The organism is Stieleria varia (assembly GCF_038443385.1).
Classification (GTDB): domain Bacteria; phylum Planctomycetota; class Planctomycetia; order Pirellulales; family Pirellulaceae; genus Stieleria; species Stieleria varia.
The window spans coordinates 6,516,569-6,631,911 of sequence record NZ_CP151726.1; the positions used below are offsets into that span (position 1 = coordinate 6,516,569).

The following is a 115,343-nucleotide window of genomic DNA, read 5'->3' on the forward strand; positions in this document are numbered from 1 at the left end:
ATGGCGAGAGTACCCAAGGCGATTGCCACCCTTGTCGAACCGGTTGCGATCAGAACGGGCAACGAACAAGTCGTCCCGGTGATAACACAGGTTCCAAAGAACCGAGGGAAGGTGCGCTCCATCCTCCAAAGCTGTCGCTTGGTCGCGATGTAAATCATTGCGCTGCAATACAGGCCTGCAAGGCCTGCGAGAAACGCACCCACGATGGCAACTCGCGGCGTCCAAGCGGGAATCCATTGAATAATGGATACAACGCTTTGCGGCAGGTAACCTTCGATCTTCGGCAGCCAAAGGAGGGCAACAGAAAGAGCCAATAGGCCGGTAAATTTGCCGAGCACGACTCCCTCGCGACTGAGCCAACTGGTTCTCAAACCGAGGAAGATTCGCCATGCTCGGAAAGGTTGCCCCAAGTGCAAGGGAGCGATCCCCATTCCCAGCCCTGCTGTCGCCAATGCCGTTGTTGCCAATACGGGTGTCAGCCAATCCGAACCCGCATTGCCAGAGATTCGCTGGATGGCAAATACAATGAGCTCGACCGCCAACAGCCCCACAGCGGCTTGTGTCGTCGTCAGCATGACCGCCAATGGCCAATGACTTTCCGCAACATGATCCACCAAATGATCCTGAGGCACCGCGCAGTCGATGGCGTTGGATCGAGTTGAAACGAATCTCGTCGTCGGTTTGGTAATTCGTGATTCTGGTGCGCCGGGCACCAAACGCTGGGATGTTTCCTCACCTATGTCGACGATCCGAATCTTGATCGCTTCATTGGGGCAGGACTGCACACAGGCGGGTGCTTCGCCGACGCTCAGTCGCTGATGGCACATATCGCATTTGCGAACGATGCCAAGACGATCACTGTACTGAGGGACCTCGTAGGGACACATCATCGTGCAGTACTTGCACCCGATGCACTGGTCATCCAAATGCCGGACGATACCGGTCACGGGATCTTTATCGTAGGCCTTGACCGGACAACCATTGAGACATCCGGGGTCTTCGCAATGATGACATGCTGTGGTCACGTGTTGGATGCCAGGCAAGCTGCCATCGCCCGCAACGCTGACACCGAGAGATAACGTTCCGACCTTTCTCCAACTCTCCTCGTCCTCCAGACCATTGAGAGTGTGGCAAGCGACGACACAGGCTTTACAACCGCTGCATGAATCCAAATCGACTTCGAACGCAAACTGCTGACCAGGCCCTGGAGCGGAGGCGGGCAAGAGGCTGCGGTAATACTTTTCCTGAACAGGGCCACTGGGTACTTCGCAGTGCAATTCTGTATGCCACTGGCTGAATTCTTCCACCGCAGTCAGGTCGCTCTGTTGTCTCAGCAGCAACGTGATCAAGTCGGTTTCTTGATCGACGACGGGCAACGGGACTGGTGAAAGGGTAGCACTCATGATCGGTACAGTTTCAAGCATTGAGAAATACGAGCCTCGTGCATCGTCCAGTCTTGTTTTTGGTTAGCCGTTTTGGCGTTAGCCACGGTTGTGTCGCGAGAACCGTGGCTAACGCCAAAACGGCTCATTCATCGAACCCACGTTCTAAGACTGGACGATGCACTTGTCAGCTCAAATTGCCAAAACGCCTTCTGCCTCCTCCTTTTTCTTCTGATCCAGTTTCTCCGCGTCTTGCTTCCGTTTCTTGTGATCTTGATCTTCCAAGAAAGTGATCATGTCACCACGCAGGTCGTAGTAGTCGGGATGCTCCAGGACTTCCGATCGAACACGGGGGCGGTCGAACGGCATCTCAAAGACCTTACCGACTCGCGCCCTTGGGCCGTTGGTCATCATCACCACTTTGTCGCTCATAAAGAGAGCTTCATCGACGTCGTGAGTGATCATCAGCGTGGTGACTTTGTCCCGAATCAGGATCTCCAACAGGATCTCTTGCAACTCCATGCGAGTGAGCGAATCGAGCATCCCGAAGGGTTCATCGAGGAGCAACATCTTTGGCTTCAGGGCGAATGCCCGAGCGATGCCGACTCTTTGTTGCATGCCCTGACTGAGTTCAGACGCCCTCGTGTTGAGACTGCTGCCGAGGCCGACCAGCGTCAGATAGTATCCCGCGATGTCCCGTCTTTGCTTTTTGGTTCCGTGTGGATAGACCTGATTGACACCCAGCAGGACGTTTTCCAGTGCAGTCATCCAAGGCATCAAGCATGGTGACTGAAAAACGACCCCACGGTCGGGTCCGGGACCGGTGATCTCGTGGTTTGCCACGACGATACCGCCGGTTGTGATCGAGTTGAGTCCCGCCGTCATCGTCAGAACGGTGCTTTTCCCGCAACCTGAGTGGCCGAGCAAGCAAACGTACTCGCCCATTTCCATGTTCAGGTTGAAATCTTCCACGATGACCGCTGGCCCATTGGGCGTGTCATAGGTTTTACCGAGACGAAAAAACTCAACGTAGCCGGCCAATGGAGTCACCTCATTTCATGATGTAGGGAGTCTGTACGCGCAAGCGTCAGAGCGTGAATCAAACCGGTGAATTCAGGATTGCCTTGGAGGGCAGAGATAAACTTCGAGGTTGCAAATCGGGCAACTCGATGACCTCCGCCGTTGACGCCTCGGCTTCCTTTGCCCGTGCTTCGCGGCGTACATCCACCAGGTACTTGGTAACCGTGTTTCGGAGTTTCTTGAAGGATTCGTTGTGGTTCAGCTCCGACTTGATCCGTGGACGATCCAATCCAACGACAAAGGACGGACCAAGCGTCGCATTGGGGCCAGGATTCAGTGGGACGATCCGATCGGCCAACAGGATCGCTTCATCCACATCGTTCGTGATCAGCAAACACGTTTGCCGCTCTTCTTCCCAGATCTTTAGGATCTCTTCCTGCAGAACGCTACGGGTCAAAGCGTCCAGTGCGGACAGCGGCTCATCGAGCAACAAGACTTGAGGCTTCAGAGCAAGTGTTCTGGCGAGAGACGTTCGTTGACGCATTCCGCCTGAAAGCTCGTGTGGTCGCCGGTGCGCCGCGTGAGAAAGCCCGACCATCTCAATGAACTTTTCGACATGGTCCTTTCGCTCCGCTTTTGTCCACGATCGAAAAACGGCATCGACCGACAACGCTACGTTTCCTCGAACGGTCAGCCACGGCAAGAGAGAGTAGTTCTGGAAAACAATTCCCCGCTCGGGTCCGGGGCCTGAGATCGCCATACCATCCATCAAGACGGTGCCCGTGTCGGGCGTTTCAAGTCCGGCGAGCAGTTTGGTCAGTGTTGATTTTCCGCTGCCAGAGAATCCGACGATGGCGACGAACTCGCCGTCAGCGATCTCAAGATCGATATCGTGCAGAATCTCTTTTCGAGAGACCCCCGATCCAAAGCCTTTTCCGACTCCCCGCATCGAAAGCTTAGATGCCGGTGGCGTCTCGGTTCTGATCGACGGTTTCACCCGATGCGTCATCAAGGCGGTACTCATGTCAGACTTTCTTTGCTGGAAAAAATGAATCGTCGTTCTGTAACTTGTCGTTTGCAGCATTCATCATGCCGTTGCGGGGTTCCCGAAACTGACGAGGTTGCGAAAGAAGATCATGATGCGATCGAGCAGCAGCCCGATCAGACCGATGATCACGACGCTGAATGCAATCCGCGCAAAGGAGATTTGGTTGTTATTTTGGTATTCGTCCCAAACGAATTTTCCAAGTCCCGGATTCTGGGCCAACATGTCGGCTGCGATCAGCACCATCCATCCCACGCCGAGGCTGATACGCATCCCGGCGAACATCAGCGGCAGACTGGCTGGCAAGATGATTTTGAAGAGTTGTTGGGACCAGGAAAGCTTCAACACTTTGGCCACATTGATGTAGTCTTGATCGACACTGGAAACGCCCAACGTGGTGTTCACCAAAGTGGGCCATAGCGAACAAAGACATACGGTGATTCCTGATGTCAAGAAGGCGATCGGCAACCACGGCTCATCCGTTCCGCTGAACATCGAGAGGATCACCAGCATCGCCAACGGCAGCCACGCCAACGGACTCACAGGCTTGAAGACCTGGATCAACGGTGTAATCGCGGCATTGAACCAAGGGCTCATGCCACACAACACGCCGACCGGAACCGCAATCAGCGTCGCGATGATAAAACCAAACATCACGGTCTGTAGGCTATTGAAGATTTGGTCGACGAAGGTCGGGGCGCTGGAGGCTTTGTAGTTCGCGGCGGCCAAGGCGCGTTTTTCCAGAGTGCTGGCATTAGCCAGCAGTGTTTCTTTTTGTTTGCCAGTTGCCTGCTCGGCCTGCTGCTGAGCACGTGCCGCATCGGCCATCAGTTGGATGGCCTCTTGTTTCTTCTCACGTTTTCTCTCCCCATCGATTCGCTTTTGTTCAAAGTGTTCCGAGAAAAGTCTCTTGCCCTCGGAGAATGTTTTCATCGGTCCGGGCAACTGAACGCTATTGGCACTCACATGTCGCGATGCGAACGACCAAAACGCCAGAAACAGCCCGATCGCGACGGCTGGCACCAGGACGTACTTCGCGATGCCCTTGAATTGCTCTTTCGGATCTTCGCCGGCAATGAGGCGAACGAATGGCTCCAAGATGGGAAGCCCCGTTACCTTGCAAAACCGTAATGCTGTTCCTCGCCAATTCATCGAAAACCTCAGGGGGGAAATAGGTCGGTCTCTTGCTTGCCAATCGCTTGCTTGCCAATCGCTTGCTTGCCAATCGCTTGCTTGCCAAAGGAAACGTGGCGTTGTGAACGTCTGCCTCTTCGTCACTTCTTCGAGCTGTGTGATCCACGGCCAGGGTCCGGGGGCAGGTACCGGACCGTCCGCCGGACCCTTTGGTGGCCGCTTCACAACTCGAGCAACTGAGGCGGTCAGTTGTCCGAGCCGATTTGGATCTACAGCCGCTATTGTTTGGCCAGTTCAGTCGGTTCTTTATTGCCGATCTCAAAACTGTTGATGTAACCGATCGGGTCCGCAGCGTCGTACTGGTTGCCGTCGATGAAGGCCGTCGTCGGCTCTCGATAACCGTCGTAGTCTGGTGCAGGAAAGTCGGTCGCGGCCACTTTGCCCTCAGAGATCAGCAACTCAGCCGCCTTGCGATAGATCTCAGGCCGATAAATCTCTTTGGCCTTTGCCGCATACCAGCTCGCTGGTTTGCTCTCACTGATTTGCCCCCACCGACGCATTTGAGTCAGGAACCAAATGCAGTCGCTGTAGTGCGGGTAGCTGGCGTAGCCGTCGAAGAAAACATTGAACTCCGGCATGCTGCGGACATCGGTTTCTTGAAAGACGAACGTACCGGTCATGCTGTTGGCGATCACGGCTTCGTCGGCACCGACGTAGCGGGAATCACTCAGGATTTTGGCGGCTTCGATCCGGTTGAGGAATTTCCCGTCGGCGTCTTTGGCGTCCAACCATTTACCCGCGCGAATCAGCGCTTTCACCACGGCCAAATGAGTATTGGGATTCTTTTCAGCCCAGTCCTTTGAGACGCCGAACACCTTTTCAGGATTGTTGTTCCAGATGTCATAGTTTGTGGTGACCGGGACACCGATCTTGGTCGCCACTGCAACTTGATTCCAAGGCTCCCCGACGCAGTAACCAAAAATCGTCCCGCCCTCCAAAGTCTTGGGCATCTGAGGAGGCGGAGTAACGCTCAGCTCGACTTCGGCATCATTCACTCCCTTTGCATCGTCCTCGCCGGAATACATCCCTGGGTGGATTCCAGAGGACGCCAACCAGTAACGAATCTCGTAGTTGTGCGTGCTGACGGGAAAGACCATGCCCATGGGGAACGGCTTCCCTTCCTTGTTCTTGTAGGCCTTAACGATCGGCTTCAAACTCGTTGCAGGGATGGGATGCTCTGGAGTTGGCGACTGCAACTTCACATCATTTTTTTGCATCTCCACCCAAATCTCGTTGCTGACCGTGATTCCATTTCCGTTGTAATCCAAGCTGTAAGCGGTAATGATCGGTGCGTCAGCTCCCACGCCCACCGAGGCGCCAATGGGTTGACCGGCCAACATGTGTGCGCCGTCCAATTCACCGGTGATGACTCGATTGAGCAAGTCACGCCAGTTGGACTGCGCCTCCACCTGAACGTTGAGTCCCTCGTCGTCGAAGTAGCCCTTTTCCTTCGCGATCACGATCGGGGCGCAGTCCGTCAGCTTGATGAATCCAAAGACCAGATCGGTTTTCTCAAGATCCAAGATCTCCGCCACAGCGCCGGGCTCATTACCGGGCTCATTACCGGGCTCGGTCGAATCGATTGCGTCCCCGGAGCCGGCCTCCAATGCAGCAGACCGCAGATCGTCTATCGAGACATCGGACTCTGAGCAACCAGACAATGGCAACAACATGACAACCGCGAGCGGAGTCGCTATGGCCCATTGAATGAAGCTCGAACGCGAGACCAAGGATTTCACTGAGTGCTCCGGATGGAAAAGAATGAAAAATTATCTGAGGAGTGATGCTGCTGGATTGAGACAGCTGTCTCAACAGGAACCAAGTCCTACCGGTAGCTCGTGGTTAGCATGCATCGTTCCAAAGCGCGACGTTTCGGCACGCTTGCGGAGCAACGTTGACGACACCCACATAAGCAGGCTGCAATGACCGTCCTCCGTCCCGTTAGCAAGATGGAAACGGAGTAATGGTTGGTTACAGCACCCGGATATCAAACCCCAAAAGGTGCACATTTTGCGCGCACTTGCCTGCGAACCGAGCACGTGGCGGGCATTGCCCCCCGTTGGCATTAACGATTCTTTCGCTTTTCAGGTCGCGAAACTTTTGCTGTTCAAACCGTGTCAGAGCGCGCCGATACGACCCACGTAGATCGGGTTCTGCCGGGAGCCTGGTTTTCATTTTGATTCTGCTGACGCGGGGACCTGATTCAGTTAGGCGGTAACGACCGGTTCAGTCACGGATTGACGACCATTTAAATAGATGCGTTGCGCATCTCCCTGATCGATAGGAAGGACCCTAACTGTGAAGTCTCGATTTACACGCATTCGCCGTCGCGCGTTTGCATTGGCAGTCTTTGCCACCCTGGGCAGTGTCCCAGCTCTGAGTAGCATTCCGGCGTTTGCGGAAGCTCCCGCCGAAAACATGGCGTGGGGCGAGCTCGAAACCACTGCCGTGATCGATCTGAATGCTTCAGAAGCGATTGACGGTCCGATTCAACAAGTCAGTGCGGACGATCCGGTTGCCCCGTTGGTGGATGCGCCAGCGGACACGTCGGAAACTACGGAGCCGATTCCCGCGCCGGTGATCGAGTATGCAGACATGGCGCCGACTGCGGCGCCGTGTGCATGCTGCAATAGCACTTGCTGCACCAAGAAGAAGAAAGATGCGGCAACGGACAAAATGAAAGGCGCCATCAAAGGCGTCTTTTACCTCAACGACTACAGCTACCTGAATGACAAGTGCTACGACGGGCCTTCGTTCTGTGGCGATTCCCTGAAAGGCATGCTGAACGGACACTTGGACGTCGGTGGTGAAGCCCGCGTGCGTTACCACCATGAGAACAACATGCGTGGTCTGGGATTGACGGGTCGCGACGACGAGTTCTTTTTGACCCGATATCGAATGTTCGCAAATTTGCGTTTGAGTGAAAACCTGAGAGTCTACGGTGAATACCTCTACGCCGATTCCGCAGGTGAAGTTTTCAACAATCGACCGATTGAAGAAAACCGTGGCGAGTTGCAAAACATGTTCGTGGATGTCAACTTGACCGATTCGGTCAGTGTTCGTGGTGGTCGTCAAGAGTTGCTCTTTGGTGCCCAACGCTTGATCTCGCCATTGGATTGGGCCAACACGCGTCGCACCTTTGACGGTGGTCGCGTGACTTACAAGGGCGACGATTGGAATCTGGACGGATTCTTTGTCCATCCCGTCAATCGCGACGCGGCTCACGAGGACAAACTCGATACGACGAACAACGATGTCGATTTCTATGGCGTCTATGGATCACGCAAAGGAACTGCATTGGGAGATCTGGATGTCTATTACCTCGCGTTAGACGATAGCGTCCTGGATTTTGACTATCACACGCTGGGGTCTCGCGTGTCAGGCGAAACCGATGGCAAGACCATGTACGACTTCGAAGGCGGTGTGCAATTCGGCTCCAACAGTCCAGGTTTTGGGGATCACAGCGCCGGATTCATGACAGGCGGACTGGGACGAAAGCTGAACCTCAGCTTGGGTGGAAACGATTGGAATCCGGTGGTCTGGGCTTGGTATGATTGGGCATCCGGTGGAGACGATGTGCCGGCCGCGCGTGGCGACGCCAGTTTTGACCACTTGTTCCCGCTGGCGCACAAGTACAACGGCTTCATGGACTTGTTCGGTCGTCGAAATCTTCACGACGTGAACTTTCAGTTCATCACGCCGCTCATGACTCCCAAAGTGAATCTGCTGTTGTGGTATCACCACTTCTTCTTGGATCAAGCCACCACGCCATACGGTGTGACCATGGCTCCGTTCAATGCTGCAAACGCGGCCGGCGATCGAGAGCTGGGGCAAGAGATCGATGTGCTGTTCAACGTCAACATCAATCCTCGCAACAATGTCTTGGTCGGCTACTCTCACTTTAACGCAGGAGCCTACTACGACACGACGGTCGGCGTTCCGACCAACGCGGACGCTGATTTCTTCTACTTTCAGTACCAAACACAGTTCTGATCGAGTGTAAAACGTCTCTCGATTGGCAGAGCTCTTGGCCGCCCATGGGTTCCCGGTTCCCCGGTTGACCTTGGGCGGTCTTTTTCGTGATTCACCAGGGCATCTTGGCAGCAAAGAGTGGGGACAGCAATTATCCTGGCGGGCTGGTGCCTGAAACTGCGGTTTCCGGTACCCCTCGGTCCACCCTTCACGTCTTTCGGATCCGTTTCGATGCTCGGTTTTCGCTACCTCAAAGCCACACCCACGACGTACTTGATGCGGTTCCGAAATGGGACCGCGGTTGCTCAGGGCGTCGGCATCTCGATGTGGTACTTCCAGCCCGGCAGTGTGATCGTGCAGGTCAATGTCGCCAGTCAAGACTTGCCATTCGTGTTCGAGCAGCAAACATCTGACTTTCAAGACGTGACCATCCAAGGCAACATGTCGTTCCGAATCGCCCACCCGGATGCCCTCATCAAGCAACTGGATTTTTCGGTGGACAGCCGCGGACGCTATCAGTCCGAAGACCCCGACACACTACGCGATCGGCTTGTCCGATTGACCCAAGTGGAGGCCGCAGAGTACGTCCGCAGTCATAGCCTGGAGCAAATGTTGGTCGCCGGGGCTGACTTGGGCGGTCGCTTGAAGGCTTTCCTGCAATCCGCCCCGGAACCGAGCTTGCTCGGAATCGAGATCGATTCCCTGCAAATCTTGACCATCAAAGCGTCACCCGAAATGCAAGCGGCACTGCAAGCAGAAACGCGAGAAGCCACGCTGCAGAAAGCCGATCAAGCGGTGCATCAGAGACGCAAATTGGCGATCGAAAGTGAACAAGAGATTCGCGAGCGTGAATTGCACAACGAACGTGTGATCCAAGAGAAACAACGCGAGGTTCGCGAAGCCGAGTTGGCCGCTGATGTCGCGATCGAGCAAGGACGAGCGGAACTCGTCTCCCGCCAAGCCGAAAACGAAAAGACCCTCGCCGCCGCGCGCGTCGAGACGTTGCAAAAAACATTGACCGCGATGAAGGGAGTCGACTGGAAAACCATCGCCGCATCGTCAGAATCCACCGACGCCAAGCAGATGATCGCGTTGGCCTTTGGTCAGTTGGCCGAAAATGCCAGAAAGATCGGACGCTTGGATATCTCGCCCGATTTGCTGAAACAGTTGACCGAGAACTCGGACTGAGATGGGGCCGGGAATTCTGGCGAATCCCACTACGGAAATGTTTGATTCTGTTTTGCCGTTCCATCAGCAGAGATATTGGACATGGGAATGAAAGTCTCTCCGTCGATCGCGTTGGTGACGTCCGAAACGCGGCTGAAGGGTTTGTTGGCGAAATGGGGGACGAAGGGCGCGGCAAAGTTTCGGTTGAAATCCGCCCGTGTGAACTACCAAAATTCCGCGGGCGCGATCGCACTGGATGCCGAAGCCGACTTTGATCGCTATGTCGAAGAAGACGATCGATTCCAAACCGCGATCGGAAACGTCCGCCGCGAACTGGAAGGCCTCGGTTATCCTGTGATCAACGTCACCAAGAACTACTTGCCTACTTATTACTTTGGCATGACGGAAGCCGTCGTTGTGGTCGGACCGGATGGGCTGGTCGCCAATACGGCCAAGTATGCAGGCGACTTGCCGATCATTGGCATCAATCCCGATCCCTCAAACATCGACGGCGTCCTGCTGCCCTTTCAGATTCGCGATACCCGATCGATCGTCCGACAAACGCTCAGTGCGATCGAGCGAGGGCAAGCCGTGTCGCACAAGTCGATCACGATGGCGAAAGCAACGATGGTCGATGGACGAACCATGTTGGCCTTCAACGATTTCTTCATCGGACGTCAAAGTCACGTATCGGCTCGCTACGTCCTGTACGCCGACGGCAAGAACGAGTCGCAATCCTCCAGCGGTATCCTTGTCGCGACCGGAGCCGGTTCGACCGGTTGGCTCAGTAGCGTTTACAACATGACGCGAGGGATCGTCGGTGGTGCGGCGCTGGGTCCATCCTCCGTCACCATGCCGTGGGACACCCACGAGTTGCGTTGGGTGGTCCGCGAACCGTTTCTTAGCCGAACGTCGGCGGTCGGGTTGGTGACGGGCACGATCGGTCAAGGCAGTCCGTTGCGTCTGGAAAGCTTGATGCCCGAAGGCGGCGTGGTTTTCTCGGACGGAATCGAAGCCGATTACCTGGAGTTCAACACGGGCGCGATCGCTGAGTTTGGAATCGCCCCGAATGCTTGCCGGCTGGTGGTTTGAGCCGCGACGCGTGAGCCGGCGTCCCGCTTATTATGGTTGTGTTATCCAGCGCAGGTTGGCGTCATACGCCTGAGCCGCTGGCCGTCAGGCCACGGGCTTTACGCGCTGAGCACGGGTTTTACGCGCTGAGATGGATGCTTGATACGCGCAAGCCCCGGCTTCGATTCGCCGGCTTTGTGCCTCCATTTGGAAGATACGCCGAAGGCGTTAGACAACATAGCCCAGGGTAAGGTCCCCGCGAGTGCAACGAGTGGGACCGCCACCCTGGGTTAAAAACGCAATCGACTCTCATCTCTCTCCCGCTCCGATTTTGGCGGCGAAGCCGCCAAAATCGGAGCGGGAAGGAGGCACTGATGGGGAGGTAACAGTTGCGAAGCACGGCACAAGGCGTATGGCTTGTGTTTAGGCGGATGATGGTGTTCGTTTTCGACTTGGAAAGTCGAACGACAATCGCCGCTCGACTTTCCAAGTCGATAGCGTGCAGGTTCCAAGAGTGAATCCGTCAGGTCTCAGACAGGGTCGGCAGGACTGCGGCAAGGCGATCGAGGGTTTCGCTGCTGACGTGGTGCTCGATGCCTTCAGCGTCCACGGCTGCGGTGGCCGGAGCGACGCCGATGGCGAGCAAGAATTCGTAGACCAGCTCGTGTCGCTCACGTGCTTTCTTTGCCAACCGCTTGCCTTTGGCCGTCAACGTGATCGGTCGGTACGGCTCCGTCTCCAATAGACCTTCGTCTTTCAATCTGGCAACAATCCGGTGGACCGTCACATGACTGACGGCAAAACACTTCGCCAAATCGCTGGCCCTGCAAACCTCCCGTTCTCGCAACACGTCGTCGATCGCTTCGACGTAGTCTTCCGCGGTCTCACTGGCATGGTCACGACGGGTCCGCAAATAGGGGTTGTTTCCGCCGGAATTTCTCGCCGGGTTCTTCGCTGGCGAACCTGCCTGAGTCGGAGACGCACCCGAGCGGGACTTTTCTGCGGCCAATGATTCGCTCCAGTGTTCTTGGGGAAATCGCTCTCGGGGAAATGATGACGGACCGAAACAGCCCACTTGCCTAAAGTTTAGCATCTGCTAAACTTTGGGCAAGTGTAGCATCGGCTAAAAAACTCCGGGCGAGCTGATGCGACAAATCGGCACTTTGTTTTCGAGCCGTACTGCGATTGATTCACACCTGTTCCCTGTCGAGTGAATGCCCCATGTTCTCTTCGCGTCGTCTGCATCGCCCCTTGCTGCGAAATCCACACGTTACCGTTGTGGGCATCGCTGTTCTGGTTTCATCAATCGTACTACTGGGCTGTCAACCGTCGGCCACTCCGTCTGGATCAGAGGCAACGCAGACGTACTCGGGGACTTATCCGATTCAGGCGGTTGCCACGGTCGGCATGGTCGCGGACTTGGTTCGTACGATCGGTGGCCCCCAAGTCAATGTGCAGCAGATCTGCGGCTCCGGCGTGGATCCCCACTTGTACAAACCCACGCGTGACGATGTTCAACTGATTCTGTCTGCCGATGTGGTGTTCTATTGCGGATTATTGTTGGAAGGCAAAATGGGGGACACGCTGCAAAAGGTTTCTAAGATGAAGCCGTGCATCGCCGTGGCCGAGCAAATCGACGACGAACTGCTGCTCAAACCCACTGAGTTCGAAGGTCACTACGACCCGCACGTTTGGAACGATGTCTCCGCTTGGTCGAAGTGCGTCGATGCGGTCGCTCAGTCGCTCTCAAAGTTCGATCCGGGCAACAAGAACCTGTACGAAGAACGCGCCAAAGCGTATGAGAAGACGCTGACGGAGCTTCATGCGTACGGCAAACGTGTGATCGCCACGGTCCCGGAAAAAAATCGTGTGCTGATCACGTCGCACGATGCGTTCAACTATTTCGGACGCGCATATGAGCTGGATGTGATGGGCATTCAAGGATTGTCGACGGAGTCCGAAGCCGGCTTGCAGCGAATCAACGAACTGGTCGACTTGCTGGTCGACCGCGACGTCAAAGCCGTTTTCATCGAGAGCAGTGTGTCACGCAAGAACATTGACGCATTGATCGAAGGCTCGCTCTCACGCGGTCACGCGGTCAAGATCGGTGGCGAGTTGTTCAGCGATGCGATGGGGCAAGCGGGTACCTACGAAGGAACCTATGTGGGGATGCTGGACCACAACATCACATTGGTCGCCGGTGCGTTGGGTGGTGACGTTGACCCGAAAGGATTCTCAGGCAAGCTCGCTGGCACTGCGGAGACAGAGCAACCATGATTTCAACGGACCCAAACTCGGCGCGTGGCCCTTCTGAAGGTGATGAGTCGCCCGATTACTCTCAGATTCCGCTGTCGATCGACGACCTGACGGTTGCCTATCATCGCAAACCGGTGATCTGGGACGTGGGTTTTGATCTGCCACGAGGCAAGCTGATCGGCGTGGTCGGCCCCAACGGTGCCGGCAAGAGCACGCTGCTCAAAGCGGTCCTGGATTTGATCCCACGTGCCTCGGGACGGATCGAAGTCTTCGGGGAACCTTACAAAAAGAATCGCCACCGCGTCGGCTATGTTCCTCAGCGCGAGAGCGTGGATTGGCAGTTCCCGGTCAGCGCGTTGGATGTTGTCACGATGGGTTTGTACGACAAGATCGGTTGGTGCATGCCGGTTCGACAGCGGCATCGAGACCAGGCGATGTCGGCGCTTGAGAAAGTCGGAATAGCGGAGCTTGCCAAACGACAGATCAGTCAACTTTCCGGCGGGCAACAACAGCGGACGTTTCTGGCGCGAGCCTTGGTCCAAGACGCTGAACTTTATTTGATGGATGAGCCGTTTGCGGCCGTCGATGCGGCGACGGAAAGCGCGATCGTGGACATCCTGCGGCTTCTGAGAAACGATGGCAAGACGGCGGTCGTGATTCACCACGACCTGCAAAGCGTCCCGGAGTACTTTGACTACGTCGTGTTGCTCAACATGCGAGTCGTTGCTCACGGCCCCGTCAATGAAACGTTTACGCCTGAGAATCTGCAGAAAACGTATGGCGGGCGATTGACCTTGTTGGACGAAGTCACCGAGGCGATGCGTCGCAAGGAGCAGTCGCTGTGATAGGACGGTTGGTCGCGTTGACGATTCTGACGTTGATCGTGCTGACTCAATCGCTGTCAGCCGCCGAGCCGGTTTCTGGTTCGTTGGCGGAGTCAGCGATCCAATGGCCGACCTGGAGCCAGTGGCGTCGTGTCTTGACCTTCCAGGATTACAACACGCGAATCGTTGTGTTCGGAGTCGCGACCTTGGGCGCCGCCGCCGGCTTGGTGGGCAATTTCACCCTGCTGCGCAAACGTGCATTGATGGGAGATGCCCTCAGCCACGCCACGTTGCCGGGAATCGCATTGGCGTTTGTAATGGCAACGGCCATGGGAATGGACGGCAAGTCACTGGTTGTGCTGCTGCTTGGAGCAACCGTCAGCGGCTTGCTGGGCATGGCAGCCATCCTGTGGATTCGCAGCCAAACGCGTTTGCACGAGGACGCCGCGCTGGGGATCGTCCTGAGCGTTTTCTTCGGTGCCGGCGTCGCGCTGCTGGGCGTGAGCCAACAGATGTCGACCGGAAACGCAGCGGGTTTGGAGAGTTATATCTACGGCAAGACGGCATCGATGGGTGCGGTTGATGCGAAGTTGATCTTTGCAGCGGCGACGATCGTGATTGTGTTGGGTTGTTTGATGTTCAAAGAATTCAAGCTGCTGTGTTTCGACGACGGCTTTGCCGGATCACGCGGCTTTCCCGTCATGCTGTTGGATATCTTGCTGATGTCCATGGTGGTGTTGATCACCATCGTGGGTCTGCAAGCAGTCGGTTTGGTGCTGATGATTGCGTTATTGGTCATCCCGGCGGCAGCGGCCAGGTTTTGGACGGAGGAAATGTCGTGGATGTCGGTTTACGCGACGGTGATCGGATTGATCGGCAGCGTTTGTGGCGCCACGCTCAGTGCTGTCTTTCCACGCTTGCCGTCGGGAGCCATGATCGTCCTGGTGTGCAGCTTCTTCTTTTTCCTCAGCATGCTGTTCGGGCGTTCGCGAGGAGTCGTCTTCCGCTGGCTGCGTCGGCGACGACTGAATCGGCGTATTGATCGCCAACACCTGATGCGAGCCATGTTTGAGCTGGGAGAGTCGCGACAGTCGCGTGCCAAGAACGTCAGCGGGCGCAAGCATCCGTCGGTCTCGATCGGGCAATTGCTGAAACGCCGCAGCTGGTCCAAACGTCGATTGGCTACAGCGATTGAGGCCGCCGCAGAAGAAAAACTGTTGCGTCAACACGGCGACAGTATTCGCTTGACCAGCGCGGGGATGACCGAAGCAGCGCGATTGACGCGACAGCACCGCATGTGGGAAATGTACTTGATCGCATACGCTGAAATCGCGCCGGCTCAAGTCGACCGCGATGCGGATGACATCGAACATGTGCTGGAACCGGAGATCATTGACCAGCTCGAAGTGCTGCTGGAGCAAGAGCGACTGCGGATTCCGGTTCCCGAGGATCCGCATGCCGGAGAGCACAACGAATCCCAGACCGGCGCAACATCAAATGTGTCAACAGATACGGAGATGTCGCGATGAGTCCAATTTCCACCGATGCGATTTTTGCCAATCTCGTTTTTGCCTGGGGATGGCTCGACAACTGGATCGTCGTGGTGGGATGCCTGTCGGCGCTTGCCGCTGCGTTGCTCGGGAACTTTCTCGTGCTCAGGCGAATGAGCATGTTGGGCGATGCGGTCACGCATGCGGTATTGCCGGGGATCGCCATTGCGTTCTTGATCACGCAGAGTCGTAGCAGCTTGCCGATGTTCATCGGGGCAGTGATTGTCGGCGTGTTGACAGCCGTGTTCACGGAATGGATCCGAGGGATCGGAAAGGTGGACGAAGGAGCGTCGATGGGGGTCGTCTTCACGTCCCTTTTTGCTTTCGGGCTCGTGCTGCTCGTGCAAACCGCTGACAAAGTCGACTTGGACCCGAATTGTGTGCTGTACGGTGCGATCGAGCTGACACCGCTGGACTATTTCGTCATCGGCGACAAGCAGATCCCGAGGGCTGCCTTGGTCTTGGGAATCGTCACGGTCATCAACGCCTTGTTCGTCACCGTCTTTTTCAAGGAACTCAAGATCAGCTCGTTCGATCCCGCGCTTGCCACCACGATGGGGATCTCTGCCAAAGGGATGCACTACGCCTTGATGGTGCTGGTCAGCGTGACGGCGGTCGCAAGCTTTGAAAGCGTCGGCAGCATTCTGGTCGTAGCGATGTTTATTGTGCCGCCCGCAGCGGCATACATGTTGACCGATCGACTGGGCTGGATGATCTGCCTGAGCGGGTTGATCGCGATCGCGTCGGCATCGTTGGGACATGTCGCGGCGATCGTTGTTCCCACTTGGTTCGGATACGGCAGCACCACGACGTCGGGAATGATGGCGGTTGTGGCGGGACTGCTGTTCGTTGTTGCCGCCTGCCTTGGGCCGCGACATGGCGTGATCATCAAAGCCATTCGACGTCAGCAACTCGCATGGACCATCTTGTGCGACGACGTCGTCGGATTCTTATATCGCTGTGAAGAACGCGCCAACGGATGCGCACACATGAGCACTTTGTCGTCCGAACTGTTCGCCTCACGATTTTCACTCGGCTTTGCACTACGCGGCTTGCTCAGACAGGGGCAGATCCGGCTGCTGACCGATGGCTACGCGTTGACGGAAGCCGGGCGAGATCGAGCGAGACAGCTCGTGCGTTCGCACCGCTTGTGGGAACAGTACTTGGTCACGGAGACAACCGCGCAGACGGACAAGATTCACGCCCGGGCACACCAGTTCGAACACTTTACTGAACGCCCGATGCGGGACGAATTGGATCGCGTGACGGAAGCGCCGGAGCTGGATCCACACGGCACACCGATCCCGAGAGAAGAAACCTAGTGCATCGTCCGGTCTTGATTTTGGGGTTAGCCGTTTTGGCGTTAGCCACGGTTGTGTCACGAAAACCGTGGCTAACGCCAAAACGGCTCATCTACCGAACCCACGTTCTAAGACTGGACGATGCACTAGCGACAATCGCTGCAGTGCCCGCGCAGCAGAATCTCCGTGATATCGCCCACGCTTTCACTGGCACGGCGACTGCCGGCGGTCAATTGGACGTTGTCTAAACAAGTGACACCGCCACAGTCCACGCAAACAAAATGCGGATGGCTGATGGAATGCTCATCGCCAGCGGCCACGGCTTCGAACCGATACAGGTGATCGCCCAACTCGGTCCGCCGAAGCAAACCGGCATCGACCAGATCATTCAGATTCCGAAACGCGGTGGCTTTATCCACCCCGGTCGGCTGCAACGCATCGGCGACTTCGTTGTGCGTCATGGGGGCGTGAGAGTCACGCAGAATCGACAATGTCGCCACTCGCCCCGGCGTGGCCCGCAATCCCGCACCGCGAATTTCGTCCCGCATGGCGTCCATCAGCGACTCGGGATCTTGGGAAGAATCCTTGGGACGCTTGGCTGGACTTGGATCGGCGGGACTCATGAATGGGGTCTCATGGACGGATGGTTCCGTGAATTAGCGTGATCTGGTGGCGTCACCCATTTGCAATTGAATTGCAATAGCGTAGCTTACGCCCTGTTTCGCTTCCCGACAACAGGTTGAGCATGCCGATCGAAGTCCTTTTGTGTTTGTACTGTGTTTTTGTGATCACCGCGTCGGTCGCCGGTGGGCGATTGCCGACGTTGATCCGCATGACGCACTTGCGAACGCAGATCATGATGAGCTTTGTCGGCGGGCTGATGCTTGGCATTGCACTGCTGCACCTGCTGCCGCATGCGGCACACTGGCTGCCATCACCGCACAAAATCGGCATCGGCACTTTGACCGGCGTGTTGGTCATGTTCTTGCTGCAGAGAGCGTTTCATCACCACCACCACGACATCCCTCATGAAGACGTTGCAGTAGGCGAGGGGAACGATCCGCATGACCATGCAGATGCTCATTCAGGTCATCATGATCATGTGGGGCACGAGCATGCAGATCACGAACATGTGGGGCACGAACATGCGGATCACGAACATGTGGGGCACGAACATGCTGCGCACGGGATCGCGTGTGAGCATGAGCATCATCAGCAACGGACGTTTGGTTGGGTCGGCATGGTCTTTGGGCTTGGATTGCACACCATGATCGACGGCGTTGCGATGGCAGCCAGTGCGATGGCCGAATACGGACACGGCGCGTGGATGGGGCTGGCTGGTCTGGGAACGTTCCTTGCCGTAGCGTTGCACAAGCCATTGGATGCATTTGCCATCACGACGATGATGCGTGCTGAAGGCTGGCCAGAGGGCCGCCGCAGCGCTATCAACGTTGCCTTTTCATTGGCTGCACCCACCGGTGCGATCCTGTTTTATTTTTTCGCCTCTGCGATGCCCAGGGAGTTCGCACTGATCGGCTGGGGACTTGCGATCTCGGCTGGATTTTTTCTGTGCATCGCGTTGGCGGACTTGCTGCCCGAGCTTTCCTTTCACGATCACGATCGAGGAAAGCTGACCCTCGCCTTGCTGGTGGGAATCGCCCTGGCCATCGCGGTGGAGAATCTGCCGGGGCACACCCACGCGGCGCACACACAGATTCCTGCAGGCGGGGAAGTTCAAGAACTGCCAATGGAATCCAACACGGCGAAAGAATCCATCGAGTCAAAGCAATGAGACTGAGTTCTTGACGGAGCTGAACTGGGCTAAACTTCTCCGTCAAACTTCTCCGTCAAACTTCTACATCCATTTCAATGCCGCCCACTAGGCTACTTGCCAAGTTAAAGATCAGCGCACCGATCAAACCCCCGACGAACCCTGCCACACCTGCGACGACCGGCAGGATCACGAGCGCAAACAAAGCGCCAACGATCCCCGGAATTGCGCCCTGTGCTCCAGCGGCGTTTCCTCCAATTCCCGCACCCAGCAGGGACACAAAGAACATGATGACCACTGTTGGCAGAGTGAAGATTGCGTAGAGAATCCCCGAGATCTTTGCCGCCGACACTGGTTCGATCCGTTTGACACACAAGCGGCGGGTGCGATTGCCAGGTGCAGATGCGGTGACATTGACCGATGCGACGTAGGGATTGCTCGCCGGGCTGGCTGGATTCGGGCTGGCTGGATTCGGGCTGGCTGGATTCGGGCTATTGGATGGTTGCACGATGGATCCTCGATCGTGATGGGAGTGAGCCTGATACTTACTGGCAGGCGACAAGTTTAAGCCATCGCGGTGATCCTGTGGGGGGCACGGGCTCTGCTTTGCCACATTTTATCATGTACAATAATCATCTAGCTTCGTTCAAACGGTAGCGGCTTTTCCTCTCCTCCTCGATCCAAACGGTTCGCATCGGCGATCCATCATCACTTATGCCCGAGAACAATCGCTCCGACTCTCATCCCGCCGTAGGCATCGATCTCGGCACCACCTTCTCCGCCGTTGCGTACTTGGACGCGTCTGGACGACCGGAGACCATTCGCAATGCGGAAGGTGATTTGACGACTCCCAGCGCCGTGTTCTTTGATCGAACGCACCCGATCGTGGGCGTGGAAGCGGTGGAGGCTGGATTGATGGAACCGGAGCGTTTGGCGTTGTACGCGAAGCGTGACGTGGGCGAGGTTCGCTATGAAAAGCAGATTCGTGGGGAACACTTGCCGCCAGAAGTGTTACAGGCGTTGGTGTTGCGAAAACTGAAAGAAGACGCTGAGTTGAAACTCGGTGAAATCCAGAAAGCGGTCGTCACCGTGCCCGCTTTCTTTAATGAGCCGTGTCGTAAAGCCACGCAAGACGCGGGGCGACTGGCGGGGTTGGAGGTGTTGGACATCATCAATGAGCCGACCGCCGCCGCAATCACTTACGGCGTCGAGCAAGGCTTTCTCTCCGAAGATGGCGTGAGCAAACAACGCGAGCGGATCTTGGTCTATGACTTGGGCGGTGGCACCTTTGACGTCACCGTCATGGACATCGATGCAGCCGAGTACAACACCGTCGCGACCGCGGGCGACGTGTACTTGGGCGGCATCGACTGGGACCGACGCATCGTCGATTTTATCTCCGAGGAATTCCTCAAGGAGCACGGAGTCGATCCACGGTTGGATCCTCAAGCCGAGCAGGAACTGCTCAGGAAGGCCAACCAAACGAAGCACGCGTTGACGCAACGCGAAAGCGTTTCGATTGCATTTGCTCACGACGGCATGCGATTGCGCACTCAGTTGGATCAAACCCAATTCGCGAAGCTCTGTGACGACTTGGTCGAACGCACGCTGCTGACGGTGCAGCTGGTCCTGGACGACGCCAAGATCACTTGGTCGGATTTAACACGTTTGATTCTGGTGGGTGGTTCAACTCGCATGCCGATGGTGCGCAGCGAGTTGGAGAAACGATCCGGGATGACGCTGGATCGATCGCTTTCGCCCGATGAAGCGGTCAGCCATGGTGCGGCGCTCTACGCAGGCATGCTGCTGGGACACAAAGGAGAATCGTGTCGCGGCATCCGCGTCTCGAACGTCAATTCACACGACTTGGGAGTGCTGGCGATTGATCCCAAGACGGGCCAGCCGCGCCGACAAGTCATGATCCCTCGCAACTCGCCCCTGCCGGCGCGCAAGCGAGTTCGTTTTCGCACTCACAAGGACAACCAGCCAAACGTCAAGATCGATGTCGTGGAAGGTGGCGATGACCGCGGGACCAACGCCACGTCGATCGGTAAATGTCTGGTCGACGATTTGCCGGCCAAGACCCCCAAAGGCACCAACGTCGATGTGCAATTCGACTACACGCAAGACGGCCGGCTGACCGTCCGCGCTTCGCTGCCCGAAATGGATCGCAAGATCAAATTGACGCTCAACCGAGCGGCCGGATTGAGCGACGAACAGATCGAAGCCTGGCGTGAACGTATGGAAAAGGGCTTGGGCGATCCTGATCCCAATGACATTGCCGTGGAAACATCGGCCGGCACGACGGATGCTCCCGCTGAGACAGCTGCTGCAGAAGCAACCACTGTGAACACTCCGGTCATTCAGAACACTGAAAAACCGATCGTGATCGCGACCGCATCGCCAACGACAAATCCTCCCACCGGGCCGGTCAAAATCGCGGTCGCGGGCGGCAAGAGCGAACCCAAGCCTACTGCCGTGATCCCCGCCATCTCGACCGGCGCGAAACCCGTTCCGGTCGTCGATGACATTCCAGATTTCTCGGAGATCGCTGGGGAATCGATCAAAGTGGGTCCCGTGAAAATTGAACCCGTGCAGCCCACATCGGTACCCAAGCCGGCGGCCGTTTCATCAATGATATCTCCGGCACCCGCGTCTCCGGCACCCGCGTCCGCCACGCCTCCCTCCAATGCAACGACGGCAGCCGCTCCTGTGATCAACATTCCCGGCGTCAGCGATGCCCCCAAGCCGAAGGTCGATGTCACGAAGCTTTTTGGCAATTTGCCCGACAACCCCAAACCGCCTGCCGCGACGCCCCGACCGATGATCAAACTGGGCGACGACCCCAACATGCCGCCGCCGAAAGTCAACCCCAGCGATTTGAACTTTGAGCAACTGGCCGGCTTATCCGGCGGAGCGGCAAAGAAGCCCGCTCCCTCCGCTGTGCCGATCATTCAAACGGACGCCGCCCCGTCGGCCGCCAAGTCCAAGAAACCGGCTGAGAAAAAGTCCGGCGGTCTGTTTGGCCGCAAGAAGAAAAAGGTTGACGAGGAGTGATCGACCCACACAGGTCGCATGGACGGAAAAATCGCTCCTCCCAGCGGTATCAAAAACCGCGAAACGGCCTCGCTGAGTGACGCGACCGTGGTTACTATCTGGCGATGGAAAAGACAAATGTAGCCATCGTTGGCTTAGGAACTGTAGGCACCGGGGTCGCACGTTTACTGTTGGACCACGGAGATCGAACCGCGCGACACGCCGGGCGCACAATGTGGCTCAAGCGAGCCGTGGTCCGTGATTTGGCCAAACCACGAGATGTCGACTTGCCAGCCGGTGTCGTCACCGAAAGTCTCGACGACGTCATCAACGATCCCGAAATCACGGTCGTGGCGCAATTGATCGGCGGCTTGGAGCCCGCCCGCACGATCATGCTGCAACTGATGGCAGCAGGCAAAGACATCGTGACGGCGAACAAGGCGTTGTTGGCCGAACACGGGCCGGAGCTTTTCACCAAAGCCAGGGAGTTGGGACGCAGCATCGCCTTCGAAGCCAGCGTGGCTGGCGGCATCCCAATCATCGCCAACATCAGCCAATGCCTCTCGGCCAACCAGATCCTGTCGATGGAAGGCATCCTCAATGGCACCAGCAACTTCATCGTCACACAGATGGATGAAAAGGGCGCCTCGTATGACGACGTGGTTCGAAAAGCACAAGAACTCGGCTACGCGGAAGCCGATCCGACGATGGACGTCGACGGGACCGACGCAGCGCAAAAACTGGCGATCCTCGCCCACCTTGCGTTCGGTGCAACGGTCGATTGGTCTCAAATCCCACGAACCGGAATCGATCGACTCGATCCGACCGACCTGCAATACGCCCGCGAGCTCGGCTATCGGATCAAGCTGTTGGCCGTTGCCCACTTAGCGGATGACGGTCTGGAGCTGTCTGTCGCACCGACATTGGTTCGCATCGGCACGCCGATCGCCGAAGTCCGAGATGCGTTCAACGCGATACGTGTGATCGGCGATGCAGTCGGCCCGGTCTTTTATCACGGATTGGGTGCAGGACAGATGCCCACCGCGTCGGCCGTCGTCGCGGATTTGATCGACACGGCTGTTGGGCGTACCAAGCTGACGTTCCAAACCCTGGAGTATTTTTCGATCGACCAGCCTCCACGTGTATTGTTGCGCGACGCCAACACGTTAATGGCACGGTACTATTTCCGCCTGCACGTCGCCAACCATCCCGGCACGCTCGCCGCGATTGCCGCCGTGTTGGAACGCCACAACATCTCGATCGCGTCGGTCATCCAGCACGAAAACGGTGGCGGCTCTCCGCACTTGGACCCCGTCCCACTGGTCATCATGACCCACTCGACGACCGAGGGTGCCAGCCGCGCCGCGACCGAAGAAATCGCTTCGTTACCGTCGGTCACCGGCGGCGTGGTCGCGCTACGCGTAAAGGACTAGGCGCCGTCCAGTCTTGATTTTGGAGTTAGCCTGGGGTGCTCAAAGATTGGGGTTGTCGCATTTTGGGTTTGGGCAAGTTTATGTCCCTACTGCCGGCGAAGCTGGTGGACTCCAGTGAGCCTCAGACACTAGCCGTGGGCCTGAGGCGGATTGTGGTGCCGGCCCACGGCTAGCGCCCGAGGCTCACTTTGATTGCGACAGCCGTTTTGTCGTTTCGTTAGCCACGGTTGTGTCGCGAGAACCGTGGCTAACGCCAAAACGGCTCATTCATCGAACCCCTCCAGTGAGCCTCAGGCGCTAGCCGTGGGCATGAGGCGGATTGTGGTGCCGGCCCACTGATAGCGCCCGAGGCTCACTTTGATTGCGACAGTGGTTTTGTCGTTTCGTTAGCCACGGTTGTGTCGCGAGAACCGTGGCTAACGCCAAAACGGCTCATTCATCGAACCCCTCCAGTGAGCCTCAGGCGCTAGCCGTGGGCATGAGGCGGATTGTGGTGCCGGCCCACTGATAGCGCCCGAGGCTCACTTTGATTGCGACAGCCGTTTTGTCGTTTCGTTAGCCACGGTTGTGTCGCGAGAACCGTGGCTAACGCCAAAACGGCTCATTCATCGAACCCCTCCAGTGAGCCTCAGGCGCTAGCCGTGGGCATGAGGCGGATTGTGGTGCCGGCCCACTGATAGCGCCCGAGGCTCACTTTGATTGCGACAGTGGTTTTGTCGTTTCGTTAGCCACGGTTGTGTCGCGAGAACCGTGGCTAACGCCAAAACGGCTCATTCATCGAACCCCTCCAGTGAGCCTCAGGCGCTAGCCGTGGGCCTGAGGCGGATTGTGGTGCCGGCCCACTGATAGCGCCCGAGGCTCACTTTGATTGCGACAGTGGTTTTGTCGTTTCGTTAGCCACGGTTGTGTCGCGAGAACCGTGGCTAACGCCAAAACGGCTCATTCATCGAACTCACGTGCTAAGACTGAACGATGCACTAGGCGTCTCAGTTTGCGTTCACCATTGCGGCGTTCTCCACGAATCTTGGCCGGACAATTTGTCATCTCATTGAATGCGCAACGTCGACGCTTCGGCCGTTTCTAACACAATCTTCATTGTGGAACGGATGGCGTCTTTAACGGACGTTTTAAGGCATCCTGTCGCCTGTCGATGCAAAAAAAGACATCGCACGAAACTGGACAATTGTTGACCGCCCAGGTTTTCGGATACGTTGACGCGGAACGAGCCTGGATGATTCATCAGCCGCACACTGTTTTCGCTCCAAATATTATGTTCCATCAAACCTTCTTTCTTTCGCCTTACTCGAATTTGAGTCGAGATTGGATCAACGATGAAACCAGTCAATTGTCTTTACAGCGTGATTCTGATTTCACTTGTCATCATTTCGGGATGCTCCAAGAGCGATGAGCCGACGGTGATCCAGCCGACCGAGAACTACCAGCCAACTGCCGAGGAGCAGCAAGCGCAGGAGGCCATGCAAAACGAACGTGAGTGACTGAGATGGACGAGGCGGCCAGAGTCTTCGGACGGCATCGTTGCAAGGGAATGCGAAATCCTTCGTGTGAATTATTTCCTTTTATCTATCCACAGGTGATTCATGAATCGCATGCACGCTCGGAAACGAAACGGCTTTACCTTGGTCGAGTTGCTCGTTGTCATCGCCATCATTGGCATTTTGGTTGGACTGCTGCTGCCCGCCGTACAAGCGGCACGAGAAGCTGCCCGTAGAATGAGCTGCAGCAACAATTTCAAACAAATCGGCTTGGGCTTTCAAAACTATCATTCCACCTACAAGCGGTTGCCGATGCACATGGGCGGCACCAACCGTGTTCAACCGGGTGTCTCCAGTTGGTTCATCGTCCCTGGAGGTTCAGACCGCGGTTCCAATCGATTGACACTCAGCGTGTTCGTTGGATTGACACCGTTCATCGAGCAGCAATCCATCTGGGAACAAATCAGCAACCCCAACTCAACCGATTTGAGTAACCCAGGGACACCACGTGTTCCCCCATTCCCGCCGATGGGGCCGATGCCCAACGATGAGGACTGTGGTTTGGGGCCAGGTTCGAACACACGCAATACGGCTTATGCTCCTTGGATGACAGAGATCCCGACGCTACGCTGCCCCAGCGACCCAGGGACCGGTTTGCCCGCGATGGGGCGAACGAATTATGCCGCCTGCTTGGGTGACGCCTGCCAATATCATGACCAAGGTCCCTACAGCAGCGGCACGCTTCAGAGCATCAGCAACAGTGTCACGGTCGCATTGAACGCGTCGGGGCGTGGTGTTTTCGTCAGTCGAACCAAGACGGCTTTCCGTGACATTCTGGATGGACTCTCCAACACAATCATGGCGGGCGAGATCGCGACAGACCTTGGCGATCGAAACGTTTCCACGACGCACAAGCAGATCAATAGCTTCCCAACGGTGGCGAACAATCCGCTGGTTTGCCGCAGCGACATCGACCCGCTGAGGCCGAATCATTGGGCCCCTGGCACAACCCTGCTGGCGGCTGGCAATCAAGGTCGTGGATTCCGCTGGGCCAGTGGCTGCGCCCCGTACTCCGTGATGAATACGATTTTGCCACCCAACTCCGAAGTCTGTTTGTCGTACGGACACACAGGGAACGGCATTTGTCCTCCCAGCAGTCGACATCAGGGCGGGGTCCACGTGCTGATGACCGACGGAGCCGTCGTGTTCATTTCGGACTCGGTCGAGGCGGGAGACTCGAGTTCACCGACGGTCAACAATTCGTCGACCGGTCTGCCTCCCGGCTCAAAAAGCCCGTATGGACTGTGGGGCAGCCTGGGGACGAAAGCCAGCAGCGAAGTGATCAGCAGCGAGCTGTGATTGAGCGGATGGTCGTGTTCATTCTCGACTCGGAGAGTCGAACGACTGTCGCTCGACTTTCCAAGTCGATAGCGTGCCCTGTCAAGCGTATTCCCAATTTCAAACGCTTGCTTGCGATGACAAGCCCTCGGCCTCGCTTTCCCCTGAACGGCTCTGGTCGACCTCGCCTGGGTTGCTTCGGGGAGGGGTTGCTTCGGGGACGTGACGCATTCCTTCGTTTCCACGCCCCAACGCCAAGACCGCGTTGAATATCGACACTTCTCGCTGATCGCCACCACTGGTTCCCAGGCTCCTGCCTGGGAACCCAATGAATATCAGCTTTTTTTATTTCTTCACTTCTTTCTGTAACACCTCCGACCCTCGCCCGCTTGGTTGTTCAGTCAAGAACAACTCAAAGCAACGAGACGCGGCAGACTCACGCTTTGGGAAATCCAAAACTCTGCCAAACCCTGGAGTACAGAACAATGTTGAAGAAAATCCTGTTTGCTGTGGTTCCCATGTTGATGATCGCCGGCACCGTTTCGGCTGACAACGACTTGCTCAACCAACTCGCGTCCATGAATGACAACGGCATCACCGCATCGGCACCTGCGGATGTCGACACCGATGACAAACTTGGTCAAGCCGATGTGGACGCCCTGCTGGGCGATGAAGACAACGGCGAAGACGCCGTGGCGGCCTGCTTCCGCCGAGTCGGCTACGGCTACGGACGCAGCTACGGCCACAGCTATGGCTACCGCAGCTACGGCTACAGCTCTTGCTACAGCCCCTGCTACAGCTACTACACCCCCTCGTACTACTCGTACAGCTACTGCCGACCGACCTACTACTACACTCCCGTCGTGACGCACTACACCCCCGTCTACACCAGCTACTGGGGATGCTACTGAGCACTGCGGCGGTCGACTCTTTCGTCCGCGATTGCCCTGACGCAAACATGATTTCTATCGCCCGCCGACACGAGCACGTCGGCGGGCGAATTCCTCCAGGCCCGGTGAACTGCAACCTGCAGTCGCTGGGCTTTTTTTTGCAAACCAGACTGAAACCATCTCACTCAATTCAATGACCATTCGGAGACGAAACAATGAACAAACGACATATCCTGATCGCCAGCGCAACAACGCTGGCCATCACCCTGACCAGCTTGGTCGGCAACCTCTGTACCACCGCGCGTGCTGACCAAGTGGACTTGCATCGCATTCTCGACGGCGGGCAGCGTTGCGATCATGTAATGGGATTGCTGCTGAAACATGGCGTCAACAATTCCAACGACATGAGTAATACGCCGGACATGATTCATGCACTTGGCGCGTTTGCCATCCCATCAACAGAACTCGGCGACCTGCAGTTGATGCAAATCACCCAAGACGCCGAGGTGGCCCCTGGTTGCGGTCCAAAGTTTCAAGTGATGATTCAAAACACCAGCACACGTGACGTCTGTGGATTTCGCGTGACCATCGTGGGGTTGTTCGGACGGATCATGCCTCACTCGCCAAGTTGTACGGTGACGATCGACAAGATCTGCGCAGGAGCGGCCGTCGAAGTCCCCATGGAGCTGCCGATTGAGTCGTTGGCGATGGGCAATCACAACGGTCAAATCCTCGGTTTTCAGCGGGTGCTGGTCGTCGTCGATAGCTACGACCAGTTCATGGAGTGTGACGAAGCCAACAATTTGAGGGTCTTTGATCGCAACACCATCCCTGTCGCGACGATCGCTGTGCAAGAGTCGGCGACAACTGCTGCAATCCAGAGTGAAACGCAAATGGTCTCGCAGGCCGCCCCGTCGACAGACATCCAGAGTGTTGAGGCGGCACCCCAAAACGCGGCACCCCAAAACGTAGGCGTCGACGTGGGCAACGCGGGAGTCTCCGCGCCGGCAGCAGCGACTCCACAGCCCGTGTCGGACGACCTGAAATCTGCTCTGGAACAGTTTTCGCAGCAAAGTGGACAACAGGTTGAGGAACAATCTGCGGCGACAACGAACTGACGATTGACCGGGCAGAACGCAAATGCAGTCGACTTTCGGTCCGATTTGGGCGATTCAGTCCCCTTTTCGGACCAAGTCCTGCGTCCGACAATGAGGCCGAAGACTCGTCGCCCGTTCCTCTCAGTCCTCACGGATCGAAAGCCAATTGTCATGAAATACGTCATCATCATCCCGGACGGATGTGCGGACGAACCCATCGAAGCACTCGGAGGCAAGACTCCGCTGCAGGCGGCCAAACTGCCCACGATGGATGCTTTGGCGGCAAAGGGCTGTATGGCTTTGGCGAACAATACTCCCAGCCACTTTCCCGCCGGCAGCGAGGTCGCGAATCTGTGCCTGTTGGGATACGACCCCAACGAGTATTTCACCGGACGCGCGCCGTTGGAAGCCGCGGCACAGGGCATCCAGCTCGGCAAGCATGATTTTGCCATCCGCTGCAATCTCGTCACGATCGATGATCAAATCATGACGGATTTCACGGCCGACCACGTCTCGACCGAGGAAGCCACCGAGTTGTTGGCTTCTTGTCAGAAAGAATTACTCGGCGACACCGCATGTGATGCCCGTTTGGAATTCGTGCCCGGCGTCAGCTACCGAAACCTGCTGATCTATCGCGGCGATGCCGACACGCCCGCCCCGTTTTCGAGCGAAACTCGCACGAGCGCTCCGCACGACCTGACGGACTTGTCGGTCGTCGATGATTTTCCTCGTGGCCCCGGCAGCGACATCCTGGTTCGGTTGATGAGCGATTCGGCTGCCCTGTTGGCCGATCATCCGGTCAACAAAAAACGCATCGCCGACGGCAAGCGACCTGCGACGAACCTCTGGCTGTGGGGACTCGGGGGCGCGCCGGCCATGCCGACATTCGAGCAACGCTTCGGTGTTCGTGGAGTCATGATCACCGCCGTCGACTTGCTGCGGGGCATCGCCGCGTTGGTCGGATGGCCGCGGATCGACGTCGTCGGGGCGACCGGGTACTTGGACACCGACTACGCGGCCAAAGGACGCGCCGCAGTCAATGCGTTGGCCGACTATGACCTCGTTTGCGTTCACATCGAAGCCCCCGATGAAGCGTCACACGAAGGTCGCCACGACGAAAAAATCAAAGCCCTGGAACAAATCGACCAACACATCGTCGCCCCCCTGGTCGCTGCTCTTACCGACAGCGGCCCCCATCGGATCTTGATCACCCCCGATCACCCGACGTTTTGCAGCACCAAGAAACACACTCACGGGATGGTTCCCCTGCTGATGGCCGGCGACGCAATCGAGGCCGACACGCAAACGACATACGACGAACTGGCAGCGGAGGCCGCAGGCCGTCGATTTGATCACGGCTGGGACCTGATGGACGCGTTCGTCCAACCAAAGTAGCTGATTCTCTTAGGCGAGCAGCAGATGTATCTGTATCCGCCGTAGTGGACGAGGTCACGAGTCCCCGTCGTAAAAAACCGTGTCGAGGACTCGTGACCTGGTCCACTACGTATAAATTTTCATCTACCTTTCGACTTACTTCCTTTCCCCCATTCCATTTTCCCGAGTGACATGTCACTGATCGTCCAAAAATTCGGCGGCACCAGCGTTGCCGATGTCGAAAAAATTCGTGCCGCAGCCCGCAAAGCCATTCGCGCCCAACGCCAAGGCCACCGTGTCGTGATGGTCGTCAGCGCGATGGGCAAGAACACCGATCGCCTGCTGGAACTCGCTGCGGAAATCGGCCCCAATCCGCCCGCTCGCGAGATGGACATGTTGCTGTCGACGGGCGAACAAGTCAGCGTCGCCCTCGTCGCGATGGCGATCCATGAACTGGGTGCCGAAGCAGTCAGTTTGACCGGCGGTCAAATCGGGATGAAGACCGATAGTAGTTTCAGCAAGGCACGTATTCAGGCGATCTCGACGGAGCGTATCGAGAGTCTGCTCGACGCGGGCAAGATCGTCGTCGCAGCCGGTTTCCAAGGCATCGACGACGAGTTGAATATCACGACACTGGGGCGTGGCGGCAGCGACACCACCGCGGTCGCTTTGGCTGCGGTGCTGAAAGCCGACGCATGCGAGATTTACACCGATGTGGACGGCGTCTACACGACCGACCCACGGTTGCTGCCCGAAGCCCGGCGGGTCGAAGTCATCAGTTATGACGAAATGCTGGAACTGGCCAGTTTGGGTGCCAGTGTGATGCACAATCGCAGTATCGAATTCGCCAAGAAATTCGGCGTTCCCATCCACGTCCGCAGCAGTTTCTCGGACACGGAGGGGACGATGATCGTCACCGAAACCGAGTCCGCACAGGCACCCGTCAGCGGCGCGGCGATGACACCCAACGAAGCACGTGTGACGGTGCTGGGTGTGCCCGACGTGCCCGGCAAGAGCCTGCAGATCTTTTCCGCGATCGCCGCGAAAAAGATCGCCGTCGATATGGTCGTCCAAAACGTCGGCAGCAACGGTCGCGCCGACGTGTCCTTTACCGTCCAACGCTCCGAACTGGCCCCGACGCTGACTGCGATTGTGAGCATCATCGATTTGATCGGAGCGTCTGGGGTTACGCACGATGAAAATGTTTCCAAGGTGTCTGTGGTCGGTGCCAACATGGCGAACCAAACCGGCGTCGCCTCCAGAATGTTTCGCGCACTGGCCGATGCCGACGTCAACATTCACATGATCACCACCAGCGAAATCAAAATCTCCGCATTGGTCCCACGAGAACAAGCCGCGACGGCGCTGCGTGCGGTCCACCAAGCGTTCGAGTTGCACCAAAAACCAGATGATGCCAAGTCGTGGTCGGAGATCAAAGCCGATCGTGGCGACACGAGCGACGTCAAAACGATCGTCAGTCGACTACGCGACGATGCGTTAGAAGCACTGACGTTGACCGGAATCTCCCTGACGGAAAACCAAGCACGTGTGACGTTGTTCGGCGTGCCCGATCGACCAGGAATCGCAGCCGACATGTTCGAAACGATCGGCAACGCCGGCATCTTGGTCGACATGATCGTCCAAGGATATGACGGCGAAGACGGTTCAACGAGCGTCAGCTTCACCGTCAACGAAAGCGAGCTGGCGCAGAGCGTAGACGTCGCCAAGCAGGTGGCAAAGAAACACGGGATGCGAGACGTTCAAGGTGACGGCGGGATCGTCAAAGTAACTGTCAGCGGAATCGGCCTGCGAAGTCACACGCACGTGGCGACGCTGTTGTTCCAAAACTTGGCGGCCAACGATATCAATGTCGAAATGATCGGGACCAGCGAATTGCAAGTCAACGCGGTGATCGATGCCAAACACGCACAGACCGCCAAAGAAGGTCTGACGAAGGCCTTTGCGGATTCACTCTGCTAGGCGGGATATTCTTTGAGCCGTTTCTTGTCCACAGTCACCTCTCCCGGCGCAGCTGGTGGCCCCCAGTGAGCCTCAGACGCTAGCCGTGGGCCTGAGGTGGATTGTGGTGCCGGCCCACGGCTAGCGTCTGAGGCTCACTCTGATTGCGATGCATGGGGACAAAAACATGGACTGAAAAAACAATGTCAACACCATATTTTGAACAGTCCAGCCTACGCCCCCAAGGGACAACAACAAATCCACGTTCCCTTACTTTGCCGTCCGCTTCAGTTTCTCGATGTCGCCTTCGACGGACTCGCGTTGACGTACCAAATCGCTCAGTGACTCGCGTTCTTTTTCGACCACATCTTGCGGTGCACGAGCGACGAAGTTCTCGTTGGACAACTTGCCTTCTTTGCCCGTGATCTGTTTGATCAACTGGGCATGTAGTTTCTCCAGTCGCCCGAGCTCTGCTTCCACATCAATGAACTTTTCCAAGTCCACGTGGACATCGACATCGATCGACGGCAATGACAACGGAGCGTCGGTCGGGAACGGCTTGGCATCCGGCCCCAACGCAACCACATCTGCTCCGGTGAGCGAACCGAAATACGACTGCATCGGCTGCAGCAACGCTTGTGATGACTCGCTGCAGCGGATCGCTACGGGCACTTGCTCACGTGGCGGAATGTTTTGGCTGGCGCGAATGCCTCGAATCGCTGACACGATTTCCTGAAACTCCGCGAACTGTCGTTCGATCGTCTCGTCATGATGCTCGGCAATCGACTCGGGCCACTCGCCTTTCATCAGAAACTCGCTCGGCTTGCTCGGATCTAGCCCACGCTCGGGAGCGGCTTCGTTGAGGAATCCCCAAATCGACTCGGTCACAAATGGCATGATCGGGTGCAACAGTTTCAGCAACATGTCCAAACCATGTGCCAACATCACTTGGGTTGGTCCACGCAGTGTTTCATCCGCCAAACGTGGCTTGGCGATCTCGACATAGAAACTGCAGAATTCGTCCCAGGCAAAGTCGTACAGAATTCGGCTGACCTCGGCAAACTTGTACTGCTCGATGCCCTCGGTCACTTGACGGGTCACCGTCGACAATCGACTGAGCAACCAACGGTCCTCCAAGGGCAATTCACCAGCGATCAATTTCTGCGGCGTGTAGCCTTCCAGATTCATCAGCGAGAATCGGGCGGCGTTCCAAAGTTTGTTGACGAAGTTGCGCGAGGTCTCGAATCGTTCGCTCACCACCGGAGCCTTCGGATGCGCAAGCTCGGCTTCCGATTCGGCCCACTGCGTGGAGAAGGTTTTCTTGCAATAGGGACAGTCCACCGTCTTTGCCGTACGGTTGGCTTTCGTTTGATCGATCAGTTTTTCGCAATGCGGGCATTCGTATTGAACGGGCATTCGAACGTCCTGCGTTTCCGTCGCCAGACGTGCCAAGCCGAATCGCATCGCGTCGGGACCAAACTTGTCGATCACGTCGATCGGATCCACACCGTTGCCCTTGCTCTTGCTCATCCGTTCTCCGTTGCCATCCAAGATGGTCGGGTGGATGAACACTTCGTCGAACGGAATTTCACCGACGTTGTTCAATCCCATCAAAACCATTCGAGCCACCCACAACGTGATGATGTCACGCGAAGTGATCAGAGTGTTGGTCGGATAAAAGTATTCCAGTTCGGCGGTTTTCTCGGGCCAGCCCAACGTGCTGTGCGGCCACAAGGCGGACGAGAACCACGTGTCCAAGACATCATCGTCGCGGACCAATCCCAACGCCTCGACCGCAGATTCCAGTGATTCGTTTTCGTCTCGCAGGCAAGCGAAAACGGCAAACGATCCGTCGTCATTCGGCTGGCTGGCACAGGAAAGCTGCTTGGTGTCCGCGATCTCCGAGACTTTGGCGATCAACGCGTCGGCGTCATCACTCGTGCCACAGTTGGTCGACCAAATCGGAATCCGGTGTCCCCACCACAACTGACGACTGACAGGCCAATCTCGCTTTTCACCCAACCAATCCAGGTACCCTTTGCGATACCGTGTCGGGAAGATACGAACGCGGTCATCCGACACCGCATCCATCGCTGACTGCGCCAGTTCGTCCATTGCGACGAACCATTGGTCCGCCAAATACGGTTCGATCGGAGTCTTGCTGCGATCGGAGAGCGGCAATTCGATGTCGCGATCTTCCACGTCACCCAGCAGCCCCAGTTCATCCAAATCCGCCACAACCTGCTTTCGCGCCTCGCGGATCGACAACCCCTCGTACTTGCCACCCTCGGCGTTGATCGTTCCGTCGGGGTTCAAGATATTCAGCATCGGCAACTCCTGACGCAATCCGACTTCGTAGTCATTCGGATCGTGTGCCGGTGTGATCTTCACGCAACCGCTGCCCAGCTCGGGCTTGGCCCATTCGTCGGCAACCAGGGGAATGGGGCGATCGCGTAGGGGCAACATCAGCATGCGACCATCGGCGGCCATGTCACGTAGTTGGATCAGCGCATCGAGCATTTCGGTGCGACGTTGATCCAACGCTTTGATTTGCGCGTCGATCTCGGCGCGTCCCTTTTCGCCCGCGGCGTCTCGTTTGGCGATCAACTCCGCGCGGACACGATCCAGCGCGGCGGCGGGATCTGGATGCACGGCGACGGCGGTGTCACCGAGCATCGTTTCGGGTCGCGTGGTCGCGATCTCGACGTGCTTGGGCTCACCCGGCTTGGGATCGATCACCGGGTAGAGGAAATGATAGAAGTGTCCTTTTTGGGTCACGTTCTCCACTTCGTCATTGCTGACGGCGGTTTGCAGGAAGGTGTCCCAGTTGACCAAGCGTTTGCCGCGATAGATCAATTGCTTTTGGAACAAGTCAAAGAAGGTCGCACGAACCGCAGCGGTACAACGATCATCGAGCGTGAATCTCGTGCGTCGCCAATCGCAACTGCACCCCATTCGTTTGAGCTGCCCCAAGATGCGTGCTTCGTACTGATCCTTCCAAGCCCAAATGCGTTGGATCAATGCTTCGCGTCCCAGATCATGACGCGTCTTTTTCTGGTCTTCAAAAAGTCGCCGTTCCACCACGGCTTGCGTCGCGATCCCCGCGTGGTCCGTCCCCGGCATCCACAAGGCTTCGTAGCCCTGCATGCGTTTGGTGCGGATCACGATGTCTTGCAGCGTGTTGTTCAAGCCATGTCCCAGGTGCAATGCACCGGTAACATTGGGCGGCGGGATCACGATCGTGAACGGTTTGCGTTCCGGGTTGACTTCGGCGTTTGCGCAACCGGCCTTTTCCCAGGCCTCAGTGATGCTGGGAGCCGCGGTGGCGTGATCGAATCGATTGGGAATGGTCATACGTTTTGGAATTCAGTTCGATTTGTGCAACTTGTACTCAATGGCATCGATCAAGGCGTGCCAACTGGCTTCGATGATGTTGTCGCTGACGCCGATCGTGCCCCACGTTTCGTCGCCGTCTCGGCTTTCGATGTTGACGCGGGTTCCGGAGGCGGTGCCAGCACCGGTATCGACCACACGGACTTTGTAGTCGACCAATTTCATTTCTTTCAAGCAAGGAAACATTGGATCGAGCGTTTTACGCAGGGCCGAGTCCAACGCGTTGACGGGGCCGTGTCCTTCCGCAGCGTCGAAGTAAAAATCGTCGCCGACGCGGATCTTGATGATCGCTTCGGCAAACGCGGCTTCGGAATCCGACGTCACATTCCCCGCTTCGATGCGGTATTTGATCGGATGAAAGTGTTCGACGAAGGTGCCCGCGATCCGTTTGATCAGCAGATTGAAGGACGCACCGGCATTCTCGAACTGGTAACCGCGATTCTCCAAGCGAACGACTTCGGCCAAGATCTTTTTCTGCAGTTCCGGATCGTCATCGATACCGTGCTTGTTCGCAACGGCGACGATGTTGGCTCGACCGGATAGCTCACTGACCAGGATACGTCGTTCGTTACCGACCAACGCGGGATCGATGTGTTCGTAGGTCTGTGAGGCTTTGTTGATCGCGTGGACGTGCATGCCGCCTTTGTGCGCAAACGCACTTTGGCCGACGAAAGGTTGACCGCCACGCCACTGCAAGTTCGCCGTCTCGTAGACAAACCGGCTCAGCTCCGTCAGCGGTTGCAGCGATCGTCCACCCAAGACCGAGTAGCCGGTTTTCTTGAGCGCCAAGTTCGCGATCACGGCGATCAAGTCCACGTTGCCGCAACGCTCACCGATGCCGTTGATTGTTCCTTGGACTTGGGTCGCACCGGCGTCCACACTGGCCAGCGAGTTGGCGACCGCCAGTTCACTGTCGTTGTGGCAATGGATGCCAAAGGTCACTTGGGGGTATTCTTGTAAACCATCGATCGCCGCCCGGGTGACTTCCGCGATCCGCTCCGGCAACGTGCCACCGTTGGTGTCACACAATGCCATGCATTGTGCTCCGGCAGCGGCTGCGGCACGCAAGGTTTGGATGGCGTACTCGGGGTTGGCCGTGTAGCCGTCAAAGAAATGTTCCGCGTCGTAAATCACGTTCGCGTTTTGGGCGAGGAACTCGGCGCTTTCACCGATCATCGCCAGATTCTCATCGAGCGAAACCCGCAGGACTTCGGTGACGTGATAATCCCAAGTCTTGCCGACCAGGGTCACAAACGGCGTCTTGGCATTGACCAGAGAAAGCATCCCAGGGTCATCGGCCGCCTTGAAGTCACGCCTTCGCGTCATCCCGAATGCGGAAACCTGTGTTCCGCCGAGGTCACGTTGCCGGATTTCTCGAAAGAACGCGACATCCTTTTCGTTGGACAACGGGTAACCGCCTTCGATAAAATCCACACCGATTTCGGCGAGCCGCTCGGCGATATTGAGCTTGTCCGCCAACGAAAAGCTGACGCCTTCGCCCTGCGAACCGTCTCGCAAGGTCGTGTCGTAGATTTGGATATGCTGAGCGTTCATGTGGTGTTCAATTACGAAAAAACCCCCGCCGGCTGTTGAAAAGCCACGGGGGTTGTGAGTGGTTTGTCATGCCCACACCTGGGCGACCGCAGATTGCGGACGCTGGCTGGGATTCCCCCGCGTCATCGTCGGCTAACAATGCCGGTGACGCGGCCAATAATGAGAACGGAAACGGGCACGAAAACGTCTTGTTCGGAGGTGGGGTCGTTTGAAGCGGATAAGGATAAGCAATGCGGTGGGGCTGTCAATCGCGGTTTCCCCCCGCTCGCTCGTAGCCGCCCCCAATGGACTCAAGCGGCGTCGCCGGGGTTCGCTCTCCGGGGCTCTTCCGTCGGCAGCGGCAGCGTTTTTTCGCTCAGTCGGCTCGGCAAACGGGAAATCCAGCGGGCCGAAAACACAGCAAAAACCAAGCACATCAGCAACATGACCGACGTGACCAGCAGTTGCTGTTCGTCGCTCTGATGGTCTCGGATCTCGGGAATCCATTGCATGATCGTGCCCGCCCCGAGCAAGACGCCCAGAACCGCGATCCCTGCGGCAACCGAAACGGCAGATCGCCGTCGGTGCGGATTCAATCCGACGACTCCGCAGAATTGGATGGGAATGCCCAGCATCATCGGAACGAATTGAGCAGGCGACTTGGCCATCGACGTCATCAACGCCACGGCGGTCAACGCACACAGCAGCACACCAAAAAGAATTCCGACTCGTGCCATCCGCCTGAATGCCTTGCAGTCGACTGCAGAGAGGTGGCTGACCCTCGACAATCGTTCAATCTGTGTTGTTTCGTTGTGGTTCACAAAAGGTCAGCCCCCTTTTGCATGGTCGGCTGCGCCGCATCAGCCCGATGACATGCTGATGACATGCTGTTCAGACCGATGACAAGCTGATTCGACAACCGATCTCGGAGTATAGTGAGCCAATTGAGGTTGCGATACCGACACCTGTTTTCCTCGTTTTCCGCTCCCCCCCTACCATATGGCCCCGCCCGTCATGGCCCGAACACTGCTCACATCCGCCGTCGTTGCTTGCATCTCCCTGTGCTTTGCTCCACTGGCGGATGCACACGCCGATTCGCCGACGAAAAAGCCTGCCGTCGGCTCCGGCGACTGGACCTCCTGGCGAGGCGGCCATCACGACGGAATCGCCGCCTCCGAACAGTCTCCGCCGACGACGTGGTCGAAAACCCAAAACGTTGCCTGGAAAGCCAAGGTGCCGGGGAGAGGTCACGGATCGCCCGCCGTGTTGGGCGATCAAGTGTTCCTGCAGACCGCCGATTCGGACCGTGACACTCAAACCGTCATCAGTTTTGACCGGCAAACAGGCCAACAGAATTGGGAGACCGTCTGTCACACTGGAGGGCAAAGCTCAGGGAATCGAAAACCGAACGAGAAAGCAACGTACGCTTCGTCGACCATCGCCACCGACGGGGAACGTCTGTTCGCAAATTTCTACAATGCGGGCAAAGTACACACGACGGCGTTGTCGCTCACCGGCGAAATCCTTTGGCAACGTGAAATCACGGATTACGAGATTCACCAAGGTTTCGGAACGTCGCCCGCCGTCTATCAAGACCTCGTGATCGTTTCGGCCGACAACAAATCCGGAGGAGCAATCGTTGGCCTGGAACGTGCAACAGGTAAAGTCCGCTGGCGTCGTGACCGCCCCGCCAAGCCGAACTATGCGTCGCCCATCATTTTGACCGCCAGTGGACGTGAGCAACTGGTTTTTCTCGGCTGTGACTTGGTCACCAGTCTCAACCCTGCGACCGGGGAATTGCTTTGGGAGCACGAGGGGTCAACGACCGAGTGCGTCGCCTCCACCGTGACCGACGGCACACACGTTTTTACAAGCGGCGGTTATCCTAAGAATCACATCGCCGCGATGGTTGCCGACGGCAGCGGCAATATCACCTGGGAAACAAACACGCGCGTCTACGTTCCATCCATGGTTTGCAAAGACGGCTACTTGTTCGCAGTCCTGGACGCAGGAATCGCGGCTTGCATCGACTGCAAAACGGGTGACGAAGTATGGAAACAACGCCTCGGCGGCACCTTCACCAGCTCTCTGGTTCTGGTCGGCGATCAGATTTTTGCGACCAATGAAGAGGGCACCACGTTCATTTTCAAAGCGAACCCAGAGCGATTCGAGCAAGTCGGTGAAAACAAGCTGGGGGAAAGCGTTTTTGCAACGCCGGCGATCTGTGGCGGCCAGATTTTTGCACGAGTCGCCCACGCCGAAGACGGTCGACGGCAAGAATACCTTTACCGCCTCGGTCAATAGACCTGGACGCCCTACCTCATCGCCGCCTACTGCAAACGTTCTCAGGACGTTATGCTGTATGCTGGAATAACCGGTCGCGACTCAAGCCCCCAGTCGTCGCTTCCTTTCCCGACTCATCCAATCCTGCCGGACCAACATGGCTATCGATCACAGAATTCCTGTCAGCCTGGAACTCCTGCGACAACTGCACCACGTGCATAAACAGCAAGCGGAATTGCAGGGACAACTGGACCGCGGGCCGCGGCAGATCAAAGCCGGTGAAGCGTTGGTGGCAAAAGCATCGCAAGAGCTTGAATCGGCAAAGCAAAAGCTGAAGCAAGCGAAGATGAGCTGCGACGAAAAAACACTGCAACTCAAATCTCGCGAGGATGGAATCAAGTCGCTGCAAGTCAAACTGAACGCGGCAAAGAGCAATCGCGAGTTCGATACCTTCAAGGAGCAGATCGCTGCAGACGAACAAGCCAACCTGGTGCTCAGCGACGAGATCCTCGAAGCGCTCGAAAAGATCGACGAATTGACAGCCGCAGTGACCGCTGCCGAACAAGAACTCAAGCAGCAGATCGCGGCACAAGAAAAACGTGTTGTTGAAGTCAGTCAGCGGATGCTCGTCAAAGAAGAAGAACTGGTCCTGGTCCGCGAGCGGCTCGCCAAAGCCGAGAAAGAAATTCCCGCCTCGGCACGCCCAGACTACGATCGCTTGGTCGACCAACGTGGCGAAGAAGCTCTCGCGCCGATCGACCTGGAAGACGAATCGTGTGGTGGGTGCTACCAAACACTGACCACTCAGTTGATCGAATCGGTACGACTGCAGTTCCTCATTCGCTGCCCCAACTGCAACGCCATGCTCTATTTGGCCAAGTAAACATCGGCCATCCATTGCTGGCATACGGAAAAGCAAATTTGCCAGGGCGGCTCGTATTCCCGCTTGGTTCACCGTGCGGAACTGCCCGCCGGTGGCTCACAGTGCGCTTCACCGCACAGCTCTTGTGTTCAGGTTTGACGGTTGCGTTGACTCCAATGAAACATTTCATTGCATCAATCTTGATGCGTGTTTCTCGTCGATTGCAATCCTGTATCTGAAGGTATCGTTTTGCCAGGGAAGGCTTTGATGAACGGACGCATGGTGTTTCGATGGGCGGTGATTGCTTGTTGTTTTCTGGCTCAGCGGTCGGCAATGGTAACGGCAACGGCTGACGAGGCGTACTGCTCGCAGTGCTCATCCTACGGAGACGTTGTCTGTGGCCATTCACCGGGCTGGAATCTGTTCATGCAAAATTTGCAGACGGGACCTGCTGTGATTTCGCAGAGCGCGGGCAACTGTGCCCAGCCCACATCGACCTACTCGCCTGCCCACGCACCGATCTACTCACCTGCCGGCTGTCCCGACTCCGCGCCGGTCGTCGCCCCCGCGTATCGGCCGTTCGCGGCGGACCTGGGTGGGCTCTACGGCGGGTTCGAGTTTCTCTGGATGCGCGCCAGTTTTGACCAGAACGTTGCGTTGATCATTGATCCGCCGGTCGGCAATACGTTGGTCCCGTTTGACTACGGCTACCGTTTGTCTCCGCGAACTTGGCTGGGCTGGGAATCCTGTCAGGGCGGCGGATTCCGCGCGACGTACTTCGGCTTTGATCACCAACCCGCTGCGGAATCGGTGACAGCCGTTGCGGGGGCGACACCTGTTTATGTCTTTGTCTACGGTGCAGGCGGCAACCTGTCACGCAACGCGCAAGCCGTCGTGGGGCAAACACTCACGTCACAGCATGAACTGACCTTGCACGCCCTGGATTTAGAAGCCACCCAGCGGTTCCGTTGGCACACGCTACGTGGTGTCGTGGGCGGCGGGGTGCGACTGGCGAGCATTGACCAGCGATTGAGCGGCCAAGTACGTGATGGCGCGGGTGCACTGCAAGAAGCCGTTTCCAACAGCCTGGAACTCAGCGGCGCCGGCCCGACACTTTCATTGCAACTGACGCGTCGTGTAGCGTCATCGAGACTGGAGATCTATGGAGGGCTTCGTGGTTCGCTGCTGATGAGTGAAACCAGTCAACGGATCTATGAAATGAAGGGAGCGTTCACAACGGAGCTGGAGGACCGGGCAACGCAACGCGAAGTCCTGACATCGCTGGACATGGCGATCGGACTGCAATGGACCCAACCCTTTGTCAATCACTCGCAGTGGTTTGTCCGCAGCGGCTACGAGGTGCAAGCCTGGTTCGACGCCGGCGGCCCCGTCGATTCACACAGCACCATCGGCCTAGACGCCATCTCACTCGCCCTGGGATTGCAATTTTAGACGCTAAACCGATGACTAAAACTCTACAGCCTTCTGTACCATGACGAAGTGCAACGTACCAACCCCTCCTAGCGTTTGGATAAGTCATTGCACTTCTTGCGTTACAACCGGGCGACAGCGAGTTTACAACTTGGCAACTCGATCTCTCCACACCGCAAATCCTTTATTGCAGCGGCGGGCCACCATGTCTAAGTCAATGATTTCAGAGAGTCGGGCGTAGGCATCCGCTAGGCCAATATCCACGCCGCTTGCATCTCGAATGGCTGCCATTGACGCTTTCGCGTCGCGATTAGACTCTGGTGCTGGCTGAGTTTCAATCGCTAAACTAAAAACTCGCGATAGCGCCTTTTCATCCGCCAGAAACCAAGCATCGAACGTTTCGATGGCGATGCCAAACGCTCGGGGGATCAAAAACTCATCATTTCTTTGCGCCTGATCAATCGACCTAATTCGCCCATGGGCGCGGTCGCAATCAACACCTGCGATGACACGGTCAAACCCAAGGCTCTGTGCATCGTACAAAATAGACACGAACTTCTTGAGCACGCCGTCGCCTCGACTCGTCGAGCGAAACTTCCGAGACTTCCCGCGCGGACTTTTCCAGGACTCAAATTCAAACTCGCAATCATCGGGATTTGTCATGATCCGTCTAATCAGGCTCTCCAGCGCGCCGCCATGTTCATGTTTGCCCTCGCAGATCACCCAAACGCGACGACGGGTGGATGCACTGTCTCCGCTGCCTGTCATGGAATCGTAAGCTCAGACGACGGATCCAGATAGTTCGACCAAATTTCCCCTAATTCAAAAAGATCCTGTTGCTGGCGAACGGTTTCATTTGTATCCAACCGCTGAGTCGTGATCGAACCATTGACACGACGGCACCATGTCACCTCGTTGGGCTTCATTTCATCAACGAGATACGGCGAATGACTGGTCATGATGATTTGAATTGCAGGAGATTGTTCCGTCATCTTTCGGAGCAACCGAACGATCTCGCGTACGCGGCCAGGATGGATTCCATTCTCTGGCTCTTCGACGAGCAAAATCTTTGGAGGGTCGGGCAGATAGGAGATTGCCAAGTATGCGAGCGTATACAGCATGCCCTCAGCGGCTTGCGGCGCGGGGATGGAAGCTCCGTTCTCGAGTCGAAAATAGAGCTGTTTGCCATTGCCAGGCTTCAGTGACAGCGTTTGTTCAGGATCGTCGACTGGACTATCAAACGCCTTTTCTTGCTTCAACTCAATACCAACAACACCAGGGAACTGAGAACAAAAGGTCTTTTCAAGTCGCCCGAAATTCTCTCGGCTTTCACCGAGCAAATCATCCAGCATCGTAGGGAGACCAAACCCGTTTCCTGCAATGCGAAGATGCCGTTCGGGGGATAGCGTCGCGGGTAAGGAAAGATTCCTCGCTGACCACCGAAGATACCAACAGGGACAGAGGTTCTGTTTAAGGGAGTCCGCGATCGCAAAGTGCTGCTGATCTAACATGGCAGGTCGGCTCGGGTGACCTGTCAACGTTGAAACATTGCCATAAGCAATTGACTTCCCGTCAAAGTCGGCCGACTTGAGTGTGACCGTTCGGTCGGCAGTCGGGAATTCCGCCTCAAGTCGATAAGTTCCAGCAATGGAACCGTCGATGTCCGCCTCAATGCTAACCTTGCTGCCACCACTGCCTGAATGCACCAACTGCTGGCCATTCCAGCGGCCAAGAAATGTCATACCGAGAGCATGATCTAGGCTTCGTGAAATCGCCGCAATTGCTTCTAGAAAACTTGTCTTGCCAGAATCGTTCGGACCTATCAACAGATGCAACGGGCTCAACTCGAGTTCAGCACTCGCGATCGCTTTGAAATTGGTCACCCGGATTGTTTTGAGCATCGTTAGAACTCGTTGCAGACATCAAATCGCTACGTTTCATGATTGCGAATAGTGTACACCGAGGAACGGTCCGCATCGAGATAGCGAACAATCTTCCACTCGATTGCTGTCTCTGCCATCATTCACCGCCGAATCAGGAGGAAAAGTGGGCCAGCGATCATACAGAATCCTGCGCAACGCAGGTGCGCTAGCACCATGGCTTCCACACAGTTGATGAAATAGAATGTTGAGAATGAGTTCGCTTTGTATTGACAATCTGAGGACCGACACCCGCTCTGACGGGGAATGGTCACCGTTCTTTGAACCATTCGACTGAGACTGATCGGTGTCGCATCAACATCTCCTGACGTTCATCCTTTCATTCTCTCTCTGCATGGTCGCTCTTGTCGGATGCAAAAAGAAGAATCCGGTCACTGAGATTGCGGCGGGACAAAGTGGGATTTCCGTGGTCGAGACCGACCTGACGGACTTGGCCGACGGCTGGCATCAATGGCGTGGGTTCTCTGGCGATGGAGTTGCCCCTGATGGTGAGATTCCCGTCACTTGGGATCCAGCCAGTGATTTCAAATGGACGGCCAAGATTCCCGGACGTGGTCACGGTAGCCCCATTGTTGTGGGTGATCTGGTCGTTGTCGCGACCGCCGTGAAGTCGGACGATCAGTTTCGTATGTTGGCGTTTGATCGAGAGAGCGGACAAGCAAAATTTGACACGGTCATTCATCGCGGAGGATTTCCCAATCCCAACGATATTCACCCCAAAGCAACCTACGCGAACTCGACGGTCGCCGGTGATGGCAAGTATTTCTATCTGGCGACGTTCAACAACGAGCGGGTCTACGTCACCGCCGTCGACACCGTCGGCGAGATCGTTTGGCAAAATGAAATCGGACGCTTTGTTTCTAAATTCGGCTACGCGCCTTCACCCGTCTTGTACAAGTCATTGCTGATCGTCGCTGCCGATAACGGTGGCGGCGGGTACCTCGTGGGCATCGATCGGATCAGCGGCGAGATCGCTTGGCGAATCGCAAGGGGCAATGTGGATACCTACTCCAGTCCGGTGATCGCCAACATCGGTGGACGCGATGAGCTGATCATCACCGGCGGCGATCAAATGGTGGGCTACTCGCCGGAGTCGGGCGAGGTCCTTTGGCAAACACCGTGCATCTCAGAAGCAACCTGCGGGACTGCGGTCGTCAGCGGCAACAAGATCTTTGCATCCGGTGGCTATCCCGACAAAGAAACCGTTTGCATCTCCGAGGGCAAGAAGGTTTGGTCCAACCGCACCAAAGTCTATGAGCCTTCCCTAGTCACCGACGGAGTACACGTGTTCGCGGTCAGTGACGATGGGATTGCCTACTGCTGGCGAGCCGAAGACGGGCAGGAGATGTGGAAGAAACGTTTGGGCGGCAACTTCAGCAGCTCACCTCTGTTGTGCAATGGAAACATCTACGTCGCGGACCTTTCGGGCAACTGTTACGTGTTCGCTGCAAAGGGCGACGGTTACGAGCAAATCGCCAAGAATCGCCTGCGTGACGATTGCTACGCCAGCCCGGCGGTCGCGTCAGGGCGTCTCTATTTCCGAGTCGGTTTAGGCAGCGGAGACTCACGACAGGAAGAGCTGATCTGCATCGGCGAAGCACAGACAAACGCTGACGAATGATCGCACAGAGGCCTGTGAACTTAGGCGAACTTGGGAATGCATGAGTAAGCCGCGACGCGTAAGAAACGGCAATCAATTTCTGGCGTAGTGGACGCTAAGTGTGAAGACGGGCACGCCGCATTTTGTCATGCACAGCATGACCTACTTTTGTCATGCACAGCATGACCTACGATTGATTCGCGATGGATATCGGCTTACTTTTCCGAGCGATTCTGACGCTGCATCGCATTGAGATGCTCGTACATGTTGAATCGCTTCGGAAAACGAACACCTGTTTGGGTCGCCCAAGTTTCCCACATCGCGATCATCTTGGCGCGGCGTTGGGACTCTGTCGCCGACAGATCGTTGAGCTCCGTACGATCATGGCTCAGGTCATACAATTCCCAAGGCTTCTGGTACTCGCGGACCAGTTTCCATTGCCCGATCCGAACCGCCGCGTTGCCCTCGTGTTCCCAGAACATCGGCTCGTCATGAATCGGTTGATCGCCGCCAGCCAACAGCGGCAGCATTGAACGCCCTTGGCACTGAGCGATCTTGTCTGGATAGGTCCCACCGGAAAGGTCCAAGACCGTGGCCATGAAATCTTGCAGATAAGCGTGCTGGTGCACCAGCTTGCCATGCTCGGACTCGGGGATTCCAGCCGGCCAATGGGCGATCATCGGCGTGCACGCGCCACCTTCGTGAACAAAGTGTTTGTACTTTCGATACGGCGTATTGCAGGCACCCGCCCAGTGCAGCCCGATTCGCACTCCGTCGGTCGTCTCCAACGGCGGATTACGCACCATGGCTTCGTCACCTTTACCAAAGTCGCCGCCTTCCTGACACGCACCGTTGTCCGACAAAAAGAAAATCACCGTGTTGTCCAGTTGATCGGACTGTTGCAGATACGCGATCAGCTTGCCAATGTTTTGATCGATCGAATCAACGCATCCCGCGTAGGCCGCCATGACGGCATCCAGTCGGTCTCGTTGCTTGTCCGTCAAACTTTCCCACTGCGGGCCTGGATGCTCGGCAGGTTGAGTCCCGGGCGCCAACAATCCGAGTTCGCGTTGGCGTTGGTTGCGGGCCTTGATCAATTCCCCCCAACCGCCCTTGTACTTGCCGCGGTACTTTTGAAAGTCAGACCATTTGGCGTTGAGCGGCCAGTGGGGTGCGTTGTAGGCGAGATACAAAAAGAATGGAGAATCGTCTTGAGTCTTTGCCGACTCGATCGACTCGATCGCTTTCTCGGTGAAGGTGTCCGTGGCATAAAAGCCGTCGGGCACGGCAATCGACTCGTTGCCCTCAGTTAAACCGCGGTCACCGCCCGGTTGGAAATAATTGATCGCGCCACTGATGCAACCGTAGTATCGGTCGAACCCGCGTTGCAGCGGCCAGCAGTTTTTGTCATCCGTGCCCAAATGCCACTTGCCCGTCATCAAGGTCTTGTAGCCACTCGATTTCAGCACTTCGGCAAGCGTCATGCAGCGATCATTCAAATAACCTTGATACGGCCCCTCAAATCCCAACGGCTTGCCCGGGGGTGCCGTCATGTGCCCGATCCCGACTTGATGTGGCTGCAATCCCGTGATCAAGCTCGCGCGAGTCGGGCAGCAGCGGCCTTGATTGTAGAACTGAGTGAAACGCAATCCGTTGGCTGCCAACGCGTCGATGTTGGGGGTTTCGATTTCGCCGCCGTAGCACCCCAAATCGGAATAGCCCATGTCATCCACCAACACGATGATGATGTTCGGCCGCTTTCCAGACAACGACGCGTCAGCAGCATCTGCCCCGAATCCATTTTGCAGCAGAACGAACACCAACAATAACGACACAAAAAATAACCTTCCGGTCAAATAGTTTGTGTTGAACGTGGGCTGATGCGACTTCGTCGACGCATGGAAGATCGACTCAGAATGAAATGGGAACATCGACTGGGAAATCGACTGGGACATGGGCACGGAAATGGGCATGAACAAAGGACTGATGTTTAGCGAACATTTGAATTCGTTCGTCAGATTTCAACGCTACTCCATCGTAATCTGTTACAACAGCCCTGCTGATGAGTCCAGCGAATGCGTTCACTGGATCATTTTTCTCAGATCTTACCCCCATTTGGAGTCGTGTTGCATGGAAGAAATAGAGACCTCTTGGACTCGACTTCAGAAAGCCTTTGTCGACGATCACCGTCAGATGACCCGCGGGTATCAGCACTTGCTGGATCTGCTGGGCAACCGCGATTTCCCAAGTGCTGCTCGTGAAGCGTCACGTTTGGATACCGTCGCCGGACCGCACATTGAGTTTGAGGAGAGATACTTGTACCCCGAAGTCGAACGCGTCCGGGGAGATGATTGCACCATCACGTTTGACCCCGAACACGCTGGCGTGCTGTCGGTCATCGCGGAGCTGCGAGTACTGCCTCATGATGCAGCCCCCAAAGCCGAATCGGTCGCCGCCTGGAAACAACACTTACGCTCCGGGATCAACCACGCGTCAGCGTGCGGCGCACTGCTCAACGAACTGAAGGATTTGCCCGAGGACGAGCAAACCGCGCTGCTGACGGCACTGATGGGACTTCGCGAAAAAGGCTCTCGATGGACCGAAATGGAGCCCCCCGCGGACAAAAACGATTGACCGGTGCGTGCACGCACGGCGCACATGTGCGAAGATGCACATGGGCTGAACGATGGCTTTGTACTCACGTCTCAGTACAGGTGCCGAAAATCGAAATTATTTTGCCCGTCGATGTGGGACGACATTTCTTGAGATCCGATGGCGCTAGCCACGGACCTCGAAGGGTTGGGGCTAAACCAGAAGGCCCGCGGCTAGCGGGCTGATGATTTAGTCGAAATTGGGAATGTCGGGGTGAGCCGTGAGCCGTGAGCCGTGAGCCGTCAGGCACCGGGCAGTGCGGTAGGCCCGGCCGCTTACGCGTCGCGGCTCACTAAATCAACAGCCCGCTCGCTGCGGCACGTGATTTGCCAACCACGCCTGCATCGAAGTTCAACACTGAGTGTCGAGCGTAGCGGCGCTTGGAAGCGTCGTTCACAGCCTCATTCCCTATCCTGTTCACCTGCGATCCATGACCGAGAACCCCATCAAAATGCTGCTGGTCGAGGACGAAGACGATTTCCGTGAATCGTGTGCTCGTTGGATGCGGCGGAAAGGACACGATGTCAGCACGGCGGCCAGCGGCGCCGAAGCGCTGGGGTTGTGTGAGGAGGAGAGCTTTGAGGTCGCGGTTTTCGACATGAACATGCCGGGCATGTCCGGGATGGAGTTGCTGCAGCGTGTCCATCAGGACAAGATCGAGATGGAAGTGATCATCTTGACCGGACAAGGCACCATCGAAACGGCCGTGTCGGCGATGAAACTCGGCGCGTGTGATTTCTTATCCAAACCTTGCTCCCTCGGCGATCTGGAACATCACTGCGAGCTGGCCCGAGACCGAGGAAAGCTGCGACGGGAGAACAAACAGCTCAAGGAAATCATTTCACGCAGCAAACCTGCCTTGGAAATGGTCGGCGAATCTCCGGTGATGAAACATGTGATCAAAGTCGTCCAGAAAGTCGCGCCCACCGACAAGCCGGTCTTGATACAGGGAGAAAGTGGAACCGGAAAGGAAGTCGTCGCCAGGGCGATCCAGCAGAACAGTGCGATGGCGGACAAGCCTTTTGTGACGATCAACTGTGCCGCGTTGCCCGAACAGCTTGTCGAAAGCGAACTATTCGGTCACCAAAAAGGCGCTTTCACGGGCGCAACCTCTGACAAGCCCGGCCTGTTCGAAATCGCCGATGGCGGAACGTTGTTCATCGATGAGGTAGGCGAGCTGCCGCTGTCGTTGCAGCCGAAGTTGCTACGCGTGTTGGAAGACGGCTCGATGCGTCGGATCGGATCCCACAAAGAACGCACAGTGAAAGTACGGCTGATCGCAGCAACCAATCGTGACTTGAGCGATGAAGTCGCTGCGGGGAATTTTCGCGAAGATTTGTTCTATCGCATCAACGTACTGTCGTTGCAACTGCCGCCGTTGCGTGAACGCGAGGGAGACATTGATCGACTGATTGATCACTACCTGCCGGTTCCTTGGCACATCGACGATGCGGCGCGTGACGCGATGAATCGATACAGTTGGCCGGGCAACATTCGGCAACTGATCAACGTGATTCAGCGTGCAACGATTCTGGCGGACGGAAATGACGTGACGTTGGATGACCTGCCATCGGAGATCGCCAATTGCACCGACGTGCCGTCAGACCGATCCAACGATCAAGATGTTTCGGCAAACGGATCTGCACACCAGGCGGCTCCGCTGCCACCGTCGTTGAAACTCGACGACGTCGCCAAGACGCACGTGCTGTATGTCTTGGACAAGGAAAACGGCAACAAAGCAAAAGCCGCCCGTGTCCTGGGAATCCACCGCCGCAAACTCTACCGACTCCTGGAACGCTTCGCCGGCAACGAGTGCAAAGAAGAATCCGTGTCAGCCGTCGAGTGAAATGATACGCTTCAGTTTCGCAAATGAGCGTAGAGAATTGGTTTACACTGAACGTAGAACGTTGCTGTTTGATACATCAGCTGGAACGCGATAGCGTCCGGTTCACCTGGCAAAACACGACAACCGGACGCTAACGCGTGGCGGATGATGTGTGCAGACTGTTTTCGTGCCAATCCGCGCAAACCGTTTCGTCCAAACGTATTGCGAAAAGTGTAGCGGGTCGCCTGAAACATCCAGAGCCTACCTTGGAGGACGATCTCCTGTCGAAATCAAAGACTTGGTCCATCGCAATATCGCGACCAAACCGAAAACAAAAATCACTGCCATGATCGCATTGGGAACGATGCCTCCAACGCGATAAACAATGTCACCACCGGCGGTGCGATTGGCCGCTAGAAAAGGCCATCCATAGGCGTCATCCATAGTAAACCAAAAATGATACTCTCCGTCCTTTCCTCTTAAGTACACGTCGTGGCTTCGCTTTGTCGTGTTGACCGCCAGCATTGCGGCAGAAAGAGAAATGGCGATCAACAACTCTTGAAGACTCCAGCGAGATCCCGCGGGCTTTGTGTTGAGTCGACGGTTGATGACAGGGCTCGGGGCGTTTGGTTTGTGTATGAGCGGATGATGGTGGTCGTTTTCGACTCGGAGAGTCGAACGACAATTGTCGCTCGACTTTCCAAGTCGATGGCGTGTCCCGCCATGTGTCTTGCCATTTCCGAACGCTTTCCCACGCAGACGTCCCCTCCCTCGCATTCGCCTAAACGGCTCTGCACGACCTCCCCCAAGTTTCTTGAGGGAGGTGTCAGGATTACCAAATGCGTGACGGCCAACGGCCCACTCTTGCCGATTCGTCTCTTGAGCGAATCAGCGAACCCGATCAGGCGTTGGTTTTGACGTCTGCGTCGTCTGCCAAGTTCACCCAAACGTGAACGTGCGGGGCACCTCGATAGTGCCAAACGAACGAAGGTCCTTCCAGACGCCAGTTGTCCCATACACCATCCTTGCCGAGATCGTGATCGCTGTAGAATGCGAGCGAGCAGGCATCTAATCCGCCTTGCGTTTCGATGCACTTAATCGCTTCGGCTTGGTCATCCGTCCGGTACATTTCGACCAGCAGCCCGAGGACTTTTTGCATGTGCTCCTTTTGGTCGGCCGACATGTCGGAAACGGGTAGGCCTGGGATTTCCTTCTTACCTCGGAAGCCAACGGCTTGTTCACGCGGCGTGGTCGGCAGCAAAGCTTGTTTTTGCTGACGGCCATCGAGCATCTTGTACAGATCATTGGCCGCAACGGCTTGATGCCAAAACACGTTGTCCGTGTGGTTCGGGTTCTCGTTGAACTCGGGGGCGTGACCGTAGAAAATCGGGCCGCCGAAGGCGACGTGATCAGCGGAGTTTCCGTCACAACGCAGGGTCATGTGGCGACCGGTCAGGACCAATTCGAACTTGCTCTGTCCTGGATGGCCAAAGATCGCGATCGATTGTTCGTTTCCGAATCCGCCCGCGTCGTCTTCCAATTGTTTGTAGTAACGTTCGTGCCAGTCGGGGTGAATGATCGATTCAAAGACTTGCTTGACCAAATCACGTTGCTCATCGTTGTAGAAGTCGTCGACGATGGACGGTTTGGTGATATTCCAATTGTTGGCGACAAAGGTCCGCAGCAGACCACGTTTCGGATCGACGTGATCCCAGTCAAAACAGACAGTTCCTTTCTGTTTGTCCGAGAGCGACTGATACAGACGCCCGACCAGCGACTCGGTGGTGACCGTGGCAGCGTCGGCCATCGCCGCAGTGCCGGACAGCGCCGCTGCGCCGGACAGTGCCGCGCCAATACCGGCAGTGGTTGCAACCGATGATTTCAGGAAACCTCGGCGATCGAGAGGGAACTCATTGAACATTGCGATGACCTGCGGGGTGAAAGGGGAGGGGGCGGACTGACAGCGAGTTGTCTCCGCGACGCCACATTCTATCAGATCGCCGGACTTGATTCGCGTCTGAATTTTCCCAGCAGAGAATGCGCCGCTCGCACTTTGGTCGAAACGCCGACGAGCACAAAAAGTCCCGATAAAAAATAAGCGACCAACTTGGTTCCCGCGGGGGTGGGCATCCCCAAAGCGATCAGCGAAGCGACCGATGCAGCGATCGCGTATCCGACGACGGACAATTCACAGCTCGCTTTCGCTCCATCGTCACCGCATTTGAGGGCAAAGGACCGCATGATCAACGCGATCACGGCTTGGCTGATCAACAGCCCGGCGAATGCGGACGCTCCAAAGAGACGCACGAACCCATTAGCAAATCCCGCGTTAAAGACGGCCATCAAATAGCCGTAAACGGCGACCATCGAAAACGTTTGGAGCACCAACGCCAGCCATGCCGACCTACGCTGAGGTTGCGTGATGGTGCACCAATGTGCCACGCCTAGAATCGATACCATTAAACCGAAACCGACACCCAGTGGTATCCCAGAAAAAAGGCCCCCATTAGGATCCAGCGGATTCAAGTCAGACAAAGTAGCGATGATGGGGGTGAGGAACAGCATCACAACTACGACGGAATGCCCCGTGCGAACCAGATTGATACCACTTAAGATAGCTTGGCGATCGCGATCGCTCATCGAACCTTCGGCCTCTTGACCTGTCTCGACTTTCACCGCGTCGGATTCCAGCTCCGCGGGAGCTTGGTAGGGGTTGAGCGTCATCTGTTTCCTCTGTTTGCCAACACAAGTAAAAACATCATGCTGCTGTTTCGTTTCGAGTATCGTTCTGCATTGTATCGCGATATCCGACTGACGGTTCTATTTGGAATAACGTTGGCAATCGTGCTGTTGCTCTGTTCAGCAGACTTTTCCACGGCCGATGATCAAACGAAAGACCCAGGTCTACGTGATGTGGTTGAACGATACCGTGCCGACCTCGATACGATTCGATTTCGTTATCAAGTTCCCCTGTCTCCACGTCGTGACGAGCGACTGAAGGAATTCTGGCAGAAGCAACAGCAACAGATCTCTAAAATCGACTTCGACTCGTTGACCACGCAAGGCAAAGTGGACCATGCATTGCTCGCCGAGTCGATCCGTTACGAACAAGCCAACTTGGTCATCCAGCAGAGCCGTGACACGGCGGCGATGAAAATGATTCCTGGCGTGCAGTCGCTGGTCGAGTTGCTGGAGCGTGATGAAACAAGCCACACGGTCGAAGCAAAATCCGTTGCAGAAATCTTTGAATCGGTGCGTCGCGCGCTGTCCGAGTTGCCCAAGGATTTGCAAGAGTTGCGAGACAAAGATTCGAATTCGATCGATGTTGCCCTGCGATTTGACGCGTTGCGAGCAGCCAAGCAGATCGAAGAATTGCAACGGGCGATGAAGGAGTTTCATACGTTCTACTCCGGATACGACCCGAATTATTCATGGTGGGCGGCCGAGCCCTTCAAACAACTCCGCGACGCGCTCTCACGACATGAAAAGATGTTGCGTGAAGAGATCTTGGGGATTGCAGTGGACGACAAGGACACGATCATCGGTCAACCGATCGGCGAGGCCGCCTTGCAATTGGAGTTGCAGCATGAGTTGATCCCGTACACGCCGAGCGAGTTGATCCAGATCGCCGAAGAAGAATTTGCGTGGTGCGATCGCGAGATGCAGGCAGCGGCGAAGGAAATGGGATTCGACGATTGGCGTGAAGCCCAGTCGGCGGTGAAGAACCGTTACGTCTTGCCGGGCAAGCAGCCTGAGCTGATCAAGTCGTTGGCCGATGAAGCCGCATTGTTTGTGGAGCAGCGTGATTTGCTGACGGTTCCGCCGCTGTGCCGCGAGAGCTGGCGGATGAGCATGATGACACCGGAGCGACAGAGAGTGAATCCGTATTTCTTGGGCGGCGACACGATCATCGTCAGCTACCCGACCGATGCGATGACACACGAAGAAAAACTGATGAGCATGCGGGGCAACAATCCGCACTTTGCCCGCGCGACGGTGCATCACGAATTGATTCCGGGGCACTATTTGCAGCAGTTCATGACGGCCCGTTATCGGGGCTATCGTGGCTTGTTCAACACGCCGTTTTGGATCGAAGGATGGGCGCTCTATTGGGAGATGTTGCTTTGGGATCAAGGCTTTGCCAGATCGCCGGAGGATCGAATCGGGATGCTGTTCTGGCGCAAGCACCGGTGCGCCCGAATCATCTTTTCCCTGAAATACCATTTGGGCGAAATGACGCCCGAACAATGCGTCGACTTTTTGGTCCAGCGGGTCGGACACGAACGGAGGAACGCGGCGGCGGAGATTCGACGCAGCGTGATGGCTGACTACAGTCCGCTGTATCAGGCGGCGTACATGCTGGGGGGGTTGCAAATCCGGTCGCTTCACCGGCAACTGGTCGTCGACGGACAATGGACCAATCGACAGTTTCACGATGCGATCTTGCGACAGGGCTCCATTCCCATCACGGCCCTGCGATCGATCCTGCTGGACCATCCCCCCACCCAAGAAGGATTCGCTACATGGCGTTTTCGTGGAGAGTGAGCCGGGAGGCTGGGCTGATGAAAATGAGCTGAAACGGCTGGGGCTGGATTCCCCCTCGGGGTGATTTCCATCATCATGCTCGGTATGGACAGATCAATGCAGAAACTTGCTCAACTGCTGGCGGATGTTCGGCAGGGCGATAACGACGCGATCACCGAATTGTGGGAAAGCTACTTTCAACGCCTGGTGCGACTTGCCGCAAACCGATTGCCGGCCAATTTGCGACGCAGCGGTGACGAGGAAGACATCGCGTTGTCGGCCTTCAACAGCTTCATCGCCGGTATACAGGGCGACCGATTTCCCGACCTCAGTGGTCCCGATAATCTGTGGGGACTGCTGATCACGCTGACGGGGAGAAAAGTTCATGCCCATTTGCGACATGAGACTCGACAAAAACGCGGAGGGGGGAATGTTCGCGGCGAATCCGTCTTCATCGACCCCAGCGGAAATGATCGCGGTGGCGGGATTGGCGGAATCGTGGGAGAATCGGCGACCCCAGACCTGCACGCGGAGTTGGCCGAAGCCTGTGACGAGCTGTTGGACCAATTGCCGGACGAACAACTGCGTCAAATTGCTATCTTAAGAATGGACGGCTTTTTGGTCGATGAAATCGCTGAGATGCTGGTTCTGAGCAAGCGGGCGGTCGAACGCCGATTGCAGTTGATCCGAAAAACTTGGGCGGAAGCGGTTCAGAGCGACTAAAGAACATTGAATACAAATGGACCTTAGCAATTTATCCGCTACCGAATTGGCTTTGCTCGACGCCGTGTGCTTGGAGTTCGAAACGCAGCTTCGAAAGGGCGAAACCGTTTCGATCGACGAGTTGGTCCGTCAACATGGCGGCAAAAAAACCGCCCAGTTGCTTCGCCGCGAACTGCAAGCGATTGCGGAGGAGATTGAAAGTTCAAGAGCCGCCCCACAGATTTTTGCGGTGGCGACCGACAGCCATCCCCTCGTTAACGATGATACGCATCCGGATTCGACTCAAACCATTGCAATGGCTCCGCTGACACAGGAGGACGATTCAGTTTCCGGGGAAGTTGCCGATGCGGAGGCCGGTTGGCCCAACGTGGCCGATGGGTCCCATTTGGTGGATGAAGTCAAGCCGTTATCACAGTTCCAGCCACCAAACGCCGTCTCCACCGAAAATCCTGGCAGTCATCCCAAGGTAGCAGCACAGCTACCCGAGCCGTTGAAACGCCAGATGCCGGTTCCCGGTAATCAGTTTGGCCCCTATCGATTGACGCAGTCATTGGCCAGTGGCGGCATGGGAACGGTCTATCGAGCGACCGACACTCGACTGAATCGTACGGTTGCGATCAAAGTCTTGACGATGGGGACGACTCGACGCCGCGAGTTGACGGAGCGTTTTGAGCGAGAGGCACGTGCGGTCGCGGCGCTGAGCCATCCGAACATCATCGAACTGTTCGACGTGGGGGTAGCCGGTGACTTGCCCTATGCGGTGATGGAGTACCTCGACGGTCCGACGCTCGCTCAGCGGATGCAGCAAGGGTTGTTACCGATCGACGATCTTCGCGAGATCGGGGCGCAGATCTCGAGCGCTTTGGTGGCAGCACACCAAAACGGCGTTATTCATCGCGACCTCAAGCCGCAGAACATCATGCTCGTCTCGTCAGGTGAACACGCTCATCGCATCAAACTGCTCGATTTCGGGCTCTCGCGAGCACTGCGAGATGACTTATTGGGAGGCTTGGAGGACGACTCCAATCGGACACGTGCCGGTACGATCTTGGGGACGCCGGGTTACATGTCGCCTGAGCAAGCCAGAGGAGAGTCGGCCACCAGTGCTGCGGATATTTTTGGCCTCGGTTGTATCCTTTACGAAGGATTCTATGGAAAGCCTGCGATCGAAGGAAAAAGTGTTGCGGAACGATTTGCGGCAACGCTGACCAAGACTCCGGTGCCCGACCCGATCCGTCGCTGAGAGGACATCGCACTTGCCGACTTGATCGACAAATGCGTCGCGTCCGAACCCACCGATCGTCCCTCCGCCGCGGAGGTTCTGACCCTACTGAGGACGGCAGGGCCGAAGTCGGATTCGCTGCGGGCGATGCCGCATGCCGCCATCGGGCGCCGCCGTTTCGGACTCGCTCTGGTTGGCGGAGCAGCGGGATTGGTCGCTGCCGGCTATTGGATTTCCGACGCAAGTGACGAATTGGCGTCGATTCAAACACTTGCCGTCCTATCGTTTGATGATCAGTACTCAAGTGACATCGAAAGCGGGATTCCGCTGGGCGATCGTGATATGACCGCGGGCGAAAGGATAGCGGCAACACTAGTCAATGAGCTTTCACGAATCGACCAGATCGGTGTCCTGCCGTTTCGTCCGATGAAGATCAGTCCCGGTGACAGCTACCAGAGTTTGGGTGACAAACTAAAGGTCGATGCCTTTGTCGCTGGCTCGATTCGCCAAAATGCCGGTACCGACCAGGGTTTTGTGGAAGTCACGCTACAGATCATTTCCTCGAAATCTGGCAATCAGCTTTGGAGCGAAACGCTTCGACGTCCCGCCGATGACTGCATGCTGAAACATTCCGGATTGGCCGGAGAGATCGCACAACGAATTGGCAAACGCCTGACGGCCACTGTGAATCAACCCTCACCGCCCTCGCGGGAGCTCTACAACTGCTATGTCGACGGGAAAGCCAGAGCGGATATCGAGAGTGTCGCTGGACTTCGGCAGTCGTTGATGTGTTTTCAACAAGCGCACGACGCGGCACCGGACTCGGTCGATCCACTCGCGGCCATCGTGACCACCTCGCTGACACTTGCTTCGCAGAGTAGCCAAAGCGAAGCGAACGAATACATGCAGACCGCATTGGTGAACTTGCAAAAAGCCATACAGCTAAAACAAGAGACCGTCGAGTTGCAATTGGCAAAGGGAGCGTGGGAATGGCAAAAGCTGAAACACTTTGACGAAGCCGAAAAGATCCTCGGCGAATTGTCGCGTCGCCAGCCCTACCATTGGCAAGTTCAACATCAATACGGACTGTTGTTGGCGGCATTGAGTGAAGACACATTGGCACGCAAGCATCTGCAGGACGCTGCGTTACTCAATTCGATGTCGCTGGCAGTCAAAGTCGATCGCAGACGCCTGGACTGGTTTCGTGGATATGACGTTGAGGCGCTCAGCGGCACGAAGACTTATCTCGACTTGGGTACCTCCGACGCGGGCAAATCCGACATCGGCAAATCCGACGCACTGGCTCGTGGGTTGATGGTCGACATCCTGGAGCAACAGGGCGACTACGACCGGGCCGGAGAAGTATTGCGATGGGAGACGCCAGCGTTGACCGAGGCGGCTTACTACGATCGCCGCTCCGAGTCACTTAAAGAGACTCCGTACGGCCTATTCGGCGATCGGCTCAACCAAGTCATCTTGGACACGCGGCGGGGCAAAGAACTCACCGCGGCAGACCTGGAGGATTTGCAACTTGGTCCATTTCCGATGTTTCCGTTGCTTTTCGCCCGTCACCCGGCCTTTGCCCCAGCCCGATTGCTGCCCGAAGCAAAGCAGTATTTGCCAAACCCCCATGCCGTTTGACGCAGACACGCCACAGCGAATTCGAAAAAGCGGCGAATGCGGAAAACAACGAGCAGTATTATTTCGTGTTGGCAGCTAAACATCTCCGGAGAATCAACTATTCTGTGTGCGTGGCCTTCGCCACTTCGGGGCTTCGTATTCCCACAGGGTCTCAGTTGAAGGACTCCTTGACGATGTATTCACGTTTCGACTCAAACGCCTTGTGGACCTATTTCTCTCTTTGCCGAATTAACGCCCGTTCGTAACTTGCGTTGCTTTCGTGCGGTACGCAATTCCTGTGAGCCGAAGGCGCTAGCCACGGGCTTCGCAGGGTTGGATCGTTACCTCAAGGCCCGCGGCTAGCGGGCTGTTGATTTAATCGAAATTGGGAACGCAAGGGTGAGCCGTGGGCCGTAAGGCACCGGGCAATGCGGTAGGCCCGGCCGCTTACGCGTCGCGGCTCACTAAATCAACGGCCCGCTAGCGCCGTCGGCTCACTAGATCAACCGTCCACTAGCACGGACGATTCATCAGTCTCAAACGTACTCGCGTCCACATTCTAACGCATTTGCGTGACCTCCGGGCAATATCGCGTTCTGGCTGATGCCAAAAATGCGTCCAGTTGTTCGCAACGCAATTCTCCAGTGAGAGTTTGACGCAATCATGACCGGCTTGGTTCCGTCACCTGAACCAATATCCGGACTTTCACTTTGGTGGGCCGTTTCGCGTACATGTCTGTTCCTGCGCAATTCAGTGCGAGGCTCCAGACACGTTACACACTCAATGGCTCACCTTCTCTTTTGGGGTGAACTGCAGCGCTCACTCGTTCCCACCTTCACGTGTTCCCACCAGCCGACACGATTTGTCATGCCGATCCCAAATTATTTCCGTCGTGCCACATCAACAGACAAACACCGTCAGCGACGACGTCAAGTCACACGTTTGGCATCCCGACGGAGCCTTGTCGAGACTCTGGAACAGCGTCATCTGCTGGCCGCCAATCCGCTCAGCGCGGGTGAGTCAGCCGCACTCCGCGATACCGTCGCGGCAATCGAAAGCTTTGGCAATCGTTTGGACCAATTCGGCGACTTCGCAAACTCACTCCCAATGATCGATTTCACGATCGGTGAGCAAGTTAATATCGGTGGCGTTTTTCAAGAATCGTTTGTTGCCCCGATTCAAAGTCTGTTATCGGGCAACAATGCGACCCAAGAAAACCTGACCACCAGCCTCAACACGTTGTTGGGAACGTTACCCAACGTGACGGGAACGGTGACGCCGAATATCACGGCGACGGAATTCAGCTACACGATCGATGCCAGTTACGAACGATCGATCACGACCGAGTTTGAACTCGCGAAGTACTTTCCCAATAGCTTGATCACGATCGCGGACACGTTGGAGGCGGAACTCAAGTACACGCTTGATTTCAACATCACGTTTGGATTTGATCGAACGACGACCACGGCCTCGGCAGGATCGTTTGTCAGTTTCAGTGACGACGCAAATGAAAACAAACTGACGGCGGAGCTAACTTTTTCGCCCAACGTGGCACCGCTGGCCGCCAACCTGGGAATCCTTGGCATCACCCTGGAGGATCCCACGGCGACGATCTCGTTGATGGCATCGTTCGACACCATCGATCAGCCGGGCATGCAAGCAGGTAGAGTCACTCCTGCACAACTTTTGTCGACTGATCTTTCGTCTCTGATCACGATCACGACCCCCAATGCTCCCGACAACGAGTTCACGCTGGAGTTGGATGTCAAAACGACGCTTTCGGGGGCCGACAACGGGACGGCTAAGATCTCCGTAACGGACAGTGACTTGTTCGACACCACCGCGCCGACTTTCTCGGTCGATGTCGGCGAGCTCGCGAGCTTCCGCGCGCTCTCGACGACCGGCTTGCTCTCAGCACTCCAACAAGCCGGCAACACGCTCGGATCGCTCAAAGCGTTTGAGACAGACATTCCCTTCACCAAAGGAAAGAAGCTTAGCGAAGCGGTCGATCTGGCTGACGCGTTCGAATCCGAGGTAATCGCGCCGGCGACAGACTCCGAAGTCGAAGGTCAGCCCGGCTTCACGAGCTTGCAAGATTTTGTCGACAAGGTGGCTGACAAAGTCGAGTTTGTGATCCCACCGGACGCGATCAACGAAATCATCTTGGACTTTTCGTTCCTGCATGTATTTGACATCGCCTCGTTTGGGATGGATTTCGGCTCCGGTCTCGGAGATCTGAATGGATTTGAACTCGACGCCAGTACCAGCCTCAATGTCAGCGCGGACGTCGGCGCGGACTTTCAGTTGGGCATCAAGCTCACTCAACCGGGCGCCAACTTCGGTTTCGGTGACAGCACTTTGCTCAGCTCCCTTTTAGGAGGCAATGGAATTCCGTCGGTCGCTGGCATGGCGGACTTTAAAGTCACGCTGCGCGACGGCCAAAGCAAAGAGATCGACTTGACGTCCGTCTTGACCATTGGAGACCTCAAGACAGCGCTGAGTTCGGGTAACTTGTCCGAGTTGCAGATCGGCTTTCAGACCTCTACTGATCCGATCACGGGCGATGAGTTTAACGAAGGATTGAAGCTGATCGATCCGACGACGGGCACGGAAAACAGCAGACTCAAAATCGAGATGCTCAACGGCTCATTGGCGGCAGCGTCCCTGGGGCTTTTGGGAGTCGGCACCGAAGGAATCTTTGTCGGTGAGGATGGCAAGATTGACGACGAGATTCATGGGATGATCACCGGCGCTTTGCACGGAGAAAGCATCGCGGACAACCTGTACATCAAACAACGCGAAGAAAATAGCGTGTTGCTGCCGATGTTCTCGGCGGGCGTTCAACTGACCGCTGACATCAACGGTTCGGCGCAGCTCGGATTCCTGGAGTTGGGCATCCAAGACGCGACAGCCGTGGGGCTTGTCACGGTGGATTTCACCCCGCCAGACCCAGACGCTAGTGGTGAGATCACCGGCGCGGAGATCATTGATCTTGCCGGTTCACTGGGCAATGAAATCATCGCTCCCAAGGCAATCGATTTCGATCAAGCGAGCGACTACAGCAGCAACGTGGAGATTGCCTTTGAACTGACCAATGACACTTCGCCAACACTGAACATCCCCTTCACGGTTCCCTCCGCATCAGACGCCGATGACGTCGAGACGATCGTTCGCGCGATGAACGACAGTTTGAGTGGCTCATCCGACCCCAACGCGTCGCGTGTGCGTGTCGGTAGTGCGATGGGAATGCTGACGTTTACACTGCTGGATCGAACCGACATCCGCAAGATGACCGTCAAGGGAGGCGGGGCGGACCAGAATGTCGTGCTGCTGGGCTTGAGCGAAGACACGTCCATTTTCGTGCTGCGACCAGAACTGAAAGGCTCGGCTCACTTCGACATCCCCTACTCGATCGGGCTCAGCTTGGGCGGCCTGACGCTGCCGGGCGAACAACGGTTTGAATTCGATGTTCCGGATCTGTTCCACGTTGATTTGGCACTCCCCGGTTCGCTGGACCTCGACTTGTCGGGCATCGGAGATCAGCTCGATCGCTTACGAAATCTCGACGCGTCGGATGTTTTCGATGCGATCAAGGGCGCGTTTGATTTACTGAAGGGACTGGAGGGCTTTCAAGACGCTGCGTTTTTGAATGAGCCGCTGCCGCTGCTGGACACCGACCTCCGTTCGGTTTTGGATCTGGCGGTGACGTTCGGCGATTTTCTGACACAGTTGGACGCCAGCCCAGTCACCGGCATGGGACAGATCGACGATCACTTGGAGTCGCTGTTGGGAGTCACCAACGACGATGCGGTGCAACTGTCGCTGGACACGTCCGGGGCGAATCCAGCGTTGAGGATTGATTTGTTGCTGACGGTCGGTGCAGGTGGACTTGGATTCGGCAGTGTGGCTCCGCTGCAATTTCAAACGCCGGTCAGTATCGATTTGGCGGACCTGGGTTCGAGCGAGTTTTCGAATTTGATCGACGCCAAGGGATCCGCTGCTTTAAACTTGCACGGACTGGCAGAGCTGAACGTGTCGCTGGGGATCGAGCTGCCCGACAGTGGATCGCCGATCCCGTTCTTGTATGACTACGACGATGTCAGCGACACCGGAACGAACTTGGCATTGTTAGTCAAAGCGAACGCGTCGGAGATCGAGTTCAATGTTGCAATTGGACCGATCGGCGCATCCGTCGTTCAACATCCTGGGCAATCGCTGGCCTTCAGTGGAAACGCGGGTCCGGGCAACGAGTACGCGCGATTCGCGATCGAATTGACCGATGTTCCGACAGGCGACGATGGACGGCACTTTTTCAGCGAGTTGGCGTTGACCGGTCCAAACGGTTTGTCTCGCGACGACTTTGATTTCGCCGGTGCCGGTAGCGTGACCTTCAACGCCGACTTGGACTTCGCCGGTCTACCGACGTTCCCGGTCGCCTTTGCACTCAACGACATCGGTGCTCTGACTCAGCCGGGTGGACTGCAGCCGAGTGATTTTGTTTTCACGATCAATGGTACAACCGCCGACGCAGCGTTGGGCAGCGTGAAAGACATTCTTGCGGGTGATTTTGACCTGCTGTCCTTCGTCGGCGGCTGGGACGGTGCGTTTGACTTGATCATCGACGCGATGGAGGGCGAAGTGTTCGGGTTGGAGTTGCCATTCATCGGCGACAAACTGAAAGACCAAGCAGACTTTTTGAGGCAAATCAAAGACAGCGTCTCGGCCAATTTGGGCGACAACGTTGCCAATGAAGAAGGCGGGCTATTCACCGAGATCTTTGACGACATCCGCCAAGACATCTTGGACGGCATCGGTCCCGGCGGTATCAACTTGCTGAAGGATCTGACGGGCGACGGTGCGGTCACCATCGATGATGTCGTGATCGATCTGATTCAACCTGGTCCCGGTGTCGAATTTGAAATGCTGATCGGCAGTGACCTGGGCAAACTTCATTTGCCTATTGGTTTTGATCTGGGCATCCCCGGTTTGGCTTTGGAGATCGACGCAGAGGTGGAAGCAAGCCTCGGGTTTGAGTTCGGCCTCAAAATGGGCGTCGACCTGGACCATGGATTCTTCATCGACACCAACGCCAGTTTCTTGGAAGTGTATGTCGATGTTGCGATTCCGAATCTGAACGCAACGGGTGAATTGGGCTTTTTGAGAGTCGATGCGAACCTGTTGGCCGACGATGGCAAGCAAGCTCAGGCGGTAGCGTTGGTCGCTAAAAATCAGTTGGAAAGTTCGCAGTTTCTGATCACCAGCAAGGCGCGGGGCAGCCAGTCGAATTTCGATGTTCGGCTTGTCGATGACGACGGCACGGGAACGACCTTTGCATTCAACGCGTCCGACCGATCACTCACCTTGGAAGTCACCGCCGCGACGACCGCACAAGATCTGGTGGCTTTGATCGGTAACGAACCAACGCTTTCAGCTCACTTCAGCGCCGCCTTGGTCGGCACAGGTGCTGGAATCGTCGATTCTAATCAGCGTGCGCTGGGCGTCGCAAACAGTTTCGTCGGTCAGTTCACCGTCGACCTGATCGATCCCGCGCTCGACGGTCCCGCAGACGGCTTGTTGTCTTTCAACGAGATCGTTGCAGTCGACTCGTTTGACGAAGTCTTGCAGATCGGTGTGCTGGCCTCCGCCGCATTGGACATGCACTTGTACGCTGGTTTTGGGGTCAGTGCGAATTTCCCCAGCATCACCACGGAGATGAGTGTCGATTGGGAATTCGAACTCGGCGACAACGTGATGCTGCCGACGGTTCACTTCGTCAACATCGAGTTAGCAATAGGTGAATTTCTGTCTGGTTTCGCGGGCGGATTGTTCGAGCAAGTCGACTCGGTGCTGGCGCCGGTTCGCCCGATCATCAATTTCCTCAGCCAAGAGGTGCCGGTGGTTTCGCAACTGACCGGAGGACCGGTGACGATTCTGGATTTGATTCGCTTGCAAGGCGGACCGGTTGCCAAAGCGGTTTCGTTCATCGAAGCGGTCCAGAAGCTCGACAACATCATCTCCAATATCCCGGATTTGGGTGACTCGAAGCTGCCGATCGGCAATGCAACGTTTGACCCGAACAAAGAATTCGACCAATTCACGATCGACGGTGGTCTGGTCAACGCGTTTGCGGCGATGAAGAGCGCGTTCACGACGGTGGCCCCCGCCCAAGGCGGTTTCGATCCGAACAATTTTCTTTCCAGCGACGAGGACTTGGAAAACACGGGCGACGACAAGCTGAAGCTAGGTTTTCCGATCCTCAGTCCCGCCAACATTCTGGGATTGTTTGGTGGCGAAGTTGTGGATCTGTTCACGTTGGAACTGCCGACGTTGTCTTTGGACGCAAGCATCAAGAAGTATTTTCCGTTGCCGCCGTTCCCGATCGTCGGAGTCGAACTGGCGGGAAATTTCGAAGCCAAGGCAGACTTTGCATTCGGTTTTGACACGCTGGGAATTGAACAGTTCAAACAGTCGGGCGATTTCGAGGACGTCATCAACGGGTTCTACGTCTTTGATCATGAGAACGCCGATGGCAGCGGCGAAGACATCCCGGAAGTCGTCCTGAGTGCCTCGGTCACGGCCGCGGCAGCACTCAACGCGGGCATTCTCAGCGCCAGCGTGGGCGGAGGTATCTTTGCCAACGTCGATTTCAATCTTTACGACGGTGACGATGACGGCAAGATTCGACTCGTCGAGTTGCTCGACAGCGTGCTGTTGGGGCCGATCCATATCTTTGATGTCAGTGGCAGCTTCGATGCCAAGTTGTTTGCAACGGTGACGATCGATCTTGGGTTCTTTGAGATCGATAAAAACTTTGACATCGCCACGGTCAATCTGTTCAAGTTTGACCTCCCTCGTCCGGACACGAGCGCTGCACCTTTGGCGGAACTGCAAGGTTCAAACTTGGTGCTCAATATCGGTTCTCGCGCCGGTTTGCGTGACTCAACGGGTTTGCTGGGAATAGGAAATGAGCAAGCGGTGGACTATCGACTTTTCGCGGGCCCGGATCCCGGCGACATCTTGGTGGAATCGTTCGGTCGATCACAGCTCTACAAGAACGTCACGCAGATCACAGGTACCGCTGGACGCTTCGACGACACGATCATCGTCAGCGAAGACATCACCATTCCGGTCACACTCGATGGCGGTGCTGGCAACGACTTGATCATCGGTGGCAGCGGAAACGACGTTCTGATCGGCGGGCTTGGATTGGATGAGCTGCGCGGTGGACTCGGTAACGATCTGCTCAGCGGTGGTGCAGGACGCGACAACCTGATGGGTGAAAGCGGCGATGACGAACTGCTCGGCGGAGACGACGCGGATGTTCTATCGGGAGGCGACGGTGAAGACATTCTTAAAGGCGAAGCCGGAGACGATACGTTGCATGGCGGTCGTGATGACGACTTCATCTCGGGCGGCGCGGGGAAAGATTCGATCTTCGGCGATGGCGGCGGAGACACGATCCAGGGCGGCGATGATGACGACACGATCCAAGGTGGAGACGGTGGAGACACCATTGATGCCGGCGGCGGGAATGATATGGTCTTTGGCAACTCCGGCAACGACATCATTCATGCAGGACTTGGCAACGACGTTGTCTTTGGCGGCGTCGGTAGCGATTTGATTTATGGCGATGAGGGCGACGACCAACTCTTTGGTGAAAACAGCCGTGATGTGATCTACGGTGGTCCGGGCAACGACTTGATCGAAGGCGGCGCGGCATCGGATGACTTGTACGGCGGCATTGGCGATGACCGATTGTTCGCCAACACGAGCGACACGAGCGTGGTCGATGAAGCCAGCCACCTGTTGGTCGGCGGCGGCGGCAACGACTTGATCTCGGCTGCCTTCCCTTCTTGCAGTATCACGGAATTCGATTGCTCATTCGACAACGTTATCTTTGGTGATGGCGTCAATGATGAACTGGGTTCCGTCGATGCGACTCTGGATGGTGACGATATCATTCGCACCGGTGACGGCAATGACACGATCACCGCTGGCGGAGGCGATGACCAAGTCTACGCCTCGCTGGGAATCGATTTGACCGCCGCTGACATCGACTGGGTGGATGCCGGGACCGGCAATGACATCGTCCACACCGGTCATGGCAATGACTACATCATCGGCGGCTACGGTGACGACGAGTTGTTTGGTGGAGTCGGCAGCGACGTCATTTGGGGCGGATTTGCTGTGGAAGGCATCACGGCAGATGATTTCAATCGTGGGGAAAACGAAGACCCAGCGCTGATCGAGCAATTCTTTGAACTTCCCCCTCGATACTTGCAAGCCGAAGCCAGCTATCCGACCGGCTACGTGCCTCCCTTGATCACGCCACGGTTCGCTATGGGGCGTTCGGTCGATGGTGTCGAAGGTGATGGAGATGACAAAATCGAAGGTGGTCTGGGGATCGACTTCCTGTTCGGTGGAGCTGGCGTCGACGTGATTCTCGGCGGCGATGATTCGGATTACATCGACGCGGGAGCCGGACACGACATCAACGTCCGAGGTGGCGATGGTGACGATGTCGTCCGCGGTGGTGCTAACAACGACGAACTGCACGGCGACGCGGGCATCGACCAGATCATCGGCGACGGTGGGGACGATAGGCTGTACGGAGATTCGGGAACGGCAGGCATCCAACTCGGACAACGTTTGTTCGGCGGCGACGGCGGTGATGTCTTGTACGCGTACGCAGACGGAATCAATCAGAACAGCAGTCAAAATGCTCTGGACGGCGACCAACTTTTTGGCGACGCCGACGGTGACACGCTGTACGGCAGCTTGCGCAAAGAATGGTTGTTCGGCGGCGCGGGCAAGGACTTGCTGATCGGCGACTACTTGCGCGGTAGCGATTACCGCCGCAACACCGCTGCGGACACGACCGGCGCCGACGACCGGATGTTTGGTGACTCAGGCGAAGACAAATTGTTCGGGGGCGGCGGCAACGATGAAATGTGGGGCGGCGGCGATTCAGATTATTTCGACGGACAAGCCGGCAACGACACACAGTACGGCGGTAGCGGCAATGACCTGTTCATCGTCTCGGCGATGCGTGTCGGTCAGGAAGGAGTCGATGTCATCGACGGTCACTATGGCAATTCAGTCCAAGGTGACTCGCTGGACGATTCGACCGATGTGCTCGTCATCAACGGATCGGAAAATCACGACATCATCGGTCTGAGCCAAGAAAAGCCCGGGACGGGGAACCGGTTGCGAATCGACTACAAGTCCGGCGTCGCAGTGAGCCGACCGATCTACGTGGATTGGCTCAACTCGGCCGGACAACCGTTGGTGGAGCAGTTCCAGATCGCGGGTCTGGCAGGCGATGATGTAATCGGATTCGCGGGCGTGCATCCCAATCTGCTGCCATTGGTGGAACCCGCTATTTCTGATCCGCTGGATTTGTCGCTGTTCGTCAGTCGCAGCAGTGAAGCCGTCGCGACGATCGAGGGCAACAGCGGCAACGACACGATCATCGGTTCGATCGCGGGCGATTTGATCAACGGCGGTCCCGGCAGCGACACGTTATACGGTTTCGCCGGAGACGACAGCCTCAGCGGTGACAACCTGGATGGGTTCATCGGTGACCACGACGTGATGTTTGCCGGTCAAGGCAACGACGATCTGATCGGCGGTCAAGGCAGCAACGAAATGTACGCATGGTCGCTGCGTCCGTACTTGGGAACGCTGGCCGATTTCAAAAACAACGGACCGGATTCCAGCTTCGGCGTTTTCATCGATGAAAGCGGAACGGTTTTGGGAACGGACTTGAACGGCAACGGCAATCTGGACGTGCTCAACGGCCTCGGACAGCCCGTTGATATCCTGGATGAAAACAACCAACCGATCCCTGCGGCACGACTTGAATTCACCGGCCTGAACCGATTGCTGGGCGGTGAACGAAACGACGATTTGTTCGGCGGGACGATTCTCGATTTCATGCTCGGTCGTGGTGGCAACAACACGCTGTACCGCGTGGATGGATCGACGTTTGAGTCACTCGGTGGCGCGATACCCGGTAACGAATGGAAAGAATACGCCAAAGACACCGGTCAAGTCTGGTATGTGGGCGGCACCAACGCGGACGATGAGATCTCGGTCAACTTCGTCACCGAACCCGGCATTTTGTCCGACCACCACTTGATCACCCGTCTGACGGACAACAACGGCAACTTCACCTTCGACGCCCAAGTCCGCTTAGATTTCGATGCGACCGATGCGGATGGCAATCTGATCTGGAGCCCCCAGCAAATCGCCTTCGACTACCAAGCTCTGCGTGATGCCCAGGACGCACTCGATCCCGAATTGGAGATCGCTGCGACGCTGGAGCGGAAAGCGGAATCGGCACGCGAGAATCTGATCAATCACCTGCTGCCGCCCGAAGGTGATTTCCTGGCGATCATCATCGATGCGTTGGACGGAAACGACAAGATCATCGTCGGGCCGACGGTGCAAAAGTCCGTTTGGATCGATGCGGGGGCGGGCGACGACGAAGTCACGATTCGCGGCGGCAACGCGATCCTGGCCGACCGCGCGGAGTCTGGTGAAACCGCTGGATTGCGAGGCAATAACGATGCACCCGAACGCGCGTTCTCGTTGACACGTCCTGCGGGAGCGCCGGTGAGCGATGCGAGCAAGACCAGCCCCGTCGTGATCACCACCATCGACACCTCGGGGCTGTTGAACGGGCAACCAGTAACGATCGCGGGCGTCGGCGGAAACTCCGCCGCCAACGGATCGTTCTTTGCAAAGGTCACTTCGCCCACGACATTTGAATTGTATTCCAACGTCTCGTTGACGATCCCCGTCGCGGGCAACTCGGACTTCACCAGTGGCGGCAACTGGACGACTTCCGTTTTGCGTGCCCTGGATGGAACGGCAGCAAACTCCGATGGCTTGCTCTTCAGCGGGCTGACCATCGACAACGCGACTGACATCGACTGGTTCGCTTTCGAACTGGCGGCCACTCCCGGCGCCAACGCCGAAATTCAACTCGTCAGCGGCTCACCGATCGATGAACTGGGCTTGGAGATCTACGAGCAGGGCACTGACACGAACAATCTGGCAAACCGAATCAACGCAGGGTCGTTTGCGACGACCGGTGACAAGAGTTCGATCTCGATCGCCAGCAGCCTTGTTGTCGGCACCACCTATCTATTGAAAGTCACCAGTCCGAATGTTGTCCCAACGATCTATGACCTGCGGATCAATCTGTCGGGGACCGAGGATCTGGATGCCTTGTCGGAAATCCCGGCGATCAAGCTCGGAGTCCGCAGCGACGCGGTGCGCCGTGATTTGATCTTGGGCGGCCCCGGCGATGACAAACTGCTCGGCGGTCCCGGCAGGGACTGGATTCTCGGCGGTCCTGGCAACGACGTCATCAGTGGCGGTCTGGACCGCATGGCGAGCGACTTGCTGTTGGGCGAAGAAGGCGACGATACGTTCCAAATCATCCCGGATGAACTGCCGCGGGTTGGCAACCAGCCCGACTCGTTGTTTGACCCGGTGACTCAAAAGTATCGTCCGACGGCCAACGACATCATCGACGGCGGTGTGGGCACTGACCGCATGCTGTACGTCGGCGGTGACCTGGATCGCCGTGGTTTCCCCGTCCCCGACTTTGCGGCACTGAAATACAACACGCAACTGCAACGCTACGAGTTCTCGAGTCTTGTTTGGGACATCGGTCAGCAGCAATTCACGCCCGATACGGATGTGACGAGCGGCAATCAGTACCTGCGTCAGTACCTGTTCTATCAAACGAAGAATATCGAAGGGACGCACGCGGTCCTGGGGCAAGGCGACGACAGTTTCCACGCGGATCCCAGCTATCTGTTCCCTGGCAGTGCCGTGCCCGAGGAATGGGGGATCGCACTCGGCGATTTCCAACAGGGTGCCGTTGCCGCATCGTTGAACATCGACGGTGGATTCGGTAACGACGAACTCTTTGGCGGAGCCCTGGCGGACACGATCAGCGGCGGACCGGGCAACGACCTGATCATGGGTGCGCAGGGCAATGACGAGCTGTCAGGTGATGGCGGCAACGATACCATTTACGGCCTCAGTGGCTCAGAGGCCGCGCGTATGCCCACGAGCGTCCGTGCTCAAACGTCCTTTGGATTCAGCGAGCCGTATCGCTATTCACTTGTCGCTCCATTCTTTGCTTTGCCTGAGGCAGGACGCCCGGGGGTTGATCTCAATGCACTGCGTCCTGTCGCGCACTACTCCTTCGATAGTGCCAGCGACATTGGTGATGACGTTTCGGGGCGTGGCCATGACTTAACCACAACGAACGTCACATGGTCCAGTGACGGAATTTCGGGCGGCAGTGCTCAATTCACTGGCCAAAGCTCGGTATTGACCATCGGATCGACTGGAGTCGATCTGGGTACGACATGGACGGTGTCGGCTTGGTTCAAGGGTTACGTTGACAGTAACGATTGGAATGCTCTTTTTCATGGTGTTCAGAATGATTACCAAATCATTGTTCATGCGAATTCGGAAAACCTTGGCTCATATTCCTCGTCTCAGGGCTTTATCGACAGTGGCATCGACTTTTCGCGGGCAGGCCTGGGAGAAAGTTGGCACCAGATCACGGCCGTCGGCGCTGCAGGGTCCACCAAGTTTTATGTCGATGGTTTGCTGGCCGGAGAAATCAACGCACAGATGCCCGGAAGTGTCCTGAGCATTGGGAACTTTGCAGCAGGAACTCAACAGTTTGCCGACCAACTTGATGAAGTCTACCTGTACGACAAAGCACTCACTGCCAGGCAGGTGGCGGAGCACTTTGCAACGACGCAACTTTCTACGAATACGTCCATTAACAATGATGCATTTGGGTTCGGCGGAGCTGGTGCCGACGACCATCTTTCGCAACTCAAGTTTGTCGGCGACTTCAATGGTGATGGGCTCGATGACTTCATTGCCAGCAGTGATACCACGAGCTACGTTCTGCTCGGTCCAGTGCAGATAGACGCTTTGGAACAGATCGACCAATACGCGGACATCATCATTGACCATGCGAGTCTCGGAACGCCGTCGCGTAGTTTTGGTGACATCGACGGAGACGGTTTTGCTGATCTTGCGTTTGCACAGAACGTCAATGGTTCACAGGTAGTCAAGGTCGTCTTAGGCGGCGAGACAAAGAAGACAACGGACGCTCAAGGTGCCGTCAGCGAAGCTGCGTGGGGCCGTGTTTGGGATCTGGCATTCGTCGCGTCGAGTTTCAACAGTCCAGCGGTCACAAGCAGTTTCCGGGTGATTGATCTTGACGTTGCAAGGCTATCTGCAACGGTCAACTTAGACGTATTCGACATGACCGGCGATGGATTGGCAGATGTTGTGGTGCTTGCTAGTTCAACTGACGGCGCGAGTTCACTGGAGGAAGGTGTTTTCGAAATCGGCTATGTATTCTCTGGTGCGACACTTGAATCGAAAGCCAAACTGAATCATTTCGATCAAGTGGGCAATCTATTATCAAAGGACGAGTCGCCAAATATTCAAACGACTGTTCTTAAGGATCAGAACGGCGATGGATTCGATGAGCTGCTTTTCGGAAACCTGCAGCTCGACAGTGAATTGCTGAAATCCAGAAACCAAACTTTCGACACGTTCTACTTCCCGGCCCAAGTCGCAACTTTCGAAGGGAATCAACCAATCGATATCGTGCTGAATGGACTGGCGGTCAGGATCGATGTCAGTTTTGATAAAAAGAATGCCGCAAACAACACGACCGATAAGATCGTTGAGCAAATCAATGCTAAGATTCTGCAATCACCGCTCGCAGGGTTGGTCATTGCAGAAAACTTCGACGCTGGCGATGGCTTTGAACGAATCCTTTACAGTACGCCAAATGGAGCAAGCGACCGGATTGGGCTCCTCGTCTTTGGACGCAATGGCGATCCAATCTCCGTTCCGACCACGGTTTTCCAAAGTGCTGTCACGAATTCGACTTCGCAGCCGATCACCGATTTTGGTACGACGTTTTCAGAGATTCGTATTAACGCCGCAACGCTCGCTTCGAATTTGAAGGTGACCATTGATTACACCCATACGTACAATTCTGATTTGGAAGTCCAACTTGTCTCACCCGATGGAACGCGGGTCAAACTCTTTTCCGGCATTGGTGGTGTCAGCGACAACTTCAACTCGACTCTCGCTGATTCTGCAGCATCTTCGATCAATCAATCTGGTATCAATCTCGTCAACGGTTCAACCTATCGCCCCGAGCAAGCGTTGGCGTCATTCAATGGGATGTCCGCCTATGGCACTTGGAAACTGGAGATCACAGACAGGTTTGGTGGGGACCAAGGCACGCTGAACTCGTGGACGTTGGATTATGACTACACGGTTGCAAATGGATCTGCTGGCGGGAGCATCGGCGAGGCATATCAAAGTTTCAGTACGCCGTCTATCGGAAGCTCATCCATTGCAAACTTGATGAATGAGCCGAAACTCGGTGGCGGTTCAAGCCTGACCCAGTTTGTTGTCGCAGTCAACGAATTCGGCACCTCGTCGTCGCAAATCTTATCGCTTGGCGACGTGAATAACGATGGATATGGCGATTTTGCATCTGCGACCCCGACCGGAATCGATGTTCACTACGGAACGCCAAACGTTACTTCGACGAGCCCGGTCGCCATTGCTATTGCGGGAGCAAACCTCACGGCCGCAGCTGGTGACTTTGATCGCGATGGCAATGTGGATCTCGCGGTGACAGCGAACGACGGTTCACTATCCAATATCTTCATCTTCCATTCCATTGCCAGCCTGGGTTCAACGCTTACGCTGACCCAAGCTGACTTGATCCTGCCGTTTTCACCCGGATCAACTTCGGCAGAATCAAGTGTCAACCTACGGTCGTACGATCTGAACGCGGATTTGATCGATGATTTGGTGATCTCCGATAGTAGTGCCGCCAACGCGAGTGGCAGTCTTGGGGCCGGCCAGATCTATGTCGTGTATGGCGCACGCAAGACGATTGAGTTGCCAACGAACAACATCGGCGATCTTGAAAACTTCTCCGTTCCGGGCATTGGTTCGTTCCTGGTGGATTCAGGAACGGGACGGCCAGAGAAGTTCTCAAACGCGGGGGACTCGTTTGAAGTCGTTTCCGCAAGCGATGAGAAGTGGTTCCGTTTCGCGACACTCGGGGACGGTAAGGAAGGTGACTACATTCATGTCATTGATGAGTCGCCTGTCTTCAGCGATGCCTTGTCCGCAGATTTGCTTGATGTCAACGGAGGAATCATTGCGTCTGATCAACGTGCGTTTGACTTGCGCGTGATTCCAGCGGGGACCTATTTCTTGCGTGTGCGTTCGACGCAACCGACACCATTTACGATTGAGTCCGATGCACCAGCGAGCCAATACTCCGGTTCGTCCACGTTGCCAGACCGCGACTTGATCCGTGGCGGCGATGGTGACGATACGATCTATGGGAACAACGACATCGATCAAGTCTTCAGCGGCAGTGGCGCCGACACCGTGGTTGCAGAGTCGATTGAAATTCGCGACGGAAGTCCTGGCGATGCGACGTCAATGCCACCGCTATCGGAGCTCATTTCGGGAGACACTCATGTAGCGTTGGATCCGATCGTGAACGAGATGCTTGGGCCAGACATATTTCTGCCACGATCCGAGTTCTTCACGTCAGCGATCTTTGCAGATAACTTTTCAGAACCATCACTTGATCCGTCAGACTGGACCGTCACTGATTCGGCAAGCATTGTCGATTCGGCGATAGCGTTGCGGAATATTAGCAACAGTGCTTGGTCGAAAACCTATTCCGGCATCCATTTGGAATTGACATTCGATCTTGCGGCAGGACTTGGATACAACCAACCTGAAGTGGCCGACAAGTTCTTTGTCGACGTTGACAGTGGAACGGGTTGGGTTGAGGTTTTTGAGAAACCGGGAACCGGGGGCGACATACCCTACCAACGAATTACCATTCCGTTGGTGGAATCGGGAAACGCTCGCTTCCGATTCCGCTCCATTGGAACCGCGGGAGATTTCGACTACTGGTTCGTCGATAATGTGGTCGTCAATAGCAGTACTCCAGTCGATGTTCATCCCGTCGCCGACGCGCTCGGCGTGCCAACGACGCTGGGAATTGACTTGCGATTGCGACTTGGCGGCGACATTCGAATGTCAGACCTTGGGTCAATCACTTCACTCGACGCCAGCGGCCTCGGAGTTCGTTCGCTCGATGGCATTGAGCATCTGCCTCGACTGCAAAAACTGGATTTGTCGGATAACGATCGATTGGACGGAAATGGAACCATTTCCGGATTGAGTTCTCTGGCGGAGCTAAAGAGCCTTCGCACCCTGGATCTGAGTGCGAATGCAAATCTGACGGATATTGGACCGTTGGGTGAAGTGGCGAGATTGCGAGAGCTGTATCTCGACGGCACCGGCATCGATCCGATTCAAGATCCATCAGGCCCCGTTGCGTACAACGGGTCCATTGCTGTAGTTGGGACACCGCAGAATCTCGATGGGGAATCCTGGAGACTCAATGATGATCCGGCTATCACAGATTCAACGACCGTTGCCCATGTGACAATTCAAGGAACGACGACTCCCGGTAATGTAGAGTCCGAACTCTTTACGTTTGAGGTAGGAGCAAATTCTCGGATCATCTTAAAGGCCATCAATTTCCGCGGCAGCTTGGCCTTGGAAAATACTGGTGGTCAACTTGTCGATGTTGTTGCAAGCCCGAGTGTACCAGCCGATCTTGAGATCGATCAGATCGTTACCACAGCGGGAACCTATAGCATTGCACTTTATGACGATGGTGTGAATGGTGTTCCTTTCATGCTGCATGTCTCCGTGCAGAGCCAGGCAAACTACAGCCTCCCCTCCGCAGCGGTGGAGTTGGACCAACTGGAGGTGCTAACGCTGCCAGTGGCGGGTTTGCAAAGTCGCCAGAATCTGACGGGAAAACAAGGAACGCAAGCAACCATTACGACTGCGGCGTCGGGTACATGGACCGTGTCCAACTCGGTGGGCACGATAATCGCAAGTAGCACGGTCAACGGAAGCATCATCACGTTCACACCGACTGATGCGGGGGTATACACCATCTACCACGACACGATCGGCTCGTTCCCTTTCATCGCGCACAACGTTGCACCGGAGATCAGGAATCTTCCCGCCACGATCGCGTTGAACCAGGGCAACGTCCGTTCGGATGGTCAACTGCTGGCATCACCGTTTGCCATCGTGGACGCAGGCGTGACGACTCGACAGGTGACCGTCACGGAAAAGGCCACCGGCATTGTGACGGATTTGACGACCGGTTCACTGGAAATGAACGACGATGTCGTGGAATTGGATACCGAAATCCTGGACGGAGCATCGGATGTGACGGTGGCATTCTGGATGAACAGCGCCTTGGCCGAGGGGCAATTCGTCTTGAGTGCCGCAAATGATTCAAATGACAATGAGTTTTTGATTGGTGCAACGAGCACAGGAGTCGCCGTTTATTCGGGCGGAGGCTTGGTTTCGTCCGATGCCATTGCATTGGCAAATGCGTGGCATCATGTTGCCGTTGTGCGAAGTGCTACGAATGATTCCGTGGAGTTCTACGTCGATGGGCAACGGCGTGGAGTCAGAAACATCACCAATCTGGACGTGTTGACCGTTCAAGGACTGGTTCTTGGTCAAGACCAAGACGTCGTTGGGGGAGGTTTTCAAGCCAGTCAAGATTTCGTGGGGAACCTCGACGAACTGGCCGTTTGGCGACGAGCCCTCAATGGTGAACAGATCAAAGCCCTGTTTGACAACGGTGTCGTGGGAACGGAAGCCGACCTGGCCGCGTACTTCCCGCTGAACGAATCTGGCGGCGATGTCATTCATGACCGCAGTCCGAACCGACGAGATGGTGTCGTTCGTTCTGTCGACACGGGAACCGAGTTCACCTGGTCGACCGACAGTGGCGTTGCGGACAAGGATTTCCAAGCGTTGGTTCCCGGAGATTACGACCTCGTCGTGATCGCGCATGATACCGACGGTGCATCGGATCGTGCGGAAACGACCATCGTCGTCAGCAACGTGGCGCCCACGGCGTGGATCACTCCAGGCGTTGACTTCACCGTCAAAGCGGGCGACACGGTTTCGCTTGATGCCTTGGATGCATTGCTGCCCTCAACGGATCCGGGCGACGATGCGATGACTTTCCAGTGGACCGTCACCGCAAGTGTGCTGCCGGAACCCACCGCGGCTGCTCCGGCCGCCACGGGAGAGACATTCGAATTTGTGCCAACCGTTGCCGGTCGTTACACCGTGACCTTGACCGCGACGGATGTCTACGGTGCCGAGTCGACGGACACGGTTTCCGTGAATGTCAATCCGACGGCGCCTCTGCTGGCCATCCAATCGGGAACGGAAGGCGACGTGATTCGGTTCAATGCGTCCGGCGGTTCCGAGTTGGCAAACGGTGTGCCCCGTTCGTATTCGTGGCGTGCCTACGTGACCGCCGGAGTGAATGAAATCACCGGTGACAAGTTCGATTTTGCCTTCTTGCCCACGGACGATGGTGTCTACACGGTCGAATTAATAATCACGGACACGGTCGACGGTGTGAACTACGTTTCCGCCGCCAGCACGACTTCGGTAACCATCGGCAACGCAAATCCGATCTTCGACTTTGGTGTTGCGACGACCGGCGTGGAAGGAACCCCGGTCACGATCACTCCGACGGTTTCCGACCCTGGCTCGGCGGACACCTTCACGTATCTTTGGGAAGTCCGCAATCAGAACAACGTCCCCGTGTTCCTCAGCGCCAACGATCTGCCATCAGTCGTTTTCCTTCCCAGCAACAATGGAGATTACACGGCCAAGCTGGTTGTGACCGATGACAATGGTGGCGTTACCACGGCAACAACAACGGTCGCGGTCTTCAACAGCCCGCCCACTGTCTCCGCGATGATCACCACTCCGTCAAACGTTGCGGAGTACGAGCCGAATGATTCTCGACTCACTGCACAAGATATTGACGGCGAAAATTGGACGCTGGCGAACAATCCCAATGTCGAACAGTCAACCAGTATTCCCCATGTCTCGATCACGGGCACCGGCGACAACTCGATCGACTATTTTTCGTTCACTGCGAACGCTGGTGACCGCGCGATCTTTGATATCGACGCGAATTCCTTCGATACGGAGTTGTTCTTGTTCGACGAGGCTGGCATGCTGCTCGCGGCCAACGATGATAACATTGGCCCCAACGACGCAGGGCAGGGGGACGGTGTCAGTTCGTTCATCGATTACACCTTCCAATCTTCTGGCACGTTTGTCATCGGTGTGTCGGGATACAACAGCAAAGCTGAAAACGGCGAAATTGTTCCAGACGGTGTCGGAGGCCCCATCCAGCCAGGTGAAACGTACACACTGCATGTTTCGATCGAGAACCACCAATACAGTGAAAAGACGCTGCGTGTGCCCGAGTTGCAGAACGGCAACCTAGTGGATTTCCAGGGGACGTTCACGGACCTAGCCGGCGGAAACGACGAGCTGTTCGATGTGCTTTGGGACTTCGGTGACGGCACCACCTCTAATTTCCTTTCACCTTCCCACATCTACGCGGACAGCGGCGTCTACACGGTCACTCTCTCAGTGACGGACAAAGACGGCGGGGTCGGTGTCGATACGGTCACGGTCATGATCGACAATGTGGCACCGCTCAACCCCATCGTGACGGGACCAACGCAGTCCAGCGAAGACACCGTGGTCGAATTGTCTGGTACCGTCAGTGACCTCAATGGTTTGCTAGCCAGTGCAACGGACCTCGAACCGTTGCGCGCGACGATCGACTTTGGAGATGGGGGCGCACTACCGATCTTGCTTCGTCCGGTCACGACCCCGGCCCAAGACATTGCATTCGCAGAAGTCGAATTGAACAATTCGTTTGCCCAAGCTCAATCGCTGCAGAATGCCAGTTGGAACTTGCAGTCGGTCGTCGGATTCACCAACCCAACAACGATTCCGCACGTCAGTGTCGAAGGCACGATGGAGTCTGGCAACGATGATTACTTCTCATTCCAAGCGGTCGCCGGTTCGCAGATCACTTTGGGGCATTTCGCCCCTGGCATCGGCGACACCGTACGACTGTTCGACTACACAGGCGAAGTGCCTGTCGAGATCCAGGCGATGACGTCGACCGCCGCAAATCAACAATTAGTGATCATTGCCGTGGCGGCGAATTCTGGTCAGTACGTGATACGGCTCGAAACTCCCAATCCCGCGGCCTATTACCTTCTTCGCGTCTCGGTTGAGAATCATCCTGTCAAAGGCGTACCCACTGGCGACTACACATTCACGTCGAAGCACGTTTTCGCCGATCCCGGCGTGTACGACGTTTCCATTCGTGTGAGCGATGATGACGGTGGAGTGAGTGTTTCGACACCACACCAGATCACGATCGTCGATGGAACGCCGCCAACGGTGACGGCCGACTTGATCTCGCCGGATCCTCGCAACACTCCGGTCAGCGACATTGAGCTGTCCTTCGGCGAGCCGGTGACCGGTTTCGACCGTGCCGATCTGTCGCTGACGCTTGACGGCGGGGCCAATCTGTTGGCCGGCAGTGCGGCGACTTTGACGGATAACGGAAACGGAGTTTGGACGCTCGGTGGCTTGGCCGCGTTGACCGCGACGGAAGGAAACTACGAGTTGTCGCTCGGGGCCGCCGCCTCAGGAATCGCTGACCTGCTGGGCTCCGACTTGGCCAATGATCTGTCATTGACCTGGACCGTCGACACCACGGCTCCGGTCGTGACGGTCAATACCCAGTCCACGACCAGCGGCATGCCGGGATTGACCGGCACCGTCGATAACACCGACGCAACCATTTTGGTGACGGTCAACGGCTCGTCCTATCCCGCCACCAACAACGGCGATGGAACATGGAGTCTGCCCGCTGGCACGATCAACCCGCTGACCGATGGCGTTTATGAGATCGTAGCGGTCGCCACCGATGCGGCGACCAATCAAGGATCCGACGGGACGACCAACGAGTTGACCGTCACATCGGTGATCGAGTCTTTCGTCAGCATCGATCAATTCGGCAACCTTGTGATCGCGGACATCAACAGCGACAGCTCGCAGAAGCTGTCGATTCGTCGCGTGGGAGCCAACTTGGTCATCACCGAGAACTCCGCGACACCGCTGCTGTTCGGGACCAACATCGCTGGCGCATCCGGCGACACCACCAGCTCCATCAGTGTTCCGTTGAGTCTGATCACACGTGCGATTCAAGTGAACGTCGCGTCTGGAAACGATACGCTGACCGATGAGTTGGTGATCGATTACGCCAGTGGCGGATTCTTTAGCGTGCCCGGTGGCATCGATGTCATCGGCGGCGCGTCGGCGATGGACAAGTTGACCGTGACGGGTACGGGCAACACTGAGGCGGTTTACTCGATGGCGGTGGTTCCAGTCGGACAAACCCAATTGACTCTGACGGACGCCATCGGTTCGAACACGATTCGTTATGACCGGTTTGAAAACATGACGTTTGACGGCATGTTGTCGTTCACCGCTTTGGATGCTTTGAACATCGGCAGCGACTCACTGACGATCGGATCGGTTGACCCAGTAAATCTTTCGAATGTGACCATGATCAACGGCGGCACGCTGACGGCCGACACGCTGGCCCTGGGGTCGGGTGATTCGCTGACGGGATCAGGAACGATCAACGCTCGAATTGCTGGCGAAGCGGGTTCGCTGATCAACGCGACAGGGAATCTGACGCTGGGCAACGCCGCCGCCGATGACGGTTTCATCACGGACGGCGAATTGCGGACGCGAGAGAACACCGTCACGCTGCTGGATGCCAATCAAGCGGTTCTCGGGTCGCTGACCAAGTTGGGCAACGGCGCCAATCCAGGGACCATTGTTGCATCAAATGGCTTGCTGGTTGATTTCGGTCACAACGTGACCGGTCACGGTACATTGAACACGCCAAATGACATCGCCCTGTTGTCGATGGTCAACGGTAGTGTCAACGGAACCAGCGCGGCGCTGCCGATCACGTTGCCTGGTTACGTCAAAGGCAACGGGTCTCTCAACAACGCCAATGTCACCGGAACGTACAGCCCCGGATTCAGTCCCGCGGTTAGTGTCAACGGCAGTGTGGCTTACGCGGACACCGTCGACTTGATCATGGAGCTTGGCGGCACCACGCCGGGCAGCAGCGGTTACGATCAGTTGCGGCACACCGGTTCGGTGTCGCTCGATGGTGATTTGGAGATCGATTTGATCAACGGCTTTGTGCCAGCGATTGGCGATTCGTTCTTGCTGATGACGGCCGATGGCGGCGTGACGGGAGAGTTCGCCAATGTGGATTTACCGACGACGCCCGCCGGAACCGCTTGGCAACTTGTCATTGCAACCAACGAAGTCCGTTTGGACTTCGTCGCAGCCCCGCGTATCACCGAAGTACGCATCGGATCGACAGGTTGGAATCAGAATTTCCGAAACACCATCGATCCGCAGGGACAAGGGTTCCTGGTGTCGACCGGAGCGGGGCAGTTGTCCGACGTGCCCTTTACCAACGCCAATCAGATCTTCATCGAGTTTGACCAGCCGGTGTTCAACTCGACCGGCGGGGACCTACAGCCGATTGATTTTCAGTTGATCGGCTCACCGACGTTGGGAATCAATTACCAGATCAACACGGTGGATTTTGATGAGACGACGAACACCGCGATCCTGACGCTCAATGAATTCTTAACGAGCGACAAGCTGCTGTTGCACATCGCCAACGGGGCGATCACCAATGGGGATGGCGTCGCATTGGATGGTGCTTGGACGACGGGCAACACGGGTGCGTCCGGCGATGGTGGTGTCAATGGTCGGTTTGACTTCCGGTTCGACGTCTTGCCGGGCAACGTCAACGACGACTTGTTGACCAACACCACGGACCTTTCCGTGGTACGAAGTCTGGGGACTCAATTGGCCGGGGTCACGCCTCAATTCAACCCGAGAGCGAACGTCAACGGTGACCTGTTGGTCAACACCACCGACCTGTCAGCCATCCGGGCGTTGGGGACTCGGTTCCTATTCAATCTGGCCGATCCGAACCTGCCACCGGAGTGAGAGGAGGCACCGATGAAGACCTCTTCAATTTCATAAAGCGAAGTGATCAATCGATCAATTCGTTGCGAAGTCGGCAAAGTACGCGATACTTGGCTTGCCGGACAGCGCGAGGCGACATTCCCAAGTCTTCGCCAATCGCTTGTGCGGATTGGTTCTCGACTGTCATGCGCCAGAATGCCTGCCATGTCTGTTCACTAAATTCAGATTGAATCATTGCCAGAGCTCGGTGCATTAGCTTTCGTTCTTCGTCAGGTTGCTCTGGGGGTTCCTTTGACTCAAGATATTCAGGGATTTGGTCAAGCCAGATTTTGAACTCGGATCCACCTTGAACCGCTGGCCGTTTCGCGACACGTTCAAGGTGCTGGCGTAGCATATTGCGAGTGATTCCCCACAACCACGAGCGAAAACTTGTTCGCGAATCTGTTCTGCGAAAAACATGCAAGCGGGTGGAGACCACGCGAAACACTTCCTGCGTAACATCTGCCACATCCGCTGATTGGAATCCGGCTTTCTCGATCCATTGATAGACCAGCGGTGTGTATAGTTTCGCGAATCTACTCCAGGCTTCAGAGTCGTCGATGCGTAAACGTTCCAACAAACTACTCGATGTCGAGTAAGCTGACGGGAGCGAAGTAGACTCTGGGTCTGCTTGGCGAGAAGAATCATCAGGTTCGGTCATTTGAGAGAAAATCTCTTCGGGGGGCATGGAGACGTTGTTAACGTTCTTCTTCATTTCGTAGGCGGCTTGGAGATCGTTTGTTTTCCTCTGGAAAGCCACCGACAAATGGGGGTTTTGCCGTTCTGTCGGATAGGATGAGTATACCCAACGAGAGAATTCTGGCATTTTCGCGTGACGCTCTTACGAATAGGTATCGGGGAGCCGTTTCGAATGTAAACACGCGATCACCATCTATGAACCGAAATTTGACCGTAGAACCTTCTAATGCGAGTCGTGGTTTCACTCTTGTGGAATTGCTGGTCGTGATTGCCATTATCGGGATCTTGGTGGGACTCCTACTTCCGGCCGTTCAGGCGGTTCGAGAGTCTGCTCGACGGATGTCGTGCAGCAATAATTTTAGGCAGATTGGTCTGGCGATTCAAAATTACCACTCGGCGTACAAACAGGTGCCCATCCATGGGACGGGGACTTTGGGCGCCAAGCCGCTCTGGAGTCAGGCCCATGTACCGGCAACGAGTCACAATCAATTGCGTTTGAGCTATTTGGTGGGTGCCCTGGCCTTTGTCGAGGGACAGAGCCTGTGGGAACAAATCAGCAACCCACTCATGTTGCCAGGTGCAACAGTCGCATACAACGCGATGGGGCCAATCCCGCAACATAGTCCCTATGTGCCGTGGTCAACGGAGGTGCCAACGTTTCGTTGTCCAAGTGACCCTGGAGTAGGGCTCCCGTCGTTGGGGCGAACCAATTACGCTGCGTGTGTCGGTGATTCGTTGGATCGGACCAGCCACGGTCTATTCAACGACGCGGGTTACGCTACGGGTCCCGGCAACGGATTCCCAAGTGGCATTGCGGCTCGAGTCGGGGCGTCTTGCAGGGGTTTTTTCGTTCCCAGAGGCCAAGCAAAGTTTCGCGACATCCTCGATGGATTGTCAAACACCATCGCGTGCGGTGAGATTGCGACCGACTTGGGCGACCGTGACATACGGACCAGTCCGTCGATGAACAATGACGTCAATGCGCTGGGCCTATTTGATAACCCCAGTTTGTGTTCGGACAACAACCAGATCGATCCCAATCGACCGAAGTACTGGACGGCGGGGGCGATCATCGAGTCTCCCCCTGCAAACAAACGAGGCTACCGTTGGGCGGATTCGTACGCGATCTACACGATCATGCTGACGATTCTGCCCCCAAACTCGGAGGTCTGCATGTTTGGCGATCAGACCAACTCCGGCACGGTTGGCGCGAGCAGCCGTCACCCGGGTGGAGCTCACGTGTTGATGGGTGACGGATCCGTTCGATTCATGACGGACTCGGTCGAAAGTGGCAATCGGCGAGCCCAGACGGTCTACATCCTCCCTCCTGGCAGTAGCGCTCCGTCGGTTCCCGGAGCGCAGAGTCCCTACGGTATCTGGGGCGCAATGGGGACACGAGCATCCGGCGAAGTCATCGTTGATTAGAAGAGACAAAAGCCAGACAGATGGGCGATCCAAAACCGGGATTGATGTGCGAAATCGACCGCCTAGCGAGCGCTTTGGCGGACCTGGATGATCGCGATTCCAACGATGGTTCATTTGACGAGGATCTTCAAGCCCTGCATAGCCAGATGGGACGCTTTGAGGCATTGCTAGGCGATCAAACGCCAATTATCGACAGCGAAACATACACCACTGTGCAGCGGATCATTGGCCAAGTTCAGCAAATTCGGAAGGAGCCGAATACCACGGAAGCCTCACCTCGATTGATCGAAACCCATTCGATTATTCAACTGGATGAAACTCTTGATACCGATGAATCGGGCGAGCTAGGCGTCACCCGCAGCTTGGATGGCAGTGTTGATCAAAACAGTGAGTTCGGTTCCTCTGGAGAAACGATACCGAATCTTGCCGGCTACGAGATGGTCGACCAGTTGGGCCACGGGGGAATGGGTGTCGTTTGGCGTGCGATCCAATTGTCGACCGGCCGCAACGTTGCGTTGAAGGTGATGAAGGAGGATCGATTCTCCTCCCCCGCGCATCGCTATCGATTTCAGCGGGAAATCGAATTGGCGTCGATGTTGGAGCATCCCAATATCGCCCGAGTCTACGAAGCCGGCGTAAGCGATGGGGTTCGCTATTTTGCGATGGAGTTGGTCGATGGCATGACCCTGGATCGATTCGTCCGGAAACAGAAACTGCCAAGCGATGATATTCTACGACTGGCGGTTGAAGTCGTTCGTGCAGTTCAAGTTGCTCATCAGCGCGGAGTAATTCATCGCGATCTAAAGCCATCAAACATCATGGTTTCGTCGCAAGGGACACCGTATGTACTGGATTTTGGCCTAGCCAAATCGCTGCGAGAGGAATCCCAGGGACTGCACGCGACACAAGACGGCGCGATCGCCGGCACGCCCGCGTTCATGTCACCCGAGCAAGCCAGAGGGGACCATGCGAAAGTGGATTCACGTAGCGACGTTTACGCGTTGGGTGTGATCCTGTACCGCTTGCTGACCGGCGGGAAATCTCCGCATCAAACGATGGGTTCGACATTCGACATGTTGCGTCGAATCATTGAAGAAGACATCCAACGCCCCAGGATTGCAAATCCAAAAATTGATACCGATGTTGAAGCCATCTTGGTCAAGGCGCTGGCCAAGGATCCAGACGAGCGTTACGGATCTGCGGGAGAACTCGCTGATGACATCGATCGCTATCTTGCCGGAGAACCAGTTGAAGCGCGCGTTGCATCGACTGCGTATTATGTCCAAAAATGGGTTCGCAAACACCGAGCCGCGCTGGCGGTCGCTGCATCGATTAGCGCCACGATCGTGGGACTGTTGGCATTCGGTCTTGTTCGTGAACGAGGACTGCGACGCGAAGCAGAGGTGTCGCGTGCGACCGCCATCGTTTTGCAGGGCGAAGCGGAAGCGAGTGCCCAAGATGCCATCGTCGCCAAGAAGAATGCCGAGGCGGTTGCCGATTTCCTGGTCAAGACGCTTCAAAGTCCCGATCCCAACGGGGATGGTAGAAATGTCACGGTTGCCGAACGGTTGGATGATGCGCTTCAAAATCTGGCGACTGCGTTTGCCGATGATCCCTTGACGCACGCCAATATGGCATCTGCGATTGGTAGTGCCTATTTCGGACTGGGGCTGTACACCGAAGCAAAGCAATCGCACAAAATCGCCTACGATCTGCGTCTCAAAACACTCGGCGAGTTTTCTCAGGGAACGGCCCTTTCCCTGAACGCTCTTGCCATTGCGATTGAAGCCACCGAGCAAACTGACGAGGGGCTTCGCCTGACTGAGAATGCTTACGAACGCTTTGAGATGGTTTTTGGCCCTAAAGCCTCCAATACTCTGGTCGCTCTGGGGAATCTTGCGATCGCATACCGTACGCGGGGTCAACTGCAGAGAGCCATTGCCAATCAAGAAGAGCTTGTTCGCCGTTGGACGGAATTAACTGGCATCGATTCCATCGAAACTCAAAAGGCAGAGTTAACTTTGGCTGAATCTCTTCGGTTGTCAAAACGCACCAGTGATGCGGTGCAAATAGCTGAAGAGATCGTAGAACTGCGTCGCGCCACGCACGGCACTGATCATCAATTGACACGAGACAGCGAAAGCTTCCTTGCGGGAGCTTATTTTTCTAATGGTCAACCACTGAAGTCTCGAGACCTGATCTTGGAGTTTCTTCCCAGCTTTCGTGAGCGATTCGGAGAGGCGCACTCTACCTATCTTGGTTACCGACTCCTGCTTGCAAAGTGTTTGAGCAGCCTCAAAAAATACGAAGAGGCGAGAGAGGTCGCCCAAGAAACGTATGATATCGCAATGGCTGTCCATGATGGTTCGAGGGTGCAGTTACTTGAATACCCGCGCGTTCTGGCTTCGATCATGCGAGGCCAGGGCGAGAAGCAAGAAGCGTTTGACCTACTAGAAAGGTCCTATGAACGCGCGGTCGAAATCGCTGGTGTGTCACACTACTACACGTTGGCGATCAACCTTGATCTCATACACTTATCACGGGCACTCCAGCGATTTGACGACGCCATCCTATACGCTCAACTCTACCTCGAGGGGTGGAGCGCAGCGAACGGAGACGCCAACGCAAACACACTTTACGCAAGAAACGTGTTGGTGGCTCAATTGTTGCTTTCAGGTCAGTATGAAGAAGCAGCGATTCACGGTGAGCAATTGGTCAAGCAGGAAAGGGAGTTTCGGGATCGATATGATGTGAACGTTGCGGCGGCTCAGTCAATGTATGCCAACGCGCTGATGAACACTGGTGGCTACGACGAAGCGGAGTCTTTGTTGATTGAGTGCAATCAATGGCGTTCCCAAAACGATCCCGATGGATACGCATATGCCTACTCTCGCTGTCTGCTCGGAATTGTTCTTTCCAAGCAAAAACGTTTCGAGGAAGCTGAGCCAATGCTCTTAGCTGGCGTGAAAGATCTGCAGGAGGCTCAAGTCGATCGAAACCTGAATATCAACCGCCGCTTGCGAAAATCATTGGCCGGCTTGGTCGCCCATTACGAAGATCGCGGCATGCTGGAGGAAGCCGAAAAATGGAAGGCAAAGTTGGCGGAAGCCAATGGTTTAGCGATTGAGTGGGGGGAAGCCAACATTTCTTCAGATTAGAAACGTGTTCATCGCACGTCAGCATAATCTCGATACGCCTCTGATTGAGTGTGATTCCATCAGAAAGCAGCAGACTGGCTTGATCTACTGGGGTGCAGGAAAGACATCTCGAAAATTCTGAAGCTTGAGTTTGAACGCGAATTTCTTCATTTACCGAGCCGAACTGTACAAACGCATCCTGCTTTTCGTCGTTTTCGCGTGGCGCATCGGCGAAAGATAGATAGGGGATCGCGAAGTTCTGCTTTGCAGAGTGTTCGGCATTCACTTGCAGCTCAATCGATGCGGGTTCTCTGACTATCCCTTCGGCACTAACCACATCGCTCTACTCTTCGATCGCTTGAAACATCCATCGGCTGGCTGGACAGCGAGACATTGAAACAGCTTTTTCGGAATGGCCGACTCACCGTACCTACCGTCGCCAGACCGTCGAATTGCCCCAATTCCCCTGCTGTGGCGAGCATATCAACTTGAACGTGACACCATTGAGTTGGATACGGCAGGGGCAGCGTCTTACTTTTTGATCAGCCCTTCGTCGAAACGGAAGCGATTCAACTTGGTTGAAGGAACAACCGCTCACAAAGCACCGTACACTTTGAAAGTTCCTCCACGTGCGTATTCTTCCCAAGCGTTTTCGCAACAGCAAGCAAAAAACCATCTGGCGTGTAAAACAGCGGCGGCGGCAACTTGTCGAGACGCTTGAGCAACGCCAACTCTTGGCGGCAGGGATCAATCCCGTCGTCGTCATTCCAGGATTTGCCGGTACGTTTGCTGACGTGGTGCAACTGAGCGGTGATTTAATAGCTGAGCCAGCTTTGTCTGATCGGCTAGACGAATGGTACTCCACCAAGGGCCTTCCTCCAGACAAGCTCGCGTTGGAGCCACACGGTCAGGTTTATCAGAACATCGTTCAAACGCTAGAGAACGTGGGTTACGTTCCCGGCCAGTCGTTGTTTGTGACGACGTGGGATTGGAGAGTTCCTGTTGCTCCGGTTGACGGAACCCTGGATGGCTCGCTTTCGGCCACGTATGGCGAGATCACGGATGCGACGTTTGATACGGGCTTGGATTATTTGGCGTATACGCTGCAGGCAGTCAAAGCTGCCAATCCGACGGCGACTGCTGTTGATTTGATCACGCATAGTACGGGTGGCTTGATCGCTCGCAGTTATCTGCAGAGTGCGGCGTACGGGCAAAACGATTTGCTGCCCGTTGGCAACTTGGTCATGGCGGGTGTGCCCAACCGTGGCGTGACAGAGACGTGGAACCTGTCGCTGGACGACTGGGCAGGATCGGCCGCGTCACGAGCGGCAGCACGATTGGTAGACCAAGCTTACAGTCGGCTGCAAGACACGGCGAATTTTCCATTTGGGGTTCTTGGCCCAGATCCAAACTCAACTGCCGATGACATCACGAACACCGCCATCGATAAGCAGGATTTTGCTCAACAGTATGTCGGCGCAATGCGGGGGCTGCTGCCCGAGTACGCTGCGGTTGACTTGGATAATAACGGTACGTTGATACAGGTGACTGCGGCTGACGAGACGGGAACTGGGTTGTTCAACGATCTGTTGATGGATTTGAACTTCAGCGGCAACACGTACATCAACAACACGGTCAGCACATCCGTTGTGTACAGCACAGAAGTCGCTACCAAGGATCGGCTGGTCAAGCAAGCGGGGCCGACAGGAACGTTCCTTGACAACGAGATCTTGCCGTTCAGTGAGTTCATCGGACATACGCCTGGACCGGCGGAGGTTTGGTATCAGGACATCGAGACCACAGCGGGCGGTGACGGAACGGTTCCCTCCATCTCCTCGATCGGGCCGTTTGTTGGCGACTCCAACCCAAAGCTCAACTTGGTCGAGATCTCGGCTGCATTGGCAACCGGCGGTGGCGATCCCATCGCACACCCCGATCTGGTCATCAACGAGTACTCACAAACACAAATTGTGAATGCGATCGGTGCGACCGCAGGAATTGGAGACATCGAAACGGGCCTGAAACTCAGCAAGGCTCAAACAGTTGCCCGTGCTCTGGCGCTTGGCATCATCGATTATGAAGCCTTGTTTCAAGAATTGAAGCTAACGGCCAGCGACATCGTGACCTTCATCAGCCAATTGGGCGAATCGCTTGAATCGCTCGCTGGCAAGCTGGACGTTCCAGGCGGGATCCCGTTCGTCGATGAAGCGATCACCGCTGTGGCCAGCTTTGCCGACCAAACCACGACGCTTTCCAGGAAACTCTACAACAACGCACAGATTGTCGGCGACGGCGACATCACCGCAGTCGACGGGAAACTCTCGGCGGACATGAGTTTCGTGGTGCGTCTTGATAGTGACGATCCGGTGTCGGTCACCGTCTTGGCATCCAGTACGAACGATAATGCCTCCATCGATGATCTATACGTCGACATCAACGCAGCCTTGGTTGCGGCCGCACTGGACTCGCGAGTCATCGCCGAACGACCGACCGGCATGGATGCTGACAAGCTATCGATACGAACTGTGGATCCCTCTCAAGCAACGACGATCGATGTCAGCACGCTACAGGTGACTGGCAAAGGGCCGGCGCCCAGCAGTGGACGATTGGGCGAAGACGCCCATTTGTCATTCATCATCGGCACCAAGAATTTGGACGTGGCGGTTGAAGTGGACGTTACCGTGACCGCCGAATCCACCGCATCGAATACCCGCTTGAAAGATCTCGTTGTCGATATCAACGCAGCGATGGGAGTCGACATCGGCGATGGTACGCTGCTCAATGAGCTGGTCATTGCCACCGTCGTCGGCGAAGGGATCAGATTCGCCGCCGTCGATAGCACGGCCGAGTCGGTCAAGATCAGCGGCGGAGTGGCGTTGGGGTTTGACTCCTCGCAAGACGTGGACGACAACCCCGCGTCCGGCGAATTGGGTCTTGGCAGCTCCCAGTCTGCGATCGCAGAACTTGCGATCACTGGAATCCCCGATCTTGTCGAGCTCCTTAACACGATCATGCCGATCCAAACGACACTCGGGTATGATGATATCAATCATCGAGTGACGTTTAATCTGAATCTCGCAGAGACGTACAATGAGTCAATTGATTTGGATTTCTCCGAAGCGATTGATCTCGGTTTTGCGGATTTGAATCTTGCCGGCGGCGCCAATGCGAGCTTCGAAGTCGCCGCAGGAATCAATTTGACCGTCGGCGTTGACCTGATTCGCGCAGGAGCGGGTGGAACCGTCGATGGCAACACATTGTTGACCTCGCTTCGAGATAGCGTTGCGTTCAAGGTTGGTGTGACATCGACAAATGTCGCGGACTCAAGTGCCGGCACTCTGACGATCTCAGTGAAGAAGTTTTCGCAAGCCGCCCAAAATGTGAATGTGACACTCGATGCGGCAACGGTGGGCGACAATTTCACAACCGAAGATTTGGCGTTTGATATCAGCGACGCGTTTGCATCGTTGGGGCATGCGATTCGCGCTGAAATCAACGATGATGATAAGCTCGTTTTGATTTCCGAAGATGCCGAGATCAATCAGTTGACGATCACATCGTCAGCGTTCGGATTCACGGGGGCTGAAGTCAGTGATCAGGCGGACTTGGTGGTCTCGCTGGCCGATGGCACGACGTATGACATCATTCTTGATGGCGATGAAACACTCGGTGATGTGAGGACCAGCATCGAATCGACGGTCGGGGCGGCGAGAGTTGCCGTCACCTTCGTCGGTGATCAGATTCAAATCGAGGACTTGACGACGCAGGTCGACGATAACCGACTGATGATTGCTGCGGCGTCAAATTCATTCGGCGCCAGTTCGGCGGGCGCCGGACTGAAGATCCTGGGCAACACCGCATTGGAGGACTCGACAGAGACGGACTCGTTTAATGAAAGAACAACGATCCTCGGCGACAACCTCCTGCTGGGGTCGCTCCTGGACCAATTCTTCATTGACACCACAAACAGTTCTATTTTTGCCAACGCGACGATCGACGCGGCTGACATTGACCTGACCGCATCGGTGGGGCTTTTAGAACTGGGAGTCGTCGATGGTTACTTTGGGGACGCGGCCCCTCATTCGACAGGATTCTCGATCGCCGCAGGGATTGATCTTCCCGATAACGGCGACGGCGACGGATTACTGCGTTTGAGCGACTTTGGTAGAGACGGTTTGAATAGTGCTTTGACAGCCTTGGCACCCACCTTCACCTACGGTGGTACCGCCCAATTCCCACTCAGCATTCCGCTTTTGCCAACCGAGGCACCGACGATCACGTTGACGCTGCAGAGTGATCCAAACGATCTGTTGCGTCCCCAATTTGATATCAGCGCTCCCAATGTAAATGACCTGATCGGCGACTTCAAAAACCTTTCGCTATCCGATATCGCAGGCATGCTGCGCCAGGTCATCGATTTGCTCCGCGACAGTGAAATTGATGGTTTGAACACGGACATTCCTGTGATCAACCAAACACCAAACGAGCTGCTTGGTTTCACCGATGGAATTCTGGCGGTTGCTGACAAACTGCTGGCCGGTCCAGATGTCGAGACCCTGAAAGGCCTCAGTGATCGACTGGCAGAACAAATCGACTTCACCAGCGGATCACCCAGTCAGCTTCGGCAACTCAGTGACGCGTTCGCACGAGTCAACCACGCAATCGATCCCGTACACACGTACGAGTTGCAGGTCACCGACGGAGCGATGAATGTCTATCGAACCACCATGCTGTCGAGTTCAGCCAACGCGATCGAAATCCAAGCTGCGATCGACGCCGCGATCGGAGCACCGGGCCAAGTGACCGTGATCGGGAAATCAGGCGGGCCGCTAACGTTCACGTTCAACAATTCGCTTGGCAACGTTTCGCTTTCGGCGTCCAGTGTGTCAGGTTTGACGACGCAGTTTGAAACCAAAACTCCCGGTGTGACGGGTTCGACCGAGGCAGTGATCGGTGCCGAATTCGTGACGACTGCGGGGCTCGCGACTGCCTTGTTGAGTCTCGATTCGACGCTCACAGAGCTAGAGGGCTCTGGAGTCAACGTCACCGCGCTCACTGCGATCGTGGATCAAATGTCGGGCAGCGTGATTTCGACAGCCAACTTAAGTGCGTTCCTGACCGAACTCTTGCAATCGGAACTGGGGCTGCCTGTGGCGGTCGTTGTGTCGTTTATCGATGCGGACCTGAATGCAACAGGCAATCAAAACACGATCAAGTTGGAATTGGATATCAATCCGACGGTCACGCGAAATGTCGGTTTCGATTTGGCGCTCGATGACTTTGGGCCGGTGACCGTTGGATCCTCAGGCAACATTGATGTTACCTTCGGCGGCAATATCGATTTGGATTTAGGATTCAATTTCTCGACTTTAACGCCTTACGTGTTCGACAGCACGAGTTTTGCACTAACCGCTGCAATCGATTCGGCGCTCGATGTCACCGCGACCATCGGCGGCTTTGAAGCTGGACTGGATGGCACCGTGAAGTTGCATCAGGTGGGCGATCCGCTCAGTCCGGCCAGCATCACCGTGTCGATCGATCAGGGGCTGACACCTTCGGATGCCAACACAATTGGAGCAATCCCGATCGGACAGTTTTTTAGTGGCGGATTGGCCAACACATTTGATTTCGCAATCGATGGTGAAATCACAGCGGACTTTGACGCTTATTTGGCGGGTGTGAATATCACCGACGCGATCCAAGTCGACTTTCAGATGGCAGATGCGTTGACGGACGGTGTGCCGACGTTCGACTACGCCAAATTGACCACTGGCGTGAACGATTACCTGGCCAGCTTGACCGACCTGAGTAGCATGAGCTTGGATCAATTGATCGCAGGGACTCGCACCGTGCTGACGACGATTGAATCGGGTCTGACATCGGACTTGCTGAGCAATTTGCCTTTGATCGGTGACGGAATCGACATGAGCGCCAGCTTTGTCGGTGAACTGCAGTCGATGGTTGATCAATTCGAGACGTTGGTCGATTCGTCCGACGATAGCGTCGATGCGTTGGTCGGCGAGATTCAGTCATTGATCTACGACGCACTCGGTCCGCTGGGTGCGAACATGCTGAAGTTGAATCCGCTGTTTCATGACGATCCGGCACAATCCAATTCCATCGAAGTCGCCGACTATCGTGACGTCGAAGTTTCGATCACCGACTTCGCCACCACCGCTCCGGCGGACATGGAATTCTCGGTCAATTTGCAGTTGGCCGGTCGCGACGTGATCGATGCCGACTTTGATTTGGGTTTGGATGCGGTCCTCTTTGAGTTTGAAACGGCTGGCGGCGTGGAACTTTCGTGGGACTACGACTTCAACTTTGGTTTCGGAATCAATCTCCAGAACGGTTTCTTTTTTCAACTGAACGAAAACACCAACTTTGATTCGACCGGATTCGACGATGGCACGGGCGGAACGCCAGAGATCACGTTGGGCGCTCAGGTGAACCTGAAACCCGGGACATCGCTCAAGGGCGAGTTGTTCTTTCTGAATTTGATTGCCGAAAGTAATCCGATTGAAGATTACAACTCCAACGGGGTTCTGGATGCAGATCTGAACGAAGCGGTGGACGGGATCGATTACAACCGCGACGGTGACATGAACGACGTGCTTTCCGAATCGGACAGCAACGGTGATGGCCGACTCTCACGCGGAACGGGTTTCAGCGGTGAGATCTTTATCGACGTCAATAACCCTGACAATGATGTCGACAACCGACTCTCGTTTGGTGAACTGCGTGGATCGGCGCCGCTGTTTACTGCTGGCATTCGCACAGAGGCCTTTGTTGATTTGGCATTATCGGCTGACACCGATGCGGGAAGCGATCTACCAAAGCTGAGCACTGACTTGACCGTCGATTGGGGACTCAGCTACAGCACCAGCGAAGGCCTGGTCAGTGGGACCCCCGAAGTCGCTTTCCATGATGTGTCTTTGGACCTTGGTAGTTTCTTTGAATCGATAGCGGGGCCGGCGTTTGAAGTCTTTGAACAATACATCGAGCCCGCGCGGCCGGTGATCGACTTTCTACGCTCCGAGGTCCCTGGCTTTAGCGATCTCTCTGTAGAAACCGGCGGACCGAGGATCACGTTCCTGGATCTTGGTGCCTATGCAGGCGGACTGGGCGGTCGCGTTGCAGATGCGAAGAAGGTGCTCGACACGATCTCCGGGATTCTGGATGCGGTCGATGAGATCAAAGGATTTGCCGGAGCCGATGGAATGGTCATCAATTTTGGTGATTTCCTGCTGACCGGTGGCACGACCAGCGACGTGACAGGGGAAAGCATCGGCAGCAACCCTACCGCAAACGACGTTTTGACACTGGCCAATGCAGCGAAAGCTGGTTCGGTCACGGTCAGGGCAGCCGGCGTGGTGCTTGGGGCTACGGACTATCGGGTGGTCCATAGCATGTCTGGTAACACACCAACGACGCTGATCAAGTTTTTGAAGGAGAAGGCTGGGGCGATCACCATTGATTATTCACACACCACTGGCAAGATCGACGTTACCGATGCGACCACGCAAGTGACTGTACAGGCTGGGAGTTCGTCGCAAATATCGACCGGTTCCGGCGGTGGAATTTCAAACGATGTCTTCAGTCAAGTCGACAGCTCGAGCGGGTCATCGAACAACAAGGCCAACACCACGAGCAAACTAAAGAAGCTTAGCCGGTCGGCCACCAGCGGCGGTCACGGACTCTCTATTCCGATCCTGTCGAATCCGATCAACGCGTTCAAACTATTGACCGGCGAAACGGTCGACTTGATTCAGTGGGAGATTCCAGAACTCGATCTCAGCCTGCCATTTGAATACAGGTTTGGACCACTCGGCCCCACACCGATCTTTGCCAAGGTAGGTGCGACTCTGGCGGCCAAGCTCGAGTTTTCGATCGGGTTTGACACACGTGGGATTGCACAAACAGGCAATTTTCTGGACGGACTCTATTTTGGTGACCTTGAAAACGTTTCCAGCGGAGATGACGTCGATGAAGTCGAATTCAGCTTGACGCTGCGAGCCGGCGCGGGAATCGATCTTGGTCTTGCCAGCGTCTATCTGGTGGGCGGCGTCAAAGGCGATCTCGCCTTCAATTGGAACGACCTCGACGGAGATGGAAAGCTTTACTTTGATGAGCTGGCAGCTTTGGCCAAGATCAACGCAGTACCCGACCTTTCCTTTCTAGACGGTCTCCTTACACCAGAGGAGATCGCTAGGATTCGGGAGGAACAATCCGTTCCCGGCATGTGTATCTTTGACACGCATGGCGGATTGAATGCGCAGCTTGGTATCGAATGGGACGTCACGCTGGATTCGGGCTACATCTCGATCATCGATGAAAACATCTTTAGCTTCAACTACACTTGCGGAGACAGCATTGAGTTAGCGACGCACAATCGGTCGGACAAGACGCTTGTGTTGAACGCGGGACCCAACGCTGCCCAGCGGATGCCCGGCAGTGTTGATGACGATGAGGTCTTTGGTGTCCGTCAAGTCGATGTCGACGGTGTGCCGTCGATTGCGGTGGATTGGGACTGGGTCATTGATTCTGAAACCACGGCCAAGCTCACTCGATATTATCCGGTCTCTGAAGTCGAGGAAATTCGCTTCGATGGCGGTGCAGGAAACGATGTCTTCATTGTGGACTCCAATGTCGACTCTGGCATTTCCATCACGTTGATCGGCGGTGTCGGCAATGACATTCTGACGGGCCACAATGGCGAGAACATTTTCGTCGGCGGCGCAGGAGATGATAGGATCACAGGCGGTAGCGGCAATGACACTTACCTGTTTGAAAACAACTGGGGCAGGGACAAGATCCAGGATGTCGACGGCGATCGTGACGCCTTCGACTTTAGCGCTGTTACAGCAAACTTGACGGTCACGCTGGGCAGCATCAGTGTTTCAGACGGTGGCTCTGTCAACACCGTCTTTGATCCCAACGGCGCACTGGTAGAAGGCATCGAGTCGATGGTGGCAGGTATCGGCAACGATACATTGATCTTGAATGAAGCTACTGGTACAGCGCGGCTGTGGACCATTGATTCGGTTGGCGGCGGCAATATCGACGAAGAGTTCTACTTTCAGCGATTTGAAAACCTGACGGCTGGTTCTCAAAACGATACGTTTGCATTCACAGGCGGCAACGTTGCTGGTCTGATCAGTGGTGGGACCGGGACCGATGTCCTGAGTTACGCTGCTGCACCCGGTGCCGTCGAGGTCAACCGCCAAACATCCACCGCCACTTCATTGGGCAGCTATGCGGGGATAGAGCAGGTCATCGGCAGCTCAGCCAGTGACACGTTGACGGGCGCGAATGTAGACGCGACCTGGAACGTGACCGGAGCTGATCAGGGCAACATCGACGGTGCTTTCCAGTTTCAGCGTTTCGAGAATCTGACCGGTGGCGATGCCGATGATACTTTCGTCGTGTCTGCCACTGGCTCAATCAGCGGCAAACTACGTGGCACGACGACTTTGAATCACGTCGATGCGGACAAGCTCGATTTGTCCGCTAAAGAGACGACGTTGACCGCGACGGTTCAAGGCGTCAATCGTGGCTTGGTCTCGGGAGGCGCGAGTGTTGACTTTGCCAGCGTTGAAAGTCTGACGGGCGGATCTGCGAACGATCATTTCGTGATCCAGCCCCTGGCTGGCTTGAACGGAACGTTGGACGGTGGCCTCGGTCTGGAGGACCACTTGGACTACAGCGGGTGGATCTCAAGCGTTACGGTAAATTTTAATTCTGGAGCACTGAATTCCGGTCAATCGTACGGTGGATCGGTTGCCGGAATCGAACATGTCACGGGTGGTGGCGCTGGTGACATCCTCACCGGTAGGTCGTCCGACAACAATCGCATCCTTGGCCTGGGTGGTGCCGACACGATCGATGGCATGGGAGGCGATAACGTTTTGATCGGCGACCGAGCAATCATCACGCTGGCGTCGATCACGACTGAGTCTTTGCCAGGTGACGGCAGGGATGACATCTCAGCTGGTGATGGGCGGAATATTATCCTGGCTGGTAGCGGAGACGACAAAGTGACCGTGGGCAACGGCGACAACCGCGTGATGGGCGATCACGGTGTTGTCACGCTTTCGGGCGGTTTCGTCGTCGACATGGAAAGTTCACTTCTGAGTGGTGGTGACGACTGGATCACCTTTGGTGGCGGGAATAATTTGGTCATCGGTGGCGATGGCAGCGACCGGATTACGGTGGGCTCCACAGGAACGACGGGCCGAAACGTGATCCTCGGCGATCGTGGCTCCATCGATCGTTTAGGTGCGAACACATCATCGGCGATCAGCGAACCGACGGTCGGTGCCGGATCGGACATCATCACAACCGGCGATGGCGTCGATGCCATCATCGGCGGTGGCAAAAGCGACACGATCAACGGTGGTGACGGCAATAATTATGTCTTGGGCGATGACGGCACCATCTTGTTCGCCGCAGGCTTGCCGGTCAATTCATCATTGACTCCATCGGTCTTCGATGGCCACGACAACATCACAACCGGTGCCGGTCGCGATTTGATCTTCACCGGAAATGGCGAAAATACCGTGTTGGCTGGCGATGGCATGGATGACGTCCTCGGTGGCAGCGGTATCGATGACATCGACGGTCAAGGCGGCAACGACTGGTTGGTCGGTTTGTTGGGCAATGACAAGATCAAAGGTGGCGTAGGTAACGATGTGCTCTTTGGCGGACTGCCTCTTGGAACACGCGCCGACTATGACGACACCGGTGACTTCACCACTCCATTGGAAGTCCAAGCGGTCGAATCACTGTACTCAACCGACAGCGATCCCGGGGAGTTTGGCCGAGCCAATGTGGCTGGAGGCAATGATGACAACTATGTGTTCACAACCCTGATCACACCAATCATTGTCGCCGGCGTTTCGATTGATGGAACTGCCGGTGATGGTCGCGATGTTTTGGAAGGTGGTGATGACAACGATATTCTCTTTGGTGGCGCTGACGCGGACGATTTGCGGGGCGGCAGCGGTGTCGATTACTTGGACGCAGGTGCGGGACCGGATACCGCTGACGGTGAAGCCGGCGACGATGTGGTTCGTGGTGGCGAAGGCGGTGACGAGCTGCACGGCGGCGACGGCATTGATCAACTGATCGGCGACGGCGGCGACGACGAACTTCACGGGGAGTCTCGCCCCGGAAATCAGACCGGACAACGCTTGTTCGGCGGTCCCGGGCGTGACACGTTGTACGCGTTTGAGGGGACGGCCAATGTGCCGGGCGATCAATTGTTTGGCGATGCGGGCGGCGACTTCTTGTATGGTGCCGGACAGTTTGAAGTTTTGATCGGTGGCAGCGGCAACGACTATGTCATTGGCCTCGGAGGCGCTGACCTCCTGATGGGCGGTGGTGGCGAAGACCAACTCTTCGGCGGCGATGGCAACGATGAGATCTGGGGCGGCGCCGGAACTGACTATATCGACGGGCAATCTGGCGCCGACGTGCAATACGGCGGCAGTGGGATCGACTTGTTTATCTTGCCCACCACGGTCACTGGCGCAGACACCATCGACGGTCATTTCGGCAACGCGAGCGAGGGGGACATTGCCGACGACAACGCGACCGATATTCTGGCGATCGATGGAACGACGGGTAACGACACCATTCTGATTGGCGAACAAGGCGGTCAAGCGTCCGTGCGTTACAACGGCATTGCCATCCCGGTCAACATGCTCGACGCCAACGGAAATCTGCTGATCGAACAGTTCCGTATCGCTGGTCTGGCCGGCAATGACACCATCGGTTTCTACACGGAGTTGGCGATTCAGTCAGGGGCGATCGGGGTGGTCAGTGGCCTCAATCCAATTGACCTCTCTGCTCTTTCCGATCGTTCACGTGACTTTGTCGGCGTCTTCGATGGCAACAGCGGAAACGATAAGCTCATCGGTAGTGACGGGCGGGACCGTCTCAGCGGCGGGATCGGCAGCGACACACTGTTTGGATTCCGTGGTGATGACCGTCTGTGGGGCGATGAAGGAGGCGGGCTGACCGGTGACCGCGACATCCTGTTTGCCGGAGGCGGCAACGATGACTTGATCGGCGGACAGGGCACGAATCAACTTTATGCGTGGACATTCGATCCATCCAGTGGAAACCAGTTCGGATTGTTTGTCGATGGAAGGGGAGATTTGGCCACCGACGATGGTGATTTAGATGACGACGGGGTACTGGATGCCGATGAAGCGTCGCCGACAGGGCCGTACCGACAGCCCTACAGTCAGGAAGTCACTGGGCTGAACCGAATTCTCGGTAGCGCCAACGATGACGAACTGTACGGCGGCACGACACTAGATTTCATGTACGGTAACGGCGGCGACGATACATTGTTCCGCGCTGACGGAACAACGTTTGAGTCTTCCGACGGCGGCGTCGCTGGTGAGCAGTGGAAAGACTACGCGAAAGAGTCTGATCAAGTTTGGTACATCGGTGGCAGCAACGCGTCGGATCAGATCAATGTGGATTTTGTGACTGAGCCAGGCTTTTTGACCGATCACCACTTGATCACCCGCCTTACCGACAACAACGGGAACTTCAGTTTCAGCGCCCAAGTTCGACTGGATTTCACGGCGACCGATAGCGAAGGCAACGCGGTGTGGAGTGCTAGAGACTTGCAGTTCAAACTCGATCAATTGCTCAGCGAATCCGATCCGGAGTCGCGCGGAGAAACGCTTGAAGACATCGCGACCGCCGCAACGCAATTCACGGACTCAGAGTTAATCGCTCAAATCCTGCCACCGGAAGGCGACTTCCTGGTGATTCTGATCGATGCACTTGGGGGCAACGATAGCATCACGGTGGGACCAACCGTACAGAAAACCGTTTGGATCGACGCAGGTGCAGGCGATGACATCGTTGACATCCGCAGCGGTAACGCGATCTTGGTGGATCGAGCAGAGAATTCATTAGGCTCAACTGGTTTGCGGGCTCGCAACGATGTGCCTGAGCAGGCGTTTCGGCTCGTTGAATCCAACGGCAGCATCGACCAATCGTTCGACGGACATGACCTGTCCGATGGCGTGGTAACGTTCACCGGCTTGACGATGGACAATCCGAGCGACGTCGACTGGTACTCGTTCACGCTGTCGAATCCGACCACAACATCCAGCAGAATCGAATTGGCCAGCGGGTCACCGATCGACGAACTGGGGCTTGAACTGTTCCGGCAGGATTCCGCGTCCAATCTGCCGCTGAGCGAGTCCAACCTGATCAAGCTGCAAACGGGAACTGCGAACGGAAACTCGTCCGAAATTGACCTCCAATATCAAGTCCGGGGTCGATACATTCGAATTCGTAATAACGGTACGGCAAGTCGTGAATTGCATCTGGGTGAACTAGAAGTCTTCGCTCCCGGCGTGACCCCGGCGGCAGGATACGATCCGACAAATGACTTGGCTCTCACCTCGTTGGGTGCCCATGTGGAGTCTTTCACGAGTTCGATTCTCCACGGAAATGCGACGAGCGTTCTGGATGGCGACAGCGAAGCAGGAGCAGCGGTCTTTACTCTACGGCCTGCGGTTGCGAACGAAATCGTTGTCGATTTAGGACAATCCATGGACATCGGCACCATTCGGCTGTGGCAGCGAAGTGACAATGGTGGTACACAGCATCGACTGTCTGATTTCAGCGTGTCCGTTCTCACCGACGGCGGTGATGAACCTGGTGTCGTCGCGCAAGACTTTAGCCACCCAGGGCAAGTCCCCGATTTCTCCAACTCCGCTGTCAGCGACACGAACAGGGTTTTAGAAGCGGGCGTGGAATACTTGCTGAAAGTGACCAGTCCAAATGTCGTGCCGACGATTTATGACTTGCGCTTCAATCTGGACGGTCTGAGCGAATCGGAGATCGATACGAACGACAATCTGCTATCGATAAGCATGTCATTACGATCAGATACCGAGCGGCGTGATGTGATTCTGGGGGGCACCGGCAATGACATTCTCAGTGGCGGTGCTGGCGAAGACTGGATCTTTGGCAACGAGGGCAACGACGTTTTGACGGGTGGTCAAGACCGCAACGCGAGTGACCTGCTGTTCGGTGGCCCAGGCGATGACACGTTCCAGATCATCCCCGATGCGTTGCCCTTGCTGGGCAATCAACGGGGAACGAACTTCGACCCTGCAACCGAAACCTACCTGCCCACCTTCAGCGAACAGCTCATTGGCGGCGAGGGGACCGACCGCGTGCTGTATCTGGGTGGCGATGTCGACCGTCGTGGATTCGATGTGCCGGACTACGTCTCGATGCGCTACAACACCGGGCTGCATCGATACGAGTTCACGAGTTTGGTTTGGGATATTGGTTTGCAAGAGTACCGAACAAAAACGGACTCATCGGGTCGAACGGTATACGAACAACAGTTCATGTATTTTCAAACCCGCGACGTCGAGCAGACACATTTCTTGCTCGAGAATGGTGATGACGTTGTACGTTTGGATTCCGGTTTCCAATTCTTGCCGCTCGACGGAACGTTTGATGCCGGACGGTACGAAGAGTGGGGTATGGATCGAGGCGATTTCGAGCAAGGTGCGTTTGAGTCCATTTTCATTGACGGCGGAGCTGGCGACGACTTCATCTTCGGCAGTCCCACCTCCGACGTGATCACAGGCGGACCTGGCGACGATTACATCGTCGGCGGATTAGGAAACGACGAAATTGATGGGGAAGGTGGCGCCGATGAGATCTACGGCAACCGTCCGAACCCCGCTCAACCAGTTGATCCTGCCTACCCATTTGCACCAACGATTCCTAGCGATTTCCCGCAAACCAGCACTTTCGAACCGGAGCTTTTCAATCCCAAGTTCACGGTTCCAAATTTCACCACACCAACACTATCAGACTCAGGAATTGATATTCGTTCGACTGGTGAAGTCAGTGTTTCTAATTCATTTCAACTTCAAAACTCATCCGTCTCTGGCAACCTAACCAGCGTCATTCCGATTGGTGATTTCAATGGAGACGGCAACGACGATTTCATGGTTAACAGCGCAAGTATAAGCTACCTACTGTTCGAACCACTCAGTCTCCAGAATGTGCTGACGGTTTCGATGGAAGCCAACGTCATCATCCCGCATTCGGTATTTGGTGTTCCTGCACTTCGTAGTGCCGATGTCAATGGTGACGGCTTGTCCGACTTGGCTTTCATTCAAAGCCTGTCTGGTGATACGGAGATTACGGTCGTTTCCGGGTTTGAATCGCAAGACACTCGAAATTGGTCGAACTGGACACCGACAGATATTAACAATCACGTTTTATCCAAAGTCTCGTTTCGCGATGTCTACCTAGGTGGCGCAAGCAACGTTTCCGTGGAACTGGTTGATTTTGTAGAGGAATCTGGAACGCAACTTGCGGACTTATTTGTCAAGGCAAACGATGCGAGTTTGACGTTGATGGACCTTGTCGATGATCAGATGATTGCATTTGTATTCTCCGGGAGTGATCTTAGTTCCAAGTCGAATCTCGGCATCATGGACCGAGTAGGCACGATCACGACGCAGTCAAACTCGCTATCTGCACTCACTTTAGTGGGCAACCACGATGGGTCTCGCGGAACATCGACGCTAGTCGCTGACAATCAACTCATCAATCGATACACGGGTGTGCAAAGTGCTGTCGTACAAAGCACGAACCCAGTCCCTCAAGCTTGGGTGCCGGGCATCGATTTCCAAATCACGCTTGAAGTATGTGAGGATGGAGATGCGTTCCCAAATTCCGGTATGTGCCTTGCTGGAGGCGATGACAACTTCGGGTACCCAGAAGACGAGCGAATCAATCTGTTTGAAAGTCCGAATCCCGATCCATATCAAGTTCTGTTAGAGACGCTTGAAGAGCATGCTTTCAATGATTACATCAACCTAACGCGGAACAACTCTATTTACACGTTTGAGACGATTGAGAAGCGGCCGAACGTGTCATTGAAGGTTACCGAAGCCTTCTCCTCAGCACTTGGTTTTACAAGTGGGCAAACGAACGATGGGCCCCCTGTTTATCCTGTATTTCCTTACCGTTGGGTTGTAGCTCAGCGGCCCTTTACACCAATCGCTGGAGAAGTGCTGTTTGAAATTGTAGGACTCGGAGGCCACATCGCCGTCAACGTTACCAATTCATCGACAATTGATAGTGTCATCAGCTTCCTCAATACAGAAATTGATACTCGCTTGGGAGGCTCCGAATATTTCGTTTCAAAGAGCATGGTAAATGGACAGGAGCATCTTGTCGTACTTCAAAATACTGAATACTCGAACGAATTGCGTGTTAGCAAAGATCAAGTCAACACGTCAAGCTATTTTGGATATCCAAACCTCATTGATGAGAACCCCGACGGATTCTGGCGTGAAGGAAACGGCATCAATCAGGGAATTTCACAGTTTGGTGCGCCGATTCTTGCGAATGACGATGTGCTCTACATTATCCAGGAGGCTCAGACTCACGATGGAGTGGTCGACCGACCGGTGGATTTGGGCGATCTGAACGGAGACGGCTATGGTGACATTGGCCTAATCCGAGACGATCGGATTCACTTGTTTTATGGTTCCAGCGACGCGTTGAGTGAGCAGCTTAATGTATCGCAAGATGACTTAACGTTCGATTTAACCGGCACCTCCATCCTCGATGTCGTTGGAGGAGATTTCAACGCCGATGGTAAACGCGATATAGCGGTAAGTTTTACGCCGAACGGTGAAACGGATTCCAAGGTATCACTTTTCTTCGATGTGGCAAACCTTGGTGTTACAGTGCGCCCATCGGATGCACGAATGACATTAGTGGGCGAGTCAACCGGAGACGGTTTTGGAGTTCTCTCACCCGTTGGTGATTTAAATGCTGATGGAATCGATGATTTGGTAGTTGCGGCTCCGTTAGGAAGTCTCGGCGGTCGCCTTTACGTTATTTACGGAGCAGCATCCGCGCGCATCGATATTCCTTCGCAGTACGATGTTTTGGAGAACTTCAACGTCTCAGGCAGCGGGTCGTTTGTTGTTGATCGAGGCCATGGTCAAGCCGAGGTTTTCGACGACGGTGGTGAGCCATTTGAGATCGAAGCAGGCGACTCAGAACGCTGGTTCCAATTCACGACCCTCGGAGATGGGCAACCAGGCGATCTCATACGCTTGAACTCGAATGTTCGCGCGGATCTTGTGGATGAGTCGGGCCGATTGATCACCGAAAGCCAAACCATCATCGACTTGCGTTCGATTGAGGCTGGAACCTACTACCTACGTGTCAAACCATTTTTAAACGCCTCTCTGAACTATGATGCGGCCAACGCCAACGACGGTTCCCTGACGGTTTGGGAGAGTGGGAATCCGGTGTTTGACGCGAGTCTCGATCCGAGCGTTACGCTGGATACGAATGTGGTCAGTTCTAGCGGAATCACACAAGCTTATCGATTCAATGGCACTGGTGGGGCTGCCATTCCAAGCTTGCAAACCGCGAATGCGAACCCAGCCAGTGCGACTGCGGCATGGGAAGTGTGGTTCAGACCATCTGCTGTAACGGGGAAGCAAGTCCTGTTTGAGTCAGGACGAGGAGGCCTTGGGGGTCGTGGTGTATCCTTGACGCTGGATGGTGATAGGCTCGTTTTTGCTATACAAGATTTCGTTGATGGTTTTCCGAACGATCCAGTTCTTGCGACGCTGCAGTCTCTACCAATCGGCACCAGCGAGTTTACAAAGGCCCTGGCGGTTTACGAAAATCTCACGCCCACGAGCGGGATCATTTCTCTCTATATCGACGGCGAATTGGCCGATGCGCCGACGCTTGTGGAAATTGGGAACTGGTCAGGCAATAACGGCGCCGGCATTGGTCAAGCAAACTCACCCTCGCTCGGTGGGCTGCCAAACAGCTCCGGGTATGTGCCATTTGACGGGCACATCGCAGCGGTTCGATTCTACGAAACGGCAGACACGGGGCTTTTGCCTGCAGAATTCACGGTAGAATTCGACGCGCCGATTCGTGGACAACAACAGATCATAGAAACCGATGCCAGTCCTGATCGCGACATTCTTCGCGGCGGTGATGGCAATGACATCATTGTTGGCAATCACGGACTCGATCGATTTTTTGGCGGCAGTGGCGTTGATGTGATCACTGCGGAAGCGATCGAGGTTCGTGATGGTGATTTGGCGGATGTCGCACTGACGCCTGTGCCGGTCCCAGAACTCGTGCAAGGCAATACACCGTTACAGCTAGATCCAGTGATCATCGATGCTGACGCAATTCTGTCGGCTGGCGTGATGGAATTGCAGGCCGCGATCGCCACCCAGCTTGGACAGGCGGTGACAACATCGGCGACAGGCTTGCCGCGGGTGCACCGAGACATCCGAGCCAGTGAGCTTGAACAGTTAACATCACTCTTTGCTTCTGCACGCGGGATTCATGACCTTTCGATGTTGCGATTTATGCCAAATCTTGAAGTGCTAGATTTGAGTGGCAATGCAATTACCGAGGATGAGCTACACCATATTGCGCAGCTAAAGAAGCTTCGCAGCTTGGATCTGTCTGACACGAACATTGATCCCACGTCACAGCGTACACTCGACATCATTTCAGGCTTGCCGCTACTCGAAATGCTACATTTGCCTAACGGAGTTCCTGCGTCGTTCCCCATTTCAAGAAACCTTTCCGGGACCACCCAGGCCCGAAGTGCTCAAACGGCGGACATCGACGGTGACGGTGACTTGGACCTGGTCACCGCGTTTCAGTTGGGCAACACGGTTGCTTGGCATGAAAACAATGGTAATCAAAGCTTTACGATTCACCCAATTTCCACAACTGCGGATTCCGCGCAGGACGTTGCTACTGCAGATGTCGATGGCGATGGCGATTTGGATGTCGTCAGCGCGTCCTTTGATGATGACACCATTGCGTGGTACGAGAACAATGGAAGCCAATCATTTACGTTCCATGCAATCAGTACAACCGCCGATGGAGCGAGGAGTGTACAAACGGGAGATTTGGACGGTGACGGCGATATCGATGTACTCAGCGCTTCACAGAACGATAACAAAATCGCGTGGTATGAGAATGTTGGTAACCAATCATTTCAACTCCATCTGATTACTACGTCTGCCAACGGGGCACACAGTGTTCACACGGCCGACGTTGACGGCGACGGTGATTTAGATGTACTGAGCGCATCCCGTTTTGATAATACGATCGCATGGTACAAGAACGACGGATCTGGGTCGTTCACCTCTCACGTAATCACAACCTCTGCGAACGATGCACGAGCCGTTCATTCGGCCGACCTTGACGGTGATGGAGACATAGATATCCTCAGTGCGTCATATTTGGACGATACCATCGCATGGTATGAAAACGACGGAAGCGAGTCGTTTACCCTACATGTAATTAGCAATAACCAAGATGGTGCGATCGACGTCAACACCGCAGATATCGATGGCGACGGAGATCTGGATGTATTTAGCGCTTCAGAAAATGATGATACGATTGCGTGGTTCGAGAACAATGGTAACAAATCATTCACTGCGCGTCTGGTCACCAACTTGGCCGACCGTGCGCAGAGCGTACATCTTGCGGACATCGACGATGACGGCGATGCGGATGTTCTCATCGCTTCACTCTCCGGTTTCTCGTTAGTTTGGCATGAGAACGAGAATCAACCGTCCCCTGTGAATCTAGTTGTCAACGAAGGACAAACAATTGATGTTTACGGGACGTTGTTTAAAGCTAGCGACAATGGATCTGTGCCTTTGGTGGGGACATCCATCAACGGAACTGCGGTGGATACGCCCGTGTTCGTGCAGAACGTTGCTCCGACAATTTCAGCCCCTGTGATCACGAGTGCAACTGAAGGGCAGGTGATTAGTTTTGGTCCGGTATTGAGAGGCTCATTTAGCGAGACTTGGTACTCGGGGACGTTTAACGATGACAGTCTGAATCCGATTGATCCGGTGACCAATCCCACAAGCTTGTTGAACCAGACACCTGTCCTTACGCAGATCTTGGATGAGCCGATGGATTGGGATCGTGCCGGTTTATCTTTCCGCGGCGGAGGTCTAGGAAACAGTTTCTTTGCCGCTGCTTTCATTGGAACGCTCGTGGTTGACGCTGCTGGATCAGGGGCTGCGTTGGAAGCAGGCGATATCACGTTTGGGGCGAGAAGTGATGACGCCACTTTCATCTACGTTGATACCAATCGCGATGGAAAGTTTGACACGTCCGAGATCGTTGTTGACAACGGTGGTACTCACGGCTTGCAAGATCGTGTCGGCAGCATCAATTTGGATGAGGGTAGATACGGGATCGCGATCGCCTACTACCAGGGCGGAGGAGGTGCTGGACTGACAGTCCGATATGCGCAAGGCCTGGTTCCACAAGCAGACTTTGGCAGCATGACGATCATCGATCCGTCAGACGTCGGGCAGTATTCGCTATGGAATCGGACCGACATCGATGTGCTTATCGATGGCAATACGATAGGAACCATCAAGATCTCCGATCCAGGATTGCTGGACGTTCCCGACTTGGTGGTCACCGCTAGCATCACCGATCCGTCTGGGCAGACGACCAGCTTGATCCCTCATGCCGCTGAATTTGACGACGAAGCGCTGCAACTGTCCAATGTCGTGCTTGATGGCGCGACAAACTACACAACGACATTTTGGTTGAAGACGACGAAGACTGGCATTCAGTCAATCGTTAGTGGCGCGAACAAGACGCAAGCGAATGAGTTCTACGTCTATTTTTTGAATAGCACGACCTTTCGATTGCTTGAGAAAGGTAGTCTGGTAGCCCAGTGGAGCGGCTTGAATGACATTGCCGATGGTCAATATCGACATTTTGCCGTCGTCAGAAACCTAGACCAGAGCAGTGTCGAGCTCTACATCGATGGGGTGTCACAAGGGACGATGTCGGAACCGACAAGGTCGCCTCTCAACATCGATCCAGGCGGACTTTTTGTCGGTAGTGACCAAGACAGCCTGGCAGGAGGCTTCGATTCGTCACAATCGCTGCAGGGTTCGCTAGACGATTTGACGATCTGGAACCGTGCTCTCACACCCGATGAGATCGCAGGAATCCGCGACGGCGACATCGACACCTCCGACAATAATATGCGGTTGTATTTGCCCTTTGATGAAGGTGCCGGAGTCGTTGCCGCTGATCGAGGGCCGCTGGGCGTCGACGCTACGATTTCGACGATGCACGTCAGCGACGACTTTCTGGCAGAGTACCGATTTGACAACGGCACGGCAGATGACACAGCGAGCAACAACCATGGCACATTGTCGGGGAATGCCACGATCCTCAGCGACTCCGCGCGTCCCGGAATGGTGGTCGAGTTGGATGGCGTAAGTGGCTATGTCGATCTGCCAAACTCGATCTTGAATCCCGCCGAAGGTGCCGTGTCAGCTTGGTTCAAATTGGACAATTCGCCTACTGGAACTGAGTACATATTCGGCAACCAGAATGGTGCGGGTGGAGATCGCGTTTACCTTTTTGTCAACGCATCGAATCAGTTTGGAGCCCGCTTGGATGACAGCCCCAGCTTCGGCTTCGCAACTGTCTCGCCTGGAACTTGGAATCACGCGTTGTTGGTTTGGCGAACGGATGGCATCGGGGAATTGTTCCTGAACGGTCAAAGCGTGGGGACGACTTCTGGATTGACGTTTAGTGCGGGAATGCAAGATAGAGTGAACATTGGCAGTCGAGATACGAAGAACAGTTTCTTCGATGGCCGCATCGATGACGTTCGAGTATTTGATCACGCGGTAAGTCCAGAGTTTGTTCTGCAGCCGATCCATTGGACGGGTGACTCGCCGTCGGCGAGGAAGGCGTTGTTGTTCGACGATCATGTCTTGGAATTACCGAACACGGCGCTCGACGGAGTCGGTGATTTTACAACTGCGGTTTGGGTAAAGCCCAGTGCAGCGACGAAGCAGACCATCCTTAGCGGTGCCAAGTCAAACACGATTGCGGGTCCAAATGAATTCGTTCTGGTCGCGTATGATTCAACACGAATTCTCTCCGTCATTGGAAACACGGTGCGTCCCTGGACCGTGCCTTCGATGAATGACAACGTTTATCATCACATTGCACTGACTCGAACTGTTGCAACCAATACTCTGGAGCTGTTCGTTGATGGCGTCTCTATGGGGACCAAATCTGACACGACAGGTCCACTGACGATTGTCCCCGGAGGTTTGATTGTCGGACAGGATCAAGACAACATTGGCGGTGGTTTTCAACAAGACGAGGCGTTACGTGGCCCGATCGACGACTTGGCCATTTGGGATCGTGTGTTGACACCAACTGAGATTCGAGCGGCAAGCGTGGGGGGCATCAACACGCAGGATGCAAACCTACGGCTTTGGTATGACTTCGATCTTTTGGTCAATGGTTTGCCACAAGATCGCAGCGTGAATCGACGTCACGCCCTCGCCAATACCGCGAGTCCGACAAACGACAAGCGTCCGCTGTCGGACAGATCGTTTACCTTTCTCGACAACGGCACCTACACGCTGACGGTCACGGCCTCTGACGGAGATGGCGGATTTGATCGGTCGGAAACAACGATTGATGTTGGCAATGTTGCCCCGACAATCAAGGGGCTCAACACCAGCGATACCGGACCATATTTGCTTGGATCGCCAATGCATTTCGATGCACGCAACGTCTTGGATCCAGGGAAATTGGACGGACGCGATTATCTCTGGGAAGTCACCTCCAACAACGGGCAGCAGATCTTGGGAAAAAGTGCCCTTGAGTTCCAATTCACCCCCAACTACGCCGGTCTCTACACGGTGAAGTTGACGGTAACAGATTCAGACGGGTTCATGTCAGAGACCTTCAGTGAGGACTTCGCGGTTCAGCCGATGGCGATGATCACCGCTCCCAATGTGAATCCTATAGTCGGCACTCTGGTTGAATTCACATCCGAGCATTCCAGCCCGCTTGCTCCGGCCGGTCTGTCCCGCGGGAATGCGGCTGCACCCACTCGAAGCTATCGATGGGAAGTGCAATTGGCCGGACACACCGTTGCAACGGGTGATGATGAGAGTGTTCGATTCGTCCCGTTAAGAATCGGCACCTATTCGGTGACGCTGACAATCGACGACGAGTTTTCGGTGGGTGAAGTCCCATCGCACAGCGAGACGATCAGTGTCACCGTTGACGCGGCGCCCTCGTCGATTTCACTTTTCGGTCCGGCCGGACCACTTGCGGAAGGCGACGAAGTTGAACTGACCGTGGACGGCTTGCCAACACTTGGTGCATTCGACGCGAGAAACTATCTGTGGACGCTAGCACCGATCCCGATCGAAATCACAGAATCGAGTGATCCTGATACCTATCGATTCCTAGCCGGCGTCGACGGAGATTACGTTGCAATTGCAAGTGTCGTTGACCAGGTTTCAATGCAAGGCGACGAGGGCGTGTCCATACCGAGTGACCCAACGGCATTGTATCTGTTCGATTACGAAACGATCGACTGGTCCGGCAACGGCAATCATGGAACGATTAACGGAGGCGACTATCTGTTCAACAACGAGCGTTCAACTTTGGTCGCGGATTTGGATGGTGTCAATGAATTCGTGGATGTTCCCGATACCGTTCTCAATGCAAATTCAGGAACAGTTTCCGTTTGGTTCCGACCTACGGACTTGACTGGTATCAGATATATCTTCGCCAACCGAAACACCAGTGGAAACCGTGTCTACATCCGCCTGGACGGCTCGAATGTTAGTGGCAGACTCGATGATCAAGCAAGTTTTGGTAGCACCCCCGTCACACTCAATCAATGGCATCACGTGTTGTTGACGTGGCAGTCCAACGGAGACGGGGCTTTTTATGTCGATGGAGAACGCCGCGGATCGGTATCCGGCCTGACGTTGGATTCCAGTGTTCAGAACGACGTCACTTTCGGAAGCCATGCCGGAGGCGTAGAGCAGTTTTTCCAGGGTCAGCTCGATAACGCAGCGATTTATGACAAGGGATTCAACGACGCCCAAGCCAGAGCCATTTATCAGTCGGCTTGGTTCAAACGTGAAGCCACCTATTTTCCAGTCGTTTACAACGTAGCACCAAATGTCTTCGTTGATTCCGTTACCGGAATTGAGAACTCGCCCATCACGCTCAGTGGTAGTGTGACCGATGATGGCATCGACGATACGCACACTTATCATGTCAATTGGGGTGACGGAACATCGGATAGTTCGGGTAATGTCGTCTCCGGAACCTTCGATCCCAGTCACACTTTTCCGCAAAACGGGACGTACACGGTGACGGTGACGGTCACAGACAGTGACGCGGCGGCGACTCAGGTCACCACTCAAGTGGTCGTGCAAAACATTGATCCCGTCGCGGTGAGCGACACGGGATTTTCCACCGACGAAGACAACAAATTAACCGGGTTGTATCCCTCCTCGAATGACACGGATGCGGGTCCGAGCGATGCACTATCGGTGCAAAGCGTTGATGCGTTGTCGACACTGGGCGCGAGCGTGATTCTGGAGGGCAATGGCACAGTCACCTATGATCCAACGAGTTCAAAAGCACTCAATGTCTTGGCGGCTGGTCAATCGCAAACCGACACGTTTTCTTATGTCGTCAAAGACGATGACGGTGGCAAAGACACCGCCACGGTGACGATCACGGTCAATGGTGTTAACGATGCACCGGTGGCGATTCATGATGTGAAAAAGATTAACGAAGATGCGATCAGCGTCACAGGCAGTGTTGTTATCAACGATACCGATGTGGATAACGGTACCGTGCTGATGGTGCAAAGCATCGCTGAAGTGACCAGTGATGCTACCGACATCACAGGAATGTACGGAACACTCGACTGGAACAGCGACGGGACCTACACCTATACCCTGAACGCAGCCGCACAATCACTGAACGCAGGTCAAGTTGTCAAGGATGTCTTTGCTTACGTTGTCACCGACACTGCGTTGACCGACTCGTCTTTCTTGACGATCACGATCATTGGTGTCAACGATGCACCAATGGCGGTTGCCGATAGCGGCGATATCGACTTGGATGTCTCGGGCACGACCAAATCTTTGCTACGAAGCAACGACAGTGACGTCGATGACTCCTTTGTCGTAACCGCCATCAATGGGCAATCGGATAAGGTCAACAAGCTGTTTACATTGCCGTCCGGTGCACTGCTGCGAGTCAAAGCTGATGGCGAGTATGAATACAATCCGAACGGAGCGTTTGACTATTTGCCCAATGGAATCACCACTGACGACACGTTCACCTATACGATCACCGATGCCGCGGGAGCGACGACTACGACAAACGTGGTGATCAACGTGACCGGAAAGAATGATGCCCCCAAGGCGATCACATTGTCGAGTCTTTCCGTGACAGATTCTGCGGTCGCGAACACGATGGTGGCATTGGCTGCCGCGATCGACATCGACAATGGCGATACTCATGCATTTGCGATCGATCCTACGATGAACGGCAATGGTATCTTCGATATTGATGCCGCTGGGCATTTAATTGTCACACGCAACCTGACCCCAGCCGATCAGGATCGCTACACGATCAAACTGACCGCAACGGATGCCCTTGGCGGATCGATCGACCAAGCCTTCAACATTTCGGTCCTGCCTGCGCCCGTCGATCCCACACTAAGAGTGGATCTACCAACCATTTCCAGCACGAATCTGACGGTTCGTCGAAATGGCGGTAATGTAGAGGTGATCGACAATACTCATTCTGTCACGTTGTTTTCCCAGCCAATCGCCGCCACCGCGTCGTTAATGATCACAGGTGGAGAGAATCTGGATGAAGTCGTGACGTTGGACTACAGCTTTGGCGGTTTCTTTGACTTGTCCAGCAATATCGTATTCAACGCCGGCGGTGGAAACGATCATCTGATCATTCAAGGTGGCACATCCACCAACGCGACTTATGTGTCCAACAATACGGTACTGGGTAATGCCACCGTCATCGTCAGTGATGGCCCCGATACGATGCAAGTGCACTTCAGTGGCGTCGAGCCGCTCAGCTTGCTCGACATCAACCAATTGGATTTTGTCGGCACTTTGAAAGTCGGCGCGGACTTGCTAACGATCGGCAGTCCCAACCCCATCAACTTGCCATCAAGCATCGAAATGGCGGGCGGCACCATCCAGTCTAGCTCAATTGGTGTGCTGACCCTTGGCAATGGCGAAACAATCACTGGGCACGGACACATCGCGGGAAATTTCGCAGGACAAACCGGATCCAGCATTACAGCAACCGGTGATTTGAGCATCGGTAACACAGCATCCAATGCGGGATTCACTTCGGCTGGCGAAATCCGTGTCGGCGACCACATGGTGACGTTGTTGGATGCCAACCAAGCTGTACTGGGATCATTGACTGACCTCGGCAATGGGGCGAATCCCGGGACATTGTTCGCCGCCAACGGAGTCCTGCTCGATGCGGGCAACAATCTGACAGGATTCGGAACGCTCGACACTCCCAACGACATCGCGTTGCAATCGATGATCAACGGGGACATCACGGGTGAAAGCATGGCGAATCCGATCACGTTGCCCGGCTACTACAAGGGCGTCGGAAATCTGGACAATTTCAATCTCACCGGAACTTACAGTCCAGGATTCAGCCCGGCACAAGTAGTCAATGGCAACGCGGCTTATGCGGCGTCAGTCGACTTGATCTTTGAGTTGGGCGGCACCACGCCGGGTAGCAGCGGTTACGATCAGTTGCGGCACACCGGTTCGGTGTCGCTCGATGGTGATTTGGAGATCGATTTGATCAACGGCTTTGTGCCAGCGATTGGCGATTCGTTCTTGCTGATGACGGCCGATGGTGGCGTCACGGGAGAGTTCGCCAATGTGGATTTGCCGACGACGCCCGCCGGAACCGCTTGGCAACTTGTCATTGCAACCAACGAAGTCCGTTTGGACTTCGTCGCAGCCCCGCGTATCACCGAAGTACGGATCGGATCGACAGGTTGGAATCAGAATTTCCGAAACACCATCGATCCGCAGGGACAAGGGTTCCTGGTGTCGACCGGAGCGGGGCAGTTGTCCGACGTGCCCTTCACCAACGCCAATCAGATCTTCATCGAGTTTGACCAGCCGGTGTTCAACTCGACCGGCGGGGACCTACAGCCAATTGATTTTCAGTTGATCGGCTCACCGACGTTGGGAATCAATTACCAGATCAACACGGTGGATTTTGATGAGACGACGAACACCGCGATCCTGACGCTCAATGAATTCTTAACGAGCGACAAGCTGCTGTTGCACATCGCCAACGGGGCGATCACCAATGGGGATGGCGTCGCATTGGATGGTGCTTGGACGACGGGCAACACGGGTGCGTCCGGCGATGGTGGTGTCAATGGTCGGTTTGACTTCCGATTTGACGTCTTGCCGGGCAACGTCAACGACGACTTGTTGACCAACACCACGGACCTTTCCGTGGTACGAAGTCTGGGGACTCAATTGGCCGGGGTCACGCCTCAATTCAACCCGAGAGCGAACGTCAACGGTGACCTGTTGGTCAACACCACCGACCTGTCAGCCATCCGGGCGTTGGGGACTCGGTTCCTATTCAATCTGGCCGATCCGAACCTGCCGCCGGAGTGAGAGGAGGCTGAATCAACAGCATTTTGACCGTTGCAATTTTTCTGAGCCAGAGTCTGAACACAAGCGTGTGTGGGTGAACTAGGATAATGGTCGCCGCTCAGATTGTGCGTCAATGTTCCCGACGCCTTGTCCTATGTTCGGCAGGACGAAGTTGTAATGAACGATTCATCACCTTCAACGAATGACGACTCGACATCCACATCGCTGCTCGACTTGATAAGGGAGGGTGACGATCAAGGGTGGCGTTGTCTAACGGAACTTTACGGCCCCTTGATCTACGCTTGGTGCCGAGGTTCGCGACTTGGACCGGAGGACTCAGCCGACATCATGCAGGACGTGTTTCGGGCTGTCGTACTGCACATTGGAAACTTTGAGAAAGTCGCTTCTGGATCGTTTCGCGGATGGTTGTGGTCGATCACCAGGAACAAGGTTCGAGATCTGCACAAAGTACGTGCGGGCAAGGTTCGGGCGTCCGGTGGCAGCGATGGCCACGAAATCTTGCAGATGCAGCCTGCCGAGGAAATCACCGGAATTTTGGATTCAACCTGTGTATCCGGTGAACAAATGTTAGCGCATCAAGCGCTCCGCATCATCAAGTCCGAGGTGAAAGAGACCACCTTCACGGCATTCTGGCGATCAACGATCGATGGCATCCCTCCCGCCGTCGTAGCGGATCAGTTGCAGATTCCCGTCCATAGCGTCTGGCAAGCGCGATCCCGGATACTTCGGCGCGCCAGGCAATTACTGGAAAATGAATTGGGCGTGTCAGGCGCAATCGTTTCTACCGATAGCGATTAGCTTTCCAGTCGAGTGATTTTCGTTGGTTGGCCGCATTTTACCGCTATAGATGGGCCAACCAAATGCTTGAGCGATGTCCGCCGAGAGAAGAACTTGCTGATTACGCCGCCGGGTTGGTTGACTCGGTCGACTGCGAATCGATCGATCTGCATTTGGAGACTTGCGTTGACTGCCAATCGGAGCTTTCCATCTGCAGTTCCAACGACGACACCCTTGTTTCACTCCTCCGCCAGGGGGTTGACGAGGTGGAGTACGGACAGGAGCCACAACTGCGAGAACGCCTGCAGGTCCTGGAGCGATCAAGCTCGCAGCATTTCATCAAGCCATCGCGGCCTTCTGAACTCGGTCCCTATCGATTCTTGAAACGGCTCGGACGTGGGGGGATGGGGGACGTCTATCTGGCGGAGCATCTACGGTTGGAGATGCCCGTTGCGATCAAGCTGTTGTCGCATCGATTGGCCAGCGATTCTCGTGCGACTGCCCGGTTTGATCGCGAGATGAAAGCTGTCGGGAAACTGAGCCACCCCAACATTGTTCGGGCAACGGACGCTGGTGAATACAACGGAACGCCATTTCTGGCAATGGAGTTCATTGACGGATCCGACGTGGGTCAAATCTGCCGAGAGCACGGTCGCCTGCGTATTTGCGATGCCTGCGAGATCGTTCGTCAAGCAGCAGTTGGGATCCAGCATGCACATGATCATGGTCTGATTCACCGCGATCTGAAACCGTCCAACTTGATGCTTTGCAAAGACGGTGTGGTGAAGGTTCTGGACCTGGGGCTTGCGCGGCTAAAGGAACACACGGCGAACGAACTGACGGATGAATTGCAGATTTTGGGAACGGCCGATTACATGGCTCCCGAACAGGCAAATAGCGATCACAAATCAGAACTTGATCCTCGCGTGGATATCTACAGTTTGGGTTGCACTCTGTACACCTTGCTTGCTGGACGTGCTCCGTTTGGAGATGAAGATCATTCGACGCCACTTCAGAAGATCATTGCTCACCAGCAGGAATCGCCGACACCCATTGGAGAGATTCGGGCAGGTCTGCCAGCCTCGCTGATAAGCGTCATTGAGCGGGCGATGGCAAAATCCCGTAAAGACCGATGTGACTCGTCGGCGGATTTCGCCAATGCCCTCAATGCGTTTGTGTCTGGATCGGAACTTGCGAAGCTGCAGCAAGAGGCTGCCGTACGTCATGCGGTTGTCGACACTTGCCCAGACGACTCGACGACCGGATTGCCCGCAGACACGATGGCGTCTTCTGGCATCGCCTCTGAGCCGGAGTCCATCCGTCGCTCAACTGCGTCGCCGAATCGAGTCTTGCTGGTGGCTTTAGCGACCCTGGTGATCGCCGTCTTGGCATCGTTAACGATGACGTTTCAATCAAAGAACGGATCACTCGTGGTGCAGATCGACGGTGACAATATCGCAGCGATCCCCAAAGGCGAGCGATTGGTCATCGAAGACATAGAAAATGAAGTGATCTATTACCTTTCGATCGTTGAAGACTCTGTGAAACAAGACTTCGCGCCGGGGACCTACCAAATCAGAGTCGAGAATGAGGCGTCTGGACTGGAGTTGAGCACACAAGAATTTCGGATCAAACGCAAAGAAGAGACAATCGTTCATGCCGTCATCGCAAAGCCAACGCCATCTCGTGTTTCCACGATCGAATCAAGTTCATCGCAGGATCAATGCCAGATGGTATGGGCGATTTCGAAAGACGCGACGTTCGACGTATTGATTGATGGCCAACTACGGCTGGTGAC

General features: G+C 55.5%; 50 protein-coding genes (2 of these 50 running past the window's edge). 32 read left to right on the top strand and 18 right to left on the bottom strand.

The features are described from left to right. The 5 genes from Pla52nx_RS22115 to Pla52nx_RS22135 form a co-directional block, all read right to left on the bottom strand. A protein-coding gene (locus Pla52nx_RS22115) for a DmsC/YnfH family molybdoenzyme membrane anchor subunit (RefSeq protein WP_231742854.1) crosses the window boundary here: on the bottom strand, positions 1-1,403 show its 5' portion. It extends 325 nt beyond the left edge of the window; the window shows 1,403 of its 1,728 coding nt (coding positions 1-1,403); its start codon is at positions 1,401-1,403; its stop codon lies off the left edge, out of view. A gap of 171 nt (positions 1,404-1,574) precedes the next feature. Next, positions 1,575-2,423, bottom strand: coding sequence for an ABC transporter ATP-binding protein (locus Pla52nx_RS22120; protein ID WP_146523714.1), 849 nt, complete (start codon positions 2,421-2,423; stop codon positions 1,575-1,577). A 58-nt stretch (positions 2,424-2,481) separates the two neighbouring features. Beyond that, on the bottom strand, positions 2,482-3,426 hold the full coding sequence (locus Pla52nx_RS22125; RefSeq protein ID WP_197455152.1) for an ABC transporter ATP-binding protein: 945 nt from the start codon (positions 3,424-3,426) through the stop codon (positions 2,482-2,484). Positions 3,427-3,489: 63 nt separating this feature from the next. Further along, positions 3,490-4,599, bottom strand: a complete 1,110-nt coding sequence (locus Pla52nx_RS22130; protein WP_146523701.1) for an ABC transporter permease — start codon at positions 4,597-4,599, stop codon at positions 3,490-3,492. A gap of 260 nt (positions 4,600-4,859) precedes the next feature. Next, positions 4,860-6,314 carry a CmpA/NrtA family ABC transporter substrate-binding protein gene (locus Pla52nx_RS22135; RefSeq protein ID WP_146523717.1) on the bottom strand — a complete coding sequence of 485 codons (1,455 nt, stop codon included), beginning with the start codon at positions 6,312-6,314 and terminating at the stop codon, positions 4,860-4,862. A 625-nt stretch (positions 6,315-6,939) separates the two neighbouring features. On the opposite strand from Pla52nx_RS22135, the gene Pla52nx_RS22140 reads away from it, so the two are divergent. From Pla52nx_RS22140 to Pla52nx_RS22150, 3 genes are all read left to right on the top strand, one after another. After that, positions 6,940-8,634 carry an alginate export family protein gene (locus Pla52nx_RS22140; RefSeq protein ID WP_231742855.1) on the top strand — a complete coding sequence of 565 codons (1,695 nt, stop codon included), beginning with the start codon at positions 6,940-6,942 and terminating at the stop codon, positions 8,632-8,634. A gap of 210 nt (positions 8,635-8,844) precedes the next feature. Beyond that, the gene (locus Pla52nx_RS22145; RefSeq protein WP_146523702.1) at positions 8,845-9,801 is read left to right on the top strand and encodes an SPFH domain-containing protein; all 957 of its coding nucleotides are present in this window, start codon (positions 8,845-8,847) and stop codon (positions 9,799-9,801) included. 87 nt (positions 9,802-9,888) lie between these two features. Continuing rightward, positions 9,889-10,872, top strand: coding sequence for a hypothetical protein (locus Pla52nx_RS22150; protein ID WP_231742856.1), 984 nt, complete (start codon positions 9,889-9,891; stop codon positions 10,870-10,872). A 502-nt stretch (positions 10,873-11,374) separates the two neighbouring features. Here the strand turns inward: Pla52nx_RS22150 and mntR are convergent. Next, positions 11,375-11,860, bottom strand: a complete 486-nt coding sequence (gene mntR, locus Pla52nx_RS22155) for a manganese-binding transcriptional regulator MntR (RefSeq protein ID WP_231742857.1) — start codon at positions 11,858-11,860, stop codon at positions 11,375-11,377. 212 nt (positions 11,861-12,072) lie between these two features. Between mntR and Pla52nx_RS22160 the strand changes: the two genes are divergently transcribed. From Pla52nx_RS22160 to Pla52nx_RS22175, 4 genes are read left to right on the top strand one after another with little or no spacing between them, the layout of a single operon-like run. Next, positions 12,073-13,128 carry a metal ABC transporter solute-binding protein, Zn/Mn family gene (locus Pla52nx_RS22160; protein ID WP_146523705.1) on the top strand — a complete coding sequence of 352 codons (1,056 nt, stop codon included), beginning with the start codon at positions 12,073-12,075 and terminating at the stop codon, positions 13,126-13,128. After that, positions 13,125-13,952: a metal ABC transporter ATP-binding protein gene (locus Pla52nx_RS22165; protein WP_146523706.1), complete on the top strand. Its 828-nt coding sequence runs from the start codon at positions 13,125-13,127 to the stop codon at positions 13,950-13,952. The genes Pla52nx_RS22160 and Pla52nx_RS22165 overlap by 4 nt, the downstream gene beginning before the upstream one ends. After that, positions 13,949-15,460 (top strand): metal ABC transporter permease, encoded by a 1,512-nt coding sequence (locus Pla52nx_RS22170; RefSeq protein ID WP_231742858.1) that lies wholly within the window; start codon positions 13,949-13,951, stop codon positions 15,458-15,460. Before Pla52nx_RS22165 ends, Pla52nx_RS22170 begins: the two co-directional genes overlap by 4 nt. Then, positions 15,457-16,803: a metal ABC transporter permease gene (locus tag Pla52nx_RS22175; protein WP_146523707.1), complete on the top strand. Its 1,347-nt coding sequence runs from the start codon at positions 15,457-15,459 to the stop codon at positions 16,801-16,803. Before Pla52nx_RS22170 ends, Pla52nx_RS22175 begins: the two co-directional genes overlap by 4 nt. A gap of 125 nt (positions 16,804-16,928) precedes the next feature. On the opposite strand, the gene Pla52nx_RS22180 is transcribed toward Pla52nx_RS22175, so the two are convergent. Continuing rightward, on the bottom strand, positions 16,929-17,405 hold the full coding sequence (locus Pla52nx_RS22180; protein ID WP_146523708.1) for a Fur family transcriptional regulator: 477 nt from the start codon (positions 17,403-17,405) through the stop codon (positions 16,929-16,931). A gap of 122 nt (positions 17,406-17,527) precedes the next feature. On the opposite strand from Pla52nx_RS22180, the gene Pla52nx_RS22185 reads away from it, so the two are divergent. Beyond that, positions 17,528-18,574, top strand: coding sequence for a ZIP family transporter (locus tag Pla52nx_RS22185; protein ID WP_231742859.1), 1,047 nt, complete (start codon positions 17,528-17,530; stop codon positions 18,572-18,574). A 55-nt stretch (positions 18,575-18,629) separates the two neighbouring features. Here the strand turns inward: Pla52nx_RS22185 and Pla52nx_RS22190 are convergent, their stop codons facing one another. Next, positions 18,630-19,061 carry a hypothetical protein gene (locus Pla52nx_RS22190; protein ID WP_146523710.1) on the bottom strand — a complete coding sequence of 144 codons (432 nt, stop codon included), beginning with the start codon at positions 19,059-19,061 and terminating at the stop codon, positions 18,630-18,632. A 206-nt stretch (positions 19,062-19,267) separates the two neighbouring features. On the opposite strand from Pla52nx_RS22190, the gene Pla52nx_RS22195 reads away from it, so the two are divergent. From Pla52nx_RS22195 to Pla52nx_RS22230, 8 genes are all read left to right on the top strand, one after another. Further along, positions 19,268-21,610: an Hsp70 family protein gene (locus tag Pla52nx_RS22195; RefSeq protein ID WP_146523711.1), complete on the top strand. Its 2,343-nt coding sequence runs from the start codon at positions 19,268-19,270 to the stop codon at positions 21,608-21,610. A gap of 104 nt (positions 21,611-21,714) precedes the next feature. Then, entirely contained in the window at positions 21,715-23,022 is a 1,308-nt protein-coding gene (locus Pla52nx_RS22200; RefSeq protein ID WP_146523712.1) for a homoserine dehydrogenase, read from the top strand. Between the two features lie 1,331 nt (positions 23,023-24,353). Further along, complete coding sequence (locus Pla52nx_RS22205; protein ID WP_197454991.1) at positions 24,354-24,518, top strand: hypothetical protein; 165 nt, start codon at positions 24,354-24,356, stop codon at positions 24,516-24,518. A 102-nt stretch (positions 24,519-24,620) separates the two neighbouring features. Further along, positions 24,621-25,874 (top strand): DUF1559 domain-containing protein, encoded by a 1,254-nt coding sequence (locus Pla52nx_RS22210; protein WP_315855013.1) that lies wholly within the window; start codon positions 24,621-24,623, stop codon positions 25,872-25,874. Positions 25,875-26,338: 464 nt separating this feature from the next. Further along, complete coding sequence (locus Pla52nx_RS22215; RefSeq protein WP_146522727.1) at positions 26,339-26,764, top strand: hypothetical protein; 426 nt, start codon at positions 26,339-26,341, stop codon at positions 26,762-26,764. Between the two features lie 194 nt (positions 26,765-26,958). Then, a complete protein-coding gene (locus Pla52nx_RS22220) occupies positions 26,959-27,861 on the top strand; it encodes a hypothetical protein (RefSeq protein ID WP_146522728.1) in 903 nt (300 codons plus the stop codon). 150 nt (positions 27,862-28,011) lie between these two features. Next, positions 28,012-29,235: a cofactor-independent phosphoglycerate mutase gene (locus Pla52nx_RS22225; protein ID WP_146522729.1), complete on the top strand. Its 1,224-nt coding sequence runs from the start codon at positions 28,012-28,014 to the stop codon at positions 29,233-29,235. A gap of 171 nt (positions 29,236-29,406) precedes the next feature. Continuing rightward, entirely contained in the window at positions 29,407-31,194 is a 1,788-nt protein-coding gene (locus Pla52nx_RS22230) for an aspartate kinase (RefSeq protein WP_146522730.1), read from the top strand. A gap of 249 nt (positions 31,195-31,443) precedes the next feature. On the opposite strand, the gene Pla52nx_RS22235 is transcribed toward Pla52nx_RS22230, so the two are convergent. The 3 genes from Pla52nx_RS22235 to Pla52nx_RS22245 all read right to left on the bottom strand — a co-directional run bounded on the left by Pla52nx_RS22235 (position 31,444) and on the right by Pla52nx_RS22245 (position 36,836). Beyond that, positions 31,444-34,527 carry a valine--tRNA ligase gene (locus Pla52nx_RS22235; RefSeq protein WP_146522731.1) on the bottom strand — a complete coding sequence of 1,028 codons (3,084 nt, stop codon included), beginning with the start codon at positions 34,525-34,527 and terminating at the stop codon, positions 31,444-31,446. Between the two features lie 12 nt (positions 34,528-34,539). Further along, positions 34,540-36,120 (bottom strand): citramalate synthase, encoded by a 1,581-nt coding sequence (gene cimA / locus Pla52nx_RS22240; RefSeq protein WP_146522732.1) that lies wholly within the window; start codon positions 36,118-36,120, stop codon positions 34,540-34,542. A 290-nt stretch (positions 36,121-36,410) separates the two neighbouring features. Next, on the bottom strand, positions 36,411-36,836 hold the full coding sequence (locus Pla52nx_RS22245; RefSeq protein ID WP_146522733.1) for a hypothetical protein: 426 nt from the start codon (positions 36,834-36,836) through the stop codon (positions 36,411-36,413). A 277-nt stretch (positions 36,837-37,113) separates the two neighbouring features. Between Pla52nx_RS22245 and Pla52nx_RS22250 the strand changes: the two genes are divergently transcribed. The 3 genes from Pla52nx_RS22250 (at position 37,114) to Pla52nx_RS22260 (ending at position 40,696) form a co-directional block, all read left to right on the top strand. Beyond that, positions 37,114-38,403, top strand: coding sequence for a PQQ-binding-like beta-propeller repeat protein (locus Pla52nx_RS22250; RefSeq protein ID WP_146522734.1), 1,290 nt, complete (start codon positions 37,114-37,116; stop codon positions 38,401-38,403). 136 nt (positions 38,404-38,539) lie between these two features. Beyond that, entirely contained in the window at positions 38,540-39,265 is a 726-nt protein-coding gene (locus tag Pla52nx_RS22255) for a zinc ribbon domain-containing protein (protein ID WP_146522735.1), read from the top strand. Positions 39,266-39,511: 246 nt separating this feature from the next. After that, on the top strand, positions 39,512-40,696 hold the full coding sequence (locus Pla52nx_RS22260; protein ID WP_231742519.1) for an Lpg1974 family pore-forming outer membrane protein: 1,185 nt from the start codon (positions 39,512-39,514) through the stop codon (positions 40,694-40,696). Between the two features lie 123 nt (positions 40,697-40,819). Here Pla52nx_RS22260 and Pla52nx_RS22265 read toward each other — a convergent pair whose 3' ends face one another. Together Pla52nx_RS22265 and Pla52nx_RS22270 are read right to left on the bottom strand one after the other, a co-directional pair. Beyond that, positions 40,820-41,443, bottom strand: a complete 624-nt coding sequence (locus tag Pla52nx_RS22265) for a hypothetical protein (protein ID WP_146522736.1) — start codon at positions 41,441-41,443, stop codon at positions 40,820-40,822. Then, positions 41,440-42,576: an AAA family ATPase gene (locus tag Pla52nx_RS22270; RefSeq protein WP_146522737.1), complete on the bottom strand. Its 1,137-nt coding sequence runs from the start codon at positions 42,574-42,576 to the stop codon at positions 41,440-41,442. Before Pla52nx_RS22270 ends, Pla52nx_RS22265 begins: the two co-directional genes overlap by 4 nt. A gap of 325 nt (positions 42,577-42,901) precedes the next feature. Between Pla52nx_RS22270 and Pla52nx_RS22275 the strand changes: the two genes are divergently transcribed. Beyond that, a complete protein-coding gene (locus Pla52nx_RS22275; protein WP_231742530.1) occupies positions 42,902-44,236 on the top strand; it encodes a PQQ-like beta-propeller repeat protein in 1,335 nt (444 codons plus the stop codon). Between the two features lie 194 nt (positions 44,237-44,430). Here the strand turns inward: Pla52nx_RS22275 and Pla52nx_RS22280 are convergent, their stop codons facing one another. Continuing rightward, a complete protein-coding gene (locus Pla52nx_RS22280) occupies positions 44,431-46,050 on the bottom strand; it encodes an arylsulfatase (RefSeq protein ID WP_231742532.1) in 1,620 nt (539 codons plus the stop codon). 136 nt (positions 46,051-46,186) lie between these two features. Here Pla52nx_RS22280 and Pla52nx_RS22285 point away from each other — a divergent pair, with 136 nt between their 5' ends. Further along, positions 46,187-46,849 carry a hemerythrin domain-containing protein gene (locus Pla52nx_RS22285; RefSeq protein ID WP_197454992.1) on the top strand — a complete coding sequence of 221 codons (663 nt, stop codon included), beginning with the start codon at positions 46,187-46,189 and terminating at the stop codon, positions 46,847-46,849. Positions 46,850-47,297: 448 nt separating this feature from the next. Further along, positions 47,298-48,713, top strand: coding sequence for a sigma-54-dependent transcriptional regulator (locus tag Pla52nx_RS22290; protein WP_146522739.1), 1,416 nt, complete (start codon positions 47,298-47,300; stop codon positions 48,711-48,713). Positions 48,714-48,953: 240 nt separating this feature from the next. Here Pla52nx_RS22290 and Pla52nx_RS22295 read toward each other — a convergent pair whose 3' ends face one another. The 3 genes from Pla52nx_RS22295 to Pla52nx_RS22305 form a co-directional block, all read right to left on the bottom strand. Further along, positions 48,954-49,247 (bottom strand): hypothetical protein, encoded by a 294-nt coding sequence (locus Pla52nx_RS22295; protein ID WP_146522740.1) that lies wholly within the window; start codon positions 49,245-49,247, stop codon positions 48,954-48,956. Between the two features lie 346 nt (positions 49,248-49,593). Further along, positions 49,594-50,613: a DUF3500 domain-containing protein gene (locus tag Pla52nx_RS22300; protein WP_146522741.1), complete on the bottom strand. Its 1,020-nt coding sequence runs from the start codon at positions 50,611-50,613 to the stop codon at positions 49,594-49,596. A gap of 71 nt (positions 50,614-50,684) precedes the next feature. Beyond that, positions 50,685-51,416, bottom strand: a complete 732-nt coding sequence (locus Pla52nx_RS22305; RefSeq protein ID WP_146522742.1) for a hypothetical protein — start codon at positions 51,414-51,416, stop codon at positions 50,685-50,687. A gap of 36 nt (positions 51,417-51,452) precedes the next feature. Between Pla52nx_RS22305 and Pla52nx_RS22310 the strand changes: the two genes are divergently transcribed. From Pla52nx_RS22310 to Pla52nx_RS22330, 5 genes are all read left to right on the top strand, one after another. Continuing rightward, positions 51,453-53,237 (top strand): DUF885 family protein, encoded by a 1,785-nt coding sequence (locus Pla52nx_RS22310; protein WP_146522743.1) that lies wholly within the window; start codon positions 51,453-51,455, stop codon positions 53,235-53,237. Between the two features lie 96 nt (positions 53,238-53,333). Then, positions 53,334-53,939, top strand: a complete 606-nt coding sequence (locus Pla52nx_RS22315; protein ID WP_231742538.1) for an ECF-type sigma factor — start codon at positions 53,334-53,336, stop codon at positions 53,937-53,939. A 16-nt stretch (positions 53,940-53,955) separates the two neighbouring features. Then, positions 53,956-55,182, top strand: a complete 1,227-nt coding sequence (locus tag Pla52nx_RS22320; protein WP_146522745.1) for a serine/threonine-protein kinase — start codon at positions 53,956-53,958, stop codon at positions 55,180-55,182. 21 nt (positions 55,183-55,203) lie between these two features. Further along, on the top strand, positions 55,204-56,802 hold the full coding sequence (locus tag Pla52nx_RS22325; protein WP_146522746.1) for a tetratricopeptide repeat protein: 1,599 nt from the start codon (positions 55,204-55,206) through the stop codon (positions 56,800-56,802). An 846-nt stretch (positions 56,803-57,648) separates the two neighbouring features. Beyond that, complete coding sequence (locus Pla52nx_RS22330) at positions 57,649-79,881, top strand: PKD domain-containing protein (protein WP_146522747.1); 22,233 nt, start codon at positions 57,649-57,651, stop codon at positions 79,879-79,881. A gap of 46 nt (positions 79,882-79,927) precedes the next feature. Here the strand turns inward: Pla52nx_RS22330 and Pla52nx_RS22335 are convergent, their stop codons facing one another. Next, the gene (locus tag Pla52nx_RS22335; RefSeq protein ID WP_146522748.1) at positions 79,928-80,725 is read right to left on the bottom strand and encodes an RNA polymerase sigma factor; all 798 of its coding nucleotides are present in this window, start codon (positions 80,723-80,725) and stop codon (positions 79,928-79,930) included. Positions 80,726-80,793: 68 nt separating this feature from the next. Here Pla52nx_RS22335 and Pla52nx_RS22340 point away from each other — a divergent pair, with 68 nt between their 5' ends. From Pla52nx_RS22340 to Pla52nx_RS22360, 5 genes are all read left to right on the top strand, one after another. After that, complete coding sequence (locus Pla52nx_RS22340; RefSeq protein ID WP_146522749.1) at positions 80,794-82,023, top strand: DUF1559 domain-containing protein; 1,230 nt, start codon at positions 80,794-80,796, stop codon at positions 82,021-82,023. Between the two features lie 20 nt (positions 82,024-82,043). Then, entirely contained in the window at positions 82,044-85,181 is a 3,138-nt protein-coding gene (locus Pla52nx_RS22345; protein WP_146522750.1) for a serine/threonine-protein kinase, read from the top strand. A 608-nt stretch (positions 85,182-85,789) separates the two neighbouring features. After that, positions 85,790-112,768, top strand: a complete 26,979-nt coding sequence (locus tag Pla52nx_RS22350; RefSeq protein WP_197454994.1) for a LamG-like jellyroll fold domain-containing protein — start codon at positions 85,790-85,792, stop codon at positions 112,766-112,768. A 156-nt stretch (positions 112,769-112,924) separates the two neighbouring features. Further along, complete coding sequence (locus Pla52nx_RS22355) at positions 112,925-113,566, top strand: RNA polymerase sigma factor (protein ID WP_146522751.1); 642 nt, start codon at positions 112,925-112,927, stop codon at positions 113,564-113,566. Positions 113,567-113,628: 62 nt separating this feature from the next. Next, a protein-coding gene (locus Pla52nx_RS22360) for a serine/threonine-protein kinase (protein ID WP_146522752.1) crosses the window boundary here: on the top strand, positions 113,629-115,343 show its 5' portion. The gene runs 868 nt beyond the window's last position; 1,715 of the gene's 2,583 nt are visible here — the first part of the coding sequence; the start codon lies at positions 113,629-113,631; its stop codon lies beyond the right edge, outside the window.

What these genes read in the sequence shown, in the direction of transcription:
- Pla52nx_RS22340 (WP_146522749.1), top strand. Translation starts at nt 80,794, where the DNA reads ATGAACCGAAATTTGACCGTAGAACCTTCTAATGCGAGTCGTGGTTTC.
- Pla52nx_RS22235 (WP_146522731.1), bottom strand. Translation starts at nt 34,527, where the DNA reads ATGACCATTCCCAATCGATTCGATCACGCCACCGCGGCTCCCAGCATC.
- Pla52nx_RS22245 (WP_146522733.1), bottom strand. Translation starts at nt 36,836, where the DNA reads ATGGCACGAGTCGGAATTCTTTTTGGTGTGCTGCTGTGTGCGTTGACC.
- Pla52nx_RS22160 (WP_146523705.1), top strand. Translation starts at nt 12,073, where the DNA reads ATGTTCTCTTCGCGTCGTCTGCATCGCCCCTTGCTGCGAAATCCACAC.
- Pla52nx_RS22225 (WP_146522729.1), top strand. Translation starts at nt 28,012, where the DNA reads ATGAAATACGTCATCATCATCCCGGACGGATGTGCGGACGAACCCATC.
- Pla52nx_RS22210 (WP_315855013.1), top strand. Translation starts at nt 24,621, where the DNA reads ATGAATCGCATGCACGCTCGGAAACGAAACGGCTTTACCTTGGTCGAG.
- Pla52nx_RS22230 (WP_146522730.1), top strand. Translation starts at nt 29,407, where the DNA reads ATGTCACTGATCGTCCAAAAATTCGGCGGCACCAGCGTTGCCGATGTC.
- Pla52nx_RS22215 (WP_146522727.1), top strand. Translation starts at nt 26,339, where the DNA reads ATGTTGAAGAAAATCCTGTTTGCTGTGGTTCCCATGTTGATGATCGCC.
- Pla52nx_RS22125 (WP_197455152.1), bottom strand. Translation starts at nt 3,426, where the DNA reads ATGAGTACCGCCTTGATGACGCATCGGGTGAAACCGTCGATCAGAACC.
- Pla52nx_RS22355 (WP_146522751.1), top strand. Translation starts at nt 112,925, where the DNA reads ATGAACGATTCATCACCTTCAACGAATGACGACTCGACATCCACATCG.
- Pla52nx_RS22130 (WP_146523701.1), bottom strand. Translation starts at nt 4,599, where the DNA reads ATGAATTGGCGAGGAACAGCATTACGGTTTTGCAAGGTAACGGGGCTT.
- Pla52nx_RS22310 (WP_146522743.1), top strand. Translation starts at nt 51,453, where the DNA reads ATGCTGCTGTTTCGTTTCGAGTATCGTTCTGCATTGTATCGCGATATC.
- Pla52nx_RS22290 (WP_146522739.1), top strand. Translation starts at nt 47,298, where the DNA reads ATGACCGAGAACCCCATCAAAATGCTGCTGGTCGAGGACGAAGACGAT.
- Pla52nx_RS22250 (WP_146522734.1), top strand. Translation starts at nt 37,114, where the DNA reads ATGGCCCGAACACTGCTCACATCCGCCGTCGTTGCTTGCATCTCCCTG.
- Pla52nx_RS22255 (WP_146522735.1), top strand. Translation starts at nt 38,540, where the DNA reads ATGGCTATCGATCACAGAATTCCTGTCAGCCTGGAACTCCTGCGACAA.
- Pla52nx_RS22180 (WP_146523708.1), bottom strand. Translation starts at nt 17,405, where the DNA reads ATGAGTCCCGCCGATCCAAGTCCAGCCAAGCGTCCCAAGGATTCTTCC.
- Pla52nx_RS22135 (WP_146523717.1), bottom strand. Translation starts at nt 6,314, where the DNA reads ATGTTGTTGCCATTGTCTGGTTGCTCAGAGTCCGATGTCTCGATAGAC.
- Pla52nx_RS22185 (WP_231742859.1), top strand. Translation starts at nt 17,528, where the DNA reads ATGCCGATCGAAGTCCTTTTGTGTTTGTACTGTGTTTTTGTGATCACC.
- Pla52nx_RS22305 (WP_146522742.1), bottom strand. Translation starts at nt 51,416, where the DNA reads ATGACGCTCAACCCCTACCAAGCTCCCGCGGAGCTGGAATCCGACGCG.
- Pla52nx_RS22205 (WP_197454991.1), top strand. Translation starts at nt 24,354, where the DNA reads ATGAAACCAGTCAATTGTCTTTACAGCGTGATTCTGATTTCACTTGTC.
- Pla52nx_RS22220 (WP_146522728.1), top strand. Translation starts at nt 26,959, where the DNA reads ATGAACAAACGACATATCCTGATCGCCAGCGCAACAACGCTGGCCATC.
- Pla52nx_RS22145 (WP_146523702.1), top strand. Translation starts at nt 8,845, where the DNA reads ATGCTCGGTTTTCGCTACCTCAAAGCCACACCCACGACGTACTTGATG.
- Pla52nx_RS22260 (WP_231742519.1), top strand. Translation starts at nt 39,512, where the DNA reads ATGAACGGACGCATGGTGTTTCGATGGGCGGTGATTGCTTGTTGTTTT.
- Pla52nx_RS22150 (WP_231742856.1), top strand. Translation starts at nt 9,889, where the DNA reads ATGAAAGTCTCTCCGTCGATCGCGTTGGTGACGTCCGAAACGCGGCTG.
- cimA (WP_146522732.1), bottom strand. Translation starts at nt 36,120, where the DNA reads ATGAACGCTCAGCATATCCAAATCTACGACACGACCTTGCGAGACGGT.
- Pla52nx_RS22165 (WP_146523706.1), top strand. Translation starts at nt 13,125, where the DNA reads ATGATTTCAACGGACCCAAACTCGGCGCGTGGCCCTTCTGAAGGTGAT.
- Pla52nx_RS22335 (WP_146522748.1), bottom strand. Translation starts at nt 80,725, where the DNA reads ATGCCAGAATTCTCTCGTTGGGTATACTCATCCTATCCGACAGAACGG.
- Pla52nx_RS22195 (WP_146523711.1), top strand. Translation starts at nt 19,268, where the DNA reads ATGCCCGAGAACAATCGCTCCGACTCTCATCCCGCCGTAGGCATCGAT.
- Pla52nx_RS22330 (WP_146522747.1), top strand. Translation starts at nt 57,649, where the DNA reads ATGCCGATCCCAAATTATTTCCGTCGTGCCACATCAACAGACAAACAC.
- Pla52nx_RS22300 (WP_146522741.1), bottom strand. Translation starts at nt 50,613, where the DNA reads ATGTTCAATGAGTTCCCTCTCGATCGCCGAGGTTTCCTGAAATCATCG.
- Pla52nx_RS22345 (WP_146522750.1), top strand. Translation starts at nt 82,044, where the DNA reads ATGGGCGATCCAAAACCGGGATTGATGTGCGAAATCGACCGCCTAGCG.
- Pla52nx_RS22265 (WP_146522736.1), bottom strand. Translation starts at nt 41,443, where the DNA reads ATGACAGGCAGCGGAGACAGTGCATCCACCCGTCGTCGCGTTTGGGTG.
- Pla52nx_RS22315 (WP_231742538.1), top strand. Translation starts at nt 53,334, where the DNA reads ATGCAGAAACTTGCTCAACTGCTGGCGGATGTTCGGCAGGGCGATAAC.
- Pla52nx_RS22285 (WP_197454992.1), top strand. Translation starts at nt 46,187, where the DNA reads ATGAACAAAGGACTGATGTTTAGCGAACATTTGAATTCGTTCGTCAGA.
- Pla52nx_RS22320 (WP_146522745.1), top strand. Translation starts at nt 53,956, where the DNA reads ATGGACCTTAGCAATTTATCCGCTACCGAATTGGCTTTGCTCGACGCC.
- Pla52nx_RS22270 (WP_146522737.1), bottom strand. Translation starts at nt 42,576, where the DNA reads ATGCTCAAAACAATCCGGGTGACCAATTTCAAAGCGATCGCGAGTGCT.
- Pla52nx_RS22175 (WP_146523707.1), top strand. Translation starts at nt 15,457, where the DNA reads ATGAGTCCAATTTCCACCGATGCGATTTTTGCCAATCTCGTTTTTGCC.
- Pla52nx_RS22200 (WP_146523712.1), top strand. Translation starts at nt 21,715, where the DNA reads ATGGAAAAGACAAATGTAGCCATCGTTGGCTTAGGAACTGTAGGCACC.